At 71.2% G+C, this 95846-nt stretch carries 60 protein-coding genes and 1 pseudogene (1 of these 61 only partly in view); 28 read left to right on the top strand and 33 right to left on the bottom strand.

The genetic code is table 11. The features are described 5' to 3' along the window. Positions 1–31: 31 nt before the first annotated feature. A complete protein-coding gene (locus ACWGIC_RS03835; protein ID WP_452074375.1) occupies positions 32–1636 on the bottom strand; it encodes an amidohydrolase in 1605 nt (534 codons plus the stop codon). After that, the gene (locus ACWGIC_RS03830; protein ID WP_452074374.1) at positions 1629–2924 is read right to left on the bottom strand and encodes an MFS transporter; all 1296 of its coding nucleotides are present in this window, start codon (positions 2922–2924) and stop codon (positions 1629–1631) included. Before ACWGIC_RS03830 ends, ACWGIC_RS03835 begins: the two co-directional genes overlap by 8 nt. An 81-nt stretch (positions 2925–3005) precedes the next feature. Between ACWGIC_RS03830 and ACWGIC_RS03825 the strand changes: the two genes are divergently transcribed. Beyond that, on the top strand, positions 3006–4520 hold the full coding sequence (locus tag ACWGIC_RS03825) for a PucR family transcriptional regulator (RefSeq protein ID WP_452074373.1): 1515 nt from the start codon (positions 3006–3008) through the stop codon (positions 4518–4520). 9 nt (positions 4521–4529) lie between these two features. Here the strand turns inward: ACWGIC_RS03825 and ACWGIC_RS03820 are convergent, their stop codons facing one another. Next, positions 4530–5555, bottom strand: a complete 1026-nt coding sequence (locus ACWGIC_RS03820) for a LacI family DNA-binding transcriptional regulator (protein ID WP_452074372.1) — start codon at positions 5553–5555, stop codon at positions 4530–4532. Between the two features lie 138 nt (positions 5556–5693). Between ACWGIC_RS03820 and ACWGIC_RS03815 the strand changes: the two genes are divergently transcribed. The 3 genes from ACWGIC_RS03815 to ACWGIC_RS03805 are packed head-to-tail and all read left to right on the top strand — an operon-like array spanning position 5694 to position 10713. Beyond that, positions 5694–7043, top strand: coding sequence for an MFS transporter (locus tag ACWGIC_RS03815; protein WP_452074371.1), 1350 nt, complete (start codon positions 5694–5696; stop codon positions 7041–7043). A 26-nt stretch (positions 7044–7069) separates the two neighbouring features. After that, positions 7070–9127: a hydantoinase/oxoprolinase family protein gene (locus tag ACWGIC_RS03810; RefSeq protein WP_452074370.1), complete on the top strand. Its 2058-nt coding sequence runs from the start codon at positions 7070–7072 to the stop codon at positions 9125–9127. Further along, positions 9124–10713 carry a hydantoinase B/oxoprolinase family protein gene (locus ACWGIC_RS03805; protein WP_452074369.1) on the top strand — a complete coding sequence of 530 codons (1590 nt, stop codon included), beginning with the start codon at positions 9124–9126 and terminating at the stop codon, positions 10711–10713. Before ACWGIC_RS03810 ends, ACWGIC_RS03805 begins: the two co-directional genes overlap by 4 nt. 12 nt (positions 10714–10725) lie before the next feature. Here ACWGIC_RS03805 and ACWGIC_RS03800 read toward each other — a convergent pair whose 3' ends face one another. Continuing rightward, positions 10726–11310, bottom strand: coding sequence for a TetR/AcrR family transcriptional regulator (locus tag ACWGIC_RS03800; protein ID WP_452074368.1), 585 nt, complete (start codon positions 11308–11310; stop codon positions 10726–10728). A gap of 79 nt (positions 11311–11389) precedes the next feature. Here ACWGIC_RS03800 and ACWGIC_RS03795 point away from each other — a divergent pair, with 79 nt between their 5' ends. After that, entirely contained in the window at positions 11390–11632 is a 243-nt protein-coding gene (locus ACWGIC_RS03795; RefSeq protein ID WP_452074367.1) for a hypothetical protein, read from the top strand. Between the two features lie 149 nt (positions 11633–11781). Here the strand turns inward: ACWGIC_RS03795 and ACWGIC_RS03790 are convergent, their stop codons facing one another. Both ACWGIC_RS03790 and ACWGIC_RS03785 read right to left on the bottom strand, forming a co-directional pair. Continuing rightward, on the bottom strand, positions 11782–12516 hold the full coding sequence (locus tag ACWGIC_RS03790) for a hypothetical protein (RefSeq protein ID WP_452074366.1): 735 nt from the start codon (positions 12514–12516) through the stop codon (positions 11782–11784). A gap of 194 nt (positions 12517–12710) precedes the next feature. Further along, positions 12711–13379, bottom strand: a complete 669-nt coding sequence (locus ACWGIC_RS03785; RefSeq protein ID WP_452074365.1) for an endonuclease V — start codon at positions 13377–13379, stop codon at positions 12711–12713. Positions 13380–13561: 182 nt separating this feature from the next. Here ACWGIC_RS03785 and ACWGIC_RS03780 point away from each other — a divergent pair, with 182 nt between their 5' ends. The 3 genes from ACWGIC_RS03780 to ACWGIC_RS03770 all read left to right on the top strand — a co-directional run bounded on the left by ACWGIC_RS03780 (position 13562) and on the right by ACWGIC_RS03770 (position 19673). Continuing rightward, positions 13562–14359 (top strand): BPL-N domain-containing protein, encoded by a 798-nt coding sequence (locus ACWGIC_RS03780; RefSeq protein WP_452074364.1) that lies wholly within the window; start codon positions 13562–13564, stop codon positions 14357–14359. A 124-nt stretch (positions 14360–14483) separates the two neighbouring features. Next, entirely contained in the window at positions 14484–19085 is a 4602-nt protein-coding gene (locus tag ACWGIC_RS03775) for a DUF7927 domain-containing protein (RefSeq protein ID WP_452074363.1), read from the top strand. Positions 19086–19127: 42 nt separating this feature from the next. After that, on the top strand, positions 19128–19673 hold the full coding sequence (locus ACWGIC_RS03770; protein WP_452074362.1) for an AAA family ATPase: 546 nt from the start codon (positions 19128–19130) through the stop codon (positions 19671–19673). Between the two features lie 6 nt (positions 19674–19679). Here the strand turns inward: ACWGIC_RS03770 and ACWGIC_RS03765 are convergent, their stop codons facing one another. The 4 genes from ACWGIC_RS03765 to ACWGIC_RS03750 form a co-directional block, all read right to left on the bottom strand. Further along, positions 19680–20357 (bottom strand): hypothetical protein, encoded by a 678-nt coding sequence (locus tag ACWGIC_RS03765; RefSeq protein ID WP_452074361.1) that lies wholly within the window; start codon positions 20355–20357, stop codon positions 19680–19682. A 94-nt stretch (positions 20358–20451) separates the two neighbouring features. Then, a complete protein-coding gene (locus ACWGIC_RS03760; protein WP_452074360.1) occupies positions 20452–21612 on the bottom strand; it encodes a sulfotransferase family protein in 1161 nt (386 codons plus the stop codon). Between the two features lie 10 nt (positions 21613–21622). Next, a complete protein-coding gene (locus ACWGIC_RS03755) occupies positions 21623–22402 on the bottom strand; it encodes an SDR family oxidoreductase (protein WP_452074359.1) in 780 nt (259 codons plus the stop codon). 3 nt (positions 22403–22405) lie between these two features. Beyond that, complete coding sequence (locus ACWGIC_RS03750) at positions 22406–23575, bottom strand: hypothetical protein (protein WP_452074358.1); 1170 nt, start codon at positions 23573–23575, stop codon at positions 22406–22408. Positions 23576–23668: 93 nt separating this feature from the next. On the opposite strand from ACWGIC_RS03750, the gene ACWGIC_RS03745 reads away from it, so the two are divergent. Continuing rightward, a complete protein-coding gene (locus tag ACWGIC_RS03745) occupies positions 23669–24544 on the top strand; it encodes a helix-turn-helix domain-containing protein (RefSeq protein ID WP_452074377.1) in 876 nt (291 codons plus the stop codon). 9 nt (positions 24545–24553) lie between these two features. Continuing rightward, positions 24554–25003: a hypothetical protein gene (locus ACWGIC_RS03740; RefSeq protein ID WP_452074357.1), complete on the top strand. Its 450-nt coding sequence runs from the start codon at positions 24554–24556 to the stop codon at positions 25001–25003. Between the two features lie 4 nt (positions 25004–25007). Here the strand turns inward: ACWGIC_RS03740 and ACWGIC_RS03735 are convergent, their stop codons facing one another. Continuing rightward, a complete protein-coding gene (locus ACWGIC_RS03735; protein WP_452074356.1) occupies positions 25008–25481 on the bottom strand; it encodes a nuclear transport factor 2 family protein in 474 nt (157 codons plus the stop codon). An 83-nt stretch (positions 25482–25564) separates the two neighbouring features. Between ACWGIC_RS03735 and cysD the strand changes: the two genes are divergently transcribed. Further along, positions 25565–26482 (top strand): sulfate adenylyltransferase subunit CysD, encoded by a 918-nt coding sequence (gene cysD, locus ACWGIC_RS03730; RefSeq protein WP_452074355.1) that lies wholly within the window; start codon positions 25565–25567, stop codon positions 26480–26482. Next, positions 26482–28320 carry an adenylyl-sulfate kinase gene (cysC, locus tag ACWGIC_RS03725; protein ID WP_452074354.1) on the top strand — a complete coding sequence of 613 codons (1839 nt, stop codon included), beginning with the start codon at positions 26482–26484 and terminating at the stop codon, positions 28318–28320. Before cysD ends, cysC begins: the two co-directional genes overlap by 1 nt. Before the next feature lie 78 nt (positions 28321–28398). Here the strand turns inward: cysC and ACWGIC_RS03720 are convergent, their stop codons facing one another. Further along, on the bottom strand, positions 28399–28989 hold the full coding sequence (locus ACWGIC_RS03720) for a hypothetical protein (RefSeq protein ID WP_452074353.1): 591 nt from the start codon (positions 28987–28989) through the stop codon (positions 28399–28401). A gap of 117 nt (positions 28990–29106) precedes the next feature. Then, the gene (locus ACWGIC_RS03715; RefSeq protein WP_452074352.1) at positions 29107–29313 is read right to left on the bottom strand and encodes a hypothetical protein; all 207 of its coding nucleotides are present in this window, start codon (positions 29311–29313) and stop codon (positions 29107–29109) included. Here ACWGIC_RS03715 and ACWGIC_RS03710 point away from each other — a divergent pair. Next, a complete protein-coding gene (locus ACWGIC_RS03710) occupies positions 29297–29977 on the top strand; it encodes an oxidoreductase (RefSeq protein WP_452074351.1) in 681 nt (226 codons plus the stop codon). The genes ACWGIC_RS03715 and ACWGIC_RS03710 overlap by 17 nt on opposite strands. A gap of 2 nt (positions 29978–29979) precedes the next feature. On the opposite strand, the gene ACWGIC_RS03705 is transcribed toward ACWGIC_RS03710, so the two are convergent. Further along, positions 29980–31611, bottom strand: coding sequence for an ABC transporter substrate-binding protein (locus tag ACWGIC_RS03705; protein ID WP_452074350.1), 1632 nt, complete (start codon positions 31609–31611; stop codon positions 29980–29982). A gap of 27 nt (positions 31612–31638) precedes the next feature. Next, positions 31639–33699, bottom strand: coding sequence for a hypothetical protein (locus ACWGIC_RS03700; RefSeq protein ID WP_452074349.1), 2061 nt, complete (start codon positions 33697–33699; stop codon positions 31639–31641). 277 nt (positions 33700–33976) lie between these two features. Here ACWGIC_RS03700 and ACWGIC_RS03695 point away from each other — a divergent pair, with 277 nt between their 5' ends. The 3 genes and pseudogenes from ACWGIC_RS03695 (at position 33977) to ACWGIC_RS03685 (ending at position 42389) form a co-directional block, all read left to right on the top strand. Then, positions 33977–35257: a threonine/serine exporter family protein gene (locus ACWGIC_RS03695; protein ID WP_452074348.1), complete on the top strand. Its 1281-nt coding sequence runs from the start codon at positions 33977–33979 to the stop codon at positions 35255–35257. Between the two features lie 197 nt (positions 35258–35454). Then, positions 35455–41184, top strand: a pseudogene (locus tag ACWGIC_RS03690) (SDR family NAD(P)-dependent oxidoreductase); the annotation flags it as partial. After that, positions 41181–42389, top strand: a complete 1209-nt coding sequence (locus tag ACWGIC_RS03685; RefSeq protein ID WP_452074347.1) for a cytochrome P450 — start codon at positions 41181–41183, stop codon at positions 42387–42389. The pseudogene ACWGIC_RS03690 and the gene ACWGIC_RS03685, both read left to right, overlap by 4 nt. 12 nt (positions 42390–42401) lie before the next feature. Here the strand turns inward: ACWGIC_RS03685 and ACWGIC_RS03680 are convergent, their stop codons facing one another. The 4 genes from ACWGIC_RS03680 to ACWGIC_RS03665 form a co-directional block, all read right to left on the bottom strand. After that, positions 42402–42698: a DUF6355 family natural product biosynthesis protein gene (locus ACWGIC_RS03680; protein WP_452074346.1), complete on the bottom strand. Its 297-nt coding sequence runs from the start codon at positions 42696–42698 to the stop codon at positions 42402–42404. Positions 42699–42852: 154 nt separating this feature from the next. Continuing rightward, the gene (locus ACWGIC_RS03675) at positions 42853–46350 is read right to left on the bottom strand and encodes an ALF repeat-containing protein (protein ID WP_452074345.1); all 3498 of its coding nucleotides are present in this window, start codon (positions 46348–46350) and stop codon (positions 42853–42855) included. A 28-nt stretch (positions 46351–46378) separates the two neighbouring features. Further along, positions 46379–47908 (bottom strand): tachylectin-related carbohydrate-binding protein, encoded by a 1530-nt coding sequence (locus ACWGIC_RS03670; RefSeq protein ID WP_452074344.1) that lies wholly within the window; start codon positions 47906–47908, stop codon positions 46379–46381. A 28-nt stretch (positions 47909–47936) separates the two neighbouring features. Beyond that, the gene (locus ACWGIC_RS03665; protein ID WP_452074343.1) at positions 47937–48431 is read right to left on the bottom strand and encodes a hypothetical protein; all 495 of its coding nucleotides are present in this window, start codon (positions 48429–48431) and stop codon (positions 47937–47939) included. A 425-nt stretch (positions 48432–48856) separates the two neighbouring features. Between ACWGIC_RS03665 and ACWGIC_RS03660 the strand changes: the two genes are divergently transcribed. Beyond that, entirely contained in the window at positions 48857–52678 is a 3822-nt protein-coding gene (locus ACWGIC_RS03660; protein WP_452074342.1) for an nSTAND1 domain-containing NTPase, read from the top strand. Positions 52679–52684: 6 nt separating this feature from the next. Here ACWGIC_RS03660 and ACWGIC_RS03655 read toward each other — a convergent pair whose 3' ends face one another. Genes ACWGIC_RS03655 through ACWGIC_RS03640 form a run of 4 tightly spaced genes read right to left on the bottom strand, consistent with a single transcriptional unit; the run spans position 52685 to position 58613 of the window. Next, positions 52685–53866 (bottom strand): alkyl sulfatase dimerization domain-containing protein, encoded by a 1182-nt coding sequence (locus ACWGIC_RS03655; RefSeq protein ID WP_452074341.1) that lies wholly within the window; start codon positions 53864–53866, stop codon positions 52685–52687. Continuing rightward, positions 53866–55200 carry an MFS transporter gene (locus ACWGIC_RS03650; protein ID WP_452074340.1) on the bottom strand — a complete coding sequence of 445 codons (1335 nt, stop codon included), beginning with the start codon at positions 55198–55200 and terminating at the stop codon, positions 53866–53868. The genes ACWGIC_RS03655 and ACWGIC_RS03650 overlap by 1 nt, the downstream gene beginning before the upstream one ends. Before the next feature lie 58 nt (positions 55201–55258). Beyond that, positions 55259–56578, bottom strand: coding sequence for an alkyl sulfatase dimerization domain-containing protein (locus ACWGIC_RS03645; protein ID WP_452074339.1), 1320 nt, complete (start codon positions 56576–56578; stop codon positions 55259–55261). Further along, positions 56571–58613, bottom strand: coding sequence for an acetate--CoA ligase family protein (locus ACWGIC_RS03640; protein WP_452074338.1), 2043 nt, complete (start codon positions 58611–58613; stop codon positions 56571–56573). The genes ACWGIC_RS03645 and ACWGIC_RS03640 overlap by 8 nt, the downstream gene beginning before the upstream one ends. Positions 58614–58693: 80 nt before the next feature. Between ACWGIC_RS03640 and ACWGIC_RS03635 the strand changes: the two genes are divergently transcribed. After that, positions 58694–59860, top strand: a complete 1167-nt coding sequence (locus ACWGIC_RS03635) for a PucR family transcriptional regulator (RefSeq protein ID WP_452074337.1) — start codon at positions 58694–58696, stop codon at positions 59858–59860. Here ACWGIC_RS03635 and ACWGIC_RS03630 read toward each other — a convergent pair whose 3' ends face one another. Genes ACWGIC_RS03630 through ACWGIC_RS03605 form a run of 6 tightly spaced genes read right to left on the bottom strand, consistent with a single transcriptional unit; the run spans position 59861 to position 67619 of the window. Next, the gene (locus ACWGIC_RS03630) at positions 59861–60865 is read right to left on the bottom strand and encodes a hypothetical protein (protein ID WP_452074336.1); all 1005 of its coding nucleotides are present in this window, start codon (positions 60863–60865) and stop codon (positions 59861–59863) included. A 22-nt stretch (positions 60866–60887) separates the two neighbouring features. Then, positions 60888–61700 (bottom strand): DUF3592 domain-containing protein, encoded by an 813-nt coding sequence (locus tag ACWGIC_RS03625; RefSeq protein WP_452074335.1) that lies wholly within the window; start codon positions 61698–61700, stop codon positions 60888–60890. Positions 61701–61709: 9 nt separating this feature from the next. Continuing rightward, entirely contained in the window at positions 61710–62237 is a 528-nt protein-coding gene (locus ACWGIC_RS03620) for a hypothetical protein (protein ID WP_452074334.1), read from the bottom strand. 54 nt (positions 62238–62291) lie between these two features. After that, entirely contained in the window at positions 62292–65291 is a 3000-nt protein-coding gene (locus ACWGIC_RS03615) for a hypothetical protein (RefSeq protein ID WP_452074333.1), read from the bottom strand. Between the two features lies 1 nt (position 65292). After that, complete coding sequence (locus ACWGIC_RS03610) at positions 65293–66324, bottom strand: hypothetical protein (protein ID WP_452074332.1); 1032 nt, start codon at positions 66322–66324, stop codon at positions 65293–65295. Then, positions 66321–67619, bottom strand: coding sequence for a hypothetical protein (locus ACWGIC_RS03605; protein ID WP_452074331.1), 1299 nt, complete (start codon positions 67617–67619; stop codon positions 66321–66323). Before ACWGIC_RS03605 ends, ACWGIC_RS03610 begins: the two co-directional genes overlap by 4 nt. A 155-nt stretch (positions 67620–67774) precedes the next feature. On the opposite strand from ACWGIC_RS03605, the gene cynS reads away from it, so the two are divergent. The 3 genes from cynS (at position 67775) to ACWGIC_RS03590 (ending at position 69793) form a co-directional block, all read left to right on the top strand. Next, on the top strand, positions 67775–68245 hold the full coding sequence (gene cynS / locus ACWGIC_RS03600) for a cyanase (RefSeq protein ID WP_452074330.1): 471 nt from the start codon (positions 67775–67777) through the stop codon (positions 68243–68245). Positions 68246–68413: 168 nt separating this feature from the next. Next, a complete protein-coding gene (locus ACWGIC_RS03595; RefSeq protein ID WP_452074329.1) occupies positions 68414–68644 on the top strand; it encodes an MbtH family protein in 231 nt (76 codons plus the stop codon). A 183-nt stretch (positions 68645–68827) separates the two neighbouring features. Further along, positions 68828–69793 carry a hypothetical protein gene (locus ACWGIC_RS03590; protein WP_452074328.1) on the top strand — a complete coding sequence of 322 codons (966 nt, stop codon included), beginning with the start codon at positions 68828–68830 and terminating at the stop codon, positions 69791–69793. Positions 69794–69795: 2 nt separating this feature from the next. On the opposite strand, the gene ACWGIC_RS03585 is transcribed toward ACWGIC_RS03590, so the two are convergent. The 4 genes from ACWGIC_RS03585 to ACWGIC_RS03570 are packed head-to-tail and all read right to left on the bottom strand — an operon-like array spanning position 69796 to position 76500. Then, positions 69796–71415, bottom strand: coding sequence for a beta-ketoacyl synthase N-terminal-like domain-containing protein (locus ACWGIC_RS03585; RefSeq protein ID WP_452074327.1), 1620 nt, complete (start codon positions 71413–71415; stop codon positions 69796–69798). Continuing rightward, entirely contained in the window at positions 71412–74075 is a 2664-nt protein-coding gene (locus ACWGIC_RS03580) for an amino acid adenylation domain-containing protein (RefSeq protein WP_452074326.1), read from the bottom strand. The genes ACWGIC_RS03585 and ACWGIC_RS03580 overlap by 4 nt, the downstream gene beginning before the upstream one ends. Before the next feature lie 2 nt (positions 74076–74077). Then, entirely contained in the window at positions 74078–75436 is a 1359-nt protein-coding gene (locus tag ACWGIC_RS03575; RefSeq protein WP_452074325.1) for a DUF6002 family protein, read from the bottom strand. Continuing rightward, entirely contained in the window at positions 75406–76500 is a 1095-nt protein-coding gene (locus ACWGIC_RS03570) for a hypothetical protein (protein ID WP_452074324.1), read from the bottom strand. Before ACWGIC_RS03570 ends, ACWGIC_RS03575 begins: the two co-directional genes overlap by 31 nt. 158 nt (positions 76501–76658) lie before the next feature. Here ACWGIC_RS03570 and ACWGIC_RS03565 point away from each other — a divergent pair, with 158 nt between their 5' ends. The 7 genes from ACWGIC_RS03565 to ACWGIC_RS03535 form a co-directional block, all read left to right on the top strand. After that, on the top strand, positions 76659–81899 hold the full coding sequence (locus ACWGIC_RS03565) for a type I polyketide synthase (protein WP_452074323.1): 5241 nt from the start codon (positions 76659–76661) through the stop codon (positions 81897–81899). Continuing rightward, the gene (locus tag ACWGIC_RS03560) at positions 81886–84222 is read left to right on the top strand and encodes a lantibiotic dehydratase (protein ID WP_452074322.1); all 2337 of its coding nucleotides are present in this window, start codon (positions 81886–81888) and stop codon (positions 84220–84222) included. Before ACWGIC_RS03565 ends, ACWGIC_RS03560 begins: the two co-directional genes overlap by 14 nt. Next, positions 84219–87551 (top strand): amino acid adenylation domain-containing protein, encoded by a 3333-nt coding sequence (locus ACWGIC_RS03555; protein ID WP_452074321.1) that lies wholly within the window; start codon positions 84219–84221, stop codon positions 87549–87551. Before ACWGIC_RS03560 ends, ACWGIC_RS03555 begins: the two co-directional genes overlap by 4 nt. Continuing rightward, the gene (locus ACWGIC_RS03550) at positions 87536–89503 is read left to right on the top strand and encodes a B12-binding domain-containing radical SAM protein (RefSeq protein ID WP_452074320.1); all 1968 of its coding nucleotides are present in this window, start codon (positions 87536–87538) and stop codon (positions 89501–89503) included. Before ACWGIC_RS03555 ends, ACWGIC_RS03550 begins: the two co-directional genes overlap by 16 nt. Then, complete coding sequence (locus ACWGIC_RS03545) at positions 89496–91169, top strand: ABC transporter transmembrane domain-containing protein (protein WP_452074319.1); 1674 nt, start codon at positions 89496–89498, stop codon at positions 91167–91169. Before ACWGIC_RS03550 ends, ACWGIC_RS03545 begins: the two co-directional genes overlap by 8 nt. A 229-nt stretch (positions 91170–91398) precedes the next feature. Beyond that, positions 91399–93132: an ABC transporter ATP-binding protein gene (locus tag ACWGIC_RS03540; RefSeq protein ID WP_452074318.1), complete on the top strand. Its 1734-nt coding sequence runs from the start codon at positions 91399–91401 to the stop codon at positions 93130–93132. Between the two features lie 207 nt (positions 93133–93339). Further along, a protein-coding gene (locus ACWGIC_RS03535) for a tetratricopeptide repeat protein (protein WP_452074317.1) crosses the window boundary here: on the top strand, positions 93340–95846 show its 5' portion. The gene runs 1876 nt beyond the window's last position; the window shows 2507 of its 4383 coding nt (coding positions 1–2507); it begins with the start codon at positions 93340–93342; its stop codon lies off the right edge, out of view.

The raw sequence follows: 95846 nt of genomic DNA, 5'->3' as shown, positions 1-95846 counted from the left end.
GCCCTGGGGCTCCGCGGCAGGCTGGCTGTTTTCACCGCTGGTGCACGATCCGCCCGTCCAGCACCGTGGCCGTCACGTGCACGTCGCCGAACTTCTCCGGGCGCGTCTGTTCGAGGTCCGCGTCCAGCACGACGACATCGCCGAGTTTGCCCGGCGTCAGCGAGCCGATCCGGTCCTCCATGCCGAGCGTGTACGCCGCGTCGAGCGTGTGCGCGCGCAGTGCCTCGTGCAGCGAAACCGCTTGCTCCGCACCGATGTCCGCGCCTTCGCGGGTCTGCCGGAGCATCGCGTTCGCGATCGTGTGCAGCGGTTTGAACGACGAAACGAACGAATCGCTGGACAGCGCCGGGCGCAGCCCCGCGTCGAGTTCCTCGCGGAGCGGCTGGAGCCGGTGGGCGCGGTCGCCGAGGCGGCGCAGGAAGTCTCCGCCGCTGTCGTGCAGGAAGTTCGGCTGGTTCACCGGGATCACGCCCAGTCCGGCGAACCGGCGGACGTGCTCGCGGGTGGGGTAGCCGCAGTGTTCGATCCGGGGGCGGAAGTCGTCGCCGTAAGCGCGGGAGCCCGCTTCGAGCGCCCGCAAAGTGTTCTCCATCGCCAGGTCGCCCTGCGTGTGGACGGCGACTCGCCATCCGGCCCGGGCGGCGCGTTCCACCAATGCGGCGAGGTCGTCGGCGGGCCAGTAGAGGCTGCCGGTGAATTCTCCGTGTTCGCCGTAGGGCTCGCTGAACACCGCGGTGCCGCCGATGAGCGTGCCGTCGGAGTAGAACTTCATCGCGCCGAGGCTCAGCCAGTCGTCGCCGAACGGGTCGCCGAGGCCGACCGCGGCGAGCGCGTCGAGCTGGTGCGACAACGGCATCGCGACCGTGCGCACCGGAAGCCGCCCGGCCGCGCGGGCTGCCCGGTACACCCGTAGTTCACGCGCCGAAACTTGCGGGTCGGCGATGGTCGTCAGCCCGGCTTCCACGTAGTGCCTGCCCGCGTCGCCGAGCCATCCGGACAGCTGTTCGAACGGCAGGTCGGTGTGGAAATTCGGGCCGTGGCAGCCGATTTCGACCGCGACCGGCAGCAGCAGCTGCATCGCGGAGTCGAGCACCATGCCGGTCAGCCGGCCGGCCGCGTCGCGGAGGAACTGCCCGCCCGCCGGATCGGCGACGTCGCTGCCGATGCCGCGCCACTGCAGCGCGGCGGAGTTGACCACGGCGTGGTGGCCGGAGACGTGGTAGACGATCACCGGGTGCTCGGTGGTCGCCTCGTCGAGCCGTTGCCGGGTCGGGCGGCCTTCCGGGTACTTCGCGTCGTCCATGCCGAAGGCGCGGATCCACTGTCCTGCGGGCGTGCGCGCGGCGGCTTTGGCGACCATTTCGACCAGGTCGTCCACAGTGGACACAGCCGGGTAGCTGGCGTCTTCCGCGGCAAGGGATTCCGCGGTGGACAGCAGGTGGTTGTGCGGGTCGACGAAGCCGGGCAGCACCGTCGCGCCGCGCGCGTCAACGCGTTCGGCCTCCGGCGCCGCCTGCGCGACCGCCGCCGCGCCGAGCGCGGCGACGCGGCCGTCGCGGACGAGCACCGCGTCGGTTCCGTCGAGGTCCGGGTCCATGGTCAGGACCCGGGCGCGGTGGATCAGGACGTCAGCCACGGGCGATCTCCGTTCGGTGGGGCTGGGGGACGTCGTCGGACAGCTGCGGCGCACCGCGCAGGCAGGCGATGCTGACCAGGCACATCACGACGAGCAGGACGATCACCGGAGCCACGCCGCCGAATCCGGCGACGAGCGCGGTGCAGGCCAGCGGCGAGAATCCGCCGAAGACGGCGCCGGCGACCTGATAGGACAGCGAGATGCTGGTGTAGCGGGCGCGGGCGGGGAACATCTGCGCGAGGATCGCCGCGATCGGCCCGTAGGTGGCGGCCATGACGAGCCGCATCAGCGACAGCGTCAGGAAAATCAGCCCGGTGCTGCCGCTGCCCATCACGAGGAACTGCGGCGCGGCCAGCACCGCGACGCCGAGCAGCCCGATGATCACCACGCGCCGTCCGCCGAACCGGTCGCCGAGCCACGCGACGCCGACGGTCGCGACCAGTTCCACCAAGGACGCGATGCTGAGCCCGGTCAGCACGAGTTCCTCGCTCACGTGCAGATCGGCTGTCGAATAGCCGAGCAGGAAGGTGGTGACGATGTAGTAGCCGCCGACGGCCACCGGCAGCGCGCCGATCCCGCGCAGGATCTGCCGCCACGAGGTGCGCAGCGCGAGCCGCACCGGCAGTTCGGCGACTGGTTCCGCCTGCTTGAACACCGGCGATTCCTCGACCTTCAGCCGGATCACCAGGCCGACGACCACGAGCACCGCCGACAGCAGGAACGGCACCCGCCAGCCGCCCGCGGCGAGCGCCCCGTCGCCCTGGCCGGCGAGCAGGCCGAAAAGCCCCGAAGCGAGCAGCGCCCCGGCCGGGTTCCCGAGCTGAGCGAACGAACCGTAGAACGTCTTGCGCCCGGCCGGCGCGTGCTCCACGGCCATCAGGACCGCGCCGCCCCATTCGCCGCCGACCGCGAGCCCCTGCGCGAACCGCAGCACCACGAGCAGCAGCGGCGCGAGCACCCCGGCAGTGGCGTAAGTGGGCAGCAGGCCGGTGGCGAACGTCGCGATCCCCATGATCAGCAACGTCGTCACGAGCGCGGCTTTGCGTCCGACGCGGTCGCCGAAATGCCCGAACACGATGCCGCCGAGCGGACGGGCGAGGAAGCCGACCGCGTAGGTGGCGAACGACGCCATGAGCCCGACCAGCGGGCTGGTGCCTTCGGGGAAGAACAGCTTGCCGAACACGAGGCTCGCGGCGGTCGAGTAGGCGTAGAAGTCGTACCACTCGATCGTTGTTCCGACGAACGCCGCGGCGGCCGCGCGGCGGGCGCTCGAGGCGGATGCGGTCATGGGGGCTCCCACTGCTCCGGGGGATCGGTTCGGGTCACGCTAACCGCGGAACCGGCCGGAGACCGCTGTACGATGTGTCCTTTGCCGAAGATCGTTTTGTGCGAACCGCACTGGGAGGCGGCTGTGCTGACCGTGGCGGGTGTGCTCCGGTTCGAAGGGCTTGAGCTGGGCTTGCTCGCCGGACGGGCCGGGCTGGGCCGGGAAGTTGCCTGGGCGCACGCGATCGAGGTCGCCGACCCGGTGCCGTGGCTGCGCGGCGGCGAGCTGGTGCTGACGATCGGGCTCGGGCTGCCCGCCGACGAACCGGGACGGCGGGCGTACGTGCGGCGGCTGGCCGAGGCGGGCGCGGCCGGGCTCGGCTTCGCCGCGGAGGTGCTGGAGGCGTTGCCGCCGGAGGTGCTCGAAGAAGCCGAGGCGTGCGAACTGCCGGTGGTGGGCGTGCTGGGGACGACGCCGTTCATCGCGGTCAGCCAGGCGGTCGCGCGCTGGCACGCGGAGGCGGCGCTGCGCGCGGAACGGCACGCGATCGCGGTGCAGGAGGCGATCGCGCGGGCGGCGCTGCGGTCCGGCGATCGCGGGATCCTGGCCGAGCTGGCGAAGGGAGTCGGCGGCGAAGCGCTGCTGCTGGACGTCGAGGGACGGCCGCGCGCGGCGCATCCGGCGGGGGAGCGGTCGTGGCACGAACGAGCGCGCGAACTGGTCGCCGGGATCGCCGGACCGGCGCAGGCGGCGGGCGCGGAGGAACACGAGGGCCGGTATCTGGTCGTGCACAGCATCGGGCTGTCCGGACATCCGCGCGGCTGGCTGGCGCTCGACTGCCCGGCAGGCGATCCGACGCATCAGCGTCTGCTGGTCAACCACGCAGCGGTGCTGCTCGGCATGACCTTGCTGGGCATCCGCGCGCTCCGCCGCACCTTGCACGAACAGCGGGCGCGCTTGCTCCCCGCAGTCGCGGAACCGGACGAGTCGCTGCTGCCGGAACCGCCGTTTGAGGTCGCGGTCTTCGCGTTGTCTGTCGACGATCCGCTCGCCGCGGTGCTCGACGCGATCGCCGACGTGGCCGGGAAAACCGACCAGGACCGGCTCTTGCTGACCCCGTGCCCAGGCGGTCTCGCGGCGGTGTTGCCTGCTGCGGCCGGGCTCGGCGCACGGATCCGGGCGAGGGCTGCGGAACTGACCGGGGTTCCGGTCGGCTGCGGAGCGACTGTCTCGCCGGATGTCGCCGGGATTCCGGCCGCGATCCGCCGGGCCGCCGACGTCGTGCCCGCCGATTCGTCCTATGTGGACGCTGAACAGGCGTCCTCGTGGGGTCTGCTGCGCGAGGCGTTGCGCCCGGCGGCGCTGGCCCCGTTCACCACCGCGGTGCTCGGATCGCTGCGGGAGCACGATCGCCGCACCGGCAGCGAACTGGTGCCGACGCTGCGCTGCTACCTCGACGCGGACGGCAACCTGGAAACGGCCGCGCGAGAGCTGGGCGTGCACCGCAATACGGTGCGGACCCGGTTGCGCACTGCGGAGCGGGTTTCCCGGCGGCGGCTGGACCGGCCGCGCGATCGATTGGAGCTGTGGCTCGCGTTGTCCGCTGAGGAGCTGTGATCCGGCGCGCTACTCGCGCCGCTGAGTCGATTCCCGCAGCCGCAGTTCGGGGGTCAGAAACACCGGGCCCTCGGGCGTCTCGGCCCCGGAAAGCCGCGCCAGCATCAGCTCCACCGCGCGTTCGGCCAGTGCTTCGTGGGTCAGGTCCATCGCGGTGACCGGCGGCGTGCTCGTGCGGGCGTGTTCGCTGTCGGTCAACGCTGCGAGCAGCAGGTCGTCCGGGATGCGCAGGCCCTGCGCCGCAGCGGCTTCGGCGATCAGCGGCGCGAAATCGCTGGTCGCGACCACGATCGCGTCCGGCCGGTCCGGGCCGGACAGCAACGGCTGCACCAGCTCCGGCACGTCCCCCGGGGTCAGGCCCTCGCTGAGCAAGGCCGTCCGCGGCACGGTCCCGCGCCGCTTGCACCACGCCAGATAGGTTTCGCGCGGCCGCCGGTTCCAGGCGTTGTCCTCGGTGCCGGACAGCAGCAGCACGTCCCGCGCGCCCTGGTCGCGCAGGTGGTCCAGCAGCGCCTCGACCACCGGAGGATAGTCCAGCCGCACGGCCCACGGCAGGTCCGGCCGCTCCGGATCCTCCTCGACGGTCACCACCGGCAGGCCCCGGCCGAGCAGTTCGGCGAGCGCGGTGTCGCCGCCGTAGGGGTGCGCGACGATGCAGCCGTCCATCGGCACGCTCGCCACCGCCGGGTCGTGCAGGTCGGGCACGTGGATCAGGCCGGTCTTGTGCCGCAGCATCTCGGTCGCGATCGACCCGACGAGCCGGTTGAACGTCTCGGCGCGGTCGGGCGTGCCGGCCACCGCGTAGCGCGGCCGCAGGATGAGCCCGACCAGCCCGGAGCGGCCGGTGCGCAGCGAGCGCGCGTTCGGGTTCGGGTCGTAGCCCAGCTCCGCGGCGGCCTCGCGCACCCGGGCCTTGGTCGCCGCCGAAATGGGCCTGCGCCCGGAAAGCGCGTGCGAAACGGTGCTGATCGAGACCCCGGCGCGCTCGGCGACCTCCCGGATCGTGACCGGTCGTTTGCCGCCGTCGGTGTCCACCGTCGTTCCCCTTCGCGCTGCCTCCGGACGGCCCAGTATCGCCCACCGCCCGGCGGAGGAGGCCTTGACACCGCCCCGGCGCGCGGGTTTGATGCCGCGAAAGCTCATCAAAACGTTTTGATGATGATAGGAGGCGCCATGGCCGCCCCGCACGAGCCCGCCCCGCACGAGCCCGCCCCGCCCGCCGCCGCTTCGCCGACCGTCGGCGACGTCTGCACCGGGATGGGGCTGACCCGGCGGCATTGGCTCGCTGGATCGGTGCTGTTCTTCGCGTTCGTCGTCGAAGCCTGGGAACAGGTCGGCCTGGTCTACGTCTCGAACGGGATCGCGGACGAGTTCGGGGTGGACAACACGAAACTCGGCTGGGCGCTGTCCGCGGTCGCGTTCGGCATGGTGCCCGGCGCGCTGCTGTGGGGCGGGCTGATCGACCGGCTCGGCCGCCGCCGCGTGACGGTCGCGAGCCTGTTGATCTACGCGGTGCTCGCGCTGGCCGCGGGGCTTTCGCCGGCGTTCTGGCCGTTCGTGGTGCTGCGGTTCCTGTCCGGCGTCGCGTTCGGCGGGGTCTACGCGGTCACGTTCCCGTACTTCCTCGAACTGCTGCCCACCGCCCGTCGTGGCCAGGGCGCGGTCGCGCTCAGCATCGGTTTCCCCATCGGGACGCTCCTGTGCATCGGCGTGAGCCAGTCGCTCGGCACGATCAGCTGGCGCGCGGTCGCCGTCGTCGCCGCGCTGGCCGGGCTGTGGGCGTTCGCCGTGCTGCGCTGGGTGCCGGAATCGCCGTACTGGCTCGCCCGGCGCGGCCGGCACGCGGAAGCTGCGGCCGTGCTGCGCGGTCTCGGTGCGGAAATTCCGGCTGGCACAACGTTTTCCGTCGAGGACGCGGACCGCAAGGCGGGCGCGGTGCGCAATCTCTTCCGTTCGCCGGTGCGGCTGCGGTTCCTGCCGCTGCTGCTCACGTCGTTCACTTTCAGCTGGGGCTACTGGGGTTTGCAGACGTGGCTGCCGGTCCTGCTGCAGAACCGCGGGCTGAGCGTGTCCGGCGCGCTGTGGTTCGTCGCGGTGACCCAGGTGGTGTCCGTTCCCGGCTACCTGCTCGCCGCGTGGCTGACCCGCCGCCACGGACGCAAGCGGATCTTCCTGCTGTTCGCGCTGGCCTCGGCGATCGGCGGCGTGCTGTTCGGCCTCGCCACCGGTTCCGCGCAGCTGTACGCGGGCAACCTGATCCTCGCGTTCTTCTCGCTCGGCGCGTGGGGCATCTGGAACACCTGGTCGGCCGAGGTCCTGCCGACCGGGCTGCGCGGCGTCGGCTATTCCTGGTCCACCTCGGCGATCCTGCTGGCCAACACGGTTTCCGTGCCGGTGATCGGCGCGATGATGGACCACGGCGTCGCGTCCTCGCTGACCGTCGCGTCGATCGTCGCCTTCCTCGTCGTCGCGCTGCTCGCCGTTCTCCCGCTGCCCGAGACCGAGGGCCGCGCGCTCACCTGATTTCCGTTATCCGACAAGGAGTTCTCATGACCTACCGGGTCGCCATGGACATCGGCGGCACCTTCACCGACGTGGTCGTCCACGACGGCGCGACGCAGCGGCTGCACGCGGGCAAGGTGCTCACCACCCCCGACGACCTCGCGCGCGGCGTTTTCGGCGCGCTGGAAGGCTTCGACCTGCCGTTCACGGAGATCGAGTTCTTCGTGCACGGCACCACGCAAGGGCTGAACGCCCTGCTCGAACGGCGCGGCGCGAAGGTGCTGATCCTGACCACGCGGGGGATCGGCGACGTCTACCGGATCGCGCGCGGCAACCGGAACCGGCTGTTCGACCTGCATTACCGCAAGCCGGAGCCACTGGTCGGGCCGGAGGCGGTCGCGGAGGTCGCCGGACGCCTCGACGCCACCGGCGCGGAACTCGAACCGCTCGACGAGGACGCAGTGCGGCTGGTCGCGAAACGCGTGCGCGAGGAGGGTTTCGAAGCGGTCGCGGTGTGTTTCCTGTTCTCCTACTTGGATTCCGGGCACGAACGCCGCGCCGGCGAGATCCTGCGCCAGGAACTCGGCGACGACGCGCTGGTCGTGCTCTCGCACGAGGTCGCGCCGGAATGGCGGGAGTACGAGCGCACGTCCACCGCGGTGCTCGAGGCCTACACCGGCCCGTCGGTGCACCGCTACCTCGACCGCATCGAAGGGCGGTTCACCGAGAAGGGCCTGCACGTCCCGGTGCACGTCATGCAGTCCTCCGGCGGTCTGGTCAACGCCGGGTTCGCGCGGCGGCATCCGCTGCAGACGCTGCTGTCCGGTCCGGTCGGCGGCACGATGGGCGGCGTGGCGGCGGCGAAACTGCTCGGCCGCCCAGACCTGATCTGCGTGGACATGGGCGGGACCTCGTTCGACGTGTCCCTGGTGATGGACTACGCGGCCGACGTCTCGCCGGACGGCGAAGCGGAGGGTTTCCCGCTGCTGATGCCGCTGGTCAACCTGCACACCGTCGGCGCGGGCGGCGGTTCGCTCGCCTACGCCGAGGGCGACGCGCTGCGCGTCGGCCCCGAATCGGCGGGCGCGGCGCCCGGCCCGGCGTGCTACGGGCGCGGCGGCACGCAGGCGACGGTCACCGACGCGAACTGCGTGCTCGGCCGGGTCGATCCCGAGTCGTTCGCGGGCGGGGGCATGCCGCTCGACCTGGACGCCGCGCACACGGCCGTCGCGACGCTGGCGCAGCGGCTCGGCATGGACCCGGTCGAGCTGGCGTCCGGGATCTGCGACGTCGGCAACGCCAAGATGGCGCAGGCGATCCGCACCCTGACCGTCGAGCACGGCCGCGAACCGGGCCAGTTCGCGCTGCTCGCGTTCGGCGGCGCGGGCCCGATGCACGCCGCGTTCATCGCCCAGGAAATCGGCATCACCGAGGTGATCGTGCCGCGGTTCCCCGGCGCGTTCTCCGCGTGGGGCATGCTCGAAGCCGACGTCCGGCGGGACTTCACCCTGCAGTTTTTCGCCAACGGAGCCGAACTCGACACCCGCGCCCTGCGCACCGCGCTCGACTCGCTGCGCGATCAGGCGCTGGAAGCGTTGCGAGAGCAGGGAATCCCGGAAGACCGCCAGTCGGTGACGCACGGTGTCGACATGCGGTACGAAAGCCAGGACTACACCTTGACCGTGCCGATCCTGGACGGAGACCCGGTGGACAGCCCGGAGTTCCTGCCCGCCGTCGAGGCGCGCTTCGCCGAAATCCACCACCAGCGCTACGGCCACGCCACCCCCGGCGCGCCGGTGCAGTTCGTCGCGCTCCGCACCACCGGCCACGGCGTGGTCGACCGCTCCCCAGCGGCGGCCGAAACGAGCGCCGCGCGACCGGACCCGGTGGTCCGCGACGTCGTTTTCGCCGGAAAGCCCGTGCCCACCACGATCGTGGCGCGCGCCTCGCTGGCGCCCGGCAGCCGGTTGACCGGACCCGCGATCGTGCACGAGGAAACCGCCACCACGGTCGTCCCGCCGGACGCCGGACTCGCCGTCGACGACCACGGGTTCCTGGTCGTCACCCTCGCGGCCGCCGATCACCTGCAGGAGGAGCACGCGTGAGCATCAGCCCCGTCACCACCGAAATCATCCGCTCGGCGCTGATCCAGGCGGCCGAGGACATGAACATGGCCCTGATCCGGTCGTCGTACACGCCGACGATCTACGAGGGCAAAGACTGCGCCGTCGCGCTGCTGGACCGGAACCACCGGGTGCTCGGCCAGTCGTCGGGGCTGCCGATCTTCCTCGGGAACCTGGAGATCTGCACGAGTCACACCGAGGACCTGTTCGGCGCGGACGTCTGGCAGCCCGGCGACGTGTGGGTGCTCAACGATTCCTACATCGGCGGCACGCACCTCAACGACTGCACGGTGTACGCGCCGATCTTCGTCGGAGACGAACTGGCCGGCTTCGCGGCTTCGCGCGCGCACTGGATCGACATGGGTTCCAAGGACCCCGGCGGTTCGATGGATTCCACGAACATCTACCAAGAAGGCCTCCGGATGGGGCCGACGCGGATCGTCGCGGGCGGCGTCGAATGCGCGGACATCCTGCGGCTGATCGAGACGAACGTGCGCTTCCCGTACGTGACCCTCGGAGACATGCGCGCGCAGATCGCGTGTGCTCGGATGGGCGTTCGGCGTCTCGGCGAGTTGTTCGCCCGCTACGGCGCGGAAACCGTCGACGCCGCGCGCGAGCAGATTTTCGCCCAGACCGAACGGCTGGAACGCGAACGGATCGAGGCGATCCCGGACGGCCAGTACGAGGCGACCGGCTACCTGGACAACGACGCCATCGACCCGGACACGCCGCTGAAAGTGCGCGTGCGGGTGGTCGTCGAAGGCGAATCGATGACGATCGACCTCACCGACTGCGCCGACCAGGCCACCGGACCGGTCAACTGCGGCCGCTCCCAGGCGATTTCGGCCGCGAGGGTGGGGTACAAACTGCTGATCTCGCCGCAGGTGAGCCTGAACGGCGGGTCTTTCGCACCACTGGACGTGCAGGTGCGCGACGGGTCGATGCTCGGCGCGCGCGAGCCCGCCGCGTGCCAGTACTACTACTCCAGCCTCGGCATGCTCATCGACCTCGTCGTCGCCGCACTCGCGCCCGCGATGCCGGACCGGGTCGCCGCGGCCAGCTATGGCGATTCGATGATCGTGCAGTTCGCCGGGGACCATCCCCGGACCGGGGAGCCGTTCGTGACGCTGGAGGCGACCGTCGGCGGCTGGGGCGCGTGGGAGGGCGGCGACGGGGAGACCGCGCTGATCAACAACGTCAACGGCTCGCTGCGGGACCTGCCGGTCGAGGTCGTCGAAACGCTGTATCCGGTGCGGGTGAACGAATACCGCATCCGCACGGCCTCGGGCGGCGCGGGGCGCTGGCGCGGGGGAGACGGCGTGATCCGGGAGTACGTGATGGAGGCCGACCAGGATCTGTCGCTGTGGTGGGAGCGCTCGGTGACGCCCGCGTGGGGCCTTTTCGGCGGGTCAGCGGGTGCGCCGCCGCGCGTGGTGCTGAACCCGGGCACGCCGGAGGCTCGGGAGATGCTGAAGGTCAACAGTCTCCGGGTGCGCCGGGGAGACGTGCTGCGCTGCGAATCCGGCGGGGGAGGGGGATACGGGACGCCGGAAACCGCTGGGGCGTAACGGCGCTTCGGCTTAGACCCAAAGGTGCGCCGTCTGCCTTCGCAGCTCCGCCACGGCTGAGTCCGGGGTGTGCCTGCCGAGCAGAACCTGCAAGGTCAGCCCGTCCGCGATCGTCAGGGCGGCCTCGGCTTCTCGTTTGAGGTCGAGGCCGCTGCGGACGTGGCCGCTGTCCTGAGCCGCCTTCAGCAGGACGGTGAGCATTTCGGTGAGCCCGGCGTAGTGCTCCTCGTGCGCGGCCGCCAATGTCGGGTCGACCACCGCCTGCGCGGTGAACGCGATCCACACCCGTGCGCTGACCAGGCCCGGATCGTCCACCGCGAGCAGAGCGGTCAGTGCCTGCTCCAGCATCACGGCCGCCGACCCGTCGCCGATGCGCTCCTGCGCGCGGGCGGCGACTTCCCGGTTCACGTGCTCCTGGGCGAACAGCAGCATTTCTGCTTTGGTGCGGAAACAACGCTGCACCGCGCCCATCGACATCCCGGCTTCCGCGGCCACCTCGCGCAGCGTCACGCCCTCCAGCCCGCGCGAGCTGACCAGCGAACACACCGCTTCGGCGAGGTGCCGCCGCCTGCTGTCGTGATCCACCTGTTTCGGCATGGGACCAGGGTAGCGATGCGTCTGCATCGGATCACTGCTAGGGTTCCGATGCAAGCGCATCGAAACGGGGGTTTTCTCTATGGAGACACAGCGGAGCGGGCGGCAAGCGCAAGGCGCGCGGGTGCTGCTCGGAGTGATTCTGTTCGTCCAGGGCTTCGGCTCGGCGATCACCGAAGCCGGCTGGGGCACGAGCTTCGGGGTCGCGGGGCTGCTGCGCTGGGCCGGGGTGCCGCAGTGGGCGGACCTGGTTCTCGGGGCGGCGGGAGCGGTGTTGCTCGTCTGGGCGTTGCTCGTGTGGCGGGGGCGGGGTTCGGCGGGGTGACTGTCTAATGTGGAGTGTTGGGTAGCAGGCCGGTTTCGTGCAGGTGGTCGAAGATGATCTGGTCGACCGGGGAGACGCGGTCCCGGTCGACCAGATCGGCCGATTCCTGTCCCGTTGCGGGGATGCTTCCTCCTGCGGTCTGGAGCAAATCAAGCGACCGGCATGAACCGGGCGACATCGGCCAGCGCTTTCAAGGTCGAGCCGTCGAGGTGCCCGGTGGCGGTATCGGCCTCGGCGACGACCAAGGCGTTCTTGTCCCGGCGATCGCGATAGTTCAAACCGGTGAACGACACGCCGGCGACGCCGAGCGCGAGAGAAATCTCCAGCGGGCGCACGTCTCCGCTGCCTTGCTCCGTCTCCACGTCCTGAAAGCTGTTGCGGTGCTTGGCGGACTTGAACCCGACTCGCACGACGGACACGACCGCGGCGTTGTCGTGCCCGTCGCCGACGGCCAGCAGCATCCGGTCCAGCGAGGTGCAGGGGGTGCGGGCGAGAAACTCCCGGACCCTGCCGGTCGCTGCGGAAAGACACTCGGCCTCGTGCTCGATTTTGTGCCGCAGTTCCTTCATTTTCATCCGGCTCCAGGACTCTTTCCAATCGCCCCGCTTCGCCGACTCCCGAGCTTTCGCCGTGCGTTGCGGAAGGCTGCGGCCAGGAAGCCCGTCGACGACGTCACCGGCGACATTCTCGGCGAACGTTCCGCCGCCAGTGCTCGAGCCGGAACCGGCCAAACCGCTCACCGTGGCACCCGAACTGACGGCTGCGATCGCGACAGCCGCCACTGCGGCGACCGCGGCACCGCCGCCCTTCTTCTTGCCCCCGCCGTCGCCCAGTTTGACTTTTCGTCCGTCGGGCAACGTCACCCAACCGGTTTCTGTCCCCATCATTCTCCCCTCGGAACCGGAAACGACCACCGCCGCCGCAGTGGTGCGGACTGGATCGGCTGCCCGGCGATTTCTGTTTCACGGCAGTGCTGGATCCCGGCCAGTGTGAGAGGCGGCACCGACAGAAACGGGGGAGTTGATCGTTCGGTAGCCCAGATGGAGCAGCGCCCGGGGGGCGTCGGGGGCGCTGGAACTCAGCGCACAGCTTCCGCCAACGCCCGGCGGCACAGGGAATCCGCGCGGCGGGTCGTCTCCGGCAGGCGGTAGCCCGACGTCAACGCCAGTGTCGCCTCGCAAGCCTCCGCCAACCCGATCCGATGGCCAACCGACACGAAGACCGGCTTGACCCCCTCCCGAGTACGCAGCGCCCGCCCGACGACCTCCGCGCCGTCCAGCAGCGGCGACCAGTCTCCGCGCGCCGGGCCGGGCTGGTCGTGCGTGAAGGTGAACGGTGTTTTGGCGACCCCGGCCGTCCGGAGGCCGGTCAGGACTCCGAGGTGGCTGGCCAAACCGAGCCGGCGCGGGTGGGCGAGGCCGTAGCCGTCGCAGAGGACGAGGTCCGGGCGGTGGCGGAGCGCGGCCAAGGCGTCCAAGACCGGCGGGAGTTCCCGGAAGGCGAGCAAACCCGGCACGTAGGGGAAGCTGACCGGCCCGGCCGCGGTCGTCTCTTCCACCGTCTCGAGCGAGGTGAAGTCGACGAGCACGGCCGCCGCGACGACTGCGTCCCGTTCGTCGTCGTAGGCGACGTCGACGCCCGCGACCAGGGCGCCGTCGGAGAGGGCTGGGCCGGTCGGGTCCACCAGGGCGCGCAGGCGGTGTTGTTCGGCGAGGGCGTCGGCCTCGGTGGCGGGCCAGGCGGGCATGGGAGTTCCTTGGAAGCGGAGTGCCGGACCGGGGAAATCCGGCCGGAAACTGGTCTGGTGCGGCACGATCGATACGGGCGAAAGGGCAGAGACGGACCCTATCAGGCCAGAAACCGCGCTGTTACGAAAAGCTAACGGGTAGCGCTAGACTGGCTCGGCGATCACGAGGGAGAGGGAAAACCATGTCCGGTACTGCGGACCGCCGACGCTCGCGGCGGCTACGGCCGCTGTGCGGTTTCCTCTCGGCCGCCGCGCTGCTGGCCGCGGGGTGCGGTCAGCCGGAAGCTGAAGCGAAACCTCCGGCGCGAAGTGCCGAAGCGCCGCTCGCGCTGGTGTACAACGGGCCGCAGGGTTGCGCGGAATGCGGGCCCGCGGTGGCTGACCTGCTCCGCCGGGCACCGGAGCACTATCGGGTCGAGTACGTGGGCCCAGGCACCGGAAAGCCGCTCACCGCGGCCGTGCTGGCGCAGGCGCAGTTGTACGTCCAGCCGGGCGGAGGCCAGGACCTCGACCGGACCTGGCGGGACCTGGACGGGTCCGCCGACGCGGTCCGCGACTGGGTGCGGGGCGGCGGCAGTTATCTCGGCCTGTGCTTCGGCGGTTACCTGGCCGGCCGCGATCCCGGGTTCGGCTTGCTGCCCGGCGACACGCACGGGTACGCGGGTTCTCCCGGCTCCACGGTTCCGGACGAGCGCGACACCGTCGTCGAGGTCAGCTGGCGGGGCAAGCCGCGGCATATGTATTTCCAGGACGGGCCTGCGTTTCGCCTGAACGAGGGGGCCGACGCCACCGTGCTCGCGACCTACCCCAACGGGGCGGCCGCGGCGGTCGTCGCCTCGTACGGCAAGGGGCGGGTCGGCGTCAGCGGGCCGCATCCGGAGGCCGACGCCTCCTGGTACGACGAGAATGGGCTCGCCAATCCCGACGGCGTCCGAATGGACCTGGCCTACGATCTCGTCCAGGCGACTGTCTCGCGGTAAAGAAAAGGGAAAGCCGCGAACCGGCGGGTATTTCCGGCGGCCAAGGCGACCTCAAGTGGGTGAGTTGTGCGCCTCGCCGCGCTTTCGAGTTGTCCGCGGCGGTTCGTGTTGATTCGATGCGATCATGGTGCGCTGGGCGGGTAGGAGCGGGAAAGCGGTCCGGCGGCTGGCCGTGCAGGCTCTCGTGACGGCGGTCGCGGCATCGGGCCTGGCGGTGGCCGGTGCGGCACCCGCCTCGGCGCAGACGTGGCCGGTCGAAGGCGAGCAGAGCCCGTCCGTTTTCGACTGCGACCATCTCTATTACAGCAATTTCCGGTCGGGGATGCAGTTCCGCACCGACTCCGCCGGGGACGCCGAAATCCAGAACACCGTCATCAGCAAACGGGCGGGCAGCGGCCCGCCGGATTACTGGTCGACCAATATGGCGCTCGGCAAAGACCCCGACACCGGCCGTCCGGCGGCATTCTATTCCAGCTATACGAGCGCGAACCGGACGCTGTACAAGCACGTTTCCGGGACCGGCCAGGCCACCGACGAGATCGCGAACGGCGAGACCCGGCAGCTGCCCGCCGGGACGAACTGGGGCGGCATCGCCGAGGACCCGGGCAGCGGGATGCTGTTCGGCGCGCAGAACGGCGGCGCGCCGAAGCTGTTCGGGATGAACCTCGCGACCGGCGCGACAACCGTCTGGACCAGGGGCTCGAACCTGACCCCGGTCCCGTCGGACGATCCCGTTTTCCGCGGCGGATCGCTGGTGCCGGACCTGTTCGTGGACGCCGACGGCGGTGCGTACTACGGCATTTCCTACGGCGGCTCGACCTACGTCTACCGGCTCGACCCGGCGACGGGCACCACGACGCGCGCGGTCCGCGTCGTCGGACCGGGGTCGGGCAACGGGTTCAACAACTACGGAATGGCCTACTTCCACGGGTCGATCTATCTCGGCTACTACGGCGGCGCACTGTACAAAGTGGACCCGAAGACCGGGGCGTCGACGCTGGTGCCGGGCGGCAACGCCCAGGACAACCAGGTCGGGCGGATCAAGTCCGAATCCGGCGGCTCCTGGCCGATCACCGACCTGGCCAGCTGCTCGATCGCGCCGAACCTGACCTCCCGGCTCGTGGTGCGCAAAACCGCCAGCGAGCAGACCGCGAAGCCGGGGGACACCGTGCGGTACACGGTGACGATCGCCAACGAGGGCGACGCTCCCGCCCCGGCCGCCCGGCTGACCGACGACCTGAGCGCCGTCCTCGACGACGCCGCGTACAACAACGACGCGGCCACCACGACCGGCGGTGCGCCGACACCGACCCAGCCGAGCTACGACGGCCGGAAGCTGACCTGGACCGGGGCGATCGCGCCGGGCGAGAGCGTCACCATGACCTATTCGGTGACCGTGGGAAAACCGCCCGGCGGGGACAAAAAGCTGACCAACGTCGTGACGGTGCCGGAAAGCAACTGCGCCGAGGCGTCTCAGGATCCGGCGTGTTCGACGGTGGTCCCGATCGCCACGCTGAAAATCGCGAAACATGCCTCGCCCGCCAATCCGAGCCCGGGCAGCGTCGTCACGTACACGGTCACCGTGACCAACGACGGCCAGGCTGAGTGGCGCGGGGCGAGCGTCACGGACGACCTGACCGATGTCCTCGACGACGCCGCCTACAACAACGATGCCCGGGCAACGGGAGGCACGGTCGCCTACGACGAACCAGGACGAGCGCTGCGCTGGACCGGCGACGTCGCGGCGGGCGCCACGGTCACCATCACGTACACGGTGACGGTGGCCGATCCGCCGGGCGGAAACCGTCGCCTGGTCAACCGGGTCGTAGGCCCGGACGGTTCGAACTGCGGCACGGACCCGGAGTGCACCACCGACGAACCGATTTCCGGTTTGGTGATCCGGAAGACGGCCTCGCCCGCCACCGCGAAGCCTGGCGACACCGTCACGTACACGATCACCGCGGAGAACCTCGGCGGCGCGACGGCGACCGCAGTCCACCTGACCGACGATCTGACCGGCGTGATCGACGACGCTGCCTACAACAACGACGCCGCTGCCGCCATCGGCGGCACTCCCGCGTCGGCGCAACCGGGATACGATCCGGACACGGCGAAATTGTCCTGGACTGGCGACATTCCGGCCGCCCAGACCGTCACGATCCGCTACACGGTCACCGTGCACGCGCCGCCCCGAGGCGACCACAACCTGCGCAACGCCGTGACCGGCCCCGCGGGATCGAACTGCGCACCGGACAGCACCGATCCGTCCTGCACCACGACCACCCCGATCGGTGCGCTCGAAATCAAGAAGACCGCGGACAAGACGGACGTCCAGCCCGGCGAGCGGGTCGGCTACACCGTGACCGTGCGCAACATCGGCGAGGCCGCCTATCCGGGAGCGTCGTTCACCGACGACCTCTCCGGCGTGCTCGACGACGCGACGTGGAACAACGACGCGACAGCCACCTCAGGCACCACATCCTTCGACGCTCCGCGGTTGCACTGGACAGGCGACGTCGCGGCAGGCGCCACCGTGACCGTGCGCTACTCCGTCACGGTCGGCACCCCGCCCGCCGGCGACAAGCACCTGCGCAACCTCGTCACCGGGCCGGACGGCTCGACCTGCCCGCCCGGCAACACCGACCCGGACTGCACCACCGACACCGGCATCGGCGCCCTCGAACTGTCGAAGACCGCCTCGCCCGCGGCCGCGCAGCCCGGCGACAAGGTCACGTACACGGTGACCGCCCGAAACCCGGGCAGCGCAACGTATCGAGGCGCGCGGTTCACCGACGACCTGAGCCGTGTCCTGGACGACGCGACCTACAACAACGACGCCACCGCCACCACTGGCACGCTCGACTACACCGAACCCACCCTGACCTGGACTGCCGACCTGCCCGCAGGCGCGACCGCGACGATCACCTACTCGGTCACCGTCAGCGCGACGCACACCGGCGACAGCGAACTCCGCAACGCGATCACCGGCCCGCCCGACTCCACCTGCCCGCCCGGCAACACCGAACCGGACTGCAACCCGGTGACCCCCGTCGCCCGCCTGCACGTCAAGAAGACTGCGACCCCGTCGGATCCGCGGCCCGGCGACACCGTCACCTACAACGTCCTGGTCGCCAACGACGGGAAGACCGCCTACCGCGGCGCCACCGTCACCGACGACCTGACCGGCGTCCTCGACGACGCGAACTACAACAACGACGCGCACGCGACGAGCGGCACAACCGCTTACGCCGCACCGAAACTGACCTGGAACGGCGACGTCGCGGCCGGCGCGACGGTGACGATCACCTACACCGTCACCGTGCAGGACCCGCCGCGCGGCGACAAGAAACTCGCCAACGCGGTCACCGGCGGCGGCAACTGCCCGCCCGGCGGGCACGATCCGGACTGCGGAACGGTCACGCCGTTGCCGGCGCTGAAGATCACGAAGACCGCGACCCCGGCGGAAATCAAGACCGGCGACCGGGTCAGCTACACGGTCACCGTGGAGAACGTCGGCGAGGCCGACTACCGGGACGCGTCGTTCACCGACAACCTCGCGGGCGTGCTCGACGACGCGACCTACAACGGCGACGCCAAAGCGGATACCGGCACCGCGGTCGTCGCGCCGCCGAACCTGACCTGGACGGGAAACCTGGCCAAGGGCGCCACCGCGACCATCACGTACTCCGTCACCGTGACCAACGCCGGCGACCACCGGCTCGTCAACACTGTCACCGGAACCGGGTCGAACTGCCCGGAGGGCTCGGCCGATCCGGACTGCCGCGTGGTGCTGCCGAAACCGCACCTGCGGATCACCAAGACCGCCGATCCGGGGATCGCCGAGCCGGGCGGGAAGGTCACCTACACCGTGACCGTGCGCAACCTCGGCGAGGCGCCGCAACCGGAAGCGTCGTTCACCGACGACCTGTCCGGGGTCCTGGACGACGCGGCCTACCACGGCGATGCCACGGCGACCGCCGGAACCGTCCGCTACGACCCTCCGCGTCTGCAGTGGACCGGCCCGGTCGCCGCGGGCGAGCAGGTCACGATCAAATACTCGGTGACGGTCGGGGATCCGCCTCGCGGTGACAGGATCCTGCGCAACGCCGTCACCAGCCCGGACGACACGAACTGCCTGACCCGGGACCCGGCTTGCGGCACCGAAACCCCAGTGCGCGAGATGACCGTCACCAAGCGCGTGCTCGCGGCGACGGCGAAACCGGGGGACAAGGTCACCTACGTCGTCGACCTCGTCAACACCGGCACCGCGGTCTATCCGGACGCGTCGTTCGTCGACGACCTCGCCGACGTGCTGGACGACGCCGCCTACAACCAGGACGCCCAAGCCACCAGCGGCACCATCGACCAGACCGGCTCGCGGCTGACCTGGCGCGGGAAGCTGGTGGCCGGCCAGGCCGTCACGGTCACCTACTCGATCACCGTCAAACCCGACGCCGCTGCCGGGAGCCGGCTGCGCAACGTCGTCGTCTCGCCGAACCCCGGGACCAACTGTGTCACCGGCACCGAACTCGGTTGCGGCACAGACACTCCGGTGACTCCGGGAAATCCGGGAACTTCAGGCGTCCCGCCGGTCGTTCCGCCGGGAACACCGCCGCTGGCCTCGACCGGCACGCCGTTCCTGGACCTCTTGTTCGGTTCGCTGTTCAGCTTGCTCAGCGGTTTCGTGCTGCTGGTGGCTGCGCGGCGGCGGAGGCAGCGACGCTGAAAATCGCTGGCGGCCCGGTCGTGACGAAGGCAGGGTTTCCGGGTGACGATCTTCGTGGTGACCGGGATCCAAGCCGCGGGCAAGTCGACGGTGGCGCAGGCGCTCGCCGAACGGCTGCCGAAATCCGCGCACGTGCGCGGTGACGCGTTCCGGCGGATGGTGGTCAACGGCCGGGCCGAGATGGGCCCGGCCGACCCGCCCGCCGAGGCGGTCCGCCAGCTCCGGCTCCGGTACGCGCTCGCGGCTCAGGTCGCGGACGGGTACGCCGGTGCCGGGTTCACCGTGGTGCTGCAAGACATCGTGCTCGGCGAGCACCTGCCCGAAATGGTCGGCGCGCTTCGCACGCGGCCGTGTTACGTCGTGGTTCTCGCGCCGAGCGCCGAGGCGGTGGCGCGGCGGGACGCGGCTCGGCGGGCGGAACGGGGGAAGGTGGCGTACCAGCCGGGCGACACCGGGATCGCCGGGCTGGACGCCTGCCTCCGTGAAGAGACGCCGCGCCTCGGGCTGTGGCTGGACACTTCGGACCTGACCGTCGAGGAGACGGTCGAGGCTATCCTTGCCCGGGCGGAAGCCGAAGCGGCGGTCTGACCGGGGTCAGTTCGGCGGCTGCTGCGGCCCTTCGCCCGGGTTGGGCTGCGGCGGCTCGGGCTGGGAGTGGCCCGGTTGCGGCTGCTCTTGCTGGGGGTAGCCGGGCTGAGGGGGCTGCGGCTGGGCGTAGTAGCCGGACTGCTGGCCGGGCTCCGGCTGGGGGTACCCGGGCTGCGGCTGGCCGGGCTGGGGCTGGCCGGGCTCCGGCTGCGGGTAACCGGGCTGACCGGGCTGCGGGTACCCCGGCTGCGCATAGCCGGTCTGCGGGTATCCGGGCTGGGCGTAACCGGCCTGCGGAGCGAACCCCGGCTGCCCGCCCGCCGGGTACCCGCCCGGCGCGAAACCGGGCTGCGGCGACCGGTTGCCCTTCATGACCGCGAGCACGACCAGCAGCCAGGACAGCGCCTCGAGCAGGCCGAGCAGGATGCTGACCACCGTGAGGATCACCCGCATCTGGTCGCTGCTGATCTCGTCGTCCGCCATCCAGCCGGACAGGTCCGACAGCATGAACTGCCAGACGATGCTCAACGCGGTCGTGACGAGCATGACCACGAAGCCGGCCACCATCAGGCCGGAGCCGCCCCGCGAGCGCCGGCCGATCGAGACGACCAGGCCGATCACCCCCACTGTCAGCAGCAATGCCCGCGGGATGATCTCGAGGATCGTGTACGTGAAGGTCTCCATACCTGCTCTCCGCTCAAGGAACGTCGGGCAGATCCTAGGGGGCGGTCCTGTCGTGTGTGGCCGGTTCGGCGAGAAGCCCGGTCTCGAATCGGCGTCAACTCCGGTGCGCGGCAAGATATCCGGCGAACCGCTCGTCGACCTCCCCGGCGGTCAGGCCGAAGTCGGCGAGGGCGTAGCGATGCCTCGGTTTCGCGTCTCCGGTGCGGCTGCGCGCGTGCAGCGTGGTCATCGCGTCGCGTGCCTGCGGAGAGAGATCGAGGCCGAAGTGCTGGTAGACGCCTTCGACGGTGCCGATGGGGTCGGCGACGAAGTCCTCGTACCGGACGTCGCAGAACTGCGCCGGGTCGTGCCGGGCACGCGCGGCCTCGAACTGTTCCGCGCCGCGCGCCCACAGATCGAGCTGACTGCGCCCGACGACCTCGCCGCGGAAGGTGTCCGACCACCCTTCCGAAGCCTGCTCGGTCAAGCTGCACACCGACGCGATGATGGTGCTGGGCGCGCGATGGGTCTGCACGACCAGTGCGTCCGGGTAGACGTCCAGCAGCGCGTCGAGGGCGAACAGGTGGCTCGGGTTCTTGAGCACCCAGCGACGGCCCGCGTCCGGGAGCCCGATGAGCTGCAGATTGCGCCGGTGCCTGCGGTAGGCGCCGGTCCAGTCCTGCCCGTCGAGCCAGCGCGAATAGCCGGGGACGTGGGCGAGGCATTCGTAGGACACGGATTTCAGCGATTGCCGCAGGAGCTGCCAGCATTCCTCGACCTGGTCGGCCGACATGTGGTGCAGGCCCATGAACTCGGGATGTTCGACGTGGTGCTGTTCGTAACCGGCCTGAATCGCTTGGAAGACCGGGTTTTCCGGCCAGGTTTCCCGCGGCGGGCGCGGCTGCGGCATTTCGGTCAGCCACACTTCGAGGCCCTGGTGTGCGGGGTCCTCGGTGAGCAGCCGGTGCAGTGCGGTGGTTCCGGTGCGCGGCAGGCCGGTGACGAAGATAGGACGCTCGATGGGCACGTCGGCGTACTGCGGGTGCTGTTTCCACGAAGCTTCGCTGAGCAGCCGCGCCACCAACGCACCGCGCAGGAAAGCGCGATGGACTTTGTTGCCGTACGGGGTCAAATCAGCTTCGTTGGCATAGGAATCGAGCAGTACGCGCAGCCCTTCGAGGTGGTCGTCGCCGCCGAAATCGTCAAGGCCGGTGAGTTTCGCAGCGGACGCGTGCAGGTCTTCGACCGTGCCGACGCTGTCCCGTCCTGGAAGCATTCTCTTCCCCTCAGTGGTGGTATTCGCCGGCGTTCACGTCGAGGCATTGTCCGGTGACGCAGCGGGCGAGCGCGGACGCGAGGAATACGACGGTGTCGGCGATCTCGTCCGGTTCCGGGAGCCGTCGCAGATCGATCGTCTTCGCCGTTTCCGCGTACACCTGCTCGGCGGAGACCCCGCGTTCCTTGGCCAGGTAGGCGAAGTACCACTTGAGGTTGTCCGCCCAGATGTAGCCGGGCGCAACGGTATTGACCCGGATTCCGCGCGGGCCGAGTTCCGAAGCGAGGCTTTGCGCGAGCGCCAGCAAGCTCGCCTTGGCCATTTTGTACGCGCCGAACGTCCGCCGGGAATGCCGCAGCACGGCCGAGTTGATCATCACGACCGAACCGGCGCTCTCGGCGAGCGCGGGGGTGCAGAGCCGGGTCAGGCGAAGCGCGGCGATCACGTTGGTTTCGAACCCGGCGCGCACGGCGTCGAGATCGACATCGGCGAGATCGGTGATCGGCGGGACCGCGAAAGCGTTGTTCACCAACGTGTCCAGCCGCCCGAACTCGCTCAGCGCGGTCTCGCCGAGGGTGGTGGCCGACGCCTCGTCGGTGATGTCGGTGGGCACCTGGACGGCCCGCCGGCCGAGCGCCTCTACCTCGGCGGCCACCTCGGCGAGCCGGGATTCGGTGCGGGCCGCGAGGACGACGTCGGCCCCGGCCGCGGCGGAGCGCAGTGCGATGGAGCGGCCCAATCCCGGGCCGATGCCGGAAACGAGAACGACTTTGCCGGTGAGGAGATCCATGGTTCAGCCCAGCATCCTGGCCGCGACCGCGGCCTGTCGCGCGGCGATCCGCTGTGCCCATTCTTCCGGCGTCACGCGGGCGTCGGAATGATAGGGCAGCCGGTCGGCGAGTTCGCCGAACTTGACGACCTCGACCTCCGGACCGTCCTTTTCGGTCAGTTCGCGGGAAAGCCGCTGCCAGCGGATCTGGACGTAGCCGCGGTCGTGCCCGGTGCGCTCGAGCCAGTTCGCGAGTCCGGGGTCGCGTTCGCTGATCACGAACCGCATCTTGCCGTCCGGGTCGACCCGCGCCTGGTCGGCGGTGAGGCTGGTCTGGTGGTTCAGGTAGTCGAGCGAGACATACCAGGGGCTGCCGAGCTGGATGCCCTGGTACGGCGCGTCCGAACGGGGCACGGTCACGATCATGACCTCGTCGTCGGCGAGTTCGTAATGCCCGGCCGAGGAGTACTGCGTGGGCAGGCCGCCGGGCGTGCTGCGCGGTTCGGTCATCGTGTTCGCCGGCAGGTTCAGGTAGAACCACTTCGGGAAGGCGAGGAACGTCCGCAGCCGGCTGAGCAGGATCTTCCCGGTGACGCCGTACCGTTTCTCCATCGCGGAGCGCGTCAGCGCGGGCGGCGCCTGGCCGGTGGTGCCCGCGCAGCGGAGCTGGATCGTGCCGCGCCGTTCGGTCGCCCAGTCGCTGTAGACCTCGCGGACGACGAGCATCGACGAACCAGGGCCGAGCACGAAATAGCCCGGCTCGGGATCGGGTTTCGCCGGGCCGAAACGGATTTCGAAGGAGCCGTCGGCGGCGACGGGGATGTCGCGGTCGTCGAACGCGGTCACGCTGTCGGGCACCTCGACCGGCGTGTAGTCGCCGTTGAGGACCTGGAAGCTGAGGTCGGCGGTGGTGCCGCGGGCCCCGGTGACGACGTATTCGCGGTCCTCGCGGATGTTCGCGTTGAAGTACAGGGTGTCCGGGTTGTCCAGGCCCATTTTCGTGTACGGGCCGGTGGACAGGGTGAAGTACGGGAAGTCGCGGTCGTAGGCCCACGCCGTCTGGACCGAGGCCCGGATGCTGCCCGCGAGGTAGTCGTAGCCCTCGATCAGGTCCTGTTCGGTCCGCACGTGCGGAGCCTCGGCGATGATCTTTTCGGCTTCGGCGATCGCGCCGGCGAGCGGTTCGGTCAGCACCGGAGACTCCTCACTCTGGTCCAGATCTGTACCGGGGTGGTACGTTCGGGGTCGGTTGAGACTAGAACGTGTTCTAAGGATGGGTCAATGGCAGTGACCAGGCGCTCGCCGCCGACCGCACGGGTCGTGCGGCTGCTGGACTTCTTCACGGCCCGGCCGGGGCAGCGGTTCGGGCTTTCCGCGCTGGCCCGCGAGCTGGACCTGAGCAAGCCGACCTGCCTCGGCATCCTGACCGAGCTGACCGCGAGCGGCTACGTGGTCCGCGACCCCCGGACCACGACCTACCGCCTGGGACCGGCGATGATCGCGGCCGGGCGGGCGGCGGGAGAGGGTTTCGGCGCCAGCGAAATCGCCCGCGCTCACTTGGAAGAACTCAGCGCCCGGTATCAGGCGACCTGCACCGCGTCGGCGGTCGTCGACGGGCGCATCCTGATGCTGCAGAGCTCCGGGCCGGCGAAGGTGCGGCTCGGCGAGACGTATCCGTTCGCGCCGCCGGTCGGGCTGATGTACGTGCTGTGGGACGCCGACTCCGCCTTCGACGCCTGGCTCGCCACCCCGCCCGCGGTGCCGGTGCGGCTGGACGAGGCGTACCTGCGGCGCGTGGTCGCCGAATGCCGGGAACACGGTTATCTGGTGGAAAGCCTGACGTCGGCGGGCCGCCGGCTCTACACGCTGATGGCGGGCGTGGCCGCGGGCGATCTGCCGCCGGAAGTGCGGGGACTGGTCGGCGAGCTGGTGTCGAGCCTGGGGGAGCGGGTGTACCTCGGCGCGGACCTGGAACCGCGGAAGAAGCACGCGGTCAGCCTCCTCGCCGCCCCGACTTTCGACGCGTCCGGGCGGCAGGAACTGGTGCTGACGCTTTCGGTCGGCGAATCGATCACCGGTGCGGAAATCGCGCGCCGGGGCGCGGCGCTGGCGGAGGTCGCGGACGCGGTGACGGCGGAGGCGGGCGGGGTCCGTCCCGGCTAGAATCGGGGGATGGTCACGGATCCGGTGCTCGTCCGGATCGGCGAGGCGGCGCAGCTGAACCATCGAGGCGAGCGGGATGCGGCGCGGGACTTGTTCGACCGGCTCTGGGCGGAGATCGGCGAGCAAGGGGACCCGCTGCACCGGTGCACCCTCGCGCACGCGATGGCGGACGCGCAGGACGATCCGCGGCAGGAGCTGGCGTGGGATCAGCGGGCGCTCGCGGCCGCCGATCTGCTGACCGATGCCCGGCTGGCGGAAGCCGGGGTGCCGCTTCCGGCCGCCGGGCTGTATCCGTCGCTGCACCTGAACGTGGCCGAGTGCTACCGCAAGCTCGGCGATCTCGGCCGGGCCCGCGAATCGCTCCAGCGGGCGCGGGCCACGATCGGCGCGCTCGGCGACGACGAGTACGGGCAGCTGATCAGGAACGGCCTGCGGGAAGCGGCCGAACGGCTGGGCTGACCGGTCAGGCGGGCTGGCCCCACCTGTTCGCCGTCAGCTTCCAGTTCGGCTGGTCCTTCGTCGAGACCAGCGTTTCGTACAGCCGCTCGTACCCGGTTCCGCTGATCCGCCAGACGCCGTCCTCGCGCCGGTAAGTGTCCTCGTAGTAGGCGGCTCCCTCGATCACCACGTGGTGCTCGGCGACGATCACCTTGTCCTGGAACAGCCATCGGCCGGTCGCGGTGTCGCCGTCGATCTCGATTTCCGGATGTCCGGCGAAGTGCATCGTCGTGACGCCGGGGCCGACGGCGGTGCGCAGGAATTCCATCAGCGCGTCGCGGCTGCCGAAGTTCAGCGGTTTGCCGTAGGAGGGCGTGCCGTAGTGCACGCGGGCGTCGGCGGTAAGCGTCTCCGCCATCTCGTCCCAGAGCTTCAGGTCGAGGCACCGGAGGTAGCGGAATTTCACGCGGCGGATCTCTTCGAGTGCGACCAGGTCCATGCGCTCCAGCGTCCTCCGCCGCTTGACCCGGCGCAAGAACCTGTTCTACTTTTCTGTCCTCGAACCCCGGAAGGGCGGATCCGATGGCGAGCAAGGCACCCCCGGCCTACGAGCTGAGCCACCTCGGTGCGCTCGAAGCCGAAGCCGTGCATGTCTTCCGCGAGGTCGCGGCGACCTTCGAGCGGCCGGTGCTGCTGTTCTCCGGCGGGAAAGACTCGATGGTGATGCTGCACGTCGCGGCGAAAGCGTTCTGGCCCGCGCCGCTGCCGTTCCCGGTGATGCACGTCGACACCGGGCACAATTTCGACGAGGTCATCCGGTTCCGCGACGAAACCGTCGGCCGCTACGGGCTGCGGCTGGTGGTCGCGAGCGTCCAGGACGACATCGACGCGGGCCGGAGCGTCGAGGATCCGAAGGCGGGCCGGAACCGGCTCCAGACGGCCACGTTGCTGCGCGGCATCCGCGAGAACGGCTTCGACGCGGTGTTCGGCGGCGCGCGGCGCGACGAGGAGAAAGCGCGGGCCAAGGAACGGGTGTTCAGCTTCCGCGACGAATTCGGGCAATGGGACCCTCGGCGGCAACGTCCGGAATTGTGGAACCTCTACAACGGCAGGCATCGCAAGGGCGAGCACATCCGGGTCTTCCCGTTGTCGAACTGGACCGAGCTGGACATCTGGCAGTACGTCGAGGCGGAGGACGTCGCCCTGCCGTCGCTGTATTACGCGCACCGCCGGACGGTGGTCCAGCGGGACGGGATGCTGCTCGCGGAAAGCCGGTTCCTGGCCGTGGGCGAGGGCGAAACCGCTTATCCGGCCACCGTTCGCTTCCGCACGATCGGGGACGCGACCTGCACCGGCTGCGTCGAATCGACCGCGTCGTCGCCGGCGGAAGTCGTGGCCGAGGTCGCCGCGACGCGCGTCACCGAACGCGGCGCGACCCGGGCCGACGACCGGATTTCCGAGGCCGGGATGGAAGACCGCAAGAAGGAAGGCTACTTCTGATGAGCACCGGGGGCCGGGTCACGACGGTGCGGATCGCCACCGCGGGCAGCGTGGACGACGGCAAATCGACCCTGATCGGCCGGTTGCTGTTCGATTCGAAAACGGTGTTCGCCGACCAGCTCGAAGCGATCGAACGCACCAGCCGCGACCGGGGCGACGCGTACCCGGACCTCGCCCTGCTGACCGACGGCCTGCGCGCGGAGCGCGAACAGGGCATCACCATCGACGTCGCGCACCGGTATTTCGCGACGCCCAAACGGAAGTTCATCATCGCCGACACCCCGGGACACGTGCAGTACACCCGGAACATGGTCACCGGAGCGTCCACTTCGGACGTCGCGCTGATCCTGGTCGACGCGCGCAAGGGCGTGCTCGAACAGTCGCGCCGGCACGCGTTCCTGGCGAGCCTGCTGGGCATCCGGCACCTCGTCGTGTGCGTGAACAAAATGGACCTCGTCGATTGGTCGCAGGAACGGTTCGAGGAAATCCGCGAGGACTTCCGCCGGTTCGCGATGAAACTGCGGACCCCGGATCTGACTTTCGTCCCGATGTCCGCGCTGCACGGGGACAACGTGGTGCACCGGGGCGCGAGCATGCCTTGGTACGAAGGCACTTCGCTGTTGCACCACTTGGAACAGGTGCACGTAGCTTCGGATCGGAACCTGGTCGACGCACGTTTTCCGGTGCAGTACGTGATTCGCGAGCACAGCCGGGACTTCCGCGGTTACGCCGGCACCGTGGCCGGTGGCGTGTTCAAGCCCGGCGACGAGGTGACCGTGCTGCCGTCCGGGTTCACCACGACCGTGCGCGCGATCTGGGGCCCTGGCGGTGCCGCGGTGCCCGAGGCGTTCGCCTCGCTGGCGGTCACCATCGAGCTTGCCGACGAACTGGACCTCAGCCGCGGAGACCTGCTCTGCCGCCCCGGCAACCGTCCGCACGTCGGCCAGGACATCGACGCCATGGTGTGCTGGTTCTCCGAACAGGCGTCGCTGGCCCCGGGGTCGCATTACCTCGTCCGGCACACCACCCGCGAGACCAAGGCCGAGGTCCAGGCGCTCGACTACCGGCTGGACGTCACCACGCTGCACCGCGACGAGTCCGCCGAGTCGCTGTCGCTCAACGAAATCGGCCGGATCCGGCTGCGCACCCGGCAGCCGCTGCTGTTCGACCCCTATCTCCGCAACCGCCCGACCGGAGGGTTCCTCCTGGTCGACGAACACTCCGGGGACACCGTCGGGGCCGGGATGATCACCGGCCCGAGCGCGACGGCCCCGAACGTGGTCTGGCATCCGGCGGCGGTGTCGCGGGACGAACGCGCGACCCGCGGCCGGACCGTCTGGCTCACCGGGCTGTCCGCCTCGGGCAAGTCGAGCGTGGCCGTGGAGCTGGAGCGCAGGCTGGTCGCCTCGGGCCGTCCCGCCTACTTGCTGGACGGGGACAATCTCCGGCACGGGCTCAACGGAGACCTCGGGTTCGCGCCGGAGCAGCGGGCCGAGAACATCCGCCGCGTCGCGGAGGTCGCGAAGCTGTTCGCCGACGCCGGGGTGGTGGCGGTGGTGTCGCTGATCAGCCCGTATCAGGCCGACCGCGAACTCGCGCGGACGGTGCACGAAACGGCGGGCCTGCCGTTTCTGGAGGTTTTCGTCGACACTCCGCTGGAAGTGTGCGAGGACCGCGATCCGAAGGGCATGTACGCCAAGGCCCGCGCGGGAGAAATCACCGGGTTCACCGGAGTGGACGCCCCGTACGAACGACCGGCGGCCCCGGATCTGGTGCTGCGCCCGGAAAACGGCGACCCCGGGGCGATGGCCGCGCTGGTTCTTGCCGGGTGGGTGTGAGGTGGGGGGGGTGGGGGGGCTGCGGGTGCGGCCGGCCGGGCCCGCCGCCGTGGCGGCGAGCCGGGTTCCGGGGGCTGGCTAGCGCAGCAAAGCGAGGCACTTGATCCCGAATCGGTCGCCGTAGCTGTTGAAATAGGACACCACGCTGAAACCCTTGCCGACCCAGACTGGATTCTGCCAGCGGCAGGCAGCGTGGAAGTCGATCGGCACCGAGGTTCCGTGTCCGGCGCACCGCCAGGACGCCACATTGTCGCCGACGGTCGCGTCGGAATAGCCGAGGGAATTGCAGTATTGGTTGACCGCGATCCCGCCGATCTCGGAGTACGCGGAAGGCGTGGTCCAGCACCGCCCGCCGTTGTTGGTCACGGTGAATCCGGCCGCGACCAGGTCGGAAAATTGCCACCGGCAGGCAGCGGTGAGCGGAACGGCGGTGTCGATTCTCTGGTTGCCGATGCAGAACCAGACGTCGGAGCGCCGGACGACGTCGGCGAACCCGGCCGCTTGGCAGAATTCGCGGAGCATCATGCCGCCGAGGTCCCCGATGGTGGCGGGCGAAGCAGGCGAAGCGGACCTGGCGGGCGTAGCGGACGCGGCGGGGGAAATGAGCAGAAATGCGAGCAATGCGCCGCCCAAGGCGGCCAGCAGCGACCTGAACCGTGATTTTCTCATCGGAAATCCGTCTCTGTCCGGAAATATCGCTTTGTGGTGCGCCTCGCGAAGCGGTCCGGGTATCGTTGCGCGCAATGCCGGGCGAGCACAATCAGCCTTTAAGCGTAAGGCGTGGCGTCATTCGCGCGACGTGGCGGAGACGTCGTCGACGATCCGGCGCGCGAGCGCGGCCGAGGAGCTGGGGTTCTGGCCGGTGTAAAGATTGCGGTCGACGACCGCGTGAGACTTCAGCGGCAGGCCCGCGGTGTAGTCGGCGCCTGCTTTGAGCTGGTCGACGACCGGCTGCTTGCCGCCGGGGGTGGCGACGGTGACCTCGGCGGTCAAGGTGGACGTCGGGAAACAGAGCAAGCGGTTCGCCGAAACCGCGCGCCGCGCCGAGGAAGCCGGTTTCGACGACGTTGAGATCCACGCCGCTCACGGATACCTGGTGCCGCAGTTCCTTTCGCCGCTGGTCAACAAGCGGGCCGATGAGTGGGGCGGCAGTTTGGCCAACCGGGCCCGGCTGCTGCTCGACATCGTGCGAGCTGTGCGCGACGTGGTGTCGCCGTCGTTCACCGTTGCGGTGAAACTGAATTCGGCTGACTTCCAGCGCGGCGGATTCGGCGCCGCCGACGCCGGGCGGGCGATCGAGATGCTGGCTCCGCTCGGCGTTGCCGCTGATGCTGACCGGCGGGATCGTCCGGCGTTCGGTCGCCGGGCAGGTGCTGGCCAGCGGTATCGAACTGGCCGGGATGGGGACCGTGCTCGCAGCGGATCCCGATCTGCCCAAGAAATGGCGACGCAGCGGTGGAGCTCGCGCCGGCGAGCATCAAGGACAAGGCGCTGGCGTCGGCCGCGGGGATGGCGCGGGTGCGTCGTAAGATGCGGCTGGGCGCGGGCCGTCCGCCGAGGCCGCGGACGAACCCGAAGCTGGCCCTGGCGAAAGAAACTGTTCTGCAGTGCGCCGCTACTGCAGCTGGCTGAACAGCCGCGACACCACCGCCGCTGACGTCAGCAGGACGTTTTCGGCGCAGCAGGCGTGACCGCCTTGTTCCACACCGTCGCGGTGGACCCGTCGGCCCGGATCTCCACGATCGGGAACGGTTTCTCCACCGGATTGCCGTACTGCGCCTGATCCGAGCTGAACTGGATGGTCCCGCTCGCGCCCGGGACGGAGTTCTGGCACCGCATCTCCTCGATGAGGCCGATCTGGGACATGGGCGCGCGCACGACGGTGCCGGCGTTGCCGTTCGCGGCGCGGCGGGCGGCGGTGACCGCGACCATCATGGCGTCGTGGGCGAGGATGCCTTCGCCGCTGCCGAGGTCGGCGACGGAGTACGCCAGCGGGGCGGCGCCGTCGTCCGCGCGGATGGGCTGGCCGGTGCACACCCCGGGTTTCCCGGTGAAGACCGCCTGGAAAGTGTTGTAGGCGGCCTGTTCCGCGGTGCCGTTGCACGGACCCCATTCGTCCGGACTGGCCAGCGAGGTGAACAGCACCCGGACGTGGCCGCCGCGGACGGCGTCGCGCAGGCCGGGCTGGTTGATCGCGGAACCGCCGTCGTCGCCGGTCACGACGGTCAGCTTTCCGTTGGCGCACGGGGTGTTGCCCTGTGTCCAGGACTGCACGAACGGCACGAGGTCGGTGCCGCGGCCGGTGAAGTAGACGACGGTCGGGGCGACGGAGCAGAGATTCTGGTTCAGATAAGCGAATTGGGTGAGCAGCGGATCGCTGCGGGAGACGTCGGCGGGCAGCGAGCCCGGCGAGGTGAACGGGAACCGGTGCGCCGCGGGCATTTCCTTCACCGCCCGCGCGCCGAGGGTCTGGGTGTAGTCGTCGCCGGGGATGTTGTCCTGCACGATCGCGACCCGCGACGGGTCCGGTTCGATGCTCGCGATGTACCGGGCGGCGGCCGCGACCGAATGGGTGTTGGTGGGCGAGGTGCGGAAGAAACCGGTGTTGAGCTTGCCCTCGGGGGTGAGGTTCATGGTGTCCCCGGTGACGGTCGCGCCGATCACCGGCAGATGCGCCTGGCCGGTCAGCTTCGCCGCGGCCGCGCGGGTGTTGTCCATGCTCTGCCCGAGCCCGATCACCGAGACGACGTGCTGGGCCGCCGCGTGCTCGGCGATCTGGTCCACGGCCTCGGACCAGCTCGCGTACTGGCTGCCCATGTTCGCCAGGTACAGCTTCACCTTCGGCACGCTGCCCTGGAACGCCGCGGTGTGGTTGGCCCGCCACACCCCGGCGATCGCGCCTTCGACGTCGGGGTAGAGATCGGGGTACAGCCGGGTGTCCACGCCCTCGACCGGCGACATGTTCTGGAACAGCACCACGGACACGTAATTGTCGGTCACCGCTTCGTTGTTCGCCCGGATCGTGGCTTCCAGCTCCCGCATGTGGTCCGGTTCGTCCGGCCGGAACTGCGCGCTGTCCAGGTTGATGCCGACGCACGTGCCGGCCGGGTCCGCGGTCATGCCCGCCCCGCACCGGGCGAACAGCGGGGGCACGAGGACGGCCGCGGCGACCAGGCCGGCCACGACGAGCGTGGCGGAGCCGGCGGCCAGCACCGGACGGCGCAGCACCCAGTTGGCCAGACGCGGGAATCTGTAGGTGAACCAGCGCAGCAGCTTGCGAAACCAGGTCATCGGGCTCCTGTCGGGAAGAAACGGCTTTTACCGGCCGCCGAATTGCGCGGCGGCGTCAGTCAGCGCGTCGGTGTCGTCGCCGGCCGCGTAGTTGCCGGCCAATCGCTTGAAGTTCTTGGAGATCCGCTCGTCGTTCAGCGGGTCGGGAACGGTGTGCGGGTCGTGGTAGAGCCACAGCCGCGCGACGATGCTGGCGATCGCCGCCTCGGCCGAGTCCCGCCCGGGCTGCCCGTCCGGCACGAGGCGCGCGACGCTCTCGCCGGTCGGCTCGGTCATCGGCCAGCGGCACGGCGCCGCCGTGACCTGGTCGACTCGCCGGACCCAGGCCGGATGCGCGAGCTTGGCGAACTGGTCGACCAGTTCGCCGACGACGTGCGAGAAATTGCCGCAGGCGAGGTCGTAGTACAGCCGCCGGGCCTCGTCCTCGTCCTCCCCGGCCGGCCCGGCGCAGGTGTCGGCCGTCCGCCGGAACACCTCCGCCCAGGTCATCGCCACCGGATGCCGGTCGGCGGCGCTGTGCGCGTGCAGCGCCGCCAGCAAGCAGGCGAGCAGCCAGGGGTGCGGGGCCGCAGGATGCTCGCGCTCCGGGGCGACGACCGGCCACAGCGGCGAAGGCCGGGCGGCGAAAGTGCTGATCCACAGGTTCTCCCGCAGTGCGCGCAGGATTTCGTTCGCGTCGGGAAAGGCAGCGGGGTCCAGGCCGCCCGACCGCCCGGGCTGGCGGAGCCGGAGCGCCACCGCGACCGCTTGCGGAACGACCGTCCGGAGCGGATCGGCCAGCAGCGACTTCGGCAGGAAGGAGGTCAGCGCCCGTTCCCACAGCGCGATTCCGTTGTGCTGCTGGAACAGCAGCGAGCCGGACAGCGGCCCGGCGTCCGTCGGCAGTTCGCTCACCCGGCGGCCGATCTCGTGCGCGGCGGCGGGGAGGCCGCCGGAGAGCCGCCGCACGAACTCGGCGAAGACGGCCGGATCCCAGCCGTCCGGTGCGGTCGGGGCGAGTTCGCGCAGGACCGCGGGCCCGGGCGGATCCAGCCAGACGGGATACCAGGCGCGCGTCGGGACGGCGCCCGCGTCCTCGGTCGCCGCCAGATGCTGGGTCCACTGCCGGAAATCGGCTTGGGACAGAAGGGGGATCGCCCGCCGTTTCGGGCAGTCCGCTTTCGTCCGCCACGGCTCCCGCCACCAGTTTCCCCAGGCTGGCGACCAGCGGTCCATCGCCGCGACGACCAGCAGCGGATCGCGCTCGGGCAGCCGTTTCTGCCGTGCCCGGACCAGCGCGGAAAGGAATTCGCGGCCGGCCGGGGCGGCGTCGACGTTGTCCACCAGCAACGCCCAGGCGTGCTCGTGCGGGCCGTCCTGTCCGCGCGGGGTCAGGCAATCGCACCGGCGCACGGGCGTCGTCCACTGGTCGGCGCTGCGCGACAGGTCGGTCAGGAACGCGTTCAGCACGTGCGGGAGCGGATCGGAATCGCGTTCGCTCAGTTCGATCAGCGAGTCGATCGTGCCGGCCCCCTCCAGCAGGCCGCCGAACCACTTCAGCGCCTGGCGCACGTTCCGCCGCCGCCGGTTCGCCAGGCGCAGCAGGGCGCCGATTCCGCTGCTGACCGCTTGCTGGACAGCGGGTTCCGGAATCTGCGTGCCGATTCCGGACAGCGCCAGCGCGAACCTGACCGCCGCGCCTGCCTTGTCCGCGATGCCGTGGTCGTCTTCTTGGTGCAGGTAGCTTTCGACGAGGTCGAGCACGTGCGCGCGGGCGGTGTCGCGGTCGTGCGGCAGCGTTTCGTTCAAGGCCAGCAAGGAAAGCCCGACGCGGTGGAAAGCCGGGTCGCGGGGCAGATTGTCCCAGTGCCGGGCCAGCAGGAAGGACACGCAGGCGACGGCGGAGATCGGGTCGGCGACCCTGGCGTCGCGGAAATCGAGCCTGGCGTGGACGAGCGTGCCGCCGCAGGCGTCGGCGACCGCTCTGAGCGCGGTGCTCTTGCCCGCGCCCTTCGGGCCGAGCAGCGCGACGACCGGCTCCGGCACGCCGGTCCCGCCCGCCGGTCGCCGGAACGCTTGCCGGACAAAGAGTTCTGCGGCGGTCAGCACGGGAGGGTCCCCCAGGTCTCGGGCACGACGGTCGGCTCGCGGTGCGGGAAGCGGCACGGCAGAAGGTGTATCGGTTCAGATGTGGCCCGTGTCACAGGTATCGCGGCGGTTCACTCAAAAGTGTGGCCTTCCTGGTCGTCCGCGCAAGGGCTGTCCGGGGTTTTCCGGACGCTGCTTCAGGGATCGCCGCGGGACGGGGGCCACGATCGGGCGAAGGCGGGCCGTCGTCGCGTGCGCGGGCCCGTTCTTGTCCGGGCGGCTGCTTAAAGTGCGGGTCATGGCGGAGGACGAGCGCGAGCGGGCGCGCCGGGTGCTGAGCTTCGCGCTCGACGTGGCGATGCAGATGTTCCGGCAGGGCATCGAAACCGCGGTCGTCGTGCGCACGGTCCGCGGGCTGGCGTCGGCGGGCGGCGTCGACGACCTGCGGATTTCGGTGGGAGTACGGGCGATTCACCTTCAGTGCTGCCCGGGCGGCGGGGAGGAACCGCTGGTGCTGTTCGGCAGCGTGCGGGCGAACGACGCGCGTGACATCGGCCGGATGGGAGACCTGGAGGCGCTCGCGGTCCGCGCGGGCGCGGGTGCGATTTCGCCCGCGGATGCCGAGCGCGACGCCGGAATCCTCGCTCAAGCGGGGCCGACTTGGCCGTGGTACGTGAGTTTGCTCGGCGGTTGCCTGCTCGCGGCGATGATTTGCCTGCAGGCGAACGGGACCCTGCTCGCCGCGGTGGTGTCCGCCGGGCTGTTCGTTTTCGCCAACCGGGCCGGATGGGTGCTGAGCACGGTCGGCATCGCGGAGTTCTTCCAGGTCGCGGCCAAGGCAAGCACCGTGCTGGCCGTCGCGATCTCGTTGCTGTCCCTCGGGGTGCTCACCGGGCACGAAGCGGCGAGCCTCTCGGCGGCGAATCTCGTGCTGCTGCTGCCGATTCTGTCGCTGGTGTCGCTGGTCGAAGACGCGGTCGGCGACTTCCATCTGATGGCGGCCGCGCGGATCGTGACGGTGCTGCTGCTGACCGGCGCGATCGCGACCGGGGTGATGGTCGTGGTGTCGGTGGCGAACGGTCTCGACATCCTCGGCGCGGCCAGCCGGGTCCAGCTCGCCGCGCTGCCGCTCGCGCTGGTGCCCGTGACGGCGCTCGTCGGCTCGCTGGGGAACGCGATCCTGATGGGCACTCCGGTGCGGTGGTGGCTGCTCGCCTGCGGGGCGGGGGTCGTGACGTCCCTGGTGAACTGGACGGGACAGTCGGTGCTCGGCCTGGCCGCACCGGTGTCGATTTTTCTTGCCACGACGGTGCTGGGCGCATTGGCCGGGGCGGCGGCACGGACGCTGAAAGTGCCGACCGCGGTGGTCACGATCCCCGGCTTGACCGGTGCGGTGCTGCCGGGTCCCGCGCTGTATTTGAGCCTGTCGCAGGTTTTCGCTCGGGTGCCCGGTTCTTGGGACGCGGTGGCGGAAGCGACCGTTTCGACCGCGGCGATCGGCGTCGGAGTGGTGCTCGGCCTGCAGCTCGCGGCGTTGCGCCGGCCGGCGGCCGCGCTGCCGGGGACCCCGCTCGCCTGACCGGATCCGCGCTGCGGCCGCGAAAACGCGCTGATCAGCCGGGTGCACGGGCGTTTCGCCGCGGTCCGCCACGCCGGACGCCAACCCCGGCAAACACCCACTTATCGGTCTCCTGTCGCGGTATTAGGGGGTGGCAGGGATCTTGCTGGTGCGTAACGTCGGGCCGGTCACGCTGCACATCTAGCCCTGGGGGGCCGTTGAGCGAGTCGGAGCGCAACCTGGTCGCCGCTTTGCGTACGTCGCTGAAGGAGAATCATCGGCTCAAAGACGAGAACCGGCGGCTGCTCGGCGCGGCGGCGGGAGCGGAACCGGTCGCGATCGTCGGCGCGGGATGCCGGCTGCCGGGCGGGATCGAGACGCCGGAACAGCTGTGGCGGCTGCTCTCCGGCGGCGGCGACGCGATCGGCGGGTTCCCGGACGACCGGGGCTGGGACGTCGAGCGGCTTTACGATCCCGACGGCGTCCGGCCGGGGTCGATCTCCGTGCGGGAAGGCGGTTTCCTCGCCGGGGCGGCGGAATTCGACGCGGGCCTCTTCGGGATCAGCCCGCGCGATGCCGTGCTGATGGACCCGCAGCTGCGGCTGCTGCTGGAAACCGGCTGGGAATCGCTGGAACGGGCCGGAATCCCGCCGCGTTCGCTGGGCGGCAGCCGGACCGGCGTGTTCACCGGCGTGATGTACCACGACTATCCGGGCAGTTTCGCCGCGTCCGGGATGGTGTCCGGCCGGGTGGCCTACACGTTCGGGCTGCAAGGCCCGGCGATCACGGTGGACACCGCCTGTTCGTCGTCGCTGGTCACGGTGCATCTGGCGGCGCAGGCGCTGCGCGCGGGGGAGTGCGAACTCGCGCTCGCGGGCGGGGCGACGGTGATGTCGACGCCGCGCACGTTCGTCGAGTTCAGCAAAGACGGCACCCTGTCTCGCGGCGCGCGATGCCGGAGCTTCGCCGAGTCCGCGGACGGAACGGCCTGGTCCGAAGGCTGTGTAATGCTGGTGCTGCAACGGCTTTCGGACGCCCGCCGTTCCGGCCGGCCGATCCTGGCGGTGCTTCGCGGCAGTGCGGTCAATTCCGATGGCGCGTCGAACGGCATCACCGCCCCGAACGGTCCGGCGCAGCGCCGGGTGATCCGGCAGGCGCTGGCGTCGGCCCGGTTGTCCGCCGCGCAGATCGACGTCGTGGAGGCGCACGGGACGGCCACCCCGCTCGGCGATCCCATTGAGGCGCAGGCACTTCTGGCCACCTACGGCGCGGATCGGAGCGGCGGGGCGCCGCTGCGGCTGGGGTCGTTGAAATCCAATCTCGGGCACACCCAGGCCGCGTCCGGCGTCGCGGGACTGTTGAAGCTGGGGCTCGCCCTGCGGCACGAACTGCTGCCGAAGACTTTGCACGTGGACGCGCCCAGCAGCCGGATCGAGTGGTCTGCCGGCGAGGTCGAGTTGCTGACCGAGGCGACGCCGTGGCCGCGCGGGTCCCGGCCGAGGCGGGGCGCGGTCTCCAGCTTCGGGTTGAGCGGGACGAACGCGCACGTCGTGGTGGAGGAAGCGCCGCCAGTCACGGAACGCGCCGCGGACGACCGAGCGGCGGTTCCGGTGGTGCTCAGCGGGCACGATCCGGCGGCGCTGCGGGCGCAGGCGGAGCGGCTGGCCGAGCGGCTGCGCGAGGAGCCGGAGCTCCGTCCGGCGGACGTCGCGCGCACCCTCGCGACCGGGCGCACGCATCTGGAGCACCGCACGGTGGTCGTCGCGCGCGATCGGGAGGAGCTGCTTGCCGGGCTCGAAAACCCGGCCGCCCGGGCGGTGCGCGGCGAGGGGCCGTTGGCCTTCCTGTTCTCCGGTGGCGGCTCGCAGCGGACCGGCATGGGCGAGGAACTGGCCGCTGCGTATCCGGTGTTCGCCGCCGCGTATGCCGCTGCTTGCGCGGAACTCGACCGGCACCTGGACCGTCCGCTGCGGGAGGCGATCGGCGGGGCGCTCGACGAGTTCCGTTACAGCCAGGCGGCGTTGTTCGCGATCGAGGTCGCGCTGTTCCGGCTGGCCGAATCGTGGCAGTTGCTGCCGGACGTCCTTTGCGGACATTCCGGTGGCGAGCTGGCGGCCGCGCACTGTGCGGGCGTGCTGTCGCTGGCGGACGCGGCGGAACTGGTCGTCGCGCGCGCCACGCTGATGCAGGCTCAGCCGCTCGGCGCGATGGTGGCGATCGAAGCGGGACCGGAGGAATTCGCCGGGGAAGCAGTCGATGTCTCCGTGGTCAACGGTCCGCGATCGGTCGTCGTCGCCGGGGAAGAAGCGGCGGTGCTGGCTGTCGCCGCCCGGTTCTCCGCGGCCGGACGGCGCACCAAGCGCCTGGCGCTTTCGGTCGGTTCCCATTCGCGGCTGATGGACCCGGTGCTGGAGCCGTTCCGCGCGATCGCGGCGCGAGTCGCGTATGCCGAACCCGCGGTCCCGATCGTTTCCACGGTGACTGGCGAGCCGATCGAATCCTTCGACGCCGGCTACTGGGTGCGCAACATCCGCCGCACGGTCCGGTTCGGGGACGCGGTCCGCACCTTGGAAAGCCAAGGCGTCACCCGGTTTTTCGAACTCGGCGCGGACGGGCCGCTGGTCGCGCTGCTGCCCGACGCTCCGCTGGCGGTCGCCGCGCTGCGCCGGGACGTGCCTGAAGACGTCGCGGTCGCCGAGGCGATCGGGGAGTTGCACGCAGACGGGGTGTCGCTGGACTGGGCGGCGGTTTTCGCGCCTCGCGCGGCGGAGTTCGTCGATCTGCCGACCTACCCGTTCCAGCGGGAACGCTACTGGCTGTCCGCTTCGGACGAAGCGGGCGACCTCTCCGCGACCGGGCTCGAAGCCGCCGGGCACCCGCTGCTCGGCGCAGCGGTTCCGCTGGCCGACGGAGACGGATTCCTGCTGCACGGCCGGATTTCGACCGCCGCGCAGCCGTGGCTGGCCGGACACGCGGTCGGCGGCTCGGTGCTGTTCCCCGGTACCGGTTTCCTGGAACTCGCTCTGCGCGCCGGTGAAGAGGCCGGTGAGGCCCGGGTTCGCGAGCTGACTGTGCACGCGCCGTTGGTCCTGGACGCAGACGGGGTGCGCGTTCAGGTCCGCGTCGGCAGCGCTGACGAGGCGGGGGTGCGGCCGGTGAGCATCCACGCGCAGACCGGCGACGCGCCCTGGGTACGGCACGCCGACGGTGCGCTGGCTCCGGCTGGTCCGGCCCCGACGACCGGTCCCGTCTGGCCGCCTGCCGGGGCAGCCGAAATCGATCTCGACGGCATGTATGAACTTCTCGCCGAGCGCGGCGTCGAATACGGACCGTTGTTCCAGGGGCTGAAAACGGCCTGGCGGTCCGGGGACGAGGTGTTCGCCGAAGTCTCCCTGCCGGAATCCGCGGTGCTGGACGCCGCGGTGTTCGGGCTGCATCCCGGCTTGGCCGATTCGGCGCTGCACGCTATCGGTCTCGGCCCGGCCACTGGTGCGGAAACGCTCCTGCCGTACTCGTGGTCCGAAGCGGACTTGTGGTCGGCTGGCAGCTCTGAGCTTCGAGTGCAGGTGAAACCGCTGGGGGAGAACACAGTTTCGCTGTCCTTTTTCGACTATTCGGGCAACCCGGTGGCCACGATCGGCTCGCTGACGCTGCGGCCGGTCACCGGCGTACGGCGCGCACCCCGTTCCGGCGCGCTGCTCCGTCCGGAATGGACAGAATGCAGTCTCCCCAGCGGGAACGCCGAGGACGTGCACACATTGGTGGTTTCGCCAGGTGCTGACGCTGCGGCGGCACAGTCTGAAATCCAGCGGATTCTCCCCGCGCTGCGCACGGCGCTCACGGACGACCGCCGGATTGTGGTGGTCACCCGCCACGCAGCCGGACTGCCTGGCGAACCGGTGGACCTGGCCGGTGCGGCTGTCGCCGGATTGGTCCGCTCCGCGCAGACCGAACACCCGGGTCGGATCGCGCACCTGGACACCGACGAGCCGCCGTCCGCCGCCGTGATCGCCGCCGCCGCGGCCGAGCCAGCCACCGTGGTGCGCGGCAACCGAACTCTGGCCCCGCGCCTGGTCGCCGCCGAAGCCGCCGAAGCCGCTGAAAGCGCGGAATGGGGCCCGGGCCCGGTGCTGATCACGGGCGGGACCGGACAGCTCGGCCGACTGGTCGCCGAACACCTGGTCCGCCGCCACGGAGTGCGCGAACTGGTGCTGGCGAGCCGGACCGGCCGGGGCGGGGACGCCCTCACCGCCGAGCTGACCGCCCTTGGCGCGCGGGCCGAGGTAGCGGTCTGCGAACTCGCCGACCGATCCGCCGTCGCCGCGCTGCTGACCGCGCACCCGGTCAATGCGATCGTGCACGCGGCGGGCGTCCTGGCCGACGGGATGCTCACCTCGCTCACCGCGGACCAAATCGACGCGGCGTTCGAAGCCAAAGCCACCGCCGCGTGGAACCTGCACCAACTGGCCGGCGATGTGCACAAGTTCGTCCTGTTTTCCTCCGCCGCGGGCCTCCTCGGCGCACCGGGCCAGGCGAATTACGCGGCGGCGAACGCGTTCCTCGACGCACTCGCCCAGCATCGCCGCAACCTCGGGCTTCCCGCTCAATCCCTGGCCTGGGGGCTGTGGAACTCGGACGAGCGCACCGGCGGCCTCACCGCCGAAGCAGGTCTGGCGCTGTTCGACGCCGCCATCGCCGACCCGGCCCCGGTGCTGGCCCCGCTCCGGCTCGACGCGTGGCATGGGGACGACGTTCCTCTGCTGCTTCGCGGTCACGTGCGGACGCCCCGGCGCGCTGGTGGTTCCGCAGCGAGCCGACTGCGCCGCACCCCGCCCGCCGAGCGCCGGGAACGGTTGGCGGAACTGGTCGGCGCACAGGTCGCGGCGGTACTCGGGCACGGTGAGACCGTCGAATCCAGCCGTGCCTTGCCCGGTCTTGGTTTCGACTCGCTCACCGCGGTCCAGTTGCGCAACCGGCTCTCCGAACTCACCGGCCTGACGCTCGGCGCGACCCTGGTGTTCGACCATCCCACCGTCGCGGACCTCGCCGACTTCCTGAACGAGTCCTTTTCGGACCCTCCGGAGGAGCCTTCGGCGCCGAAACCGGGAGATCCGGTCGCCCGGCTGTTCGCCGAGGCGGTGGCGGCGGGCCGGGTGCCGGAAGGCGTCGCCCTGCTCGGGGCCGCCGCGAACCTCCGCCCGTCCTTCCGGGAACCGGCTGCGGGGTCTCGGCCGGTACGGCTGGCCGAGGGACCACAGCGTCCCGCGCTGCTGTGCGTGCCTTCACCGGCCGCGATGACCGGTGCCGTCCAATATGGACGCTTGGCCGCGCCCTTCCGCGGCGAACGGCGGTTTTCCGTGTTGTCCTTGCCCGGTTTCCTCGCGGACGAGCCGCTTCCGGCCAACCTCGGCGCCCTCGTCTCAGCGCTCGCCGACCAGGCCCGCGAAGCAGCCGCCGACGAACCGTTCGCGTTGCTCGGCTACTCCTCCGGCGGAATTCTGGCCGAAGCCGTGGCGGCGGAACTGGACCGCACCGGCGATGCTCCGGCTGGCCTGTGCCTGCTGGACACCTACGAAATCGGCGGCCCGGCCGAAAACGCCGTCCACGCGATGGCCGGGGAAGTGCTGACCCGCCAGGACGGCGGCGGATTCGACCGGGCGCAACTGACCGCCATGGGCCGCTACCTCGGTCTCCTCGCCGCCGCGGGGCCGCCGGAAATCCAGGTCCCCGCTGTGCTGCTGCGTTCTGCCCGCAGCTTCGGGGAAACGGCCGGGGCGGCCTGGCAGACGACGTGGTCGCGAGCCGACCGCGTGGAAACCGTGCCCGGAGACCATTTCAGCATCGTCGCCGAGGACGCCGAAAGCACCGCTTCGGCCGTCGTTGCGTGGCTGGAATCCGTGACAGAACCGATCGTGGAAACCGTTACCGGACTTGGGAGTTCGTCGTGAGCAATGGAGTGTGCCCGTACCCGTTCGAACCGTCGGCGCTGGCTGTGGACGCGCGGTACGCGGAGATGCGCGAGCAGCAGGGGATGAGCCGGGTGCGGCTGCCGTACGGCGGCGAGGCCTGGCTGGCGACGCGCTACGAGGACGTGCGGGCCGTGCTGGTGGACCGCAGGCTGATGCGCAGCCTGACCGTCGGCAAGGACGCGCCGCGCGGAACCGAGGCGATCGAAAGCGAAAGCTCGATCATCACCATGGACCCGCCGATGCACTCCCGGCTGCGCCGGCTCGTCGCGGCCGCGTTCACGCCGAAACGAGTGGAAACGCTGCGCCCGCGGATCCAGGAAATCGCCGACGGCCTGATCGACCGGATGATCGAGCAGGGCCCGCCGGCGGACCTGGTGACGTCGTTCTCGATCCCGCTCCCGATCACCGCGCTGTGCGAGCTTCTCGGCGTCCCGCAAGAGGATCGCGACAAGGTGCACATGTGGACCGACACGATGCTGATGCTCAGCGGGGACGGTTCGGACCACACCGCGATCATGACCGCGCAGCGCGAACTCTGGGGCTACATCGCGGGCCTGGTCGCGGAACGCCGGGAAACCCCGACCGACGACCTGATCGGCGCGCTGGTGCGGGCCCGCGACGACGAGGGCAGGCTGACCGAGGGCGAGCTGATCGACCTCTCCGGCGGGATCCTGGCCGTCGGCCACGAAACGACCGCGAACCACATCTCCAATCTGCTCTACACCCTGCTGACCAACCCGGACCAGCTGGCGCGCCTGCGCGCCGACCCCGGCCTGCTGCCCTCGGCGGTCGAGGAACTGCTGCGGTTCGTCCCGCTCGGCGCGAGCGCCGGGTTCGCGCACATCGCCAGCGAGGACGTCGAAATCGGCGGCCAGCTGATCCGCGAGGGCGAGGCGGTGTTCGCGGACCTGGAAGGCGCCAACCGCGACGCGACGGTGTTCGAGTGCCCGGAGGACCTGAACCTGGCCCGGCCGCGCAACCACCACGTCGGCTTCGGCCACGGCCCGCATCACTGCCTGGGCGCCCAGATGGCGCGGCTGGAACTGCAGGTCGCGCTGGGGACGCTGCTGGCCAGGTTCCCGGATCTCGAGCTGGCGGCCGACGTGCCGTGGCTGGCCGGGCGGCGGCAGCGGGGACCGGAGCGGCTGGAACTGACGTGGAAGACGGCGTTGCCCGCGAAGTGACGAGGTGAGCGGTTATCCGGCGTCGCAGATGTTGCCGCTGTAGTAGGCGCCGTCGACCACGTCGGCGAGGCCGAGGACAGTGACGCCGGGCTTGACGCACATGTGGACGTCGTCGCGCGGCCAGAGCATGTCGACGGTGATCGTCACGTCGGTGCGCGGCGGCTCGTCGCAATGGCCGTAGTACGCGAGCGGGCCGCTCTCGTAGAAGCCGCACGGGAATTGCTGAGTGCTCGCGGTCGCGACCGGGCTGCTCGCCGCCAAGGCGGCAGCGGTCAGGACGCCTGCGGAAAACAGCGGGAACAATCGCATGGGAACTCCTCGGTCGGTGATCCGGTTTCCGGGGGCGGGGCCGAAGTCCTCGGCCGAGCCCCCGGAAACCAGGTCTATCCGACGGGGGTTGTGCGGGGCAGGGCTGATCGCGCCGCACAACCAATTCCGCACAATTTCGCGGGACGGACGGCGGTCAGCGCCGCCCGCTGGCCCGCAAGAGGGCCTCGTTGCTGAAGGCCATGTACTCGCTGAAGACATCCGGCCGGTGCACCGCGTCGACCCGGGCCAGGCCCGCGTCGGTGATCTGGACGCGCACCGGGTTGTTCGGGTCCCGGTTGTCGATGACGACGCCGTTGAGCCGGTTCCACTCGACGACGAACCGGCCGGGGGAGCGCCGTTCGAGTTCGGCTCCGACCGCGCGCTTCATCGCCATGAGATAGAAATCGTGGAAGATCATCGGCTCGGTCATCTTCCGGTTGAGGATGTCGCGTTCGTTCTGCCCGAGATACCGGTTGACGATGTCGAGCGGATCCGGCATCCGGTTGAGCACGTAGTTGGTGATGTCCCGCACGTAGAAACCGGTTTCCTCGGTCTGCCTGGTGACGATGAACTGGGAGGGCGTGATCCGCCACAGGATGGTGGAGTTGATCTGGCTCAGGATCGCCGCGCACTGGTCAGGGCGCTTCGCGCACATCTGCTGCCCCAGCTTGTCGATCGCCTGCCTCCGCAGCTGGGTGGCGAGATCCCATTCGGCGATCATCGCGTCGAAATCGGATTTGCCGTAGCCGGCGGCGATTTCCTTCTTCATCGCGGTCAGGTCGTCGGCCCACGGCGGTTTCGGGACGTTTCCGCCGCGGATGGCCTGGTCCTCCTTGGCTTTCTTGTCGGCCGCGATCCGCGCGGCCTCGGATGCCGCGGCTGCGGCCGCGTCGCGGGCTTTGCCCGCTTCGATCGCGGACTGCCGAGCTGCCCTGGCCGCCGCGGCGGCTTCGGCGGCGTAGCTGGCCGCCCTGGCGGCCGACGTGGTCGCCCATCGTGCCGATTCCTTGGCGCTCGCGGCAGCGGCGGTCGCGGTTTTCGCGGCCCGTTGCGCCGTCGCGGCCGCTTGAGCGGCTCGTTCGCTGGACTTCTGCGCTTCCTGCGCGGATGTCTTGGCCTGATCGGCATAGCGCTGGGCTTCGCCCTTCGAGGCTTGCGCCTGCCGGTTGTACTCCGCTGCCTGGTCGGCGGCGTGCCGTGCGGTGGCGGCTGCCGCGGAGGCTTCGCCGGCGTTCTGCTTCGCGGTGGCGGCCGCGCTCGCGGCGTTGGCCACCAGCCGCTTCACATCGGCGACGTGCGCGCTGGTGTCCTCGTCGAGCTTCTGTGCCCGATACTGCCCGACGGTGAGGAAATCGCGCAGATGCGACGCCGTCCCGGCGAGGGCGATCTTGGCGGCGGCTTTGACCTCCGGCCCGCCCGAGTCGAGCAACTGGGCGGTCTGGACCCGGTCGTCCTCTTCGCGGGCGATGTGCTGGCCGGTGGCGAAGAACGTTTCGCGATCGGCCTCGGTCCCGTTGATCGCGGCCAGCGCCGCCTTCTTCACCGCGGGCCCCGCCGAGGCCGTGATCTGCGCGATGCGAACCTTGTCGTCGTCGTCCTTGCCCTCGTAGTGCCGGGTTTTCAGGAACTCCTGCACCGCTGGGTAAGGCCCGTACATGACCGCTTCGGCGGCGGTCTTCTGCGCGGGCTTGTCCGTCGAGTCGGCGACGTTGCCGACCCGCGCGCGGTCGTCGAGTTCGGCCGCTCGCTGCCGTTGAGTGAACAGGAATTCGCGGACGTCCTCGGCGGTCCCGGTCAAGGCCTGCTCGGCGGTGGACTGGACCCAGGGGCCCGCAGTCCGGAACAGCCTGGCCGCTGCCTTGCGCCCGGAGGAGACTACGACTTCCGGGCTGGCGCCCGCCGCGGTGGCTTCGGCGAGCAGCCGCTGGGTTTCCGCGTCCTGCCGGTTCGCTTCGGAGACGTCCCAGTCTGCCTGCTGCTTCTTGACGTCCGCGGCTTCCTTGGCGTCCTCTGCCTCGGAAATGCCCTTGGCGGTCCGCGACTCGAGTTCCTGCGCCTCGGTTTGCCGGGCGAACTTTTCCACGCTGTCGGCCTTGCTCGCGGCGGCGGCCGAGGCGTCGGCCGACTCGCGGGCGGCTGCCGCCTGCGTTTCCGCTTCGGTGGCCGCCTTGTCCGCTTCGATCGCGTGCGCGGCGACCCGGTCGGCCTCGTCGGCTGCCCTTTCGGCGTGGGCGGCGGCGGAGTTCGCCGCGGCGGACGACTCCGAGGCGGCTTGGGCCGCCTGCTCGGCCAGCGACCGGGCACTGCCCGCCGCGTGCCGGGCGATCTGCGCTTGCCGGGCCGCGGCAGCCGCGGCCCGGCGTGCCCGCGCGGCTTCCGCCTGGGACACGTTGGCATACCCGGCGGCCTGGCTCGCGGCCGCGGCGGCTCGGTCGGCGTTGGCTCCCGCGCTGTCCGCCGCGGCGGCCGCTTTGCCCGCTTCGATGGCGCCGGCTCCGGCGGCTGCTGCCGCAGTTGCGGCTTCGCGGGCCATTCCGGCGACAATCCGCGCGACCTGAGCAGCCTGGCTGGCCGCGTTCGCGCGACCGTGATCCAGCGCGGCGGCGGACGCGGCGCCCCGGGCGACCGCAGCTGCTTGGCCCGCGCCGACGGCGGCTGAAGCAGCTCTGGCCGCGGCTGTTGCCGCGGTGCGTGCTGCCGAAGTGGCGAGGTTGGACGCGCGAACGGCGACCTGCGCGGCGTCGGCAGCACGGTTCGCGGCGTCTGCGGCACGGCCCGCTGCAGCCGCCGCCCGCGCCGCATCGTTCTGCGCGGCAGCGGTTTCTTCGGCAGCACGGGCTGCTGCTTCTTGAGCTAGGCGGGCTGCTTCCACCGCGCGTCCCGAAGCTTCCTTCGCTGCCGCAGTGGCGATCGCGGCCTGGTTGCCCGCGGCCTTCGCCCGTTCGGTCAGTTCGGCGATCGAGGCCTTCTCGTCGTCGCGGGAACGGGCGATGTACTGCCCGGACCGCAGGAACTCGGCGACGTCCTCGTCGGAACCGTTGAACGCCGCCGCGGCGGCTTTCTTCAGCTCCGGCCCGGCGGTGCTCATCACCTGGCTGAGCCGGACCCGGTTGTCCTCCGCGCGCAACGGGAATTGGTCGCGGTTGAGGAAGTCGCTGACCGCCTCGTCGCCGCTCGCCAGCGCTTTCTTGGCCGCGGCGGCGAGTGCGGGACCCGCGCCGGCCAGCACCTGCGCGGCGTGCACGCGCTCGTCCTCCGCGAACGGCGCGTATTTGCCGGTGTCGAGGAACTCCTGGATTTCCTGCGGGGAACGAGAAAACACCGCGAGGGCCGCGTCGCGGACGCCCCGGTCGCTTGAATTGACCAGCTGGGCGAGCCGGACGCGGTTGTCCTCCAGCTGGGCCGGTGCGCGGCCGTTCGCCAGGAACTCGTGGACGTCGGCGTCGCCGGCGACGAGCGCGTTCTCGGCGGCCCGGCTCAGTCCGGGCCCGCCGGTCTTCATCAGTTCCATGGCCTGCGCGCGCTCGGAGAGCTCGGGAGCGGGATCGGCGGCCGCCGCGGGAACAAGGAGGCCGCTCGCGCCTGCGAGCACGGTCAGCACCGCCGCGCCGCGGGAGCGCCATGGTCTGTGCCGGGTCAATGGTCTGGACATTTGTTCACCTGCCTTCGCGTAAGGGGAGTCAGCGCACGATCGCGCAGCTGTTGGAGGTGGCGGTGATGTCGTTGAGCGAGTAGAAGCCCTGTCCCACGAGGCTGCCGTTCGTGCGCCCGGACGGGACCCAGCCGCGGCTGTAGGGCAGGTACCGGTACCAGAGCAGACCGCCCTCCTCCCCGGCGTAGGAGCCGTAAAGGGTGTCGGCTCCGGCAGAGGTGAGGTGTTTGAAGATGTGCCAGCCGGTGCCGATCCGGACCGGTTGCTCGCTCCAGCTGTTCGCCGCCGCGTCGTACACGCCGCGGAGCAGGTCGCCCGACGGTGTGCGGGCGTAGAGGACCCCGTCCCCGGCCGCGACGATCAGGTTGTACTTGTCCCAGCCGGTTCCGATCTCCTGGTGCGTCCAGGCCTTGGTCGCGGGGTCGTAGGTGCGGCGGTGCAGTTTCCCGTCCGGCTCCACGCCGTACAGGGCGCCCGTGGCGTCGACCGTCAGGCGGTCGCGGTACTCGGCGCCCGCGTAGCGCTCCCATCCGTGGTCGATCACGACCCCGTCGGCGGTCTGCCCGGGCGCGTGGTCCCAGCCGTTGCCGTTCCAGCGGAACCGCGCCAGTTCGCCGTTGCGGTTGGCCAGGTAGAGGATTCCGTCCGGGCCGGCGACGGGCTTGCCGACGTTCCATCCGCTGCCGATTCCCCTGGCGTAGCCGCCGTTGGCCCAGCTCCGCAGGCCGTCGCGGGCGGCGGTGTGCTCGAGCAGCCACAGGCCGCCGTCCGGGCGGACGGTGAAGATCGGCGCGGTCGGCTTGCACGCGATCGCGAGGTCCGGGATGGCGGCGCGGATCCAGTCGCCGATGTTGTCGATGCGGGCTTCGGTCGCGCTGTCGCGGGTTTCGGTCTCGCCGAGACAACCGTTCTGCCACGAGGTCGAGTTGATGCCGACGAGAGCGGCGTTCGCGCCCTGGCCCCAGAAGGCGGGGCCGCCCGCGTCGCCCTTGCACGTGGTCCGGCCGCCGAGTTCGAAGGTGGTGGCGGTGACGGCGGTGACGGTCGGCCAGGTGACGTGCAGTTCGTAAGGCACCCATTCGTCGTGCGTGCGGCCGTATCCGGCGACGGTGAGAATTCCCGCGCCGGGGACGGGAGCCAGCTTGCTCAACGGGATCGGGGCGACTCCCGGGATGGGCTTGCTGAGCTTCGCGAGCACGACGTCGCGGTCGTCGCGCGGCACGAGGTCCACGATGTCGGCGGTCTGCCCGTCGGTACCGGTGGGCATGGTGCGTCCGACCAGCACCGAAGAGTGCTTCTTGGGCGGCCCGGCCGGAATGTGGAAGCCCTGGCCGGGGGTGTCCGCGAAGCAGGTCGACGCGGTCACGACCCACTGGGGATGGATCAGGACGCCGCTGCACGAGCGTTCCCCGATGGTCACCCGCGCGGCGTAGCGGTGGTCGCCGTCGGGCACGCGGCCGCCGGTGACCGCGTTCGCGGGTCCGGCGGCGAGCAGTGCGGCGGCGGTCAGCGCGGCCAGGCCGCCGCCGGTGATCTTGCGTCTGAGCGTGCTGGGCACGGGGATCCTTTCCTGGACGGGCCGGGGGTCAGGCACGGGCGGTGATCCGCAGGAGCGTGCCGGGGCCGTTGGCGGGCGTTTCGCCTTCGCCGACCGGTTTGCTGTCGTTCTTGGGGACGGAGTAGGTCTTGGTCGTTCCCTTGACCGTCACGTCGACGTCGAGGGCGTGCCGGTCGGCTTTGACGAGGTACGCCTCGGGGATTTCCAAGGTCAGCCAGCCTGTCGGGCCGCTCGCCCGGAAGCAGGTGGCGGCCTTCGAACGGGCGTGCACCTCGATGACGTCCGGCTGCCCGCAGTCGGCCAGGAGGATGTTGCCGTCGCCCTTGTGCAGCACGACGCCCTTCTCGGCGAGGATCGCCGCGGCGCCGGGATAGTCGAAGTCCTCGGTGATGGCCGGCTCGCCCGTTTCGGCGGCGGTGCCGGGGCGCGGGTCTTCGCCGAACGCGGTGCCGTGCCACGGGCTCAGTGCCGCGGCTGCCGCCACGACCACGAAAAGGGCACGACCGATGGAGCGCATCCGCATGCGCGATTCCTTTCGGATGGGCCGGCAGCCCCCGCTGCCGGCGGTGAAACGGTTCGCCGGCCGGTGCCGGCGCGACCGCGGGATCGCCGACCGCCCCCCGACGAGAGCCGGAGGCCGTCCGGCGCACCGGCGGCCCGCGCTGCTCGGAGCGATCCCGCTGAGGTCTTGTTCTAGCCGGTCCGGCCGCCGCGCGGCAGGCCAGCGGTGGTGCGGCGGACAATTCCGCACAACCGCACAACGCCTCCGCAGGCGGCGGACGGGCGGATCGGGCGAGGTCAGGGCTGACTTCCGGCCAGGTTCCGGGGAAGATCCCGCGCTTCCCGGACGGCCGGGTCCGCCCGGCCGGGGGGTTGCCGGGAAGCTGCCCGGTCTGCGCACAATCGGGGCGCGGGCCCGGGGAGGGACTCGCGGGGGAGGGGACTGAAGTGGCACGGCCGGAAACACCGGTGGATCCGCTCGCGGGCGCGCTGCAGCGATTCGCCTTCGATCTGCGCACGCTCCGGGAACGGGCCGGGAAGCCGAGCTACCGGCGGCTGGCGGTGCGGGCGCATTTCTCCGCCACCACGCTGGCGCAGGCCGCCCGCGGGCAGATCCTGCCCAGCCTGCCGGTGACGCTCGCGTTCGTCTCCGCGTGCGGCGGGGACCGGCGGCAGTGGCAGGAGCGCTGGCACGAGCTGGCCGCCGAGATGGCGGCGGGCGACCGCGCCGCCGCGCCCGGAGGCTCGTGCGCCCCCTACCCGGGGCTCGGAGTGTTCGAACCGGAGGACGCCGGGCGTTTCCACGGCCGGGACGGACTGGTGGCCCGGCTGGCCGAACTGGCGGAACAGCACCGGTTCGCGGCCGTGGTGGGCGCGTCCGGAGCGGGCAAGTCTTCTCTGCTGCGCGCCGGGCTGATCGCCCGTGCCAGAGCGGGCGCGCTCTCCGTCCCGGTGGCGGAGACCCTGCTCGTCGTGCCCGGTCCGGACCCCGTGGCGGAGTGTGCGGCGCTGTTCGGGGAGGATCCCGGCGGCGGCCCGTTCCGGTTGCACGACGCGGTGCGCGGGCTGCTGGCCGATCGGGACGGGCACGGAGACCTGCTGTTCGTGGTCGACCAGTTCGAAGAGCTCTACACGGTGACCGGGGAGAGGGAACGCGCCCGGTTCGTCGCGATGCTCGCCGAGGCCGCGCACCGCCCGGACAGCAGGCTCCGGGTGGTCATCGGGGTCCGCGCGGACTTCTACGCCCGCTGCTGCGCCGATCCGGCCGTCGCGGAAGTGCTGCAGGACGCGCAGCTGGTCGTCGGCCCGATGAGCACGGAAGGGCTCCGGCTGGCGATCACCCGGCCGGCGGCCGACGCGGGCTGCACGGTCGAAGGCGCGCTGCTGACCGAGCTGGTCGCTGACGTCGGAGACGAGCCGGGCGCGCTGCCGCTGCTGTCCCACGCGCTGCTGGAAACCTGGCACCGCCGGCGGGGCACGACCCTGACCCTGGCCGGCTACCGCGCCGCGGGCGGGACTTCCCAAGCGCTCGCGCAAACCGCCGAAGCGGTCTATCAACGGCTTGACGGGGCGCAGCGGAAGACGGCCAAGGCGTTGCTGACCCGGCTCGTGGCTCTTGCCGACGGCGTGGAGCACACCAAACGCCGGGTCCGGCGCGACGAGCTGCCGGCCGGGGACGCGGACCTCGGCCGGGTGGTCGAACTGCTGGCCGCGCAGCGGCTGCTGGTGCTCGACCGCGACACGATCGAGATCAGCCACGAGGCGCTGATCCGGGAATGGCCGCGGCTGCGCGAATGGCTCGCCGCGGACCTGGAAGGCCTCCGGCTGCACCGCCAGCTCACCGAGGCCGCGCGGACCTGGAACGAGCTCGGCCGCGACGAGGGAGTCCTTTTCCGCGGCACGAGACTGGCTTCGGCCAGGGAATGGCAGGACGCGGGAACGCCGGTGCTGTCGGCCGGCGAGTCCGCGTTCCTGCGGGCGAGCGTGGCGGCGCACGATCGGGAACAAGAAACCGAAGTCCGCCGGACGCGGCGGTTGCGCAGGCTCGTCGCGGTGCTCGCGGCACTTCTCCTGGCGGCGGCCGCCGCGACCGGCTTCGCGGTCGAATCCGGCCGCACCGCCACTGAGCAACGAGACGCGGCACTGGCCCAGAAGGTGTTCAGTCAAACCCGGCAGCTGCGCGAAACGAATCCGGGACTCGCCCTGCAGCTTGAGCTGGCGGCGTACCGGCTTTCTCCGCAACCCGAACTGCGTGACGCCGTTCTCAGCGACGCTTCCGCGCCAGTGCCGACGCGGCTGGCCGGGAACACCGGCCAGATCACCGCGACAGCGGCCAGCCGCGCCGGGCACCTGCTCGCGGCCGCCGATCTGGATTCGGCCGTGCTGGTGTGGGACATCGCGAATCCGCGGCATCCGGAAACGCTCGCGAGGCTGGCCGTGCCCGGAAGCGCGGCCACCGCGACGGCGTTCAGCCGCGACGGGCGGACGGTGGCGACGGGCGCGTTGTCCGGCGAGATCCGGCTGTGGGATCTCGCCGATCCCCGGCGTCCGCGGCAGGTCTCGGCGATCCAGGCGGCGGAGGGCGTCGCGTCGCTGGCGTTCAGCCCGGACGACCGGACGCTGAGCCTCGGCACCACGACGAAGTACAGCGCGGATCCGTCCCGCCCTTCCCCCGCGGGCTTGGAGCTTTGGGACGTCCGGGACCGGGCCCGTCCGGTGCGGGCGTCCGCGCCCCTGCCCGGCCGGAACGTGTCGGCGGCCGTTTTCGCCGCGGACGGACGGGTTCTGGCCACCGGCGGAGAAGACGGGGTCCTGCGGCTGTGGGACGTGACCGACGCGCGCCGGCCGGCGCTTCTGGCGGAGCCCGCGGCGCGAGCGGGCGCGATCTCGTCGATCGCGGTCAGCGGGAGTCTTCTGGCCGCCGGCGACGGCACTTCGGCGCACCTGTGGGAATTCGGCGACCCGCGGCGTCCCGTCGACGTCGCCGCGCTGCCCCCGGTCCCGCGCGGGGTCGCCAGCCTGGATTTCAGCCCGGACGGCCGCACCCTGGCCACCTCGGGCGACGACAAGCTCACCCGGCTGTGGAGTGTCGCAGAACCCGCCCGGCCGAGGCAGGTGCTGGCGTTGGCCGGGCACGCCAGCACCGTGAGCGCGGTTCTGTTCACCGCGGACGGACAGACCCTCGCGACCGCGGGGGAGGACAAGACAGTTCAGCTCTACCGCGTGCCCGAGCTGGCCTTCACCGGTTCGTCGAACCTGGCCTCGGCAGTGGGGACCAGTGCGTCCGGCGCGGTGTTCGCGATCGGCGGTGCGGACGGGCGCACGAGATTGTGGGACGCGGGCGATTCCGGAGCGCCGAAGCCGGCGGGCGAGCTTCCCGGGCCCGCGCACCCCGTTCTTGCCGTCGGCTTCAGCGACGACGGGCGGCTGCTGGCCACCGGGAGCAGCGAAGGCACTCTGCACCTGTGGGACGTCGCGGATCCGCGAAACCCGGTGAAGGAGGCCGTATTCAGCACCGGCAGCGCCCTGTCGTGGGCGGTTTTCAGCCGCGATGCGCACACGCTCGCGACCTCGGACACCGTTCGCACTCGTCTCTGGGACATCACCGACCCCCGGCATCCCCGGTCCCTCGCTGCTCTTCCCGCTTACCGCGGCGGCGGCAGCGCAGCGGCCTTCTCGCCTGACGGGAAAACGCTGGCGACCGACAGCAACGACAACACGGTGAAACTCTGGGATCTCTCCGACCGGAGCCGCCCGGCGCTCCGCGCGAGCCTGGCCGGGCACCAGAAGTACGTGGCAGCACTCGCCTTCAGCCCGGACGGGCGCACTCTGGCGAGTGCCGGCGGCGACACGACCGTCCGCCTCTGGGACGTCTCCGGACCCCAGCACCCGGCCGCCGCGGCGAAGACTCTCATCGGCCACGCCGACAACGTCGCGCGGATCGCGTTCAGCCCGGACAGCCGGACACTCGCGACCGGAAGCAAGGACACCACCGTCCGGCTCTGGTCCGTGAACGGCCCGTCCGACGCCGGACCGCTGGCCACGCTCCGCGGGCACACCGACGAGATCGACGGCCTGGGTTTCGCCCCGGACGGGCGCCACGTCGTCACCGGTTCCGCGGACGGCTCCGCGCGGTACTGGGCCATCGAACTGGATCAGGCCGTCGAGCAGGTTTGCGCCGTCGCCGCACCGCTCGGGCGGGAGGACTGGGACCATTACTTCCCCGGCCTCGACTACCAGCCGCCGTGCGGACAAGACCCAGTGCGATGAGCGACGTCACCACCCGCTGCGGTAGAAACTCCGCGACACGTAACTGCTGGCCCCCTTCGCCCGCTCCGCGCACAACTCCTCCTTGACCGTCCGCGCCTGCTTGACCAGCGGATCGTCCCCCGGCGCGAGCGCCAGCAGATCGATCACGTGCAGCGCCTCCTGCACCCGTCCGTCCGCACGCAGCCGTTCGGCATGGTCCAGCACCGCCTGTTTGTCCGTGATCGCCTCGGCGCGGGCGGCGGCCGCGACGTCCGGGCGGGACGGGTGCAGGGTCGTCGGATTCCCGTCCCACCACCCGGTTTCCGATCGCACGATGTCGCGGACGATGTACTCCCGGTGCCCGTAGTGCTCGCGCATCCACGGCACGTCGAACAACTCCGCCGGGTAGCGGAGGTCGTGCACGATGTCGTCGGCCCGGGCACCCCGGTTGAGCTGGTCCACGACCGCGCTTCGCAGCCATCGGAGCGCGGCGGCGGTCATGGTGAGCTGCCGGACCGGGTCCTCGCGGACGACCGGGCCGAACTCCGGCACCAGCACCGCCGGGTTCAGCGCGGCGAGCCGGTCCAGAGTGTCCGCCCATCGGACGGTGTCACGCATGGTCCGCATGGGCGTGCCGATGTTGGGGATGCCGTTGATCACCGCGGCGCTGCCGTACAGAACCCGTTGGGACGGCAGCCAGACGGCGGTCACGTCGTCGGTTTCGGAAGGCGCCCACAGCAGCCGGACGTCCGGGGCCAGGGTCATGGCTTCCCGGTAGGTCTGGTCGGGGAAAGTGACCGGCGGAGGGGCCGCCAGGTCCGGCATCGCGCGGCGGAACTGCCGGGTGTTGATGTGGTTCTGCAGACCGGCGGTCTCCAGATACCGCTGATAGCGCCGGACGACGTTCTCGTGCGCCACGACCGTCGGCCGGCGTTCGCCGTGTGCGGCGGCGTAATCGAAGAACCCGGGCACGCCGTAGTTGTAGCCGAGGTGTCCGTGGCTGTAGACGATCCAGCGCACCGGTTCGCCGAGTTTGTCCAGCACCGGCGCGACGAGGTCCGGGGACGGCCCGGTGTCGACCACGACGAGACCCGAGGCGGTTTCCACCGCGAGACTGTTCCCCTGCAGGCCGATCGAGCGCACGCCGGGCGCGACCTCGGTGATCTCGCCGGTGCCGTAGAGCGGGTTCTTGCTGTCCTGGAACGGCATCAGCCGGTCACCTCGATCCGGTCGGTGCGGAGTCCGAGCCGCCGCGCGGTGCGGTCCGGGTTGACGAAGAACACGGCGAGCAGACCGCCCACAATGGACAGCAGGCCGCTGATGGTGAACGCGAGCGTGAAGCCGCTCTCCGGCGACGAAGCGGCCTGGATCAGGCGTCCGGTGAGGTACGGGGCGAGCAGCCCGGCCGTGGTGACCAGTCCGACGGTGATCGACAGCACCGCGCCGCGCTGCCGGGTCGGGCTGATCTCGGCGTTCATCGTGACGCCGAGGGCGAACACGACCCCGCCGAGGCTGAACGCGACGGTCAGCAGCGCGATCTGGAACCAGCCCCCGCCGACGTGCGGGAACAGCAGCATCGCGAGACCGGAGATCAGCACCGCGACGCCGCCGAGCACGCCGCGGGCCACCCGGCTCGACACTCCGCGCTTCATCAGCCGGTCGCTGAGCGCGCCTTGGGCGAGGTTGAACACGACCGACGCGATCCACGGCAGCGCGACGAGCGTCCCGGTGGTGACTGTGCTGTAGTGCAACGCCGTTTCCAGGTAATGCGGCACCCACGCGACCAGCACCGCCAGCGCCCAGTACGCGGCGAATCCGGCCAGGAAACCGCCGAGCCACGTGCCGTTGAGCAGGATCCGCCGATAGGGCACGCGGGGTTCGTCCGCTTCGGACTTGGCCGTCGTCGCGTGGACGGACGCGGTTCCGGCGACCTTGCCCTCCCGGCCGAAGATCGCCCACAGCACCGACCACAGCAGGCCGACGACCAGCAGCGCGAAGAACGCCCACCGCCAGCCGTAGCCGACGATCAGCGCGGTCAGCAGCGGCGACGCCAGCGCCACGCCGATGCCGGACCCGGCGTTGAGCAACGCGCTGGGCAGGCCGCGTTTCTCGTTGGGGAACCATTTGTACGCCGCGTGCATGGCCAGCGGATTCGCCGGGCCTTCGGCCGCGCCGAGGACGATCCGGCTGACCAGCACCGCGCCGAACCCGACCGTGCCGAGCATCGGGGCCTGCGTCAGAGCCCAGATGACGCCCAGCACCAGCAGGATCCATTTCGTCGGCACGCGGTTGGACACGAACCCGACCACGATCGCGGAAATGCTGAACAGGAAGTAGAACCCGCTGCTGATCAGGCCGTACGCCTCGGGCGTCAGGCCGAGATCGTGCATCAGCGGTTTCGCGGCGAGGCCGAGCACGGCCTTGTCCGCGAAGTTGATCAGCATGAACACCAGCAGCAGCCCGGTGACGACCCAGCCGCGGGCGCTGGTGCCGCGGACGCGCCTTCTGGCGGCGGTTTCGGCGGGGAGGGCGGGAGCGTTCATCGTGGGGCCCCATTTCAACGTCGTTGTCGGACGGGGTGCGGGTCGGACGGCGAGCGGTTCAGAAGGCCCAGCGGGTGCGGCCGGCGGTGCGGGCGCGCAGCTGTTCGGCCTGATCGGTGCCGTCCAGCACGGCTTGGGATTCCGCTGCGGCCCAGGCGTAAACGCCCTTGGCCATGGTCGAGGTGGCGGCTTTTTCCAGTGCGGTGAACACTTCCGCGCGGGTGGAGTGCGCGGTTTCGTCGTCGGGAGCCGCGTCCACGGCGAGCTGGGCGAAGTGCCCGGCCAGCCGGTGTTCGCCCGCGGCGAGCAGTTCCCGTGCCCGGGCGGCCAGCCGGCCGGAACCGCCGGACAGGTCGGCGAGTTCGCGGGACAGGTCGGCGCGGCGGGCGGGTTTGAGGTTGGCCGGATTGCCGTCGTACCAGCCCCCGTAGAGCCGCCAGACGTTGCGGACGACGAATTCCGGCTCGTCGTAGGACGGTTTCAGGTACGGCTTGGCCAGCAGTTCGGCGGGAGCGGTGACGCCGTGCACTACCTCGTCGAGCGTGGCTCCGGCGTTCATCGCGTCCACGGTCTGGTCGTGCAGGGTTTCGAGGAATTCTGCGGTGTCGGACAGCGCGGTCCGGATCCGGCCGGCTCCGGCGATCGGCACGCCGTGGCCGGGCAGCAGCAGCTCCGCGCCGAGCCCGGCCATCCAGCGCAGTGCCTGCGCCCACTCGGCGGCATAGCGCTGCACCTTCTGCGGGTTGCCCGGGTTGGGGGAGGACCAGATGAAAAAGTCGCCGCAGCACAGGATTTTCCGGTCGGGCAGCCACGCGACCGTCGCGTCGTCGGTCTCGCCCCGGCCGTGCTTCAGCCGCACGTCGAGATCGCCGATCCGCAGAGTCGTGGTGTCGCGGTAGGTCACGTCGGGATGCCGGTACCGGTCCGGCCAGCGGAATCCGGGCGACTGGAACTGCCGCTGGTTGATCACCGTGTTGTAGCCGCGGGTGCGCTCGTAGCGGTCGAAGCGCGGCGGCGTGTTTTCGTGCGCCAGCACGGACGGACGACGCCAGCCGCGCTCATCGGCCTCGGCGTCGAACGGGCCGACGCCGAAGACGTGGTCGATGTGGCCGTGCGAGTAGACGGCGGTGTGCAGCGGCGCGTCGGTGCGGGCGCGGGTCGCGCTGAAAAGGTCTTTCGCGGTGCGGCGTTCGCCGGTGTCGAAGCAGAACAGGCCGTCGTCGGTGGGGAAGAGGAAGACGTTGCCGAACGCCGGCCACATCCACACGCCCTCGGCCAGCTCGTGCAGACCGTCCTTGCGCAGCGTGCCGGTGTGGTAGACGCGGGTGTCGGCCTCGCCTCGCCAGACTTTGTCGGCGTAGTCGAGCAGGTCAGTCACGGGATGCCTCCTGAACGTTCTCGGTGAACAGCGCGTCGACGGCGACCAGGTCGTCGCCGGTGACGCAGAGCGGGTTGAGGTCGGCTTCGGCGAACTCCGGATGGTCGCCGAGGATGCGGACGAGCCCGTCGATCGCCGCGGCGACGGCCGGGACCGGGGCGGCGAGGACGGCACCGGCCCAGGCGGCCAGTTCGGCTCGCTGTTCCGGGGCGGCCGGGAGCAGCAGCGCGCGGCGGGGTGCGGTGGGGTCTTCCGCCCGGTCGCCGCCCGCGCCGAGGACAATCGCGGTGCCGTACACCGGATCCCGCGTGGCACCGAGGGCGAGTTCCGCGGTGTGCGGCAGCTGGGGTTGCACGACGAGAGTCCGGTCCGCGTCAGCGGAGACCTCGTCCAGGCGTGCTTGGAGCGTGTCCAGCACCGCGGGCAACTCGGCCGCCGTGACGCCGACGCGGACGAGCCCGGCGCGGGCCCGGTGCGGTACGTCGGCGGCGTCGCCCTTGACCACGTACGGCTCCGGCCAGCCGGTTTTCCTCACCGCGGCGGCGAGATCGGTCCCGGCGACGGTGTCCACATGCGGGATGCCAGCGTCCGTCAGCAGGGGAGCGGCCCGCAGCTCTGTCCACACTGGACGGTCATCGGCTTCGGTCCGCTGCGCCGGTTCCGGGACGCGGTCCGGGACCAGCACCCGGAGCCGTCGCACGAGAGCGCCGATGCTGGGCAGGACGGTGTCCGGCCGCCCGAGATCCGCTAGCTCGCCGGGCGGCGCACAGGCCCAGACGAACCACGTCGGCGTCCGCATCGCGGCGGCAGCGGCGGCGAGCCGGTGGTACGCCTCGCGGAACCGGTCGCCGAACGTCAGATAGAGCACGACGCCGTCCAGGTCCGGGTCTTCGTCGAGCGCGCCGAGCAAATCGCCGACCCGGTCGAGCCAGCGGTCGATGTTGCCGCCGAGATCGACGGGGTTCTCGTCGGCGGCCTCGACGCCGCCGATTTCGGCGAGCTTCGCGCGAGTCGCGGCCGACAGAGGCGGGATCCGGACGCCCAGCGCGGTCAGGTTGTCGGCGAGGATGCCGCCCGCGCCGCCGGACATGGTCAGCACCGCGAGCCGAGGGGCCGGGGGCAGCGTCGTGCCTTTGCGGGCGCAGAGCACGGCGTCCACGAGCTGGTCGTCGTCGGTGACCAGGCGGATGCCTTCCTGACGGCACAGCGACGCGAGTAGGAAGTGATCCCCGGCGACAGCTGCGGTGTGCGACAACGCGGCCTGCCGACCGGCGGCACTGCTGCCCACCGCGAGCGCCACCACGGTCTTGCCCGCCGCCCGCGCCTGACGCCCGAGCGCGCGGAGACCGTCCGCGTCGCGCACGCCTTCGAGGTAGAGCACCAGCACCTCGACGTCGGGCTGGGCCAGGAGGTCGCTGCCGATCTCGTGGCTGGACAGGCAGGCTTCGTTCCCGACGCTCGCGTAGTAGGAGTAGCCGATCCCGGCCTGTTCGAGCAGGTCAGCGAGCACGAAGCCCATCGCGCCGCTCTGCGTGACGATCGCGATCGGGCCCGGCGGCACGCGTTCGCGGTCGAGGAAGACGGTCGTCGACAGCTGCACGCCGGCCGGATGGCTCACTACGCCGAGGCAGTTCGGGCCCAGCACCGGCAGGTCCCCGGCGGCTTCGCGCAGCTCGTCCTCCAGCGCGGTGTTGCCGCCTTCGGCGAAACCGGCCGCGAAGACGATGACCGCGCCGCAGCCGAGTTCTCGCGCCTGCCTGACCAGCGCGGGAACCGTTTCCGCCGGGGTCGCGAGGACCACGAGGCCGGGGCCGTAGCCGATCTCGGCGAGCGAACCGACCGTCCGCACGCCGGGCAGGTCGAGCGGGCCGCGGGAGACCGCGAAGACCTCGCCGCCGTAGCCTCCGCGCAGCAGCCGGTCCAGCGCGATCCGGCCCCAGGACAGCGCGGTGGTCGCGGACACGCCGACCACGGCGACCGACTTCGGGCGGAACAGCGGCTCGCAGCGCATCGGGCCTCCTGTGATCGCGGTCATGGGCACAACCCCAACTGTCGCCGCTGGCCCACCTGGCTGGTAGCGCACATCGCCCAGGTTTTCGGCTACCGTGCTGTGACATGTCACAGTTCTCGTGGCGCGCCTTCGAGCACCGGCTGCCGAAGGCGGTCGAGCGGACGATCCGCCGGTACGTCGAGACGTCCTCGCATTACCGCAGCGAGGCACCGGCTCACCTGCACCTGTACATGGCGCACACCTGCCGCGAGTTCGGCCGGATGTTCGCGCGCTCGGTCCAGGAAGGGAGCGAACCGCGCGAGGACGAGCTGGAGCTGTTCCGCCAGCGGGGCCGGGAGCGGGGCGCGGAAGGGCTGCCAGTCGGCGATTTCGTGCACGCGTATCTGCTGGCGGCCGAGGAGCTGTGGGCGGAGATCCTGGAGCTTTCCGGCGGTTCGCCGCCGCCGGAGACGACCGCGGTGCTGCTGAACTGCCTGCACCGGGTGGTCAACGTGGCGGTGCAGGCGCACCAGAAGGAATTCCGGATCGCGGACCAGGAACAGCGCGAAGCGGCCCGGGCGCTGGTGCGGCGGCTGGCCGCGGGGGAGCCGGTCCCGGAACCGGCCGACGTCCGGCTCGCTCCGGCGTACGGCGTCCTGGCGCTGCGGTTCGCCGCCGACCCGGCGGATTCCGTCGGCGACGCGGTCGGCCGCCATCTGGCCGGACAGCGGAAGGCACGGCTGCTGTTGCAGCACTTGCATCGAGAACTGTCCGGAGACGTGCTGGCCGACTTGGATCCGGACGGCGGCCTGTTGCTGCTTCCGTCCACTTCGGACAGTCAGGAGACGGTGCTGGCCGAGGCCCGGCAGGCGGTGCCGCGCGCGCACCAGGCGACGGGCGTGGAGATCACCGGCGGGTTCGCCCACGCGGCCGAGCTGTCGGACATCCCGGCGGCGGTGGCGGAAGCGGAAAGATTGCTGCGGCTGAATTCGGTGCCCGGCACTGTCGCGGTGCTCGCCGACCACCTCTTCGAGTACCAGCTGAATCATGACAGCGCGGCGACCCCGCAGCTGCGGGCTTTGGCGGCGCGGCTGGGCGGCGAGCCGGATCTGACGACGACGCTCCGGACGTACTTCGACACCGATTTCAACCGTCGCGAGACCGCGCGGAAGCTGCACGTCCATCCGAACACAGTGGACAATCGCCTGTCCCGGATCGCGAACCTGACCGGCGCGGATCCGCGGACGGCTAAAGGACTTTTGCTGCTCGGCGCGTCGTTGGGCTTGGCGTGATCACCCGGCGAGAGAAGCGCTGCCCTTGGGGCCGGTCACGGTCACTCGGATGGTCCGCGCGGACGGCAGCGGGACGACGGTGACCTGCCAGCTCTGCGGGGTGCCGACGTCGAGCGTCCGCAAGGCTTTCCGGACCAGACCGGGAATCTCGTTCACTGGCAGCGTCCGGAGGTCGAACCGCGGGACCTGGACTCCGCTCGGCGCGAAGACGACCGTGAGCCGGTGTTCCTGGACGACCGCGGTGAGCGTCTGCGAGACGTCCGCGGCCTGGGCCAGCCCGTCGACGGCGCGGCGCAGCTCTCCTTCGTCCAGCAAAGACTGCTCGGGGCCGACGTCGACCGTCGCGGAACCCGAGGAAGTCACCGCGGCGGGCGGTTCCGGCTGCGAGGGCTGAGGAGCACTGGCTTCCGGCGCGAACAGTTCGACGCGGAACAGCCCGAGGATCGCACCCGCGCCGAGCAGCAGTCCGATGAGCGTAAAGACACCGGGCGCGCAGCCTTCCAGCGGCGGATGGACCAAAGTGGACTCGGCCGCGGGCGCGATGACCGCGGTTTCCGCCCGGCGCTGCCATTCCGGCGACGGGTTGGACACGATCCGCGCTTTCCACGGCCGGTCCGGCGGATAGCTGACCACGAGGACGTCGCCCTTGCGGTAGTCCGAGAGATCGGCCAGGTTGACCGTGAGGGTCGCCGCCGCCCGATGGGACGGTGCTCCGTGCGGCGCGACCGTGAGGATGAATTCCACCGTGAGATCGCCGGTTTCGGTGCCGCCGGCGCGCAGGCTTTCGATCCGCGCGAGCGCCACCGTCGGCGGGATCGCTGCTTCGCGGGCGCGCCGCGGCAGGCCGCCGAGGTACACCAGAAGACCGTAGCCGAGCGCGATTCCCAGCCCGGCCACGAACAACGGAACGCTTTCGACAATGATCGCGACGACGAGCGAGCACAGGCTGGCTCCGATCGCCAAGCCGGTCAGGAAACCGAACGCGATCGTGCGCAGGGCGGCCATGGGAGTACTCCCTTCACTGCGGTCAGAGGGAAACCGGTTCCACGAGAACGGCTTTCGGGTCCAACGGGTCGTAGCGGACCTGTACCGCCGAACCCTCGGACGGGGCTTGGAACAGCGTCGTGATCATCGTGGTCACGACCTCGCGTTCGCCGGTCTCGGTCGGAAACCGCACGTGGACGGAGAACCGGGGGTTCCCCAGTACCCAGACGTTCGTGAAGTCCACCCGGGTGAGCACCCCCGTCACCCGGCGGCCGTTGCGGAGCAGTGCCTGCTCGCGGTCGTTCTCCTCCGCGGCGCGCAGGGAAGACCGCAGCAGCACCACGATCAGGACCAGGGCGACGAGCCCGGCCGCGGCGGGCACCAGAAAGGGTTCGTAGTAGACCACCCAGTCCACGTCGGACCAGGGCTCGGCCTTGCCGTCGAGGAAAGGCAGCCGTTCGCCGACGGCTTCCGGCGGCGTCCACGACGGAGCCGCCACGCCGCTGCCCAGCAGCACCCCGAGTGCCGCGGCCAGCGAGCTGGCCCGGAAGCCGATTCCCATGCGGCGCAACGACATTCCGCTGCCCCAGAGCATCGCGAAGCCCAGCGACGACGCCACCATGACCGACAGACTGAAGAACAGCACCAGAGAGCCCGCCGGTCCCGCGTCGGCCCCCCACGCGCCGACGCGGTTCAGCGACATCAGCCGGAAGCCGTCGAGCAGACCGAGCGTGCCGGACCATCCGGCGACTGCCCAGGCGAGCGTGGCCGGAATCCCGAGCAGCCACAGCCGCCGGTTCGAGGCCCGGGTCTGTTCAGGGTCGTCCGGCAGTCCGAACGCGAAGGAACTGAACACCGCGGCCGCCTACGCGATCGGGCCGAACACGGCGACCTTGGCCGGGTCGGCGGGGTCGAGCCGGGCCTCGTGCCGGGTGCCGGGCGCGTACTGCTGGATCGTCGCCAGCGGCGTGATCAGCGGTGTGACCGTCTGGTACATCATGCCGTCGGCGCGGGTGACGTCGAGCGTCGCGGTGTACTGGGCCTGCCCGGCGACCGTCCGGCCGGTCGGCTCCAGCGCGCGGATCACCAGGGTGGCCTTCTCGCCGGTGTCGTAGAGGCGGCGCAGCTCGGTGCCGTACGCCTGCAGTTCCTGCTGCTGGCGGAGCTGCTCCGCCATCGGGAGCGCCAGGAACGACGCCATGTCCGGGTCGGCCGCGACGTTGCGGTACGCCTGCGCGGCCAGTTGCGGGGTGGGCAGCTGCGGGGTGATGTCGTGCCCCTGGGCGGCGGCCGCCTGCCGGAACTGCTCGGCGTGCTGCTGGAAATCCTGCGCGCCCCGGGCCATGCCCTGCTGGGTGGCGTCGTTGATCTTGTCGCGGATCTTCTTGAACATCGGGTGCCTTTCGCTGTGCCGGTGTGCTGGACACAGCTTCGGGCCGCGGGGCTGCTACCGAACCCAGGTTTTGCCGTCGTCGGTGGCGTCGAGGCAGGTCAGGGCTGCCCAGAAGACCGGCGAGCGGGCTGGTTCGGGACGTTCGCGCCAGCGCGCGAGCCGGGTCCGCTGCCAGGCGCACAGCTCGGCGACCGGGTCCGTCCCGGCGAGCGCGGTGTCGACGGCGATGAGCAGTTCGGCCATCGGGTCCGCGCCGGGCGCCGCGGCTGAGGTCGGCAGCGCCCAGACCGTCGCGGCGACCAGCCCGGCCCCGGCCGAGACGGCGGCGAGCAGCACGCCGAACGGTTCGGGCAGGCCGAAATCGCTCGCACTGGCACAGCCGATCAGGGCGACCCGTGCGGGCATGTCCACTTCGGACAGTGCAAGGTCGGCGGCGGTGAACGGCCGGTGCGCGCCGATCGGCGCGGCAGTGCCGGGAAGGTCGGCTGAGCAGGACAGGTGCAAGGCGGTCTGCGCGCCGTGGGCGTCCTGGATGCGGCTGACGTGCCCCGCGAAGACCAGCCGCGAACACGGTTCGGCCAGCAGTTCGGCGAGCAGCCGCCGGTCGGTGTCCGTGCGGCGCACCAGGTCCAGCCCGCGGGCCGCGGCCGGCCGGACGGGACCCGCGGCGAGTTGCGCGTCGAGGTGGCGGATCAGTGGGGAGGACGTTTCCTGTTTGCCGAGCACGGATCCCAGTTCGCCGAACGCGCTCTGACCGGGGATGCGCGGATCGAGCAGGTAGACCGGCGGTCCCGCGGGAGCTGGTGCGCGGCGGGGGATTCCGGCGGGGGCGAGCAGGGAGACGTCGGCGAGGTCGAGGATCCGCACGTCGCTGTCGAAGCAGCTGTCGACCTCGTCGGCGTCGAGCACGTGGTCCGGGCGTCGGTCGGGCAGGGCGAGCAGGCCCCACGGGACCCCGGCGAGCGCCGGGGACGGCTGGATGCGCAGCAGCGGACGCGAGGATCGCCGGAGCTGGGCGACGAGGTCGGCGGGCAGGAGGTTGAGCGCGAGGATGCGGGCGAGGCGTTGTTCCGCGGCGAAACTGCCGAAGGCGTCGAGCGAACGACGGACCGCGGCGGCGACCGGCTCGCCTTCTCGTGGTGTTGGGGAAGCCTCGGCGAGGAAACCGCGCGCGGTGGCGACGAGGTCGGCGTCGATCGGGTGCGTGTGGACGGTGTCGAGATCGCTGGTGGTGCGCCAGCTGAGGTAGGTGTGCCCGGCGTCGGCGTAGCGGAGCACGAAGGTTTCGCGACCAGGCTCGGCGGCGGGCCAGGTCTCGACGGTGCCGGTCGCCGGCGCAGCGCACCCGTACCGTTCGGCGGCCAGCCGGGTCCAGACGTCCAGCTCCATCGGCGAGGACGGCGACCAGCGGAGGCCGGGCGGCGGGGCGAGCCGGAGCGGGAGCGACGAGGTGACCGAACCCAGTGCCGCCAAGGGAAGCTGATCTTGCTGAGCCGAAGGTGCGGCCAGCGCGGGGAGCTCATCGGTCAGGTTCAGGGACCGGTCCTCCGGGTACGCCCCGACGGCGCAGGCGCGCTCGATCAGCTCCGCGATCAGCCGGGTTTCCCCGAGCTGAGTCAGGAGGACCATCAACAGTTCCGTCGCCGGGCCCGCGACGCTGTTCGCCCACGCGGTGCGTGCCTGCGCCGAGGCGAAGGCGAACCGGTACACCTGCGCCGCGAGGGCTACCGGCAACAGCAGGTCCAGCACTGCGCGCGGGTTTTCGCCGCGCTCGTAGCCGATCGCCGCCGAGAGGTAATCGGCGCGCAGGCGCTCCAGCCATTCGCCCGACTCGCGGGCTGCCGTCCGGAGCTGGGTCACGTGCTCTTCGGCTGACGTCCAGTCGCCCTCGGCCGCCGCGCAACGAGCCAGCGCCGCCGCGAGCCGGCGCGCGCCCGGAGCGTCGCCGTTCGCCGCCCACAGTTTTCCCGCGTGCTCGAACTGGTCCCGCGCCTGCGTGACGTCGCCCGCGAACAGGAGCAAAGCGCCCAGCGCGTAGCTCGCCTCGGCGACGTCGCCGGTCACTCCGGCTGCGGCGAGTTCGTCCCTGGCCTGGACGATCGCTGCGACCGCGCCGGGCAGATCCCCGTCGAGCGCGCGGGTTTCGGCCAGCCCGATGGCGAATTTCGCCGCCAGCGGACCGTCGTGCCGGGCGGTGAGCCGCAGCAGGTCCGCCGTCGCGTCCGCTTCCTCGCCGCCTGCCTGGCGGATGCGGGCGCGTTCGGCCCGCGCCATCGCCCGCAGCGCGGCGGCCTGCTCGCGGACCTCGTCGATCTCCGCGAGGCGGTCCAGAGCGGTCAGGATCTCGTCGATCGCGTCACGCGCCCCGGCCGGGTCCCCGGCGGCCACCTGCACGCGCACTTCGAGGATGCGCAGCTCCAGCTCGTCGGCGCCGTGCGGGTCGAGCTGCTCGCGCGGGAACTGGCCGGGTTCGGCGGCCTTCCGGAACGCCGCGCGGCGTCGTTGGTCCGCGAGGAGCTCGCGTGCCCTGGCGAGATCGCCGTCCTCAGTGGATAGTGAGATGAGGACGCGTTCGGCTACCTCGCGGGAACCTTCGATCATCCGCAGTTCGGCGTACTGTCCGAAGTGGACGACGGCGGCCGTGCTCGTCTGGAAGGCGCTGAGCACGGCTTCCGCGCACTGGCGCGCGTTGCGGAGATCGCCCGCCGAGTAGCAGACGGTGGCCAGGTCGCTGACCGCGGCGAGTTCGAGGCTGACCTGGTCGAGTTGCTGCGCGAGCTGCCGCATCCGGGTGTACGCCCGTTGTGCGCCGGTGACATCGCGGGCCGCGGCGAGTCGTTTGGCCTCGGTTTGCACGGCGAAGGCCTCGGCGAGCAGCGCGTCGTACTCGGTTTGGGTCAGCGAGCAGGCCGGTACTTCATGATATGCAGCGGGATCGAGGCCGAAGTGGGTTGCGACGCAACGGCAGTTGTAGCCGTGCGACACCGCGTCGGCCAGTTCCGGGGGAGGCGGCCGGTCCGGCGGCGCGAGCGGCGGCGGCATTCCGGCGAGCACGTCAGAACTCCTCGTCGGCGGCGGCTCGCTCCGCCAGGGTCCGTGCCGGGCGCGGCAGCGCTTCGCGCGCCCGTACCAGGGAAATCACCTCGGCGCGGTCCTCCGGGGTGGTTCCTTCGACATCCGGGCCCGCCGCGCCGATCACGATCCCGATCCGGCCGGAAGGCGCTGCCGCGAGCCGGGTCCCGGCTTCGTCCAGGTCGGTTGCCCCGGCGAAGCCTCCGCTGCCGAGATGGAGAGCGACTTCGGCGAATGGCTCACCGTCGTGGGTCGCCACGGCGGCGAGGGACGCGTCGTCGAGGGCGCCCGCGACTTCGACCTCAAGCCGGGCGGTGGTCCTGGTCGCGACGATCCGCCAGGCCACGGTGTCCTCCGCGGCGTCCAGAACGCCCGGCGGCACCCGTGCCCAGTCGACACTGGTGCGTCCCTCGGCCAGCGCTCCTTCGCCGGTCGCGGCGGGGCCGGAACCTGCCGCCAAGGCGTACGCACGTTGACCAGGGGTGATGGCCAGCTGAGCCGCTTCGGCGCGCTCCGGATCGTCCTGGCGGTCGAACCAGGCAGAAAGCTGCTCGCACAGAAGCCGGGCTTCTTCGGCCACCGGTGGCACGGCGGCGAACAGCCCAGCGCTGGCCGCCTGGTCGAACAGCTCCGCCGGGCTGGCCTCGAACCCGTCGAGCAAACCCTCGGCGACGTCCTCGACCTCCGCGGTCGCGACGGCCGTTTCGAGGTCCAGCAGCGCCGGATCGAGCGACGGGATTCCGAGCCGCGGGCTGGCGGGCCACCAGCGGCGCGTCCACAGCAGGAGGGCGAGACGGGCCAGCTCCGGGCGGGCCGGGACGTCGACGTGCCCTTCCCTGAGCGCGGTCAAGCTTGCTTCGGCTCCGACGAGCCTGGTCAGCCACGGCTCGGCCGCGGCGGCGTCGGTGAGTTCGATCCGCATCGACGGCAGCGAACCGCCGAGCAGTTCGGCGAGCGCGAAACGGATGAGGCTGCCGTCCGCGGCGAGGACCGGCGTGTGCACTGGATGCGTCACGAGGCGGCCTCCAGTCGCGGCAGGCTGGCGACGAGCGCGCGGCGCACTTTCGTCCGCAGGTCCAGCGAGGTCGAGCGGACGACTCCGGTGAGCAGGTCCCGGAAGTCGGCCGGGAGTTCCCCGCTGACGTCGAAGCCGTGCAGCCGGGCCCACAGCCTGGCGAGGAAACGCTTCGCGAATTCGCGCAGTTCTCGCAGAATCTCGGCGTCCGGCTGCGCGGTGAGGGGCGTCGAACCGGCCAGCGCCCGGCGCGCGTAAAGGACGTATCCCTCCCGGGCGACCTGGGCGTTGAGCCGCTGCGCGAATTCCGGGATGGTGCCGGGCACCGGCCCGTCGAGCGGGCGGAGCGCGGGGGCGAGGACGACGCCGAGCACGAAACACGTTGCCAGCACTGGCACTTCGAGCCCGAAACCGGCGGCTGCGCGGACGAGTTCCTCGTCGACCAGGTCGGCGACGGCGCTGGGCTCGGCCGCGCGGCGCAGAGTCGCGCGTACCCGTCGTTCGATGCTGCGTTCGAGAAGTTCGGGTCCGGCTTCGTCGCGCTGGTTCAGCGGAGGCACGGCGGTGCGTTCGCCGCGTTGCAGGCCGAGATCCGGGGCGGGAAGGCCGGAGATTTCGCGGACGGCCTGGGCGAGCGCGGCGGTGCCGCCGGGCTGGCGCAACGCGAGGCCGAACGCGTGCCCGGCCGGGGAGTCGGCGAGCGCCTGCCAAGCCGCGTCGGTGAAGCCGTGGGCGACCGCGTCGAGCAAGGGCACGAATGCCGCCGGGGAGGTGTTCGGCGGAACAGCCCAGCGACGGCGCAGTTCGGCGGTCAAGCCGGCGTGGTGATCCGCCAGGTGCCGGGTCAGCTGATCGACCCCGGCCGGACCGTCTTCGCCGTGCCATTCGCGCAAAGCCGCCGCGGCCCGCTCCGGGGCGGAGGCGTCCGGCCTGCCGAAGCCGGTGGCGAGTTCGTAAGCGAGGGGAAAGCACACGTCCTGGACGTTTCCCGCGGTGATGCGCAGGGCCCGGCGCTGCCGCTTCAGGTGGGTGAACCACTCCGCCGTCGCGCTCAAGCGCGCCGAGTCGGCCAGCAACAGTTCGGTCGCCTCCGCCGCCGCGGCCGGATCCAGCAGCGGACGGCCCAGGCGGGGCCGGGCCGCGGTGCGGATCACCAGCGGGTCGATGATCTTCTTGATCGTGCGGGTCAGCGGGCCGCCGTCGGCCGCCGAAAGCACCTCGACGCCCGGGATCCGCCGCCAGGCCTGCGCGAGGACGGCCGAACGCAACCGGGATCCCCCCTGGCCTGCCGTCATCGCGCCCCCTCGCTCCGCCCGCACTTTATCCTGCCCGCGGCGGTTCCCGGACGCGGCGATCGCGACGACGATGGCAGGCCTCGGCAGCGCAGGGAAACCGCGGGCCGAGTCCACGCACGGTGCGGTGCTCCCTCCGAGGAAAGGACTTCCCGACCATGGTGCACAGCCAGTACGACCCGGCCGTCCGCGAGGCGCTGGCCGCGAAGGCGGTGGAAGCCAAGACCCGCAAGGACCTCACCTGGCAGCGGATCGCCGACGCCGCCGGCCTGTCGGCGGTGTTCACGACCGCCGCCGTCCTCGGTCAGCATCCGCTGCCGAAGGAATCCGCCGAGGCCGTGGCGGAACTGCTCGAGCTGGGCGACGACGCGGCGCTGCTGCTGCAGACCGTGCCGATGCGCGGTTCCATCCCGGACGGGGTGCCGACCGATCCGACGATCTACCGCTTCTACGAGATCCTCCAGGTCTACGGGACGACGCTGAAAGCGCTGATCCACGAGCAGTTCGGCGACGGCATCATCTCCGCGATCAACTTCCGGCTCGACGTCCAGAAGGTTCCCGACCCGGAAGGCGGCGAGCGCGCCGTCATCACGCTGGACGGCAAGTACCTGCCGACCAAGCCGTTCTGAGCGGGCCGGGCGGGCCGGGGCGCGCTCCGGCCCGCCCGGGTCCGTCTGAACCGATTCCGGCGGCGAATTCGGAAACCGGGTAGTCTCGGCGGCAACTGCTCGTCGTCGCGGCAATGCTGGTCTATCCTGCTCTCAGTGCTCAGCCGCCTACTGGAATAGGGGAACTCCGTGACCAATCCGTTCGAAGACGAGAATGGCGTTTACCTCGTCCTGGTCAATGCCGAAAATCAGCATTCGCTGTGGCCGGAGTTCGCCGCCGTGCCGGACGGATGGACCGCGGTCCACGGTCCGGCGTCCCGGGCGGAGTGCCTGGACTACGTCACCGAAAACTGGACTGACCTGCGGCCGGCGTCTCTGGTGGCCGCGATGGCGGAGAACGCCGAGCCGCCCGCGAGCTGACGCCGTCCGGCGGGCTGGAACACCGGAATTGACACCGCCGCCGCACGAAGAAATGCGCCTCCGCTGAATTCTTCCGCGCGCGCCGAATGGCTGCGGAAGCGATTGTATTCTTCGTATACGCGGCCCTGATTGACTTCGCCTGGAGGGGGGATTAAACGGCGTTTCCGTCAGATCGGTGGTATCGTGATCCGGCTTCATCTGACCCTGGAGTCATTGCAGTCCGTTCGTTTTCTCGAAGGCCCCCTCCCGGTGGTCGAACTGCTCGGCGCCCTGTGCCGGCTGCGCCGGGACGCGCGGTCCGGCGGGCCTTTCGCGGTGCGGACGCGGCCGCCCCGGCCGATCCGGCCGCTGTTCGACCTGTTCTCCGCGCGCGGCGAGGTCCCGGACTTCCTCGTCTCGCGCCGCGCCGAGATCGGTTCCGCGCTGGACGACCTCGCGGCCCTGCCGGCCGGCCGGGTGCGCGCCGACCTCGCCGCGACGTTCCGGCTCAAGCAGCCCGCGGCCTGGCTGAACGACCTCGCCGCGGGCGGCGCCGACGCGCGGGCAGCGCTGGTGAAAGCCGTCGAAGCGGGGTACCGGAGCCTGGTGGAGCCGCGATGGGCCGAGATCGCCGCCACCGCGCAGGCGGACCTGGCGCAGCGCGGGCACATCATGCTGCGCCAGGGCGTGGCGAGGGCGATCGGCTCGGTGTCCGCCGGGATCAGCCAGCCCGGGAACGTCGTCGAGATCGCCAGCCCGGCCGACCGGGACCTGCCCGCGCCGCACGGGCTGGACTTCGTGCCGTCGTGCCTGGCCCCGGAGACGGTGGTGATCCCGGGCGGGGAGGGCGAGCCGGTGACCGTGGTGTACCCGATTCCGGGCGTGTCCGCGCGCACCGGGCCGGGCAGAGCGAGCGGGGACGGCCTGTCCGCGCTGGTCGGGGCACGGCGGGCGGCGATTCTCCGGGCCGCGGTCGTGCCGCGCGGGACTACCGAGCTCGCGGTGCAGGCCGGGGTCAGCCTGTCGTCGGCTTCCGAACACGCCAGTGCGCTGCGGAACGCCGGGCTGATCATGACGGTGCGGGCCGGGCGGAAGGTGCTGCATACGGCGACGGAACTGGGGGCGTCGCTGGTGCGGGCGAGTGATGCGCCGCTGTGCGACGCGCGCTGACCTCATTCCGGCAGCTCCGGAACCCGGCCGGCCCAGTGCCGGGCGCGTTCGAACGGGTACGTCGGCAGCCAGACCCGGCGGCCGGAGGGAAAGAGCGCCGGCCAGTCCGGCGTTCCTCCCGCTGCCCAAACCTGGCCCGCGCGCGCCAGCTCCGCGGACTCGTCCGGCCGGGCGGACGGCAACCGGCCGGGGACGATCTCGAACTGGCGGCACGGCCAAGCTCGGCGGCCGGCGGCCAGGGTGAACGCGACGTCGGCCAGCGGCAGGTCCGGTTCGCGGTCCAGATGGTCCCGGAGCCGCGTCGCGGTCGCTGCCAGCGCCTTCGGGGTGCGGGCGGACAGCAGAAGCAGCTGCGGCGCGGGATCCGCGGCCGGACGGGGGACCGGCGGCGGCTGTTCGAGGACCACGTGCGCGTTGGTCCCGCCGAGCCCGAACGAGCTGACTCCGATCCGGCGGGGTGCGGCCAGTTCGACGGGCTCGGCGGCGACGGTGAAACCGCCGGAGGACAGGGGGAGGTGCGGGTTCGGCCGCCGGAAGTGCGCGGTCGGCGGGACGGTGCCGTGCCGGGCGGCGAGCGCGGACGCGATCAGGCCGACGACCCCCGACGCCCCGTCGAGGTGGCCGAGCGCGGGCTTGACCGAACCGATCGGGCATCCGGGGATCCCGGCGAGCCGGAAGGCGCGGACGAGGGCGTCGACCTCCAGCGCGTCGCCGAGCAGCGTGCCGCTGCCGTGGGCTTCGACGTAGCTGATGGCGTCGGTCTCCGCTGCCCGCAACGCTTCCAGCACCACGGCGGCCTGGCCGCTGCCGTTGGGGGTGCGGTATCCGGGACGCTCGCCGTCGTTGTTGACCGCCCATCCGCGGAGGACCGCGTGGACGGCGTCACCGTCTTCGAGCGCGTCGGCGAGCCGTTTGAGCAGGACGACGCCCGCGCCGCTGCCGAAGACCGAGCCGTCCGCGTCGGCGTCGAAGGCGCGGAGACGGCCGGACAGCGAGACCAACCCGTCGTCCGCGGCCAGACGGGCCGGGTAGGGCACCGCCGCTCCGCCCGCGAGAGCGAGGTCGCACCGGAAGTCAGCGAGGTTCTGCGCGGCCAGGCACACCGCGACCAGCGACGACGAACACGCGCACTGCACGGCCAGGCTCGGGCCGGAAAGGCCGAGGGCGTAAGACACCCGGGCGGCGGCGTGGTCGGGCCCGGCGCCCACCGAGGTCGCGCCGGGCCAGGCGCCGGCCAGCCGGTAGTGGTCGTACCAGCTCGGTCCGACGCTGGCGAAAACCCCGGTGTCCGGGCACGAAACCGGGTCGTAGCCCCCGTCCTCGAACGCCGACCACGCGGTCTCCAGCAGCAACCGGTGCTGGGGGTCGAGCTGCGCCGCTTCGTCCGCGTTGTACCCGAAAAACTCCGCGTCGAACTCCGCGATCCCGTCGAGATGGCCTGCCGAGCGCACCAAAGCCGGGTCGCGTAGTAGCGAGTCCGCTACCCCGGCGGCGCGCAGCTCATCGTCGGAGTAGCGACGGATCGGATCGACGCCGGAGAACAGATTGCGCCACAACGTCGCCGGGTTGGCCGCGCCCGGGACCCGGCACGCCATGCCGATGATCGCGATGTCCTCGGTCACCGCGAGCTCCGGCGGGCCGCGCGGCGGCGGGACATCCGGGTGCCGACCCGGTCCAGCGCGTCGCCGGGACTGTCCGCGAGGAAATCGACGAGCGCGGTGATGGTGGGATGGTCGAACAGCCGCCCGAGCGGGATTTCGACGCCGAGTTCCTTCTCCAGCAGGCGTTTCAGCACGGGGACCTGCGCGGAGTGCCCGCCGAGCGCGAAGAAGTCTTTGTCCGCGGGCGGCTCCGGCAGCTCCAGCACGGCCGACCAGACCCGGGTGATCGCCCCGGGCAGGTCTGCCTCCGGGCGGGCGCGGAGGGGCGGCGACGGTGCGGGCAGCGCGCGGACGTCGACCTTTCCGGTGCTGGTCAGCGGAAACGTGTCGAGGACGGTGATCTCGCGCGGCACCATGTAGTGCGGCAGCTTCCTCGCCACTGCCTCGGACAGCGCCGCGGGATCCGGTTTCTCGTTCCGCGGCACCACATACGCGACGATCTCGCTCTGCCCGGCCACGGCGACGGCCTGCGCGACCCCGGGCTGCGCGCACAGCGCCGCTTCCACCTCGCCGAGTTCGACCCGGTAGCCCCGGATTTTCACCTGCCGGTCGGCGCGCCCGAGGTGCTGGAGGGTTCCGTCCGGCAGCCTGCGGGCGAGGTCCCCGGTGCGGTAGGCGGGCACGCCGTCGATCGTGACGAACTTTCCCGCGGAGGCGGCCGGATCCCGCCAGTAGCCGGGCGCGACATGCTGGCTGAGCACGGTGATTTCCCCGCGCAGGCAGGCCGGGCGGCCTGCCGGATCGAGCAGGCGGACCTCGACGCCCGGCAGCTGGCTGCCGACCGGGATCACCTCGCCGTCCACGGACGCGTCCGGTCCTAGGTGGTGCTGCGTCACGAAGCTGATCTCGGTCGCGCCGTAGCCGTTGACGAACACGCACTCGGGGGCGCCGACGCGCCGGGCCCGCTCCACGTCGTCGCGGCGCACTTGCTCGCCGCCGAGCAGAACCGCGCGCAGGGCGGGCAGTCGACGGTCGCCGAGGGAGTCGGTGAGGTAGCGGAACATCGTGGGCGTCGAGTGGTAGACCGTCACCGCGTGCTTCGCGAGGACCTCGCCGAGCGCGGTGACGCCGTGCGCGGCGACGTCGAAGGGCACCACGGCGGCACCGCTGAGCAAGGCGGAGAACAGGTCGGTGACGGCCATGTCGAAGCCGAAGGACGTGAGCAGGCCGAGCCGGTCGGCGGGGCTGATCCGGAAGTTGCCGACGTGGTTGCGGACCTGGAAAAGGACGTTGGCGTGCGGTTGCGCGACTGCCTTCGGCCGGCCGGTGGACCCTGAGGTGTAGAGGACGTAGGCGAGCGAATCGCCGGAGACCGTGAGATCCGCGGGACGGAGTTCTTCCTCCACAGTGGACAGATGGTGCACGGTCAGCGTGGGCCCGATCCGGTCGCACAGAGGTTGGTGCTCCGGGTCGGTCAGGATCGCGGTGGCGCCCGCGTGGGCCAGGATCGCGGCGAGCCGGTCGGGCGGATGGTGGTCGTCCAGCGGCACGTAAGGGCGTCCGGCGAGCACGGCGGCGACGATCGCGACGATGTGCGACGGGCCGTGCGGGAGCAGCAGGCCGACCGGTCCGGTGCCGGTGCGCAGCAGGGACGCGGTACCGGCGGCGCGGGCGGCGAGTTCCGTGTAGGTGAGGCATTCCGTGTCGGTGAGGACGGCCGGATGGGTCGGAAAGCGTTGGCAGATCTCGGCGAACCGGTGCGCGAGCGAGGTCGCGTCGGCGGGGAAGGGGGTGTTGCCGGAGGGCTCGAGGGTCGGGGTTCGGTCGCCGCGAGCGTGCCGGAGCAAGTGCGCTGTGGAGCGTGCCGGGTCGTCGAGGATCTCGGTGAGCAGGGTGGGCAGGTCGGCGGCGAGGTCGGCGAGCAGGGACCCGGGCAGGTGTCCGAGCCACGAGATCCGGGGGCGGTCCGTCCGCTGGGTCAGGATGATTTCGAGGTCGTACCTCGGTGCGGGAAGGGCGACCGGGTGCAGGCTGAGTCGACCGGCCGCGAGGGGCGCGCCGTCCTCGCCGAGGGCGAAAGCGCGCAGGCTCGGCTGGTCGAGTCCGTCGAGGAATTCGTCCACCGCGGCTGTGACCGTGAATCCGTCAGTTGTCGTGGGTTGGCCGAGAGAGGCGGTGATGTCGCTGAGCGCGGTCGAAACTGGCCGGTCCTCAGTGAGATCGACGGCGAGGGCCAGGGGATTCTCGGAGCCGAACGACAGGCCCAGGGCCATCGCGCCGGTGCCGGTGTAGCGCCGCAGCAGCAACGCGAGCGCGGTAAGGAACACCGAGGCGGGCTGCCCGGCGAAGCGCGTGTCGAGTTCGGCGGTCACCCGCGCGACCGGGGTGAATTCGGGGGTCGGGGTGCCGGAAAGCTCCGCGACGAGATGGGAGAGGAACTGTCCGAGCCGCAGCGGGGTGCCGTGGGGCAGAGCGACCAGCAGAACGTGCTCGTCCTCGGCGAGGGAGTGCAGGCGTGCCCGCAAGGGAGATGCGGAAACGTCGATCGGGGCGTTCGGGAAAGCGTCCGGGAAAGCGTCCACTGTGGAGGACGGGCCGTCCGGAAGCCGGGCGGCGATCCGCTCCAGAGCCGCGGTCAGGACCGCCCGGTCGAGCGGGCCGGTGATGCGCAGCGCCCGCATGGTCAGCGTCCCGCCGGGACGGCCAGCGCCGCGTCCACTGCGGCACTCACCTCGGCCAAGCCGGTCACCGGCACGAGGGCCGCCGGTTCGATGGGCTGGTAATCGGCTGCGGAGTACGTCCCGGACGCGTGCAGGACGATCTCCGTGCCCGCGGGGACGAGCCGTCGCTCGATCGCGTTCAGCACCCCGGTCAGCGCCATCACCAGCGACCACTCCCGCAGTTCGGAGTGGTCGGCGGGCATCGGCCGCCCGGCGGCGTTCAGCAGGTCGCGGATCCTCGGGTAAAGGCTGGTGCACTCCTGCCGCGACACGACGATCCCGGTCCCGCCGAAGCGCCGCACGAGCGGGTCCATGGTCAGCGAGGTGGCCGGGCGGCGGGTGTAGAACGTCGGCTCCAGCACCTCGTCCGGATCCTGGGCGGACAGCGGGAAGTGCGGGTCGGCGTCCTGGACGTAGCCGTCGGCGGAGCGCCGGTACCGGGGCGCGTTCGCGGGATCGTGGTCGCCGTGCAGCAGGCTCAGCACCATGTCGGGCGCTCCGAGGTGCTGGACCAGCAGGAAACCCGGATGGGCCGCGGGATCCGCCTCTCCGGCGGCCTCGAGGTGTTCGCGGCCCTGGTGATAGCCGAGCAGCCCGAACGCGCTCGACACGGCGTGCGCGTGCCAGCGGTTGCCGCGCGCGGGGTCCACGTCGTGTTCGAGGAAGGCGCGGGCGGTGTCGGCGACGAGGTAGTTGTCGAGGTCGAGGGTGAACCACAGGCGCGGAGAGCCGGGCCGGACCTCTTCGCGGGCCACGAACGCGCGGGCGAGGTCTTTGACCTGCTCCGGCCGCGGGCTGTCCAGCAGCAGCACCGGATTGCGGCGGGCCAGGTCCGGGTCCTGCGACAGCGCGCTGGAACGGAACTTCGCCCGGGACCGGGCGGGCGCGAGCACGATCACCCGGAGCTGATCGGGCCGCACGAGACCGGTCGCGATCGCGCGGTCCGCCGCGTCGCGCAGGGCCACGCCTTTGTTCGCCGACGTCGGCGTGAAGAGCACGAGCGGCTCGCCGGTGCGCCGGATGTGCTCGGCCGCCCTGGCCACGATCAACAGCGAGGCGAAGGTTTTCGTGGTGTGCGTGCCGGGGTTGCCGGTGAGGTCGAGCATCCGGAGCGAATGGCCGCCGATCTCCGCGAGCGGGCCCCACGCGGCGGTCGCGACGGAGAAGTACTCCCGGACCGCCGGGTCCAGCTCCGGCAGCGCGGCGCCGGGGGAGAACCGGCCCGGCTCGGCCACGGGAGCGGGGAACCGCCGGGCCGCTTCCGTGCGGATCCGGTCGTAGTAGTCGGTGATCAGGTTCCGGGACGCGCGGGCGCCGGCCATCGCTTCTCCTCGTTCGGGAAAGGGGCGGGGGAGCGCAGGCGGTCTCGCACTTCCAGCAGGCGGGCGCAGACCTCGGCCGTGTCCTGGACCGGAAACCCGGCGGCGACCTCGGGCAGATACGGCAGCAGGGCTTCGCGCGCTGCCTCGCCGAACACGACGCGGGAGCCGTCGACGACGACTCCGTCCCGGTGCCCGGCGCGCTGGTTCCGCTGCACGGCAACGTCTTCGGCGATCGGCAGGTCGAGGGTCAGCGAGCCGCCGCGGATCCGCACCGGATATCCGCCGGGCAGCCCGAGCGGCCCGGGCACGCTCGTCCGGAGGTCCGCGCCGGTCAGCAGGCTTTCGACCAGGAGCGCGGCGGCGTGCCCGGTTACCGCGTTCAGCTCCCGGCGGTCGACCGCGCGGACCTTGGCCAGCCGGGCGGTGACGTCGGTCAGCTGCTCGTCGTCCAGCCAGGCCAGCGCTTCGTCGGCACTGTTCTCGGGGGCGTGCAGGTGCACGTGGTGGGCCAGCACGCGCAGCGTCCGGGTGTCGTCGGTGCGCAGGGCCGCGGCGAGGGTCATCACGTTGCCGATGCCGCAGAACACCGGCAGCCCCAAGGCTTTCAGGAGGGGATTGACTGCGTCCGGGAAGCAGCCGTTGACCAGCAGCGTCTCCGGGCTGGCGTCCGCCACTGCCCGCGCGAGCGAGATCGCCGGTCCGGCCTGGAGCGGCAGAGTGAGACCGAAACCGCCGTGCCGCAGCAGATCCGTCCACTTCGAGGGGCTCGTCATCCTCTCCCACGGCGACTGGTGCGAGGCGCAGTTCAGCACCACCCGCGGGCGGATTCGGGCCAATGCCTCGGGGATATCGGAGAGCGCCGCCTCGAAGCGCACTGGCGAACCGTTCAACCGGGCGCGCATCTCGGCGAGATCGGCGACCTCCCGCGCCATGGCGGGCCTGCGGGCCAGGACGTGCACGACAGCCGGAATCTTCGCCAGGGCAAGCGAAAAGCACACACCGCGCGCCAGGGAACCGCTCCCGGCGACGACGACGCGGGGCACCCCGGCCGCATTCTCGGTCACACCTGGTCCTTTCGCGGAGAACGGGGCTCACGGTAACCGCGTTCGCCCGCTCGCCACCTTCGTTTCGCCTGGGCCCGAAAGCCTGGACGGCCGCAGGCGGCCTGGATCTACTGGCGCGGTGAAGGTTGTCGGCCGACGTGTGCGATGAGTGAGGCGGTATGGCGATCGGTGACTCCGCTGAGCCCGGCCCGGCCGTCGAACCGGTCGCGATCGTCGGGATGGCCTGCCGGGTGCCGGGCGCGGCGGACGTCCGCCAGTTCTGGCGCAATCTGACCGCCGGGGTCGAATCGGTCCGCCGGTTCACCCGCGCCGAGCAGCTGGCCGCCGGCGTGCCGCCGGAGGAACTCGACGACCCGGCATTCGTCCCGGCCGCCCCGGTACTGGACGACATGGCGGGCTTCGACGCCGCGTTCTTCGGGATGACGCCGCGCGAGGCCGAACTCGCCGATCCGCAGCAGCGGTTGTTCCTCGAGCTGTGCCACACCGCGCTGGAGGACGCGGGCCATCCGCCGGGCCGGGTCCGCGGCGAGGTCGGCGTCTACGGCGGCACCGGCGTCGACGACTATCTCTGGCGCAACATCCGCGGCAACCGGCGGATCTGGGAGTCGGCGGGGCGCGGCCTGACGATGGTCGGCAACTCGCCGGACTACCTGGCGACCTTCACCTCCTACAAGCTCGACCTGCGCGGCCCCAGCATGACCGTGCAGACCGCGTGTTCGACCTCCCTGGTCGCGGTGCACCTGGCGTGCGAGGCCCTGCGCTCCGGCGAATGCGACCTGGCGGTGGCGGGCGGCACCAACATCGAACTTCCGCACCATCGCGGCTACCTTCCCCGCGTCGGCGGGGTCGATTCGATCGACGGGCATTGCGCGCCGTTCAGCGAACAGGCGTCGGGCACAGTCTGGGGCAGCGGCGGCGGGACGGTGGTCCTCAAGCGGTTGTCCGAGGCCGTCGAGGACGGCGACCACGTCCACGCGGTGATCCTCGGCAACGCCGTCAACAACGACGGCTCGGAGAAGGTGTCTTTCACCGCTCCCGGGCCGAAGGGCCAGACCGCGGTGATCGCCCAGGCGCTGAGCGTGGCCGGAGTGACCCCGGCGGAGATCGGTTACGTGGAGGCGCACGGCACCGGCACCCGGCTCGGCGACCCGATCGAAATCGCCGCGCTGACCGAGGTTTTCGGCCGCGAGCCGCGCGCCGGGCAGCGGTGTGCGATCGGCTCGGCCAAGTCCAACATCGGCCACCTCAGCCAGGGCGCGGGCGTCGTCGGCCTGATCAAGGTCGCGCTCATGGTGTCGAACGGGCTGCTTCCGCCTTCGCTGAACGTCACCGCGCCCCATCCCGGCATCGATTTCGAGAACTCGCCGTTCGCTGTCAACACGATCGCGCGGGCCTGGGAGTCCTCCGGGCCGCGCCGGGCCGGAGTGAGTTCCTTCGGTTTCGGCGGCACGAACGCGCACCTGGTGGTCGAACAGCCGCCGGTACGGCCGGTCACGGAGGCGGCGGAGATCGCGCTGATCCCGTTGTCCGCCAAGACCGAGAGCGCCCTGCGAACCGCGGCGACGCGGCTGGCCGAGGACCTCGCGGACTCGCCGGAACTGAGTCTCGCCGATATCGCCCACACTCTGCGCGCCGGGCGGGACGAGCACCCGCATCGCGCGGCGGTGGTCGCGCGGACGCGGGAGGAGTTGGCCCGGCTGCTGGAGCGCCCGGCCGCAGCGGTCGCTGATCCCGCGACGAAGGTCGCGTTCCTGTACTCCGGGCAGGGCAGCCAGTACCCGGGCATGGGCGCGGCACTGCACCGCGCCGAACCGGTGTTCCGTTCCGCGATGGACGAATGCCTCGCGCTGGCGCGCGCCGAACTCGGAGCTGATCTGCGAGAACTGCTCGCCGAGCACCCGGAGGACACGCAGTTCGCGCAGCCCGCGCTGTTCGCCGTCGGCTACGCCTTGAGCCGGTTGTGGCGATCGTGGGGCGTCGAGCCGGCAGCGATGATCGGCCATTCCGTCGGCGAGTACGTGGCCGCTGCCGAAGCGGGGGTGTTCACCCTGGCGGAGGCGGTCCGGCTGGTGTGCGCGCGAGGCAGGCTGATGCAGCAGGCGCCGCCGGGAGCCATGCTGGCCGTCTCGCTGGACGAAGACCGGCTTCGCGAGCGGCTGCCCGCCGACCTGGCCCTCGCCGCGGTCAACGGTTCGGGGGCCTGTGTGGTCGCGGGGCCTGCCGAAGCTGTCGAAGGCTTCGCGGCGAAACTGTCGGCGGAGAACATCCAGAACCGAGGTCTGCGCACCTCGCACGCGTTCCATTCTCCGTTGATGGACGAGGTTCTCCCGGCTTTCCTCGCCGAGGTCGCTTCCGTGCCCTTGCGGCGTCCTGACCGGCCTTATCTCTCCACCCGCACCGGCGACTGGATCACCCTGGAACAGGCGACCGATCCTGACCACTGGGTCCGGCAGCTGCGGGACACCGTCCGGTTCGGCGATTGCGTGCAGCGGCTGCTCGCGGACGGTTCCTGGGCGTTCGTCGAGTGCGGTCCCGGGCGGCAGCTCGCCGGACTCGCGCGGATCCGGCCGAAGGGCGCGGCACGGTCGAAAGGCCCGCTCGCCCTGCCGAGCCTGCCGACCCCTGGCGACACTCGCGGTGACGTCGAGACGATGTACATCGCGGCCGGTCGCTTGTGGACAGTCGGTGTCCCGGTGCGCACGGACCGTATCGGCGCTCTCGGACGTCGCGTGCCCTTGCCTACGTATCCGTACGAACGCACGCATTACTTCGTGGAACCCGACCCGCCGGGCACGCCGCGACCCGAACCCGCGCCGGTCGAGCACAGCTTGGTCTCCGTGCCGACGTGGCGGCAGACCGCTCCGCTGGCCGCTGCTGGCGAGCCGTCCCGCTGGCTGGTCTTCAGCGACGGCCCTCGCGGCTCCGACCTGGTTGCGGCGCTCCGGCGCAGTGGCGACGACGTGGTCGAAGTCGTTGCTGGAGACCAGTTCCGGCCCGGCAGCTCCGTCCGCGCCACCGTGCAGGACGACTACGCGCGGTTGTTCGCCGACCTCGCCGCACGCGGCGGAATGCCGCCCCGGATCGTCCACGCTTGGCTGCTCGACTCCACAGAGGACGATCCTCTCCGCGCTCAGGACCGCGGGCTGTTCAGCCTCATCGCCTGTCTGCGCGCGCTCGCCGCTACCCCGCAAGCTCAGTCCGGGGAGAGTGGCGCGATCGGGCTGGACGTGCTCACCCGGGGCGCGCGGGACGTCACCGGCACCGACCTCGTCGATCCGGCCAGCGCGACGGTGACCGCCTTCGCTGAGGTCGCTCCGCTCGAACTGCCCGTCCTGCGCGTCCGCCACCTCGATCTCGGACCGGACGACCGCGCTGCGAGAGCCCTCCTAGCCGAACTGCGCGCGACCCCGGGCGACCCGGTTGTAGCCCTGCGCGGCGGACGCCGGTGGGTGCCCGGGCACCAGCCCGCCCCGGAACTGTCCGAAGTGGACCGCGAATTGCTGCGTCCGCACGGCGTGTACCTGATCACCGGTGGCACCGGCGGAATCGGAATCACCGTCGCCGAGCACCTCGCGCAGCGGGTCTCGGCCCGGCTCGTCCTCACCAGCCGCCACGGCCTGCCGCCGGAGGACGAGTGGGACGCGCTGGACGGCTCCGGTCGCGCCGGCCGCGCGGTCGCGGCGATCCGCCGGATGCGGGCGGGCGGTGCGGAAGTCGAGGTCGTCGCCGCCGACGTGTGCGATGGCGCCGAGCTGGCGCGCGTGCGGGAAGTCCTCATCGGACGGTTCGGCCGCCTCGACGGGATCGTGCACGCGGCGGGCGTCGCCGGCGGGCAGATGATCGAGGCGTGGAACCGGGACGAGGCCGAACGCGTGCTCGGGCCGAAGCTGACCGGCACCCGCCTGCTGCGGTCGGTGTTCGGCGATCTTTCGCCGGATTTTCTTGTGCTGTGTTCGTCGACCTCGGCGTTGATCGGCGCGCCGGGCCAGCTCGACTACAGCGCGGCGAACGCTTACCTGGACGCGTGCGCGAGCGCCGCGGACGGGTGGCCCGCGCGGCGGCTGTCGGTCAACTGGGGGCGGTGGCTGGAGGTCGGCATGGCCGTCGAGACCGAGGTGCCGCGGGAGTGGCAGCGCGTGCTCGACCAGCCCGGCGAAGCCTGGGACCACCCGATCCTGACCCACCGCGACGGCGACGGCGGATACCGCGGAACCGTTTCCCCGGCCACGCATTGGGTGCTTGACGAGCACCGGCACCAAGGGCGCGCCCTGATGCCGGGAGCCGCTCATGTCGAGCTGATCCGGGCGGCTTTCGAGGACCACGTGCCCTCGCCCACACTGGGGCACCGAACCGAGTTCAGCGATCTCGTGTTCGTCCGTCCGCTCGTCCTCGGCGACGACGAGAGCGCACGCATCCGGGTCGCCGTCCGAGCTGAGGCGGCGGAGTACCGGGTCGAAGTCGCCAGCGAGGCCGGAGTGCACGCCGAGGCCCGGGCGCGGTGGACCGCCGACCCGGCACCCGAAGCCGTCGATCTGCGAGCCGTTCGCGCTCGCCACTCCGGCCGACGTCAGGACTACGACGGCGAACGCCTGGCGCACGCGGGCGGTTTCGCGCTCGGCGGGAGGTGGCGCAGCCTCCGGCACACTGCCGACGCCGCCGACGGAACGAGCCGCCTGGCCTGCTTCGAACTTCCCGACGCGGTGCGGGCCGAGACGGAGCGGCTGCCCCTGCACCCGGCGGTGCTCGACGAGGTCACCTCGGTGGCCAGCGACGGGCAGGGCCGGTATCTGCCGTTGAGCTACGGACGTTTGGTGGTGCACCGGCCGTTCCCGGCGCGGCTGTGGGCTTGGGCGCGCTACCACGGCACCCGGGACGGCGAGGTCATCACCGCTGATCTGTCCGTGGTGGACGAACACGGCGAGCCGGTGCTGACGGTCACCGACTTCGTCATGCGCCGCACCGATGTCGCGGCGCTCAGCAGCAAACCCTCCGGGCGGACTGGCGACGGTTTGCGTCCGGAACAGGCCGTGGACCTGCTCGACCGGCTTCTGGGCGCGGACCTCGGCCCCCGCGCGATCGTATCCGCGGTGCCGCTGGCCAGGATCCGCCAGCGAGCCGAGGCGGTACTGGCGTCCGGCCCGGACGCCGCGCCCGCCGACGACCTGGAGACCGCCATCGCCCGGGTGTGGGCGGACGTGCTCGGGGTCGCCGAGGTCGGCGTGGACGAGGACTTCGCGGAACTCGGCGGGAACTCGCTGACCGCGGTCCAGCTGATCTCCCAGGTGCGGAGCGCGGTCGGGGTCCGGGTGCCGATGCAGGTGCTGTTCGAAGCGCCGACCGTCGCGGCGATGGCGGGCGTGGTCGCCCGGATGCGGGGAGACGCCAGTGGCCGCGGCTGACGCGCACCTCATCGAGGTTCCGGGCGGCGACTGGAAGGTCTGGCGTTCGGCGCTGCTCCGCACGACCGGCTTCCCGGCCGACGGGCTCGCCGCCTTCACCTGTACCGAAGCCGCGGCGGTCGTCGACGCGCACCTCGATGGCAGTGCCGATCACACTGCCGATCACACTGCCGATCACACTGCCGATCAGCACGAGGTCGAGCAGGCGTTCGCCGAAGCCGCCGCGCAGTGCAGCTGGGCGCTGTCGAAGGTCGCCGCGGACCCGTTGTTCCGCGAGGCACTCGTCTGGCAAAACCCGCGCGTCCGGGAGGTGGCGGACGCGATCGCGGCAGAACCCGAGCCCGCGCGGCTGAACCGCCGCCGTCGCCGGGACGAGAGCCTGCTCGCCCGCTACTGGCAGCGCTACTGCGCCAAAACCGAGACGATCGGCTACTTCGGCCCGGTCAGCTGGACCGAGATCGCCCCCGGTCCGGAGGTCGTCACCGCCGAGATCGGCCCGCGCCTGGTCCGGGCCCGCGAAACGCGCCTCGAATACTGGGTGCTCGACGCGTACGCCCGGCACCTGGCCGAGGATCGCGAGACCCGGTCTTGGCTCCCCGTCCGGCTGCCCCCGCATCTCGCGCTCGACGGAACCCTCCTGCGGCACCCCACCGAACCCGCCCGGACCCTGACCCCGCAGCAAGCGCAGCTGCTCGCGCACTGCGACGGCCGCCCCGCCCGGGAAGTCCTGGCCGCGCTCGAAGGGACGCTCGCGGAGCGGGCCGGCCTGGAGCGGATGCTCGCCGACCTGCACGACCGGTCGCTGGTGTCGTGGGGCCTCGACCTGCCGCTGAACTACACCGCGCACTCCGCGCTGCAGCAGGGAATCCAGGCGATCGAGGACGAACGGATCCGGGCCGACGCACTCGCCGGGCTCGACCGCCTTGACCGGGCGCGGGCCCGCGTAGCCGAAGCGGCGGGCGACGCTGACGCTCTGCTGACCGCCCTCGCGGAGCTGGACGACGAGGTCACCGCGGTGACCGGCAGCGCACCCCGGCAGCGGCCCGGCGAGATGTACGCGGGCCGGACTCCGTGCTACGAGGACACCATCCGGGACCTGGAGGTCAAGTTCGGCACCGGTCTGCTGGACGGTTTCGGACCCGCGCTTACCAGGATGGCCCGCCTCGCGCGCTGGCTCACCGCGGAGCTCGCCACCGCTGTCCAAAGTGGACTGAAACAGCTGTATGCCGATCTGGCCGAGGACAGCGGCGGCCCGGACGTCTCCTTTGGACAGTTGTGGTACCTCGCCCGCGGCGTGCTTTTCGGTGAGCACGACGGACCGGTCGCCGCCGTGCTGACCGACTTTTCCCGGCGGTGGGCGACGTTGTTCGCGCTGGACACCCTGGCCGAGGACGTCCGTGGCATCCACCGTGACAGCGCGAGCCTGGCCGTGGAAACGCTGTTCCCCGCCGACCGGCCGGGCTGGGCCGGGGCGCGGCTGCACAGCCCGGACCTCCAGCTGTGTGCGGAGAATCTGGACGCATTGCGTCGCGGAGACTTCTTCGCCGTGCTCGGCGAGCTGCACGTCTCGTGGCCGACGTTCGACTCCGGGGTCGCCGTCCGCGTCCACCGCGACCCCGAGCAGCTGCGGGCCGACCTGCGCAGCGATATCGGCAGCGGCCGGATGCTGCCGCTGTTCCCGCCGACCTGGCCGCGGGTGACCGCGCGGGTGAACCGCTGCCTGGAGAACGCCGACGACCGGCAGCTCGGCTTCGTCGCCGCCCCCGGGGCCGATCCCGCGCGGCTGGTCCGGATCGCGGGCCTGGCCGTGACCGAAAGCGACGGCGAACTGGTCGTCCACGGCCCCGGCTTCCGCCGTCCGGCGCTCGACCTGTTCTCCGAACTGCTGACGATGCGCGCGGTCGACGCGTTCCGTTCGGCCACCGCGCGGCCGCATACGCCGCGGATCACCGTGGACCGGCTGGTGGTGTGCCGGGAGAGCTGGCGGACGACCGTCGGCGAGACCGGGCTGGCCGGGGCCGAGGGCCACCTCTCGCGGTACCTGGCGGTGCGGCGCTGGCGGCGCGGGCTCGGGCTGCCGGAACGGGTTTTCGCGAAGTTCGCCACCGAGGGCAAGCCGCTCTACGTGGACTTCACCAGCCCGGTTTACGTGGCGGGGTTCTGCGCCGCGCTGCGCGCCGCCGCCCGCGCCGGAAAGGACACGACGCTGACGCTCACCGAATTGCTGCCCGGGCCGGAACACGCCTGGCTGCCCGACGCCGAAGGCCGGACGTACCTGTCGGAGCTGCGCATCCAGCTGCGAGATCCTCAGGTGGGCGGATGATCCTTCTGCCCCAGCGGGTCCTGGCCCATGCCCGGCAGCGGCCCGGCGCGGTCGCCGTGCGCCAATGGGATCGGCGGCTGACTTACGGCGAGCTGGCAGCGGCTGCTTCCGGGCTCGCGGCGACCCTGCGCGCTCGCGGCGTCGGCCCCGAGACGCCGGTCGGCCTATGCCAGCGCCGCACGCCCGACATGATCGTCGGGTTCCTCGGCATCCTGCTGGCGGGCGGGGTCTACCTGCCGCTGGAGCTGTCCCACCCAAGGCAGCGGCGCGACGCCATCCTCGCCGACGCCCGGCCCGCGCTGGTCCTCGTCGACGACGACGGCGAGGAAGCCCTGGCGCACCACAGCATTCCGCGAATCCGCCAGGAAGCTCAAGGGACCGCGGACCCGGTGGAGGTCGCTCCGGACAACCTCGCCTGCCTGATGTACACCTCGGGTTCCACCGGCGAGCCGAAGGGCGTCGCGCTCGGCCACGGCGGTCTCGCCGCCCACCTGGACGCCGCCGCCGAATGGGTCGGGCTCGACCGGGACGCCCGCGTCCTCGCGTTCGCCTCGTGCGGTTTCGACCTCTCCCTGCACGAGATCGGGGTCGCGCTCGCTTTCGGTGCGGAGGTGGCGCTCATTCCCGAGGCCGAGCGCCTCGACCCGGTCCGGCTGCACGAGTTCCTGCGCGTCCACGAAGTCTCCTACGCCAACCTCCCGGTTTCGGTGCTGCCGCTGGTCGAGCCGCACGGGCTGCCCGCGCTGACGGTGCTCGGGACGGGCTCCGAGGCGCCGGGGCCGGAGCAGGTCGCGCGGTGGACCGGGCCGGGCCGCCGGTTCCTCAACAGTTACGGGCCGACCGAGGCCACGGTCATGGTGTCCTCCTTCGACGCTCGCGGCGAGTGGACGAGGCCGATCCCGATCGGCCGGGCGCTGGGGGAGCACGGTCTGCACGTGGTCGACGAGAAGCTGCGCGCGGTGCCCGCGGGCGTTCCGGGCGAACTGCTCGTCAGCGGCGTCGGGCTGGCCCGCGGCTACTTCGGGCGGCCCGGGCTCACCGCGGAACGGTTCATCGCGGATCCGTTCGGCACCGGCGGCCGGGCGTACCGCACCGGCGATCTCGTGCGCCGGACCGCCGACGGCGACCTGGAGTTCCTCGGCAGGCTGGACCGGCAGGTCAAAATCCGCGGCCAGCGCGTGGAACTCGGCGAGATCGAGACCGCGCTGCGCGCGCATCCGGAGGTCCGGCACGCCGTCGCGGACACGGTTTCCGGCTCGGTAGTCGCGTTCTGTGTCCCGGAAACGGCGGATCCGGCGGCGCTGCGGGAGCACTGCGCGGGACGGCTGCCCGCCGCGATGGTCCCGGCGCGGGTGTTCTGCCTGGCCGAGCTGCCCCTGCTGGCCTCGCACAAGGTCGATCTCGGCCGGTTACGCGAGCTGGTTCCGCCCGATCCCGAGCGCGCTGGCTCCCCGGACGAATCGTTGCCCGCGGTGGTGACCCGGCTGTGGCGTCGGATGCTCGGCCAAGGCGAGGATTTCTTCGCCAGCGGCGGGCATTCGCTGACCGCGATGACGATGGCCGCGGCTCTGCGCGCCGAGCTGGGCCGGGACGTCGGGGTCGGCGACATCTACCAGAGCCGCACGCTCGCCAGGCTCATCGAACGCGTCGCGACGGCGGCGCGCACCGACGAGATCGAGCTGACCACCGGACATCCGCCCGCGCTCTCGCCGGGACAGCGGCGGCTGTGGTTCCTCGACCAGCTGGCCCCCGGATCGGCCGCGTACAACACGCCGATGGCCCGGCGGCTGCGCGGACCGCTCGATACGGAAAACCTGCGAGCCGCCCTGACCGCGGTCCTCGCCCGGCACGAGGTGCTGCGCTGGCGATTCCCGTCCGACGGCGGCACGCCTCGCGCGGTGGCCGATCCGCCGTCCGCGCTGCCGCTGCCCGTCGTGGACGTATCCGCCGACCGGCTTCAAGCGGAGCTGGACGCCGAAGCCACTGCACCCTTCGATCTGGCGCGCGGACCGCTGGTGCGGGCGAAGCTGCTGCGGCTGGCCCCGCAGGACCACGTCCTCGCGATCACCTTTCACCACGCGGTATTCGACGGATGGTCGCTCCAGCCGTTCTGCCGGGACCTTTCCGCTGCCTGCACCGGCGATCTGGCGCCGTTGCCGGTCAGCTACGCCGACTACCCCGCCTGGCGAAGCGAGCGCGACCGGCGTCGCTCCGCCGAGGATCTGGCGTGGTGGCGTGAACATCTCGCGGACGCGCCGACCGTGCTCGACCTCCCTCGCGACCACCCCCGCCCGCTGGCGCAAGCACACCGGGGAGCCCTCGTCCAGGGCCGCCTCGACGAGGACGTCTCCACCGCGGTTGAAGCCCTGGCGTCCACTGTGGACACCACGTCCTCGGTGGTGTTGTTCGCGGCGTTCGCCGAGCTGCTGCACCGCGTCACCGGCCGCGACGACCTCGTGCTCGGCACCCCGGTCGCCGACCGCGGCCACGTCGCGTTCCACGACCTGGTCGGCTTCTTCGTCGAGATCGCCCCGCTGAGGTGCCGCGCCGACTACACGCGAAGCTTCGCCGACACCGTCCGCGGCGCGGCGGCCGAGTTCGTGGCCGCGCTCGCCCATCCCGCCGCCCCGCTGGAGCGCATCGTCGCCGAGCTGCGGGTACCCCGCGAATCCACTCGCGGCCCGCTCGTGCAGGTGCTGTTCAACGTCTACGGCTTCGCGCCCGGAGAACTCGTCCTTCCCGGCGTCTCCACGGAAACCCTGCCCGCCGGACAACCCGGTTCCGCCTTCGACTTGACCGTGTACGTGGAGCGCCACGAGGACGGTTTCAGCGTCGAATTTCTCTACGACCGCGCGCTGTACGAGGCCGACCGGATCGACCGGCTGCTCGCGGCGTACCTCGAATGGATCGCCGCCTTGGCGACCACCGGCGAGAAACCCCCGCTGGACCCCTCGCTCAGCCAGGGAATCCGCGACGTCTCGGCCGCGCGGGGGCCGGAGCCCGAGGCAGGCACGTGGTCCAGCACCGAACGAGAGCTGGCCGGGCTGTGGGCCGAGGTCCTGGGCGGCCGCCCGGCCGGAGTCGCCGACAACTTCTTCGACCTCGGCGGGACCTCCTTCGCGCTGACTGTCCTCCACGGACGGATCGAACGGCGATGGGGCAGCCGCGCCCGGCTCGTGGACCTGTTCCGCTATCCCACTGTGCGCGCGTTCGCGGCCTTCCTGGACGGCCAGGCCGCGGACACCGCACTCGAAGCGGCCGACCGGCGGGCCCGCGCCCGCCGGGCCCGAGCCCAGACACGAGGAGGCCGGTCATGGGCGTCCCGGTGACGCTGGTTTTCCCGCCCGCGGCCGATCCTTCGCTGCCGCACGGCGCGCTGCCGCTGCTCGGCGCCGTGCTGCGCCGCGGCGGACACGACGAGGTCGAACTCCGCGACCTCAACCTGGAGGCCTTCGACCACCTGCTGCGGCCCGAACCGCTCGCGGAGGCCGCGGACGCCCGCGCCGCCGAGGTCGTCGCGAACATCACCGAGTCCCGCCGCATCCTGCGGGATCCCGTCGACTTCTACGATCCGGCGAAACTGCTCTACGCCAAGCGGATCTTCCATCTCGCCGGCGACCTGATCACCGCGGGAAAGCCGGACTCGCGGTTCGGCAAGTACTCCTACTCGCAGGCGACCTACGACAGCTACGAGGAAGTCGCGCACGCGGTCGACACCGAGACCGGGCCGCTCGCGGGCTACTTCCGCGACGTCGCCGTGCCGTCGCTGCTCGCGCGGAAGCCGCGGCTGATCGGCCTTTCGGTGCCGTACTTCTCGCAGCTGATCCCGGCGTTCCTGCTCGCCGAGGAAATCCGCAGGCAGGACCCGGACGTGCACGTCACGGCGGGCGGACCGGTGATCACCTGGGGCCGGGAAGTGCTCTCCGCGGACGCCCGGTTCCGACGCTGGCTCGACTCGTTCCTCGTCGGCGAGGCCGACGAGACTCTCCTGCAGTTCGCGGATTCCCTCGCCGGAGAACGCGATCCGGCTTCGGTGCGCAATATCGTCCGCTACGTCGGCGGCGCGGTCCGCGAGCAGCTCGACCCCAGCTACCAGCTCAACCTGGACTGGCTGCCCGCCCCGGACTTCACGATGCTGCCGCTGAAGGACTATTTCGCGCCCAAGCGGGTCATCTGCATGATGCCCACGCGCGGCTGTTACTTCAACAGGTGCGCGTTCTGCAATTACGCCTTCATCAAGATCGCGCCCTACCGGATGCGTTCGCCGACGCTGATCGCCGAGGACGTGGCGTCCGTGGTCGCGTCGACTGGCGAGGACGTGTTCTCCTTTGAAGCGGACGTGATGCTGCCCGCGCACCTGCGGTCGCTGTCGGAAGCGTTGCTGGAACGGCAGACCGACATCCGCTGGCACGGGGTCGCGCGCTTCGAGAAGGGCTTCACCCCGGAGGTGTTCGCGACCATGCGCGAAGCCGGGTGCGTGCGGCTCTACATGGGACTGGAGAGCGCCAACGAACGCGTGCTCAAGGCGATGGACAAAGGCACGACGCCGCAGCGGATGGCCGACATCCTCGCGATGTGCCGCACCGCCGGGATCTCCGTCGAGGCCGGCGTGTTCAGCGACTTCCCCTCGGAGACCGCGGCCGAGGCGGAGGACACCTACCGCTTCGTCCGCGACCACCGGCACGTGATCGGCCGCGCCGACGCGGGCACCTTCCGGCTGCTCAAGGGCGCGCCGATCGCCGACGAGCCCGAGGTGTACGGGATCACTGTGAAGGACGACCCGGCGCGCCGCTGGTACCACCTCGACTACGAAGAGAACACCGGCGCCTCCACCGGCCTGGCGGAGCGCATTCAGCGCCTCTACCCGGAGGTCGCGCTGATCGACGTGCCGGAGGACATCCTCTACACCGCCCGGTTCGGCCCGAACGCGTTCCGGATGTTCTTCGACGGCGGCGGCGACCCGGCCGACCCGCTTCCGGCCGACGCGAAACTGTCGCTGGCCGACGGTGTCGTGCTGCACCGCGTCCTGGTCGCCAACTCCGGCGCGGTCCACTTCGACGACGACACCGAGGCGTCGCACGCGGGCTTCGAACGGTCCCGTCTGGCGATCACCATCGCCGTCGACCGGCGCCGCGCCCGGGTGTTTCCGCTGGGGGACAACGAGGAAAAGGTCCTGCGCAGGCTCGCCGAGGGAGACGCCCGCGCCGGAGACCTTCCGTCCATTGTGGAGTTTCTGGTGGCGAAGGGCCTGGCGACGGTTCAGGACGACGCCGGTGCCTGACCCGGACACCAGGGGGCCGGGCCGCTACCTGTGGTGGCTGGTGCGGTGCCAGCCGGGGCGGGTGCTGTCCGGCGGGCTGGTCAGCGCGGCGTGGATGGGCTGTCTGATGCTGCCGCCGTATTTCCTGTCCCGCGCCGTCGACGAGGGTTTGCGCGGCGGGAGCATGGCCGCGCTGCTGGGCTGGGCCGCCGCGATCCTGGGCATCGGCGCGGTCAACGCCACGCTGGAGACGGTGCGGCACCGCACCATGACCCAGGTCCGGATGGACGCTTCCTTCCGCACCGTGCGGGCCCTGACGCACCAGGCCGTCGAGGTCGGCGCGACCCTGCCGCGGAAGGTCTCGGCGGGCGAGGTCGTCAGCATCTCGGCGACGGATGTCATGCGGATCAGCTGGGCTTTGACCGTCACCGGCCCCGGTTTCGGCGGCCTCGTGGCCTTCGCGGTGGTCGCGGTGCTGCTGTTCTCGGCGTCGCCCACGCTGGCACTCGTGGTCTTGCTCGGCGTGCCGTTGCTGGTCGTGCTCACCGGACCGCTGCTGCGGCGGCTCCAGCGCGTGGAAACCGAATACCGGCGGCAGGAAGCGGCGCTGACGACCCGGGCCGCCGACATCGCCGGGGGACTTCGGGTGCTGTGCGGGATCGGCGGAAAAGACCGGTTCGCGGGTAGTTACCGCCGCGCTTCGCAGGCGCTGCGCGCGGAGGGCAACCGGATCGGCGCGGTGATCAGCTGGATCCAGGCACTCGGCGTCGGCCTTCCCGCTCTGTTCCTGGGCGCGGTCACCTGGATCGCGGCCAGGATGACCGCCGCCGGGGAGATCACTGTCGGCGAACTGGTCGCGGTCTACGGCTATGTCGCGGTGCTGGTGGTGCCGGTGTCCTACTTCATCGAGGGCGCGGGGGACATCAGCCTCGGCTTGGTCGCCGCGCGGCGGGTCGTTCGGATCCTTTTGCTGCGCCCGGACGTGACCGACCGTCCCGATGCGCTGCCCGGACCGCCGGGACAGGCGCCGATGGCCGACTGGAGTTCCGGCCTCGAGGTGCGGGCGGGGGAGTTCCTGGTGCTCGCGACCTCGACGACCGCCGAAGCCGTCACGGTCCTGGAACGCCTTGCCCGGCTCACGGACTCGGACGCCCAATGGGGCTCGGTCCCGCTCCGCGCGGTATCCCTGGCCGAGGTCCGCCGCCGGATCGTGCTGAGCGATGTCGACGGATACTTGTTCGGAGGCCCGCTGCGCTCAATCCTGGCGGCTCAGCACGACGACGACGCTCTAGCGGCCCTGCGGGTGGCCGCGGCGGAGGACGTGCTGGCGGCGCTGCCTGCCGGGCTTTCGTCCACTGTGGACGCCAAAGGCTGGAGCCTGTCCGGCGGCCAACGGCAACGGCTGCGGCTGGCGCGTGCCGTCCTCGCGGATCCGGACGTGCTGCTGCTGGTCGATCCCGCGGCGGCGGTGGACGCGCACACGGAGTCGCTGATCGCCGACCGCCTCCGGGCCGCCCGGCGGGGACGGACGACGGTGGTGGTGAGCACTTCGCCGCTGATGCTGGCGAAGGCCGACCGGGTTGCTTTCCTGGCCGAGGACCGGGTGGTGGGGTCGGGTTCGCATGCGGATTTGCTTGCGGGTGAGCCTGCCTACCGCGCGCTGGTGGCTCGGGGAGGGGAGGTGTGAGCGGGATGCGAGCCGTGCTTGCTGGCCGGCGGGATTGCGGGGCGGCGGAAGCGGCGTTGCTTGCTGAGGTGTGGGTGAAGGGTTTTCCGGTGGCGGAGATGCGCGCCGTTCGGTGCGAGGCCGTGCGTTATCGCCGTGTCACGCCGTGGCAGGTAGGCGGGTTCGCGAACGGGGTGGCCGCAGGCGTGTCGGCCTGGGATTTGTCTGCTGGGGCACCGGGAGGCGAGGCATGAGCCCCTCATCCCTGCCGGTAGCCGACAAACGCGCCGTCCGCCGCGAAGCCCTCCGGCTCCTCCGCGCCGACCCGCGTGCCGTGACCGTGATCGTCGTCCTGAACTGCGCGGCAGCGGCGCTCGGCCTGGCCGCCCCGTGGCTCGTCGGCGAGATCGTCAACCGGGTGACGTCGGGCGCGGGAATGTCCACTGTGGACCTCCTGGCCGTGGCGATCGTCGCCTTCGCGCTGGCGCAGCTGCTGGTCACCCGGTTCGCGCGGTACGCGGCGTTCCGGTTCGGGGAGCGGTCGCTGGCCAGCCTGCGCGAGCGGTTCGTCGACGACACTCTCGCCCTGCCGGTGTCCGTGGTGGAACGAGCCGGGGTCGGCGATCTGGTCACCCGGGGCTCCAGCGACGTCGCGCAGGTCGGCGGCACGCTGCGCGACGCCGTCCCGGACTTGTTCGTCTCGGTCGTGCAAGCGGTGTTCATCCTCGGCGCCGTTTTCGCGCTGCACCCGCTGCTCGGCCTGTGCGCGCTGGCGGGCATTCCGCTGATGTGGGGCGTGACCCGGTGGTATCTCAACCGGTCTCGTGCCGCATATCTCGCCGAGGGAGAAGCGAACTCCGCGCTCGCCGACGCCATGGCCGCCACCGCCGAAGGCGCCCGTGTCGTCGAGGTGTTCGGCTTGCGGCAGCAGCGGATCGAAGCGACGGAACGCGCGATCGAGTCCTCCTGCGCCGCACGGATGCGGACGTTGAAGCTGCGCACGGTGTTCATCCCCGGCACGGTGTTCGCCCACTCGATCCCCGTTGCGGTGATCCTCGTCGGAGGCGGTGCCGCGTACCAGGCCGGACTGCTCAGCCTCGGCGCGGTGATCGCGGCGGGCCTGTACCTGTGGCAGCTGGTGGACCCGCTCGATCACGTCCTGTTCTGGTTGGAACAATTGCAAAGCAGCGGCGCGTCCCTCGCCCGGATCAAAGGCGTCGCCGAAGCCGTGACCGGCGAAGAACCAGCCGCGGCCGAGCCGGTCGACGGCCAGATCCAGGTCAAGGGCCTGCGCTACGCCTACCACGGCACCGCCGACGTCCTCCACGGTCTCGACCTGACCGTGCGCCCCGGCGAACGGCTGGCGATCGTCGGCCCGTCGGGCGCGGGAAAGTCCACGCTGGGCCGGTTGCTGGCCGGGATGGACACGCCGAGGACGGGCAGCGTCACCGTCGGAGGCGTCGAGGTGCACCGGCTCGCCCCGGGGCGGGCGCTGCTCGTCACGCAGGAACACCACGTGTTCGTCGGAACCCTTCGCGACAACCTGGCCATGGCCGCGCCGGCCGCTCCCGACGACCGGCTCGCGTGGGCGCTGGAGGCGGTCGGCGCGACCTGGGCGCGGACCCTGCCGGACGGCCTCGACACCGAACTCGGCGACCCGGCCCGCGGCGACAATTCGCTCGATCCCGCCCAGGCGCAGCAGATCGCACTCGCGCGCGTCCTGCTGGCCGACCCGCACACGGTGATCCTCGACGAAACCACCGCCATGCTCGACCCGAACGCGGCCCGGCGAATCGAACGAGCCCTCGCCGCGGTCCTGCACGGCCGGACCGTCATCGCCATCGCGCACCGGCTGCACACCGCCTACGACGCCGACCGTGTCGCGGTGCTGGAGGACGGGCGGCTCACCGAACTCGGCAGCCACGACGAACTCCTTGCCGCGCAGGGGACTTATGCCGGGTTGTGGCGGTCGTGGCACAGTTGAGCGTTTCGCTGCTGTACCAAGGTCGCACCCTCATACAGGCACCCGAAAAACCTGTAACTCGGCAAGCGCAGCGATCAGCGACGCCGCGAGGAACAAGCAGGGTCGCGTTCAGCCCGACGTGATGTACGCCGTGACCGTGACGTAGCGGTGACGGCAGCCGGAAACACTCCTCCCCAACCCGTATCCCGATTGCCGGAAGGGGCGGTCATGCCGCTCGAGGAGCAGAACGCCGACCCTGCTGCCGACTCGATTCCCGTCGACTGGCTCTACGTGCGCGACACCATTCAGGTCAACGCGGCGCTGCGCCAGGAGATCCAGGCGGAGCTGGACTTCCGCAAGCTGCCGAAATACCAGGGCAAAACACTGGCGCTGGTCGCGCGGCGGATCGTGCACGATCCGGGCTACGCGCTCGCGATCGACGGCTACCCGCTGCTGGTGATCGCCGAGAGCTACCAGGGCAACGGCGGCGCGCTGGACGCCAGCGGGCTCCACGGCCCGACCGGTGCCCACGGGCCGGCCGGGCGGTCCTACGAGGGGATCGGCGCGGACGGCGATCCCGGCGGCGACGGCGGCCCCGGCGAGCCGGGCGCGGCCGGATCCGCGGTCACCGTGCTCGCGGCCGACGTGTCGGGCCTGCACGTGCTCGCGCGCGGCGGACAGGGCGGATCGGGAGGCAGCGGCGGAGACGGCGGCCATGGCGGACCCGGCCACGTGGTCAACAAACCGGGCGGTCCGATCATCTCGCCCGGGAACGGCGGCCGGGGCGGCAATGGCTCGACCGGCGCGGTCGGCGGGCCGGGAGCGCACATCGTCCTCCACGTCGTGACGCAGTCCTCGGTCACGGCGGACGGCGGCGGAGGCGCGGCCGGTCCGGCCGGCGCCGCGGGGCACGGAGGCAAGGGCGGTCGCCCTCCCGGCATCGGCTCCAAGGGCGCCGACGGCAGACCGGGCCAGCCCGGCAGCCCCGGACCCGCGGTCCAGCCGGAGTCGTTCACGCATTCGGCGACCGACTGGTGGACGCTGGCGCGCACCGTGCTCGGCGGGAAAGCACCCGTGTGGGCGGACTATCGCACGCGGGTCGGCGAATACCTTTTCCGCAGTTACGCGGCCGCGATCGAAGCGAAGAAGGATTTGCGCGTCCAGGCCGGCCACGAATTCGACCGGGCGCTCGTGCTGGAGCCAGGACAGCAGCAAGCGCTGCGGCTGTCGCAGTACATCGCCGCCAACCTTTCCCCGATCGGGCAGCCGTACAACGTCGATCTCGTGCCGGATTTCCCGGACTACGAAAAGGTCGTCACCGGCTACGACCCGATCGTCAAAAGCCTGCTCGACAACGCGGTGAACATGCTGCTGGAGATCAAGCAGACCAGCAACCAGGTGCAACGGCTCGGCGTGGACATCGCGCACGTCACCGGCATGCAGACCGTGCTCAAGGTCGAGCTGGCCGCGGCGCAGGCAGGAGAGGCGGAGGCGAAGGCGCGCGAGGGCGAAGCGCTGCGCAGGCTGGAAGTCAACGGGGCGCAGATCCAAGCGGTGATCGACCAGATGACCCAGGAAAGCCTTGAGTTTCCCATCGGCGACGTCATCAACACCATCGCTGCTTTCGCGAAGGCCGCGATGGCTTTCGCCGCCTTCGCGGGCATCGTCGTGGCGCTGGCTGCCGAAATTCCCGAGGCGCAGGCCGCCGCCGACCCGCCGTCGGGAGAGCTGCAGGCCGCAGTCCAGTACGCGACCGCCGCGAACCTCATCGTCACGCAGGTGAAGGCGACTGAGAGCTTCGACCCGCAGACCGGCAAGTTCAACAACGAATACCTGGTGAACTACTTCGACTGGTCGGTGGCGGACGACCCGAAGCTCAAGGACGACAAGAAGGCCGGCGTCAGCGACATCAACAGTCTGTTCGACGTAGGCAAGGACTTCGCCGAGGCGTTCAAGCTGCTCGGCCAGCTGCGCATCGCCGCGCCCAAGCCGGAAACGGCGGCCAAGCACAAGGAACTGGTGCTGCGCCACCTCGAACTGCTCGCCGACTACAACCTGGCGAAACTGGACAGCACCCGGAACCGGCTGCTGGTGGCGCAGGTCAACGCCAAGATCGCGCTGAACAAACAGGATCTGGACACGATGAACGGCCTCGCCGCGGGCTGGGACGCCGACATCGCCCAGGTCAGCGGGATCTCCCGGACGGTCATCGCGCAGACGCAGAGCTACGTCGACGTTCTCAGCCGCTATGCCTTCTACGCCTACCGGGCGCTGGACCTGTGGACCTTCAGCGACCACAGCTCTTCGTTCAGCTTCGACCTCGGCTACCTGCACCCGGACGAAATCGAAGACACCTACGAGCGGCTCGCGCGCGGCGACACCAGCATGGTCAACCGCATGCTGGGCGACTACCTGTCCAACTGGACCGGGATGCCCGCGCTGCTGCAGATGCACGTCCCGTACGACACCTACAAGAACAACCTCGACCTGGACCCCCGGTACGTCAAGATCGCCGACCCTGCGGTGCTGGCCTCGCTCAAGGCCGCCGGCACCGCCTCGTTCACGCTGACGCTGGGCGATTTCCCGGCCGGGTTCACCGAAGTGAAGGTGGAACGGCTGCACGTCGGGCTCGTGGGAGCGACCATCAGCGAGCCGAGGGTCGTCGTGCTGCTCGAGCACACCGGGCAGGCGGTCAACCGGCGCAAAGACGGCGTCGTGGTGAACCTGGCCGCGCC

This window comes from Amycolatopsis sp. NPDC054798 (assembly GCF_053611505.1).
The sequence above is the reverse complement of the archived record's forward strand: the minus strand, read 5'-3'. Positions and strand labels throughout refer to the sequence as shown.

What these genes read in the sequence shown, in the direction of transcription:
- ACWGIC_RS03540 (WP_452074318.1), top strand. Translation starts at nt 91,399, where the DNA reads ATGAGCCCCTCATCCCTGCCGGTAGCCGACAAACGCGCCGTCCGCCGC.
- cysD (WP_452074355.1), top strand. Translation starts at nt 25,565, where the DNA reads ATGGCGAGCAAGGCACCCCCGGCCTACGAGCTGAGCCACCTCGGTGCG.
- cynS (WP_452074330.1), top strand. Translation starts at nt 67,775, where the DNA reads ATGGTGCACAGCCAGTACGACCCGGCCGTCCGCGAGGCGCTGGCCGCG.
- ACWGIC_RS03565 (WP_452074323.1), top strand. Translation starts at nt 76,659, where the DNA reads ATGGCGATCGGTGACTCCGCTGAGCCCGGCCCGGCCGTCGAACCGGTC.
- ACWGIC_RS03740 (WP_452074357.1), top strand. Translation starts at nt 24,554, where the DNA reads ATGGTCACGGATCCGGTGCTCGTCCGGATCGGCGAGGCGGCGCAGCTG.
- ACWGIC_RS03550 (WP_452074320.1), top strand. Translation starts at nt 87,536, where the DNA reads ATGGGCGTCCCGGTGACGCTGGTTTTCCCGCCCGCGGCCGATCCTTCG.
- ACWGIC_RS03580 (WP_452074326.1), bottom strand. Translation starts at nt 74,075, where the DNA reads ATGCGGGCGCTGCGCATCACCGGCCCGCTCGACCGGGCGGTCCTGACC.
- ACWGIC_RS03815 (WP_452074371.1), top strand. Translation starts at nt 5,694, where the DNA reads ATGGCCGCCCCGCACGAGCCCGCCCCGCACGAGCCCGCCCCGCCCGCC.
- ACWGIC_RS03790 (WP_452074366.1), bottom strand. Translation starts at nt 12,516, where the DNA reads ATGGGGACAGAAACCGGTTGGGTGACGTTGCCCGACGGACGAAAAGTC.
- ACWGIC_RS03705 (WP_452074350.1), bottom strand. Translation starts at nt 31,611, where the DNA reads ATGACCTGGTTTCGCAAGCTGCTGCGCTGGTTCACCTACAGATTCCCG.
- ACWGIC_RS03720 (WP_452074353.1), bottom strand. Translation starts at nt 28,989, where the DNA reads ATGAGAAAATCACGGTTCAGGTCGCTGCTGGCCGCCTTGGGCGGCGCA.
- cysC (WP_452074354.1), top strand. Translation starts at nt 26,482, where the DNA reads ATGAGCACCGGGGGCCGGGTCACGACGGTGCGGATCGCCACCGCGGGC.
- ACWGIC_RS03785 (WP_452074365.1), bottom strand. Translation starts at nt 13,379, where the DNA reads ATGCCCGCCTGGCCCGCCACCGAGGCCGACGCCCTCGCCGAACAACAC.
- ACWGIC_RS03605 (WP_452074331.1), bottom strand. Translation starts at nt 67,619, where the DNA reads ATGACGGCAGGCCAGGGGGGATCCCGGTTGCGTTCGGCCGTCCTCGCG.
- ACWGIC_RS03795 (WP_452074367.1), top strand. Translation starts at nt 11,390, where the DNA reads ATGGAGACACAGCGGAGCGGGCGGCAAGCGCAAGGCGCGCGGGTGCTG.
- ACWGIC_RS03575 (WP_452074325.1), bottom strand. Translation starts at nt 75,436, where the DNA reads ATGGCCGGCGCCCGCGCGTCCCGGAACCTGATCACCGACTACTACGAC.
- ACWGIC_RS03630 (WP_452074336.1), bottom strand. Translation starts at nt 60,865, where the DNA reads ATGGCCGCCCTGCGCACGATCGCGTTCGGTTTCCTGACCGGCTTGGCG.
- ACWGIC_RS03555 (WP_452074321.1), top strand. Translation starts at nt 84,219, where the DNA reads ATGATCCTTCTGCCCCAGCGGGTCCTGGCCCATGCCCGGCAGCGGCCC.
- ACWGIC_RS03695 (WP_452074348.1), top strand. Translation starts at nt 33,977, where the DNA reads ATGGCGGAGGACGAGCGCGAGCGGGCGCGCCGGGTGCTGAGCTTCGCG.
- ACWGIC_RS03675 (WP_452074345.1), bottom strand. Translation starts at nt 46,350, where the DNA reads ATGTCCAGACCATTGACCCGGCACAGACCATGGCGCTCCCGCGGCGCG.
- ACWGIC_RS03755 (WP_452074359.1), bottom strand. Translation starts at nt 22,402, where the DNA reads ATGGATCTCCTCACCGGCAAAGTCGTTCTCGTTTCCGGCATCGGCCCG.
- ACWGIC_RS03765 (WP_452074361.1), bottom strand. Translation starts at nt 20,357, where the DNA reads ATGGAGACCTTCACGTACACGATCCTCGAGATCATCCCGCGGGCATTG.
- ACWGIC_RS03830 (WP_452074374.1), bottom strand. Translation starts at nt 2,924, where the DNA reads ATGACCGCATCCGCCTCGAGCGCCCGCCGCGCGGCCGCCGCGGCGTTC.
- ACWGIC_RS03620 (WP_452074334.1), bottom strand. Translation starts at nt 62,237, where the DNA reads ATGTTCAAGAAGATCCGCGACAAGATCAACGACGCCACCCAGCAGGGC.
- ACWGIC_RS03780 (WP_452074364.1), top strand. Translation starts at nt 13,562, where the DNA reads ATGTCCGGTACTGCGGACCGCCGACGCTCGCGGCGGCTACGGCCGCTG.
- ACWGIC_RS03635 (WP_452074337.1), top strand. Translation starts at nt 58,694, where the DNA reads ATGTCACAGTTCTCGTGGCGCGCCTTCGAGCACCGGCTGCCGAAGGCG.
- ACWGIC_RS03655 (WP_452074341.1), bottom strand. Translation starts at nt 53,866, where the DNA reads ATGCCGTTCCAGGACAGCAAGAACCCGCTCTACGGCACCGGCGAGATC.
- ACWGIC_RS03680 (WP_452074346.1), bottom strand. Translation starts at nt 42,698, where the DNA reads ATGCGATTGTTCCCGCTGTTTTCCGCAGGCGTCCTGACCGCTGCCGCC.
- ACWGIC_RS03640 (WP_452074338.1), bottom strand. Translation starts at nt 58,613, where the DNA reads ATGACCGCGATCACAGGAGGCCCGATGCGCTGCGAGCCGCTGTTCCGC.
- ACWGIC_RS03775 (WP_452074363.1), top strand. Translation starts at nt 14,484, where the DNA reads ATGGTGCGCTGGGCGGGTAGGAGCGGGAAAGCGGTCCGGCGGCTGGCC.
- ACWGIC_RS03650 (WP_452074340.1), bottom strand. Translation starts at nt 55,200, where the DNA reads ATGAACGCTCCCGCCCTCCCCGCCGAAACCGCCGCCAGAAGGCGCGTC.
- ACWGIC_RS03665 (WP_452074343.1), bottom strand. Translation starts at nt 48,431, where the DNA reads ATGCGGATGCGCTCCATCGGTCGTGCCCTTTTCGTGGTCGTGGCGGCA.
- ACWGIC_RS03760 (WP_452074360.1), bottom strand. Translation starts at nt 21,612, where the DNA reads ATGCTTCCAGGACGGGACAGCGTCGGCACGGTCGAAGACCTGCACGCG.
- ACWGIC_RS03810 (WP_452074370.1), top strand. Translation starts at nt 7,070, where the DNA reads ATGACCTACCGGGTCGCCATGGACATCGGCGGCACCTTCACCGACGTG.
- ACWGIC_RS03800 (WP_452074368.1), bottom strand. Translation starts at nt 11,310, where the DNA reads ATGCCGAAACAGGTGGATCACGACAGCAGGCGGCGGCACCTCGCCGAA.
- ACWGIC_RS03735 (WP_452074356.1), bottom strand. Translation starts at nt 25,481, where the DNA reads ATGGACCTGGTCGCACTCGAAGAGATCCGCCGCGTGAAATTCCGCTAC.